This is a genomic window from Pseudomonas sp. BTN1 (assembly GCF_001907715.1).
GTDB classification, from domain to species: domain Bacteria; phylum Pseudomonadota; class Gammaproteobacteria; order Pseudomonadales; family Pseudomonadaceae; genus Aquipseudomonas; species Aquipseudomonas paracarnis.
On sequence record NZ_MPBM01000025.1, the window covers coordinates 1 to 114,689 of the forward strand.

The window sequence follows — 114,689 nt, forward strand, 5'->3', positions numbered from 1 at the left end:
GTGACGCTCCGCGTCACCCCCTCAATGCGGCCGGACGCGGAGCGTCCTGGGCGGCGTCACCACGCAGAGCGTTGGGAACGAGCAGATCAGAATTCGATGCGTACATCACCCTTCGGCACACTGCAGCACGACAGGATGTAGCCTTCAGCCTCGTCTTCTTCGGTAATCCCGCCGTTGTGCTCCATCTCCACTTCGCCGCCCAGTTTCATCACCTTGCACGTACCGCAGATGCCCATGCCGCAGGCCTTGGGGATCAGCAGGCCGAGCTTGGCCGCTGCGGCATGCACCGTTTCCCCCGGTGCCACGCGAATGCTTTTGCCGGACGCGATAAATTCCACTTGATGCAGGTCTGCCAGGTCGATCTCCGGCGCATCCGCCGCTTGCTCGGCCTGCTCCACCGCATCGGCACGGGCTTCGGGCGGCGTCGCGCCAAACGATTCCTCGTGATAACGGGTCATGTCGAAACCGGCAACTTCCAGCAAACGCTTCACCGCGTTCATGTACGGCGTAGGGCCGCAGCAGAACACTTCGCGCTCAAGGAAGTCCGGCACCATCAGCTCCAGCATCTTGTGGTTCAGATAGCCGCGATACCCGGCCCAGGGTTCGCCCAGGCCGTGTTTTTCGCAAATCAGGTGCAGGCTGAAGTTGTCGATCCGCGACGCCATGTGCTCCAGCTCGCGGTGATAGATGATGTCCTTGGGCGAGCGGGCGCTGTGGATAAACGTCATGTCGACGTTCGCGTTGGTGTCGTAAAACCAGCGCGCCATGGACATCACCGGCGTGATCCCAACGCCGCCGCTGAGGTACAGCACTTTCGGGCTTGGGAAGTCGATGGCATTGAACAGCCCGACCGGGCCGTGCACCGCCAACTCCTGGCCTTCGTGCAAAGTGTCGTGCAGCCAATTGGAAACCCGGCCGCCCGGTACGCGCTTGATGGTCACCGAGAAGCTGTAAGGCACCGACGGTGAGCTGGAAATGGTGTACGAACGCATGATCGGCTGGCCTTCGATTTCCAGCTCCAGGGTGACGAATTGCCCCGGCTTGAAAAAGAACAGGATCGGCTGATCGGCCATAAAACAGAAGGTGCGCACATCCCAGGTTTCCTGGATGACTTTGACGCAACGGACGATGTGCCGACCATTGGCCCAGGTCTGGGTGGTTACCGGATTCAGGAAATTATTGGACATGTTGTTCTCCACCGCCGACGTCGGCCTTATGGTGGCGATTCTGCGTAACGCGAGAACCACCCATTTACCTATCTGCGACATTCACATACTTACGGCGACCAGCCCCCAAAGACAGGGGCTTGCGCGTCGGGATCAGATTGGGCCATGTCGCCCATGGATAAGGTTCGACGTTACGCCGGGCCCACACTCGCTCCCAACAAAGACGCGTTCTTTACGCCTTGCACAGCACCAACCGTAGCCACTATTCGCCGGCCACACAGAATGGCCATGAGGACACACACGATGGACGTCACCGCAACCTTAAGCTTGGGCGATCCGCTGGAACCCGCACGCAAGGCCACCGCGCAAATGCTGCAAGAGCGCGAGCGCACTTTTTCGCTGCCGCAGCCGTTCTACTCTGATGAGCGGCTGTTCGATATCGACATGCAGGAGATCTTCCAGAAAGAATGGTTGATCGCCGGCATGACCTGCGAAATTCCTACCAAGGGCAACTACCTGACCCTGCAAGTGGGCAAGAACCCAATCATCGTGATCCGGGGTGCCGATGGCGTGGTGCATGCGTTTCACAACGTGTGCCGCCACCGTGGTTCGCGCTTGTGCACCAGCGAAAAGGGCAAGGTCGCCAAGCTGGTTTGCCACTACCACCAGTGGACCTACGAGCTGGACGGCCGCCTGCTGTTCGCCGGCACCGAGATGGGCGCCGATTTCGACATGAAGCAGTACGGTTTGAAGCCGGTGAACGTGAAGACCGCTGGCGGCTATATTTTTATCAGCCTGGCCGAAAACCCGCCGGCCATCGATGACTTCCTGTCGACGCTCAGCCATTACATGGAGCCCTACGACATGGAGAACACCAAGGTGGCGATCCAGACCACCTTGTTCGAAAAAGCCAACTGGAAGCTGGTGCTGGAAAACAACCGCGAGTGCTACCACTGCAACGCGTCGCACCCGGAGCTGCTCAAAACCCTGCTGGAATGGGACGACGTCACCGACCCACGTGCCGACCAGGCGTTCAAGGACCACGTAGCCGCCTCCGCCGCCGCCTGGGATGCCGAGAAGATCCCTTACGCCCACGCCAGCTTCGGCCTGCGTAACCGGATTGTGCGCATGCCGCTACTCAAGGGCACCGTGTCGATGACCCTGGATGGCAAACAAGGTTGTGCCAAGCTCATGGGCCGCATCAAGAACCCGGACCTGGGCTCGATGCGCATCCTGCACCTGCCACATTCCTGGAACCACTGCATGGGCGACCACATCATTGTGTTCACCGTGTGGCCCATCAGCGCCCAGGAAACCATGGTTACCACCAAGTGGATCGTGCACAAGGACGCCGTGGAAGGCGTGGACTACGACGTGGAACGCATGCGCCAAGTGTGGGACGCCACCAACGACCAGGACCGCCGCCTGGCCGAAGAGAACCAGCGCGGGATCAACTCCACCGCCTACCAACCCGGCCCGTACTCCAAGACCTATGAATTTGGCGTGGTGAATTTTGTGGATTGGTACAGCGAGCGCATGCTGAGCAACCTGGGTGCGGCGCCGGCGCCTTATCTCAAAGGCGTAGCTGCTCACGAATAACGCTTGTTTGGGAGCGGGCTTGCCCGCGATGGCATGGTGTCTGTCAAAGTCTGTATTGGCTGATAGACCGCTATCGCAGGCAAGCCAGCTCCCACATTTGAACAGATTAGCTGTTCAAAATTCGATCAGCTCTGATACAGCCCTTTACCACCCTGCCCTCCAGCCTTTACCCAACAACTTATCCACAAAGCCACCCACAGCAATTGTGGGCAATTGCGTCGTGGACGAAAATTAAATCAAGAAAATCCGTGACTTATTCAAACTTCCGGGTTTCAGCTCAAGCTGATCATTTATTGATCAAACCTCCAAGAGCCTTGTTTGGCGTGGCTTGCAGCGGTAAGCGAACACCTTATCCACAGATGCGCCAACAGACTTTGGGGGCAACTTTGTCTGGGCTGTGGAAAACCACCTAAAGTCGCTATTTCCGCGGGTCATGAGACGTTTTAAGGGTTAAATACAGTGTTTTGGTGATTTTTTAACCAACCCTCTGTAGGCCTCGTATTACCTGGCCTACAACGGATAGCGAACATCTTATCCACAGATCCGCCAACAGACTTTGGGGGCAAGTTATAAAATCCGCTTAGCTTTATCCACAGCAAAACCCTAGAGAAAACCGCCACTTAGCCTGATCATTTTTCAGCCAATAGCGCACAGGCCTTTAAATACCTGCCCTGCGGACAAACACAAACACCTTATCCACAGGCACGTGCACAGCGATTGTGGGTAATTGCCCGCTTGTCCGTTCCTTGTGCGGAAACGCTCAAATTTAAACTTCATCTACACTCTTTCTTGCAGTTATATCCATTGGCCCAGGTGAGTACAGAAGTCCTTGGCGCAAAAGAGGAGATAGACCGGTGACGTGGCAGGGCAATCCCAGCCATCACCGCGCCAAAGGTTTTACGCTGATTGAATTACTACTGACGCTGGCCTCACTGGCCACGCTTTCGACAGTGGCTTATCCGCTGACGGCGCTGATGGGTCAACACATTCGGGAACTCGACTTGCAGCGTTCGCTGCGAGAAATTCGCTATGCCATCGATGCTTACAAAACGCTAACAACACACTGAGCGTTCCAGCAGTTCGGGACTTGTTTGTCTGAATTGAAGGTGGACTAGAGCATGAATAATTTACAGCAACATACGAACGTTCTCATCAAGTGGCTGCTGGCAGCGGTGCTTCTGGCCCCCCTGTTGGTCATGGCACACGGTGCCGTCGATGAGCCGGTATCACGCCAGGTTCATTGCAAAGCGCTTCCAGATTTCTGGTCGGGAAACCCCAGCGATCCAGGATGCGCGGCGTTAGCCAAAACAAGCGGACAGTATCCAGGCCAGCAATGGAATGAAGTTGCCCATTTAATTGCTGCCCCGGGGTATAACGACCCGGAAATCGTTAAAAAAGCAGTTCCAGATGGGCAGCTATGTTCAGCAGGTGACAAGAAGAAAGACGGCCTTAACTTGGTGTCAAATGATTGGTACCGGACGGACGTCACGCCTCACGACGGTAAAATGAACGTTCGCATCATCGGTACGGCCCCTCACGTCCCCAGTTTTGCAAAGGTATTCCTGACAAAACCTGGCTTTGATCCGACCACAGCACCGCTGACCTGGAATGATTTGGTCCTTATCCATACCGAGCAACTGACAGTCGCTCAAACCGACTGGGGCACCAGGCCGCCTGCCATTTCGTCTTCGGGGTACTTCAGATTTCCAGTGCCTATCCCTGCAGAACAATTCGGCAACGCGACCCTCTTCGTGCAATGGCAACGAATTGACCCGGCCGGGGAAGGATTCTACAACTGCAGTGATATCAATATTATCGGGGCAGGCGTTCCCGAGCGGTGGTTTGATCTGGGGCAATTCATCGATGCCGTCATGAAAGACCTCACCCCAGGAAACGCCGTTCACTTCCGTATTCTGGACAACACGCCACAAGCGAAAGAGGTCGTAGACATTACCCTGCCCATTGACGCAAACAATCTGGACGCGAAGATATGGGGCCCGCAACTGGCCAATCAAATCCCTTCAAGCATCGCCAAAGTAGGGGAAAAAGACGGCAATGACATTGTGTTCAACACGGCTGATCCGCAGGTCAATTCGGTATTCGTACAGGTCAAGGGTTACTCCAAGGCCATGGCGATAGTCGAAGCGGGCGGTGGGGAATACCCCGCGTACGTGCCGAACAAGAGCCCCCCTTACAAGCCAGGTGACGTTGTATCTAACAAGGGCGCCAATTATGTATGCAAACCCTACCCAAATAGCGGCTGGTGCTCGCAATCACCCAGCTATTACGAACCTGGTGTAGGCAGCCAATGGAACGATGCGTGGGATAAGAAAGACTGAGAAGTAAAATGTCTGTTGCGAGACAAACGCTGTGGTGTATACAGCGTTTGCCTCGCTATCTTTTCAGAGGAGCTTAGCGAACCACGCCTTCCTCTATCAGCAACTTGAGAATCGCCTGCGCGCCCTCTTCGGCGCTGACGCCCTTGAGCACCTGCCCCCCACCCCCACTGGCCTTGGCTGTGGCAGCTTTCATACGATCGGCGCCGCTCTTGGCCTTGATCACCTTGAGGCGCTTGGGCCGCGGTTTGGCCGGTTGCAGCAGTGCGTCTGTGAATAACTCATCCTGTTCAATCTCGACGTCATGGGCTGCCAACTCACCCCGTTGCGCCGGGCCGTAGGCGCTCTGGCGTGGTTTGGGCGCGGCGTTATCCACAGTGGCAAGAAACGGCAGGCGCACCTTCAAGCGCCGCCGCTGGCCGCGAGGCAGCGCCTGCAGCACCAGGGCTACGCCGGCGTCGATGGACTCCACCTGCGCCAGCCCCACAATCAGCGGCCAGCCCAGTTGTTCGGCCAACAGGAACGGCAGCATCCCCGAACCTTCGCCGGTTTCTGCCTGGCTTCCGGTCAGTACCACTTGGGCGCCCGCGTCGCGCAGATACTCGCTGAGCACCGGCAACGCGTCGGCGCCCGCCGGCTGTTCGAGTACCTGCAGTTGCGGCAGGCCCATGCCCAGGTAGCTGCGCAGGGTCGGCTCGCTGACATCACCCGCGTGCAGCACCTGCAACTTATCCCCAGCCAGTTGCAGCCCCAACTCTACCGCGCGCGCGTCCTGCTCGGCACGGCGTGGACGCCCGGAGGTGGGGTGAGCGCCGATGGATACCAGGCTGAATACAGTGTTGGTCATGGTCATATCCTCAGGCTGCATCGCGCTTGGCGCCGTTGCGGTAGGTCTCGACCGCCGCGATCAAGGCTTGCAGAATCGCGGCGCTTTCGCCGATCACCGACAGGTCGGCACGCTTGATCATGTCGCACCCTGGGTCGAGGTTGATCGCCACCACCTTGTCGCAGGCACCGATGCCTTGCAGGTGCTGGATCGCCCCGGAAATCCCGACGGCCACGTACACCCGCGCAGTGACCCAGGTGCCGCTGGCGCCGACCTGGCGATCGCGCGCCATGAAGCCATCGTCCACTGCCACCCGCGAGGCGCCTTCGGTGGCGCCCAGGGCCGCGGCGGTCTGGTGGAATAGCGCCCAGTCCTTTACGCCGTTGCCACCGGAGAAAATGAACTCTGCCTCGGCCATCGGAATCGCGGCCGGGTCGACCGCCACCGCGCCGAGATCTTCGATACGCGGCAAACTGCGCGCCAGGCCTGTGGATAACTCCACGGGCAAGACTTCGTGGCGGGTTTCGCTGACCGGATCGGCACATTCGGCGGCGGCGAGGATCAGACGGGGCAACGGTCGCGCCAGGTCTTCCTGGCCGGCACCGGCACGGCCGATGCACTCCTCGCCCTTGATCTGCCACACCCGCGTCGCCGGGCGTTCCTTGAGGCTGGCGGCAAAGCGTCGCCCCAGTTCGCCACCACCGCTGCGGCTATCTGGCAGCAACCAGTTGCGCGGGCTGAATTGGTTATCCACAGCGCGCAGGCCCTGCACCCGTTGCTCCGGTGCATAACCCTCGAACTCATGCCCTTCCAGCACCAGCAGACGGTCAACGCCGGCCGTGGCAAAGGCGCTTTCCTTGTGTTCACCGAATACCACCGCCAATACCGCGCCGTCACTGCCAGCCAACTGGCGCGCCAGGCCAAGCAGGTCACGGTCGTGGCTGCTCAGACGGCCACCGACCATGTCCGGCACCACGTTGATGTAGAACGCCGGGGTCGGCACCTGATGCAGCGGCAATTGCACTTGCACTGCCGCGCTGCGCTTGGCCGCGCCGCCCTGCTGGGCACCGCTGCGGTCGATGCGCTTGATGCCGTTGGGCCCGATAAAACCGACACCATGCACGTTTTTGCGAATGATACCGTTGGGCCCCATCCAGCTGTGTTGCACCGGCTGCATCGCCGCGTGCAACGGGTGCAGGCGGTTACGGGCGATCCATTCGGCCCGGGGGTCGCGGCGGATAATATCGCTCATCAGTGCACCTCCGCAGGTTCACGCTTGAGGGGGACTTTGGCCGGCGCGGCGTCTTCAAGCAACGCGTCGGCTACCAGTTCGGCGATGTCTTTGATCAACGGGCGCGGTTCGACCACGCCTTCAAGCATCGCGGTGCATTGCGGGCAACCCACGGCCACCAGTTCGGCACCGGTCTCGCGGATATCGTCCATGCGCATATCGGGGATACGTTGCTTGCCGGGGATGTCTGTGATCGGCGCGCCGCCACCGCCACCGCAGCAGCGTGAACGGAAGCCCGAGCGTTGCATTTCCTTGACCTCGATACCCAACGCCCGCAGCACTTGGCGCGGCGCCTCGTATTCACCGTTGTAGCGGCCCAGGTAGCAGGGGTCGTGGTAGGTCACGCTGTTGCCTTTGTGCTGGCCCAGGTTCAGCGCGCCCTCGCCAATCAGCTCGGCCATGAAGGTGCTGTGGTGCTGCACCCGGTAGTTGCCGTTGAAGGCACCGTATTCGTTTTTCAGCACATGGAAACTGTGCGGGTCGCAGGTGACGATGCGCTTGAAGCTGTACTTGGCCAGGGTCTGAATATTGCGCGTGGCCAGCAGCTGGAATGTCGCCTCATCGCCGAGGCGCCGCGCCACGTCACCGCTGTCGCGTTCTTCCAGGCCAAGCACGGCGAAGTCGACCTTGGCGGCCTTGAGCACTTTGACGAAGGCGCGCAGGGTACGTTGGTTACGCATGTCGAAGGCGCCATCGCCGACCCAGAACAGCACATCGCAACTGCCTTTGTCGCTGAGCAACGGCAAGTTCAGGTCTGCCGCCCAGTTCAGACGACCACCGGGTGCGAAACCGCCGGGGTTGTCGGTAGCGATCAGGTTTTCCAGGACTTCGGCGCCCTTGTTCGGCGTGGCGCCTTTCTCCAGGGTGAGGTGGCGACGCATGTCGACGATGGCGTCTACGTGCTCGATCATCATCGGGCACTCTTCCACGCAAGCGCGACAGGTGGTGCACGACCACAGGGTCTCGGCGTCCACCAGGCCGTTGACGATCGGCTGGTGCGGGTTGCCGCCGTGTTCGCCCACCGGTTTGCCGGGGTACGGGCTGCCGGCGAACTTGGCATCGGTGCCACCGGCCAAGCCGACCACCATGTCCTGGATGAGTTTTTTCGGGTTCAGTGGCTGGCCCGCGGCAAACGCCGGGCACGCCGCTTCGCACTTGCCGCACTGCACGCAGGCGTCGAAGCCGAGCAGTTGGTTCCAGGTGAAGTCCTTGGGTTTTTCCACGCCCAGTGGCGCGGTTTTATCGCTCAGGTCCAAGGGTTTCAAACCGGTGGAGCGGCCGCCGCCAAAGCGTTCGGCGCGGCGGTGCCAGGCCAGGTGCAGGGCACCGGCGAAGGCGTGTTTCATCGGCCCGCCCCAGGTCATGCCGAAGAACATTTCGGACACGCCCCACAACACGCCCACGCTCAGCAATGCCGCGAGCAGCCAGCCGCCGAAATCGACGGGCAGAATCCCGGCCACCGGCAAGGTCACCAGGAAGAAGCTCACCGAGAAGGCCATCAGGCTTTTCGGCAGGCGCATCCACGGGCCTTTCGACAGGCGAGCAGGCGGATTGCGGCGGCGCAGGTACATGAAGATCGCGCCGACAAACATCAATGTCGACGCCAGCAGCAGCGCATAGCCAAGAATGCGGCTCTGCAGGCCGAAGCCGTGCACCAGGATCGCCAGCAGCGCCGACAGCACAAAGCCGAGCGCCGTGGCTACGTGGGTGTTGGCGATGTATTTGTCACGGGCGACCACGTGGTGCAGGTCGACCATGTAACGCTTGGGCATGGCCAAGAGGCCACCCAGCAGGTCGACTTTGGACGCGCGGCCACGGCGCCACATGTTCACCCGGCGCAAGGCGCCGAGGACGGCGAGGCCCAGGGCGGCAAACAAGAGAATAGGCAGCAAGGTATTCAACATGGTGAAGCTCCCACGAAGATCGTTCCCACGCTCTGCGTGGGAATGCATCCTGTGACGCTCTGCGTCACGACCTTAAAAGCAGACGCGGAGCGTCCAGGGCGGCATTCCCACGCAGAGCGTGGGAACGATCAGGTGCGTCAGAAATCCTTGCACAAGCGCAGGGCGTCATAGATGGCGGCGTGGGTGTTGCGCTGGGCCACACAGTCACCAATGCGGAACAGCAAGTACCCCTCGCCCGCCTCGCTCAAGCATGGCTGCGGCTTGATCGCAAACAGCGCTTCAACGTCGATCTGGCCCTTGTTGCGCGAACCTTCCTTGAGCCCGTAGTAAATGGCCTCGTCCGGACGCACGCCGTTCTCCACCACCACCTGGTCGACCACCCGCTCCTCTTTGGCGCCGGTGTATTCGTTTTCCAGCACGGCCACCAGCTTGTCGCCCTCGCGGTAGACCTTTTCCAGCATCATGTCGCCGGTCATGATCACTTCCTTGGGGTACATGCTGCGGTAGTACGTGGGGAACGACGTACCGCCGATTGCCACGCCTGGCTTGATGTCGTCGGTGACGATCTCCACCTGGCTGCCTTTGTCGGCCAGGAAGTCGGCCACCGACATCCCGGTGAATTCACAGATGGTGTCGTACACCAGCACGTTCTTGCCCGGCGCAACCTTGCCGTCGAGCACGTCCCAACTGCTCACTACCAAGCCTTCGGCGGCGCCCCAGTGTTCGTTCTGCTCGATGAACGGGTGCCCGCCCACCGCCAGCACCACCACGTCCGGACGCACGTCCAGGATGGTCTCGGCATCGGCTGCAACACCCAGGCGCAGGTCGACTTTCAAACGCGCCAGCTCCAGTTGATACCAACGAGTGATACCGGCGATCTGGTCACGTTGCGGCGCTTTCGATGCCGTGGTGATTTGCCCGCCGATAAACTCTTTTTTCTCGAACAGCGTCACGTCGTGGCCACGTTCAGCCGCCACGCGCGCGGCTTCCATCCCGGCCGGGCCGGCGCCCACTACAACCACCTTGCGCTTGGGCCCGGTGGACTTCTCGATGATGTGCGGCACGCCCATGTATTCACGGGAGGTCGCAGCGTTCTGGATGCACAGCACATCCAGGCCCTGGTACTGGCGGTCGATGCAGTAGTTGGCGCCCACGCACTGCTTGATCTGGTCGATCTGGCCCATCTTGATCTTGGCGATCAGGTGCGGGTCGGCGATGTGCGCACGGGTCATGCCGACCATGTCCACATAGCCGCCTTCCAGAATACGCGTGGCCTGGTTCGGGTCCTTGATGTTCTGCGCGTGCAGCACCGGAACCTTGACCACTTCCTTGATGCCGGCCGCCAGGTGCAGGAACGGTTCCGGCGGGTAGCTCATGTTCGGGATGACGTTGGCCAGGGTGTTGTGGGTATCGCAACCCGAGCCCACCACGCCGATGAAATCGAGCATGCCGGTGTCATCGTAGTACTTGGCGATTTGCTTCATGTCCTCGTGGGACAAGCCGTCCGGGTGGAACTCGTCACCGCACAGGCGCATGCCCACGCAGAAGTCATCCCCCACTTCGGCACGCACGGCCTTCAACACTTCCAGGCCGAACTTCATGCGGCCCTCGAAGCTGCCGCCCCATTCGTCGGTACGCTTGTTGACGCGCGGGCTCCAGAACTGGTCGATCATGTGCTGGTGCACAGCCGACAACTCCACCCCGTCCAGGCCACCGGCCTTGGCCCGACGCGCAGCCTGGGCGTAGTTGCCAATCACACGCCAGATTTCTTCCGGCTCGATGGTCTTGCAGGTGGCACGGTGCACCGGCTCACGCACGCCGGACGGCGACATCAGGGTCGGCCAGTTGAAGCCGTCCCAACGCGAACGCCGGCCCATGTGGGTAATCTGGATCATGATCTTGGCGCCATGCTTGTGCATGGCATCGGCCAGATTCTGGAAGTGCGGGATGATGCGGTCGGTGGACAGGTTCACCGACGCCCACCATTCCTGCGGGCTGTCGATGGCCACCACGGAGGAGCCACCGCAGATCGCCAGGCCAATACCGCCCTTGGCTTTCTCTTCGTAGTACTTCACATAGCGGTCGGTGGTCATGCCGCCGTCGGTGGCATACACCTCGGCATGCGCAGTACTGAGCACGCGGTTGCGGATGGTCAGTTTGCCGATCTGGATCGGCTGGAACATTGCTTCGAAAGCCATGGCACGGTCCTCGGCTTACAACGGTTTGACGGTGAACAGGCCATCGTCGTGGCCCTCTTCGGAGCCTCCGTAGACTTGTTCGGCGACAGTGCGGATCTTGCTGCCACGGGCCTCAAGAATCTGGTCCATGGCGCCGGCAAACCAGCCAGTGAACATGTAGTCCACCTTGCGGCCGACCTTGCCGTACACGTAGACGAACGCCGAGTGTTCCAGCTTGACGCTGGCGGTGCCTTTGTCCAAGTCGATGTCCTGGATTTTGAACAGGCCCCAGCCGCGTTGCGACAGGCGTTTCATGTAGTGTTCGAACACCGCGACGCCTTCCAGGCCGTGGCATTCGGCTTCTTTTTCACACCAGTGCCAGGCGGATTTGTAGCCGGCCTTGTAGAGGATCTCGGCGTAGGCGTCAGCGCCCAGCACTTCTTCGATACCCATGTGGTTGTTGACGAAGAAGTGGCGTGGCACATATAGCATCGGCAGGGCGTCGGAGGTCCAGACACCGGTTTCGCTGTCGACTTCAATTGGCAATTGCGGGGCGATCTTGGCCATGGAAACTTAACTCCAGAAAATTCGTTTTGATGCCCCGCCACGCGGATGGCGGCGGGTGAAGGATTAAGCGAGCAGTGGCTTATTCGCCCCAGACGTCTTTCAAGACGTTGACCCAGTTCTCGCCCATGATCTTGCGCACCACGCGCTCGCTGTGGCCGCGCTTGAGCAGGGTCTCGGTGAGGTTGGGGAACTCGCCCACGGTGCGGATGCCCAGCGGGTTGATGATCTTGCCGAAGCTGGTCAGGCGGCGGGCGTAGCCCTTGTCATGGGTGAGCATTTCGAAGAAATCCTGGCCATGGCCCTGGGTGAAGTCGGTGCCAATGCCGATGGCGTCTTCACCGACGATATTCATGGTGTATTCGATGGCTTCGGCGTAGTCGTCGATGGTCGAATCGATGCCCTTGGCCAGGAACGGCGCAAACATGGTCACGCCGACAAAACCGCCATGGTCGGCGATGAACTTCAGCTCTTCATCGGACTTGTTGCGCGGGTGCTCTTTAAGCCCGGACGGCAGGCAGTGCGAGTAGCACACTGGCTTTTTCGATTCGAGGATGACCTCTTCGCTGGTCTTGGAGCCCACGTGGGACAGGTCGCACATGATGCCGAAGCGGTTCATCTCGCCGACAATCTCACGACCGAAACCCGACAGGCCGCCATCGCGCTCATAGCAACCGGTGCCCACCAGATTCTGGGTGTTGTAGCACATCTGCACCACGCCAACGCCGAGCTGCTTGAAGATCTCGACATAGCCGAGCTGGTCCTCAAAGGCATGGGCATTCTGGAAACCGAAGATGATGCCAGTCTTGCCCTGCTCCTTGGCGCGGCGGATGTCAGCGGTGGTTTTCACCGGGATCACCAGGTCGCTGTTCTCACGGATCAGGGTCTGGCTGGCGACAATGTTATTGATCGTGGCCTGGAAGCCTTCCCACACCGACACCGTGCAGTTGGCGGCGGTGAGGCCACCTTTGCGCATGTCTTCGAACAGGTCGCGGTTCCACTTGGCAATAATCAGACCGTCGATAACGATGCTGTCGGCGTGCAACTCGGCTGGGCTCATCAGGCGTCCCCTTATTGGCGATTCATGCGCCGAATCGTCTGCCGGCGCTTTGGGGCCAGCATATGCCCAGGCACCGACGGAGCCGGGTGCAAAAACGACAGGGGAATTGCCGAAAGCGTCAATCCACGACAAAGACTATGCAGACATGCCTGACTGGCGGCTGTTCTTTGTCTGACGCTTGAGCCAGAATTGCGCATCACGTGATATGAGACGGCGCAATGAAATCGATTTTCCTGGCTTTGGCACTCATCGCAACCACCGCCCACGCGGCCGAAGACACCGACAGCACGCCGTGCGACGGCATCGAGAACGACCAGCAAACCCTGGAATGCGCCACCTATAACAAAACCACCGCCGAGCAATTGCTCAAGGATAACTATCAGGGGTTGCTGGAGCGCATGGGTTCGACCTACGGCAGCGACAAGACCAAACTGGCGGACATTACCGCCCGTCTGAAGGACGCGCAGCAAAAGTGGGAAAAACTGCGGGATGCCGATTGTGCGGTGGACACCTTCCCGGCAGTCACCGGCACCAAGGCCTATGCGATTGCGCACAACGACTGCCTGGCGCGGATGAGTGATGAGCGGTCGGAGTTTTTGGAGTCGATTGGGCAGGAGTAAACACCCTTCACGCGACCAGGCCGCGCAAAGGGCTGCGCCACGCTCAAGCCATGAAAGGTGACTTGAACGGCCTTTTGGTCAAGGGTGAGGCTGGCTCGTAGGCATACCCCAGCGCGGTGATATCCATCACCTCACGGATACGACGAGTCCAGGGTTTGATCACATCATCGTAATTATGCCCGGTGGGGCCATCCTGCATCGGGCAGTAATGAGGCGCCAGTGCGGGCTTATCCAGCATCATTTGCGCCTGCCAGTCGGCCCAGATTTTGTCGATGAAACAATGATGCAGGAAAAATACTGGATCTTCGGGCGAGGTCATCGCCAGCATGTTGCCGCCAATCCATAAATGGACGCGGTTGTGCAATTGAGAACCAGGGGTGGTGACTTGCGGGTCGCCCTTCTGAGTGATCCAGCCTTCGAGTCGGTTTCTAAAGCCTCTATTGAACGGACTCGACGTGTAGTTCGGCTCGTCATACAGCTCTTCATTCATTGCCATCTGCAAGTCCGCGGCCGTCGGCAGCGAGTTGACCAAACGTGAGAACTGGCGCTTTAACCCCGCCCCCGGCAGCCCATCTTCCGGATAGGCAGGCACCGGCCAATTGCCGTATCGGTACGCGAAGGGTCCATCCTGCACCCTGAATTCATCGGCAGCGTCACCGTCCCCCCCCAGCAGGCTTTGCTCCCACACCGGCGAATTCGTCGGGTCTGCCGCGTCCAATGTCCAATCCCAGTAAGGCAGCGTGATACCGGGCGTGATGGCCTGAAGGTCGGCTTCCAACTGCAACAACATTTCACGATGCCAGGGTAAAAAAGCCGGCCCCAAGTGGGCGCCATTACGATAGTCGGGATCTTGGGGTTCATCAGGGTGAACGGTAGGTACCATCACTGCGTGATGCCAATGCACATACTTGTCGTATCCGCCATTACCCTTAAGGGCCAACAGCGTATTGGTAAACGCTAGCCGTTCAGGCCCGCTCAGTTTTCGAATTTCCTTGCGAATATTCATTGCCCGCCCCCCTCGTCGCAAAAACATGGGACCGCGTGCCGGCCCCTGCTGCGAATCTAGTTGGGGAACCCATCAAGATCTACTGTCAGATCTGACAGTATCAGCACTATCTCCGACGGATGGTCAGCTCCTCTCGAACGAACCGAGCCTGTTACCATCCGTGCCCTCTTTTCCTGCTCAAGGCAACGCCATGATTATTTGCGGCATCGAAATCAAAGGCAGCGAAGCCATCATCGCCCTCGCCGCCCTGGACAACCAGGCGCTGACCCACGTCGCCCTGGCGACCAAGAAAATCGCCCTCGACGATGACGATGAAGCGGCCAACGTCAAAGCCTTCGCCGCTCAGGTGAAAGCGTTTGTGCAGGACAACGCCATCACTCGCATCGCCATCAAGAAGCGCAGCAAAAAAGGTGAATTCGCCGGTGGCCCAACGACGTTCAAGATTGAAGGGGTGCTTCAACTGCTGGAGGGGGTGGAGGTGACGCTGTTGTCGCCGCAGACCATCAATGCGCAGAACAAAAAGCACACCTTTGATCTGCCAGCGACGCTTAACAAGTACCAGCATGAAGCCTACAAGGCGGCATGCTCGGCCCTGGTAAAGAAATAAACCACCTCCGCTCTCTTTAGAAGCCGACCTTTTAGCGCGGTGTAAGGCTCTTGTGTTGCAGCCAGTCACCGAAGGTGTTGTCCTCCAGGGCATAGCCGCCTCGGCTCGACTTCCACACCAGTTCCTTGTCGCGCAGGGCATCGATGCAGGCTTGGATGGTCTGGGTACCCGGCACCACGTCGCTACCCATCTTTTCCAGCGCCTTGCTGACCGCCGTGAGGGTGCTATCGGTGAATGGCGCGAAGGGTTCGTTGTTTTGAGAACGCTCCACCATCACCTCCAGCACGGCGCGCTGCGGGATGGTCAGGGCGTTCCAGGCGCTTTCGAACTCGGTCCATACACCCGCGCGCAGCAGTTCTGCGCGACTGTGCAGCAGTTGGCCAAGATTGCTCGCCTCGCCCAACTCCAATGCGACTTCACCGATGATCGTGCGCAACATCTCGGGACGCCGACCTACCCGCTCAAACGCCTCATCAATATCAGCCGCGTTGAATTGGTTGTTCTGGGCCAGGTGCGCGTTGAGGTGCACGGTGTAGGCCTGGGTGAACGCTTTGCCCAGCAGCGGAAACGGCGTGATGCTGGAACCGAAGAATGGCTGGCTTTTACCCAATACCAAATGGGCGAGTTTGTCGCGATTGGATCCGGTAAACACCAGGCGCAAACCGCTGCCCTCCTCGTCACGGCCTTGGTTGAGCTGATCCCGGGCAGCCTTCAACGCGAACATCGCATTGATACCCGACTCGGTGGTTATTGCGTGCTGTGCTTCGTCAATCACCAGTACAACGGGTTTTTCTGCAGCCCTGTGGAGCAATTCCAACGCTTGGGTCAGCGTCGCACCGACAGGCAATTGTGGCTTGGTAAAGTCCCAGGAAAGCGTACGCAGAAAGCTTAGTTTCTCGATGCCAATGTTCTTTGCCAGTTTGCGAATGCCCTTTTCAAACGGCACCAACGCCCCCGCAATGGCACTCGCGATCAGCTCGGCGGGGTCTTTTTCCTTGTCGGCCCACAGGTCGACATACACCGCCAGCCAGCCCCGCATCTGACATTCCGGAATCAGGTCTTCGCGCAGAAAAGTGCTTTTGCCCGTGCGTCGGGGCGCCGCGAGAAACAGGCCGGAGGTGAAATCCTGAATACCGGCCCCCACCAGGCCATCGGCAATACTGCTTGCCAGGGTGGGGCGGCGAAACACAAAGCCGCTGTGCTTGGACATGGTTTTATACTCAATTATGGAAATGACTATAAATTATAGTAAAGAGTATAATTAACTATAATTGTCTGTCAAACCACCTCCCGTCGCCGATCCTCCCGCGGGCATTTGGCAAACCTTGCGCGATAGCTCCTGGTGAAATACGACGGTGACTCAAACCCGCACGCGATACTCACTTCCAGCACGCTCATGTCGCTCTGGCGCAGCAGTTTTCGGGCTTTTTCCAGGCGCAGGCCCAGGTAGAAATTACTGGGGGTGTCATTCAGGTGCAGGCGAAACAGCCGCTCCAGTTGGCGTCGGGTGACCTTGATCGTTTCGGCCAGGGCCAAGGTGCTCAGGGGCGGTTCGGTGTGCTGTTCCATTTCGCCGATCACCTGCACCAGTTTCTTGTTATTGATGCCGTAGCGCGTGGCGATCTGCATGCGCTGGTGGTCCTTGCGAGGGCGGATGCGGCCAAGTACGAATTGCTCGGAAACCTGGATCGCCAGCTCCGGGCCGTGGGCCTGGGCGATGAGATCGAGCATCAAGTCGATGGACGCGGTCCCGCCGGCGCAGGTGATGCGGCGCCGGTCGATTTCGAACAGTTCCTGGGTCACGCTCAGGTGCGGATAGGCTTCCTTGAAGGCGTCGATGGCTTCCCAGTGCAAGGTCAGGCGGTGGCCGTCAAGCAGGCCCGCTTCGGCCAACACGCAGGCGCCGGTGTCGATGGCACCAAGAGTCACACTCTCATGGTCGAGGCGGCGCAGCCAATGCTCCAGGGCGGGCGTGGCGAACTGCAGGGGTTCGAAGCCGGCCACCACCAGTAAGGTCGCGCCTTTTTTCAACGGTTCCAGCGCGGCATCGGCGTTGACCGACATGCCGTTGCTCGCCAGTACCGCGCCGCCATCGGCACTCAAGATGTGCCAGCGGTACAGCTCGCCGCGAAAGCGATTGGCCACGCGCAACGGTTCCAGCGCGGAGATAAAACCGAGGGCCGAGAAACCCGGCATCAGCAAGAAATAGACATCCTGGAACATGGTGGCGCTCTCGTCGGACGGGCAGCGTGGTCACTGTGATACGCCAGTTCAACCGGCCATTCAAGAGCACAGGTCGCTGCAGTGCAAGAGCGGGTCGCCGCCGTGCGCTTTGCGGGGCGCCAAGCTGCGTAACGTGATCCCACGGCGCACAAAGACGCCGGCACCCACAATAACGACCTGCCGAGGGCTCCACCCATGAACCGACTGATCAGCCGCTGCGTACTTGCACTCAGCGCCAGCGCCATTTTGAGCACTAACGCCCTGGCATCGGATGCCGCTTCATGCCAGAACGTACGCATGGGCGTGGTCAACTGGACCGACGTCATCGCCACCAGCGCCATGGCCCAGGTGCTGCTCGATGGCCTCGGCTACAAGACCAAACAAACCAGCGCGTCCCAGCAAATCATCTTTGCCGGTATACGTGATCAGCGCCTGGACCTGTTCCTTGGCTACTGGAACCCGCTGATGACCCAAACCATCACGCCGTTCGTCGACGCCAAGCAAGTCAAGGTCCTCGAAAAACCCAGCCTGGAAGACGCCCGCGCCACCCTCGCAGTGCCGACTTATCTGGCGGACAAGGGCCTGAAAACCTTTGCCGACATCGCCAGGTTCGAGAAAGAGCTGGGCGGCAAGATTTATGGCATCGAGCCGGGCTCGGGGGCCAATACGCAGATCAAGGCGATGATCGCCAAAAACCAGTTCGGCCTGGGCAAGTTCCAGTTGGTGGAGTCCAGCGAAGCGGGCATGTTGGCGGCCGTAGACCGTGCCGTGCGCCGCAAGGAAGCCGTGGTGTTCTTTGGTTGGGCACCGCACCCGATGAACGTCAATGTGGCGATGACTTACCTCACCGGCAGCGAAGATGCCCTGGGCCCGAACGAAGGCATGGCCACCGTATGGACCGTGACCGCGCCGGCCTACGCCGAGCAGTGCCCCAACGTGCATAAGTTGCTGACCAACCTGACGTTCACCGCCGCCGACGAGAGCCGCATGATGCAACCGCTGCTGGATCACAAGGACGCCATCGAGTCCGCCAAGCAGTGGCTCAAGGATCACCCACAAGACCAGGCGCGCTGGCTGGAGGGTGTGACCACCTTCGACGGCAAGCCGGCTGCTGCCAACCTGCAACTGACCCGCAAATAACCCTATTTGGACCACCGTGTCGCAGCCGCTCCAGGCCGCGACACGGCGCCCTGCGCCTTGAAATCACCCGCCTGTAAGGAACCGCATCATGAACCACGACGTCATCATCACCTGCGCACTCACCGGTGCTGGCGACACGACCGCCAGAAGCCCCCACGTGCCGGTCACACCCAAACAAATCGCCGCCGCTGCCGTGGAGGCCGCCAAGGCCGGCGCCACGGTCGTGCATTGCCACGTACGCGACCCCGAGACCGGCAAGTTCAGTCGCGACGTCGCGCTGTACCGCGAAGTGATGGAGCGCATCCGCGAGGCCGACATCGACATCATCGTCAACCTCACCGCCGGCATGGGTGGCGACCTGGAGATCGGTGGCGGCGAGAATCCCATGGAGTTCGGGCCCAATACCGACCTGGTCGGCCCGCTGACCCGCCTGGCCCATGTTGAAGAACTGCTGCCGGAAATCTGCACCCTGGACTGCGGCACGCTGAACTTCGGCGATGGCGACACCATTTACGTGTCCACCCCGGCGCAACTGCGGGCTGGCGCCAGCCGTATCCAGGAATTGGGCGTAAAGGCTGAGCTGGAAATTTTCGATACCGGCCACCTGTGGTTCGCCAAGCAGATGATCAAGGAAGGACTGCTGGATAACCCGCTGTTCCAACTGTGCCTGGGCATTCCCTGGGGCGCACCGGCCGACACCACCACCATGAAAGCCATGGTCGACAACCTGCCCGCCGACGCGGTGTGGGCAGGGTTCGGGATTGGTCGCATGCAAATGCCAATGGCCGCACAAGCGGTGCTGTTGGGGGGCAACGTACGGGTGGGCCTGGAGGATAACCTGTGGCTGGACAAGGGCGTGCTCGCCACCAATGGCCAACTGGTGGAACGCGCCAGTGAAATTCTCAGCCGGTTGGGCGCACGGGTCCTGACCCCAGCCGAAGGCCGCATCAAGATGGGCCTGACCCCACGCGGCTAACACAGACACCACACAACCCTGTGGGAGCAAGCCCGGCTCCCACAAGGAATTACCAAACTTTTCAGGAATGTCGCCATGCGCTTTATCACCGAAATCAAAACCTTTGCTGCGTTGGGCAGCGGTGTCATCGGCAGCGGCTGGGTATCCCGTGCTCTTGCCCATGGCCTGGATGTAGTGGCCTGGGACCCCGCCCCCGGTGCCGAGGCGGCCTTGCGTAAACGCGTCGCCAACGCCTGGGGCGCCCTTGAACAACAGGGCCTGGCGCCCGGCGCCTCCCAGGACCGCCTGCGCTTTGTCGCTACCATCGAAGACTGCGTAAAAGACGCCGACTTCATCCAGGAAAGCGCTCCCGAACGCCTGGAGTTGAAGCTGCAATTGCACAGCCAGATCAGCGCCGCGGCCAAGCCGAATGCCTTGATTGGTTCGAGCACCTCCGGGCTGTTGCCCAGCGAGTTCTATGAGGGCTCTACCCACCCGGAACGCTGCGTGGTCGGCCACCCCTTTAACCCGGTCTACCTGTTGCCGTTGGTAGAGGTAGTGGGCGGTAAAAACACCGCGCCAGAGGCGATCCAGGCAGCAATCAGCGTGTATGAATCCCTCGGCATGCGCCCGCTGCATGTACGCAAGGAAGTGCCTGGGTTTATTGCTGACCGCCTGCTGGAAGCGCTGTGGCGAGAGGCGCTGCACCTGGTCAATGACGGGGTGGCGACCACCGGCGAAATCGACGATGCCATTCGTTTTGGTGCCGGGTTGCGCTGGTCGTTCATGGGCACCTTCCTCACTTACACGCTGGCGGGTGGCGATGCCGGCATGCGCCACTTCATGGCCCAGTTCGGCCCGGCGTTGCAGCTGCCGTGGACTTATCTACCGGCGCCTGAATTGACTGAAAAGCTGATTGATGATGTGGTCGATGGCACCGCTGAGCAGTTGGGTAACCGCAGCATCTCGGCGCTGGAGCGCTATCGTGATGACTGCCTGCTGGCGGTGCTGGAAGCCGTAAAAACAACCAAGGCCAAGCACGGCATGAGCTTCGCCGAATAACCCTGTGGGAGCTGGCTTGCCTGCGATGGCGGTGGCCTCACCCTTGCTATCGCAGGCAAGCCAGCTCCCACATTTGACCGCATACCAAATTGGATTCATGCCATGCCCGCACTGACCACCTACACCACCAAAATCCTGCCCGACTGGGTTGACTACAACGGCCATCTGCGTGACGCGTTCTACCTGCTGATCTTCAGCTACGCCACCGATGCGCTGATGAACACCCTGGGGCTGGACAGCGAAAACCGCGAAGCCAGCGGCCACTCGCTGTTCACCCTAGAGTTGCACCTGAACTATCTGCATGAGGTAAAGCTCGGCGCCGAGGTTGAGGTGCATACCCAACTGATCGCCCACGACGCCAAGCGCCTGCACCTCTATCACAGCCTGCACCTTGTGGGCGAAGAGCGCGAGTTGGCGGGTAACGAACAGATGCTGCTGCATGTCGATCTGGCCGGGCCGCAGTCGGCGCCGTTTGCCGGCGCGACCCTGGAAAAACTCATCGCTCTCAGCCAGGCACACGCCGATCTACCCCGGCCAGCCCTACTCGGCCGGGTGATCGGGCTGCCCGCGCAAAAAAAAGCCCCGATCCAGCCGTGACGGGATCGGGGCAGAGTGCTTTGTGTGAGCCGTGCATTTCGAGGGTGACCAAACCTTCAAGCTGCGTGCCTGGGTTCAGTGTGCCCGTTACGGGCCGGGTCAAGCACCTCGAAAACGACCTGTTCATAGCCATCCGAGCCATCGGTGGATTGTGCCCTTGCCGCCAGTCCTGGGGCCTACCAGAATCCAAGTCATTCCCGCTCCCTACACCAGGATGACCGTCATGATGCACGCGGATTTGATTGACCAGGATGACCTGCTGAGCCAACTGCGCTCACTGGGTTTTGAAGCGTCCAGCGGCGCTACCGCCGAGCAGGCTTGCGAATGTGCGGTGCGCGGGTTGAGCGAAGCGCGGGCCAAGGCGCTCAAGGGCATGGTGGAACAGATGTACAGCGGCAGCGCGACGATTTTGCCGGCGGTGAGGCAGGCGATCGACAAGCAGTTGCTGCCGGCGCTGATGCAGTTCAAACAAAGCTCTGGCGCCTGAAATACCGCTATCGCAGGCAAGCCAGCTGCCACAGGGGAACGCATTCCAAGGTGGGAGCTGGCTTGCCTGCGATGCAGACGGCTCGGTCTAGAGCCTTACACTGGCAAAGGTCGACTCATTGCGCGCCTGGCTCAACGCCGACATCGGCCCCGACAACGGTGACAACACCAGTGCCGGCGGAATCGGCATCATCGCCACTTGCTGGGTGGTGTTGGAGCCTACGCGTTCATCCCGTGGCGGAATGCCGAAGTATTCGCGGTAGCACTTGGAAAAGTGCGGCGTGGACACAAACCCGCACACCGAGGCGACTTCGATGATCGACATGGGGGTCTGCTTGAGCAGTTGCCGTGCACGAATCAGGCGCAGCTTGAGGTAATAACGCGACGGCGAGCAGTGCAGGTATTTCTGGAACAGCCGCTCCAACTGCCGGCGCGACACGGCGACATACACCGCCAGTTCGTCCAGGTCGATCGGCTCTTCGAGGTTGGCTTCCATCAGCGCGACGATTTCTTGCAGCTTCGGCTGGTTGGTGCCAAGCATGTGCTTGAGCGGCACACGCTGGTGATCCTGTTCGTTGCGGATGCGTTCGTACACGAACATCTCGGAGATGGCGGCCGACAATTCACGGCCGTGGTCGCGGCTGATCAGGTGCAACATCATGTCCAGGGGCGCGGTGCCACCGGAGCTGGTGAAGCGGTTGCGATCGAGGGTGAACAGACGCGTGCTCATGGCCACCCGCGGGAAGGCTTCCTGCATCGACGCCAGGCATTCCCAGTGCACGCTGCAATCAAAGCCATCGAGCAAGCCGGCGCAGGCCAGGGCCCAGCTGCCGGTGCACACCGCGCCAAGGCGACGAGACTGGCGTGCCTGGCTTTGCAGCCACGACACATGTTCACGGGTGACGGTGCGCTGGATACCGACGCCGCCGCACACGATGACCGTGTCCAGGACGGGAGCTTTGTGCATGGAGGCATCGGGTGTGATTTGCAGGCCATCACTGGCCCACACCTGGTTGCCGTCGACACTCAGGGTTGTCCAGCGATACAGCTCGCGGCCGGACAGCTGGTTGGCCATGCGCAGTGGCTCCACGGCTGACGCCAGGGAAATCAGCGTGAAATTGTCCAGCAGCAAAAAGCCGATGGATTGAGGCGCACGGTTCTGGGGTTGGGCCCCGGAGTTGGTCGACGTCATCGCGGTATCTCCTCACATCACACAAAGCGGGTGGTGGCCTCAGGCGAGGCTCTTGTTATTGCACTCGTCCTGGAAAGGCGAGGCTTTGAAATTGATAGAGCAAATGCCATGCCTAAAATTGAATGGCTATTCAAGAACTCCTGAAAACGACCTGTTTATGCGTCTATATGAGCCCACGCGTGAAGTGCGAGATATGACGCATAACGGGCGAGGTTCAAGGGGTGTGAGCAGATCGGTAGCACTTGTGGGAAGGCGCTTTGCGGGCGTAGGAGAAGTCTGTCACCCAAAGCACATCAGGCGTGTGATCGTGGAGGAATTCGTTCGGAAGCTACTTATCTATTTGCGACGCGCTAAAAGGTGGCGATTTTGGCTGAGGGTGTTCACTTTGTGAGCAATGGTGCTCCTCTGTTCAGCTCGTTCCCACGCTCTGCGTGGGCATGCATCCTGTGACGCTCTGCGTCACCCCTGGGACGCGGAGCGTCCGGGGCGGCATTCCCACGCGGAGCGTGGGAACGATCATGTCACTGACTCAACATTCAACCGCACTCACCGCCAACCCACCTCGCGATGTCTCTTTGTACTTGTCATGCATATCGGCCCCCGTGTCACGCATGGTGCGGATCACCCGGTCCAACGAGATGAAGTGCTGGCCATCGCCCCGCAACGCCATTTGCGCCGCATTGATCGCCTTCACCGCCGCAATTGCATTGCGCTCGATACACGGCACTTGCACCAGGCCGCCCACCGGGTCGCAGGTCAGGCCGAGGTTATGTTCCAGGCCGATTTCGGCGGCGTTGCACAGTTGCTCCGGCGTGGCGCCGAGGATTTCAGCCAACCCGGCTGCTGCCATGGCGCACGCGGAACCGACCTCGCCCTGGCAACCGACTTCGGCACCGGAAATCGAGGCGTTCTTTTTACACAGGATGCCCACCGCCGCCGCGCCCAGCAGGTAGTCGACCACGTTGGCTTCGGTGACTTCTTCGCTGAACTTCATAAAGTAGTGCAGCACCGCCGGGATGATTCCCGCCGCGCCGTTGGTGGGCGCCGTGACCATGCGCCCACCGGCGGCGTTTTCTTCGTTGACCGCCAGGGCGAACAGGTTGACCCATTCCATGGCGCTCAAGGTCGAGCCGATCACATTGGGCTTGTTCAGCTCCTGCAAGCTGCGGTGTAACTTGGCAGCGCGACGGCGCACGTTCAAGCCGCCGGGCAGGATACCTTCGTGCTTGAGGCCCTGCTCCACGCAATCTTGCATGGCGCGCCAGAGTTTCATCAGGCCGCTGCGGATTTCTTCTTCGCTGCGCCAGGTTTTTTCATTCGCCAGCATCAGTTCGGCAACGCGCAGGTTGTGGGTCTTGCACAGCTGCAACAGCTCCACGGCACTGGAAAAATCATAGGGCAGCTCGGTACGGTCCATGTCCGCCACACCGCTTTGGGCCTGGGCTTCATCCACCACGAAACCGCCACCCACCGAGTAATAGGTGTCGCGGTGCAGCTCGCCGTTTTCGCCAAACACCACCAGGGTCATGGCGTTGGGATGGAACGGCAGGTTTTCGTCGAGCAAGCGCATGTCCCGCGCCCACACAAAGGGCACCGGCAAACGCCCGTCCAGCAGCAGCGTGTCGGTTTCGCGCAGGGTGTGAATGCGGGCGCCGATTTGCGTGGGGTCGATTGCGTCTGGCCATTCGCCCATCAGGCCCATGATGGTGGCGGTGTCGCTGCCGTGGCCGATGCCGGTGGCCGACAGCGAGCCGTACAGTTGCACTTCGACACGCTGCACCTGTTCCAGCCACCCACGCTCACGCAACCCTTGAACGAACAACGCCGCGGCGCGCATGGGCCCCACGGTGTGCGAACTCGAAGGCCCGATGCCGATCTTGAACAGGTCGAAAACGCTGATAGCCATTAACGTGAAACTCCTCGATAAGCACGGGCCGGGCTTGAACGAGGTGCTACGCTCAGATCGCCCAGATGGCGGCATCATCAAGCTTTTATTCGTCATCACGGCGTCTCACACCGACGCACTCATGCTCACCAGCGGCGCTCGCGTGCGAACGCCAGTTTTGGCCGTTTTTTGCGGTGCAGACGGGTAAAAACAGCAGTTTTACCTTAGGAAAAACCTGTAAGCGACGTCATCGGTACTGGATGCGACCCTCCCTGTACTGGATACGACGCCCCCTGTAGGCGTCAGATTTTCACTGGTACATGATCAGTCTCGACTCGTTTGCAAGGCACCGCGCCAGAGCTGTTGTCGCACGCTCCAACCGCAACACTTATAAAGCGCGGCGAATGCCGCCAGAAAAGACACAGGAGTCTACCCACATGAAAGGTTCACCCTCGTTGTTGTTGGCCGCCATGCTGAGTCTGCCAGTCGTGGCATACGCCGCAGAACCGGAACAGTGCAAGACCGTCAACTTCTCCGATGTCGGCTGGACCGACATCACCGTCACCACCGCGACCACCAGCGAGATCCTCAAGGGCCTGGGCTACAAGCCGCGCACCACGATGATTTCGGTACCTGTGACTTACAAGTCCCTGGCCGACGGCAAGAACATGGACATTTTCCTCGGCAACTGGATGCCGACCATGGAAAACGACATCAAGCAGTACCGTGATGCCGGCACCGTGGAAACCGTGCGCGCCAACCTGGAGAACGCCAAGTACACCCTGGCGGTCCCAGAGGCGCTGTATGAGAAGGGCCTGAAAGACTTCGCCGACATCGCCAAATTCAAGGATGAGCTGGGCGGCAAGATCTACGGCATCGAGCCGGGCAACGATGGCAACCGCACCATCCAGACACTGATCGACAAAGATGCCTTCGGCCTGAAAACCGCCGGCTTCAAGGTGGTCGAATCCAGCGAAGCCGGCATGCTCTCCCAGGTTGAACGCGCTTCCAAGCGCAACCAGGCCATCGTGTTCCTCGGCTGGGAACCGCACCCGATGAACACCCGCTTCAAGATGAAGTACCTGACCGGTGGTGACGACTCGTTCGGCCCCAATTACGGCCAGGCCACCATCTACACCAACACCCGCAAAGGCTACACCCAGGAATGCAGCAACGTCGGCCAGTTGCTGAAAAACCTGGTGTTCACCCTCGACATGGAAAGCACCCTGATGGGGAACGTCCTGGACGACAAGATGAAGGCCGACGCTGCCGCCAAGGCCTGGTTGCAGAAGAACCCGCAAGTGCTCGACACCTGGCTCGCCGGTGTCACCACCGTTGATGGCAAACCAGGGCTCGATGCCGTTAAAGCTTACCTCGCCAAATAGCACCCGCTGACCCCAGGCCGGTGCGCTGGCCTGGGATGTTTTCCCCTTCGCATGTGGACATTCACTACCATGCTGACTGAACAGAAAATCCCACTAGGCCAGTACATCGCTGCCTTCGTCGACTGGTTGACCCAACACGGTGCCAACTACTTCGACGCAATCGCATCGACACTGGAAACGATGATCCACGGCGTGACGTTTGCGCTGACCTGGTTCAATCCACTGGCATTGATCGGTCTGATTGCGCTGCTGGCTCACTTTATTCAACGTAAATGGGGACTGACTGTTTTTGTCATCGCCTCCTTCCTGCTGATCCTCAACCTGGGGTACTGGCAGGAAACCATGGAAACCCTCGCACAGGTGCTGTTCGCCACCCTGGTCTGCGTGGTCATCGGTGTGCCGCTGGGCATTGTTGCCGCGCATAAACCAATGTTCTACACCATGATGCGGCCGGTACTCGATCTGATGCAGACCGTGCCGACCTTCGTCTACCTCATCCCTACCCTGACCCTCTTCGGGCTGGGTGTGGTGCCTGGGTTGATTTCCACGGTGGTGTTCGCGATTGCCGCGCCGATCCGCCTGACCTACCTGGGTATCCGCGACGTCCCGCAAGAATTGATGGACGCCGGCAAGGCCTTTGGCTGCTCGCGCCGCCAGTTGCTCTCGCGCATTGAACTGCCCCACGCCATGCCGAGCATCGCCGCCGGCATTACCCAATGCATCATGCTGTCGTTGTCGATGGTGGTGATCGCAGCCCTGGTAGGCGCCGACGGCCTCGGCAAGCCGGTGGTCAACGCACTCAACACCGCCGATATTGCCCTGGGCTTTGAAGCGGGCCTGGCCATTGTGTTGCTCGCCATCATGCTCGACCGTATCTGCAAACAACCCGACGCTAAAGTAGGGGGTGATGCATGAGCATTATCCGATTCGACAAAGTCGACGTGATCTTTTCCAAAGACCCACGCGAAGCGCTCAAGCTGCTGGACCAGGGCATGAGCCGTAACGAAATTCTGAAGAAGACCGGGCAGATCGTCGGCGTCGAGAACGCCAGCCTGGATATCGAGAAAGGCGAGATCTGTGTGCTGATGGGCCTCTCGGGCTCAGGCAAATCCAGTTTGCTGCGCTGCATCAACGGCCTCAATACCGTCAGCCGTGGCCAGCTGTTTGTGGAGCATGAAGGGCGTCAGATCGACATCGCCTCCTGCACCCCCGCCGAGCTGAAAATGATGCGCACCAAACGCATCGCCATGGTGTTCCAGAAGTTCGCCCTGATGCCTTGGTTGACGGTGCGCGAGAACATCAGCTTCGGCCTGGAAATGCAGGGCCGACCGGAGAAAGAACGGCGCACGCTGGTGGACGAGAAACTCGAACTGGTGGGCCTGAGCCAATGGCGCAACAAGAAGCCCGACGAGTTGTCCGGCGGCATGCAGCAGCGCGTCGGCCTGGCCCGCGCCCTGGCGATGGACGCCGATATCCTGCTGATGGACGAACCCTTCTCGGCCCTCGACCCGCTGATCCGCCAAGGCTTGCAAGATGAACTGCTGGAACTGCAACGCAAGTTGAGCAAGACCATCGTGTTCGTCAGCCACGACCTGGATGAAGCGCTGAAACTGGGCAGCCGTATCGCGATCATGAAAGACGGCAAGATCATCCAGTACAGCGTGCCGGAAGAAATCGTACTGAACCCGGCGGACGACTATGTGCGCACCTTCGTCGCGCATACCAACCCGCTGAACGTGCTGTGCGGACGTAGCCTGATGCGCACGCTGGACAACTGCAAGCGCGTGAACGGTTCGGTGTGTCTTGATCCGGGTGGCGACTCCTGGCTGGACCTGGCCGAAGGCAACACCATCCAGGGCGCACGCCAGAATGGCGTGGCGATGAACCTGCAAAACTGGGCGCCAGGGCAGGCCGTGGAAGGCTTGGGCCGCGTACCGACGCTGGTGGACTCGAACATCGGTATGCGCGATGCACTGCAGATTCGCTACCAGACAGGCAACAAGCTGGTGCTGCACGACAACAACAAGGTGGTGGGGATACTGGGGGACAGTGAGCTCTACCATGCCCTGCTGGGCAAGAACCTGGGTTGACTGCTAAAGGAATGCGGACAATGTGGGAGCTGGCTTGCCTGCGATAGCTATGTTGGATTCACCCTTGCTATCGCAGGCAAGCCAGCTCCCACATTCGACCGCATTCAATGCTTGCAACAGCGGCGCCAGTGAGGGCGCCGCCAGCTCAACTATCAGCTATAGACCCGGCCAAGGAGCTGCCGATGGCTTTCAAACTGATCGAGCACATCCCGGGTGATCTGTTCCTGGGTGAAGCCCATCAGGTCATACTCCTGCGGCCCGTTGTGCAGGTACACCTCGGCACGGTAGTAACGGGTGCGCTCTTCTTCAGGCAGGTCAGCCGGCGCCGCCGAGTAGCCATCCAGGCTCACTTCGTAGACAAACGGGTTACCCTCGTCCATCTCGATCCGCACGCCGATGCAGCGTTTGGATTTGCCCAGCAGGGTCTGCACTTCCAGGCCCTGATCACGCAACGCACTCGCGGCCTCTTCCAACGCCGGCGTTACGTGCTTGTCCATAAAGCGCTGCACGGTGGCCTGGCTCGGTTGCAGGTCCAGGGCGCTCAAGCGCTCGCTGAAACCACGACGCCCGCGTTCAGCCAATTGCGCCTGCTCCTGTTCGATGGCCACGTCCTGGCGCATGGCCTTGTGCAAACCGAACATAAAGAACACCAGCACCACCGAGAACGGCAGCCCCGCCAGCACCACCATGGTTTGCATGGCTTCGAAGTTACCGGCAAACAGCAGACCGATGGTCACCAGGGTGATCACCGCCGACCAGAAGATACGCAACCAGTGCGGCGCATCTTCATCCACGTTGCCGCCCTTGCAGGACAGGTTGGCCATCATCACCGCGCCGGAATCCGCCGGGGTCAGGAACAGCACAAAGCCCACGAAGATCGACACGCCGATCACCACTTTCGACGCCGGGTAATGCTCAAGCAGTTGGTAGATGGCCATGGACGGTTGTTCCAGCGCCGTCTTGCCCAACTCCACCGCCCCGTGGTTCAGCACCAGGTCCAGGGCCGAGTTGCCGAAGATCGACAGCCACGCCAGGGTAAAGCCCAGCGGAATCAGCAATACGCCAGCCACCAGTTCGCGCACGGTGCGACCACGGGAAATACGCGCGATGAACATGCCCACAAATGGCGCCCAGGAAATCCACCAGGCCCAGTAGAACAGAGTCCACAGACCCATCCAGCGTTCAGTCTTGGCACCGTCGCCTTCGTACACATACAGGTCGAAGGTTTTCAGCACGATACCGTTGAGGTAATCACCGGTGTTCTGCACCAGGCCATTGAGCAGGTGCAAGGTAGGGCCGAACAACAGCACGAAGATCAGCAAACCGCTGAACAGCACGATGTTGAGGTTGGACAGGCGGCGAATACCGTTTTCCACACCCGACACGGCGGCGATGGTCGCCACGGTGCTCATCACGATGATCACGATCAGCAAATTGGTATTGCTGTGCTCCATGCCGAACAGGTTTTCCAGCCCCGACGACACTTGCATCGAGCCGATCCCCAGGTTGGTCACCAGCCCCAGCAGGGTCACGAACATGCCGAAACCGTCTACCGCGTGGCCGGCCGCGCCCTTCACCCAACGCTCGCCCACCAGCGGGTACAGCGCCGAACGCAGTGCCAGCGGTTGGTTGTGACGGTACGCAAAGTACGCCACGGCCAGGCCGACCAGCGCATAGATCGCCCAGCCGTGCAGGCCCCAGTGCAGGAAGGTCAGTTGCAGCGCCTGGCGTGCCGCGCCATTGCTGGCGGCAGCGCCTTCGGGCGGGTTGAAGTAGTGGTCCAACGGCTCGGACGCACCGAAATACAACAGCGAGATGCCGATACCGGACGAGAACAACATGCCGGCCCAGGCGCCATAGCTGAAGTCTGGGGTATCGTCCTTCGCACCCAGCTTAAGTTTCCCATAGGACGAAAACGCCAGGCCGACCACAAACACCAGGTAGGCGGCGATGACCACCATGTAGTACCAGCCAAAGCTTTTCGACAGCCAGGCCTGTGCGACACCGAGCAGGCGCCCGGCCTCCTGCGGGGCGACGATCAGAATGGCGGTCAACAACAAAATCAGCGCGGTGGAGGTGTAGAACACCCAACCGTTGACCCGGACCTTTTCCGGTGGGGTCTTTATAAGAGAGGCAGAACTCATGGCGCAGATGCTCCAGGCAGTGCGAGAGAGAAACACAAGGCAACGGTTATCCCGGGACATCGATTTTTCGGCAGTCGACGGACGGGTGTTATAAAGACACCCCAAAATTCTTGAGCCCGCCTAAGCGGTGATCAGGCTCTGAAGTGGCCTGTTTCAAGGGTTTTTGCAGGTGTCGAAGGTTGCGGCTCGCAGGTAGGAAACATCTGTAGGCAGCGACCATTTGTCGCAGATCTTATTCTTTGTTGATTGAACGTTCAATCAAAACAAAATAGACTGGCCCTCAAGCCGACGGACGTGGATCGCCCATCGGCAGGCCTAAGGAGAGGTGCTACATGCCCAAGGTCGGTATGCAACCCATACGCCGCCAGCAGTTGATCGAAGCCACGTTGACGGCCATCGATCGGGTCGGGATGGGAGATGCCAGCATTGCGCTGATCGCTCGTCTGGCCGGCGTCTCGAACGGCATCATCAGCCACTACTTTCAGGACAAGAACGGCCTGATCGCAGCGACGATGCGCTACCTGATGAATGCGTTGATCGAGAACGTGCAAGAGCGCAGGCGTGCCTTGAAGGATGACAGCCCACGGGCGCACCTTCAGGTGATCATCGAAGGCAACTTCGACGCCAGCCAGGTCAACGGCCCGGCAATGAAAACCTGGCTGGCCTTCTGGGCCACCAGCATGCACCACCCGTCATTGCACAGGTTGCAGCGGATCAACGATCAACGTCTGTATTCCAACCTGTGCTGCCAGTTCCGCCGAGTGCTGCCGCTGCCGCACGCACGCAAAGCAGCCCGAGGCCTGGCGGCCCTGATCGACGGTTTGTGGTTGCGCGGCGCCCTGTCGGGAGACGCTTTCGACACGGAGCAGGCGCAACGGATCGCTTACGAATACATGGATTTCCAATTGGCCAAGCAGGTGAGTTAGAGCACACATAACCGCTCAACCCCTGAACGTCCGCCGCTCAGTGTTGCCACACCCCCATGGCCCACTGTTCGGCGGGTAACGCCAACCACTTATGCACTTGCGAGGACTTTATGGCCCGTTTCGACCTGCAAAAACTCTACATTGACGGCGGCTACAGCGACGCTGGCAGCGATGCCACCTTCGAAGCCATCAACCCGGCTAACGGTGAAGTTCTCGCCCAAGTGCAACGCGCCACCAAAGATGACGTTGAACGTGCCGTGGTCAGCGCTGAAAAAGGCCAGAAAATCTGGGCCGCCATGACCGCCATGGAGCGTTCGCGCATCCTGCGTCGTGCCGTGGACATCCTGCGCGAGCGCAACGATGAACTGGCTGCCCTGGAAACCCTGGACACCGGTAAAGCCTTCTCCGAAACCAAGTACGTCGACATCGTCACTGGCGCTGACGTGCTGGAATACTACGCCGGCCTGGTACCTGCCATCGAAGGCGAGCAGATCCCACTGCGCGACACCTCGTTTGTCTACACCCGCCGCGAGCCATTGGGCGTGGTTGCCGGTATTGGCGCGTGGAACTACCCGATCCAGATCGCCCTGTGGAAATCCGCACCGGCCCTGGCCGCCGGTAACGCGATGATCTTCAAGCCAAGCGAAGTCACCTCGCTGACCACCCTGAAACTGGCCGAGATCTACACCGAGGCTGGCGTTCCAGCGGGCGTGTTCAACGTACTGACCGGCAGCGGCCGTGAAGTCGGCACCTGGCTGACCGAGCACCCGCGCATCGAAAAAGTCTCCTTCACCGGCGGCACCGACACCGGCAAGAAAGTCATGGCCAGCGCGTCGAGCTCCTCGCTCAAGGACGTGACCATGGAGCTGGGCGGCAAGTCCCCGCTGATCATTTTCGACGACGCCGACCTCGACCGCGCCGCCGACACCGCCATGATGGCCAACTTCTACAGCTCCGGACAGGTTTGCACCAACGGCACCCGCGTGTTCGTGCCCAAGCACCTGCAAGCCGCGTTCGAAGCCAAGATCGTCGAGCGTGTGGCGCGTATTCGCATCGGCAACCCGGAAGACGAAAACACCAACTTCGGCCCGCTGGTCAGCTTCGCCCACATGGAAAGCGTGCTGGGCTACATCGCCAAAGGCAAAGAGCAAGGCGCCCGCCTGCTGTGCGGCGGCGACCGCCTCACCGAAGGCGACTTCGCCAAAGGCGCCTTCGTGGCCCCGACCGTGTTCACCGACTGCACCGATGACATGGTGATCGTGCGTGAAGAAATCTTCGGCCCGGTGATGAGCATCCTCACCTACGAGACCGAAGAAGAAGTGATCCGCCGCGCCAACGACACCGACTTCGGCCTGGCCGCTGGCCTGGTGACCAAGGACCTGAACCGCGCCCACCGCGTGATTCATCAGTTGGAAGCCGGTATCTGCTGGATCAACGCCTGGGGCGAGTCCGACGCGAAGATGCCGGTTGGCGGCTACAAGCAGTCGGGTGTGGGCCGTGAGAACGGGATCAGCTCGCTGAACAACTTCACCCGCATCAAATCGGTACAGGTTGAATTGGGCGATTACGCCTCGGTGTTCTAACACCCGAGCCTTGTATTGCCCGTGAGGCCATCGCGGGCAAGCCCGGCTCCCACATTTGTTCTGTGTGAACCCGATCAAATGTGGGAGCTGGTTTGCCTGCGATCGAGTGCGAAGCACTCGCCAGACCTGACCACACTTCAAAGAGGGTACATTCATGTCCCAAGAATACGATTACATCATTGTGGGTGCCGGCTCTGCCGGTAACACCCTGGCGACCCGTCTGACCGAAGACGAAGGCGTCACCGTTTTGCTGCTGGAAGCCGGTGGCCCCGACTACCGGCTCGACTTCCGCACCCAGATGCCAGCCGCCCTGGCCTTCCCGCTGCAAGGCCGCCGCTACAACTGGGCCTACGAAACCGATCCAGAGCCACACATGGACGGCCGCCGGATGGAATGCGGGCGCGGCAAGGGCCTGGGTGGCTCTTCCCTGATCAACGGCATGTGCTACATCCGCGGCAACGCCATGGACTACGACAACTGGTCGAAGCTGCCGGGCCTGGAAGACTGGACCTACCTGGACTGCCTGCCGTATTTCCGCAAAGCCGAAACCCGCGACATCGGCCCCAACGATTGGCACGGTGGTGACGGCCCGGTCAGCGTGACCACGCCGAAAGCGGGCAACAACCCGCTGTTCCACGCCATGGTTGAAGCGGGCGTACAGGCCGGTTACCCACGTACCGAAGATTTGAACGGCTACCAGCAAGAAGGCTTCGGCCCGATGGACCGTACCGTCACGCCGAACGGCCGTCGCGCCAGCACCGCACGCGGTTACCTGGACACGGCTAAAAAGCGCTCGACCCTGACCATCGTCACCCATGCCCTCACCGACAAAGTACTGTTCGAAGGCAAGCGTGCAGTGGGCGTGCGTTACCTGATCGGCGCCGCCGAAGAGCGTGTTGAAGCCCGTGCGCGCAAAGAAGTGCTGGTGTGCAGCGGCGCAATCGCTTCGCCGCAACTGCTGCAACGCTCCGGTGTCGGCCCGGCCAAACTGCTGGAAAGCCTCGATATCCCGGTGGTCCACGACCTGCCGGGCGTGGGTGAAAACCTGCAGGACCACCTTGAGCTGTACCTGCAATACGCGTGCACCCAGCCAGTGTCGCTGTACCCGTCGCTGCTCTGGTACAACCAGCCGGCAATTGGTGCCGAATGGCTGTTCAACGGCACCGGCATCGGCGCCAGCAACCAGTTCGAAGCGGGCGGTTTCATTCGTACCCGCGAAGAGTTCGAGTGGCCGAACATCCAGTACCACTTCCTGCCGGTGGCGATTAACTACAACGGCAGCAACGGTGTGAAAGAGCACGGTTTCCAGGCGCACATGGGCTCCATGCGTTCGCCAAGCCGTGGCCGTATCCAGCTGAAGTCGAAGAACCCACGGGACTACCCGAGCATCCTCTTCAACTACATGGCCACCGAGCAGGACTGGCAGGAGTTCCGCGACGGCATCCGCCTGACCCGTGAAATCATGCAGCAGCCGGCACTGGATCCGTACCGTGGCCGCGAAATCAGCCCGGGTATCGAAGTGCAAACCGATGAGCAGTTGGACAAGTTCATCCGCGAGCACGCCGAGACCGCGTTCCACCCGTCCTGCTCGTGCAAGATGGGCACCGACGAGATGGCCGTAGTCGATGGCGAAGGCCGCGTACATGGTATGCAGGGCTTGCGGGTGGTCGATGCCTCGATCATGCCGATCATCACCACCGGCAACCTGAACGCGCCAACGATCATGATCGCCGAGAAAATCGCCGACAAGATCCGTGGCCGCCAGCCACTGCCGCGCAGCACTGCGGATTACTACGTGGCAGGCGATGCGCCGGTGCGTGGCAAGCCTATGCGTGAAGTAGGGCCATTGGCGCAGTAACCGAAACACCCCAGTGATTGATCGTTCCCACGCTCCGCGTGGGAACGCATCCTGTGATGCTCTGCGTCACGCCCTTCAAGAGCGGACGCAGAGCGTCCAGGGTGGCATTCCCACGCAGAGCGTGGGAACGATCACACAACAAAACCTCCCTTGATCAGCTCCCCGCCCAGGCCTACTCTGTTCGCCTGCCCGCGCCGAGCCGCCCACAAGGAAGGCCCTATGTTCGAACACCACGCCACGCTCAAGAAACACTTCGGTGCCCTGCGCACCACCGCCGAATTTTTCTCCCTGCGCTACGTGCGCGAATCCGGCCAGTACCTGTCGGTACGCAAGAACGTCGCCGAGCCGCCTCACCTGGGCCATGATGAAGGCGCCATGCTCACCGTGCGTCTCAACGGCGTGGAAGCCTACGCCGCGACCAACGATATTTCCCTTGCCGGCCTGCAAGCCGCCCTTGAGCGCGCTGAACAGCAAGCCCGGTTGATCAAGCCCCACGCCCTGCTCGACCTGCACCAGCAGCCAGTGTCCAGCGACGTCGCCGACTACCTGTCGCCCGACCTCGACCAGCCCTTCCCGTCCCTGAGCGACTGCTACCAATTGCTCGGCGATGAGTCCGCCGCCGTGCCCAAGGATGAGCGCCTGGTGAGCTGGGAAGTCAGCCTGGGGACCACGCGGGTTGAACAGATCTACCTCAACAGCGCCGGCGCCCAATTGCGTCAGGCCCAGCGCTTTGTCTTTCCGGGCCTGAGTGTGACCGCCTTCGACGGCAACGACAGCCAGACCCGTACCCTGGGCGGTACCAACTTCGGCCAGCAAGGCAGTGCCGGGGTGATCCAGCGTTTTGGCCTGGTGGGCGCCGCCCGCAAGGTGGCCGACGAAGCCGTGCAATTGCTGCTCGCACCGAATACGCCCCACGGCCCGCGTGACCTGCTGCTGATGCCCGACCAAATGATCCTGCAGATCCACGAGTCCATCGGCCATCCGCTGGAGCTGGATCGCATCCTCGGTGACGAGCGCAATTACGCCGGCACCAGTTTTGTGAAAGCCAGCGATTTCGGCCACCTGCAATATGGCTCGCCGCTGCTCAACGTCACCTTCGACCCGGACATCCCCGAACAGCTTGCCAGCTACGCTCATGACGACGACGGCACGCCTGCCAGCAAGCAATTTCTGATTCGCGAGGGCCTGCTGCTCAAGCCCTTGGGCGGGGCCTTATCGCAATTTCGCGCCAACCTGCCAGGCGTCGCCAACAGCCGCGCTTGCGGCTGGAACCGTGCACCCATCGACCGCATGGCCAACCTGAATATCGAGCCTGGGGATAAAAGCCTCGCGCAATTGGTGGGCGGCATTGAGAGCGGCATCCTGATGTCGACCAACCGCTCGTGGTCCATCGACGATGCGCGCAACAAGTTCCAGTTCGGCTGCGAGTGGGGCCAGTTGATCGAAAACGGCGAGCTCAAGGGCGTGGTGAAGAACCCCAACTACCGGGCGATTTCTGCGCAGTTCTGGCGCAAGCTCAGCGCGGTAGGCGACGCCACCACCTTCAAGGTCTTGGGCACGCCGAACTGCGGCAAGGGCGAACCCAACCAGGTGATCCGTGTCGGCCATGCGTCGCCGGCCTGTGTATTCAGCAATGTGGATGTATTTGGGGGCGATGCCTGATGAACCATTTCAAGGCACTGGTGGACTGGCTCAAGCAGGCGGTCACCGATCAAGAACACTTTCACCTCGGCTACGCGGATGAGGCGTCCGAGTTCGTGCGCTTCAACCACGCGCAGGTACGCCAGGCCGGCCAGGTACAGCAGGCCAGCCTGAACCTCAAGCTGATCAACGATGGGCGCCACGCCGACCTGGGTATCACCCTGTCCGGCGAGGCGCAGCTGGATCGCCAGCGCCTGGCCGACGGCCTGCAACAACTGCGCGAAACCTTGCCGCTGTTGCCGCCTGACCCGTACCTGCTGCTGAACCCCGACGCCTGGCACAACCATAACGAACAGCTGCGCCCGCTGCCGGAACTGGCACAAGTGCTGGACGATATCAGCCGGGCCGCCGATGGCGTGGACCTGGTTGGCTTCTACGCCGCCGGCCCGATCAGCCGCGGTTTCGCCAGCTCATCGGGGGCGTTCGGCTGGCACCGGGCTAACAGCTTCAATTTCGACTTCAGCCTGTTCCACGCCAATGGCGAAGCGGTAAAAGCCAGCTACGCCGGGCACACCTGGAACAGCGCCGAATTCGCCGCCCGTTTCCAACAGGCCCGTGAGCAACTGGCGTTTCTCGGTCGCCCGCTCCACACCCTGGCACCCGGCCAATACCGCGCCTACCTTGCGCCGGCAGCGCTGGAAGAAATCATCAGCATCATCACCTGGGGTGGTTTTTCGGCCCAGGCCATCGCGAGCAAAGGCAGTTCGTTGCAACGCCTGTACGCGGGTGATCAGTCACTGAGCCCGCTGGTGACGGTGGATGAGCAGATCAGCGGCTCCCTGAGCCAGGCGTTTTCCACTGAAGGCTACCCGCGCAAGGATGTCACCCTGATCAACGCAGGCAAGGCCGAGGGCCAGTTGATCAACTCTCGCAGCGCCGCCGAATACGGCTTGAGCACCAACGGCGCCAGCAGCGACGAGTCGCCCAGCGCCTTGCAAATGGCCGCAGGCAACCTGGCCCAGGCCGATATTCTCAAGCAGTTGGGCACAGGGCTGTATATCAGCAACCTCTGGTACCTGAACTACTCCGACCTGCCGGCAGCGCGCCTGACCGGCATGACGCGCTTTGCGACCTTCTGGGTGGAGAATGGCGAAATCAAGGCACCGGTCAGCACCATGCGCTTTGATGACAGTGTTTACAGCCTGCTTGGCTCACAGCTTGAAGCGTTGACCACTGATCGAGAACTGCTGCTGTCGCCCAGTACCTACAGCCAGCGTAATACTGCCTCCAATCTATTGCCGGGAGCCTTGATCAAGCGTTTGACCCTGACCTTATAAATCTTGCCACCCGCCCACGTGCCTGCACGTGATGCATGACCTTGCCTGGACTGGGCAAGCTGGAGTCTTGAGATGAACCATGGAAGTTTCGTCATAGAAAAACTGTTCAAGCAATACAACGTTCACGTGGAGCAACTGGGTAACGACCCACATAGAAAAACCGTACTGATGGTCAATGGCGCGTTATCCACCACGCGCTCCTTTGCCCGTACCAGCAAATGCCTGGCCGAGCACTTCAATGTGCTGCTGTTCGACTTGCCCTTCTCTGGCTTGTCACGCGAGCACAACACCGAACTCGACCTGGTCACCAAGGACGACGAGGTGCAAATCCTGCGTGCCTTGGTGGATCGCTTTGAGGTCAACCATCTAGTCTCGGCCTCCTGGGGCGGCATCTCCACGCTGTTGACCCTGGCGCATAACCCGCCCTCCATCGAAAGCTCGGTGGTGATGGCCCTGGCGCCCAACCTCAACCAGGCGATGCTGGAATATGTCGAGCGCGTGCGTGTGCTGATCGAGGCCGATGACAAGTCGGCGGTCGGCCATCTGCTCAACGAAACGGTTGGCAAATACCTGTCGCCGCGCCTCAAGCGCAACAACCATCGGCACCTGTCGACCATGGCCACCACCGAGTACCGCCAGGCGCGCTTTCATATCCATCAAGTGTTGGCCTTGGGTGATGGCAATTACCTGCCGGCGCTCAAGCAGATTGAAACACCGGTGCACTTTCTCAACGGCGCACTGGACGAATACACGCCGGCTGACGAGGCCCAGCTGTTCAAACACTACGTAGGCCGCAGCAGCTTTGCGGTGGCCGAACACACCGGCCATCTGCTCGACCTGGAGTCCCGCGAATCCGCGCTGGCAGTGCATCGGGCGTTGCTGGATTTCCTGGTGGGCGAACATGTGACATTGTCAGCTATAGACGAACCGCCAGTGGGAAAAGGCGCGACGGATGGCGCATAATCGCCGACACATAGCCTGCTAATTAAAAGGGATCCCATGCCGAATCGTGCCCCTCTCGATGCCAAGACTGCCCGCTGGCTCCCCTGGGTGGTAGCGATTGCCTTCTTCATGCAGTCGCTGGACGGGACGATTCTCAACACCGCGCTGCCGGCCATGGCGCAGGACCTCGCGGAAAACCCGCTGCGCATGCAAGGGGTGGTGATCGCCTACATGCTCACCGTTGCCTTGCTGATTCCGGCATCGGGCTGGATCGCTGACCGCTTTGGCACCAAGAAGATTTTCTTTGGCGCGATCATGCTGTTCAGCATCGGGTCGCTGCTGTGTGCGCTGTCCAGTAGCTTGAGCATGCTGGTGGGCGCACGGGTGATCCAGGGCCTGGGCGGTGCGCTGATGCTGCCGGTCGGGCGGCTGGTGGTACTGCGCGCTTATCCGCGCTCCGAGCTGGTGCGGATCATGGGCTTCATCACTATTCCAGGCCTGCTCGGCCCCTTGCTTGGCCCGACAATGGGCGGCTGGATGGTGCAATACCTGACCTGGCACTGGATCTTCCTGATCAACCTGCCGGTGGGCATGATCGGCTGCTACGCCGTGTGGAAATTCATCCCCGACCTGCGCGGCAGTGAGCGCACGCGCTTCGACGGCCTTGGCTTCCTGCTGTTCGGCGCAGCGATGGTGTTGATCACTATCGCCATGGAGGGCCTGGGCGAACTGCACCTGCCGCACCTGCGCGTGATATTGCTGCTGTTCGGCGGGTTCGCCTGCCTGGCGGCGTACTGGCTGCGCGCCGGGCATATCGATAACCCGCTGTTCTCGCCGGTGCTGTTCAAGACGCGCACCTTTGCCGTGGGGATTCTGGGCAATCTGTTTGCGCGCCTGGGCAGCGGCGCCTTGCCGTTCCTGGTGCCGCTGCTGTTACAAGTGGCGCTGGGCTATTCGCCGTCGGAAGCCGGCATGAGCATGTTGCCGCTGGCGGCGGCGGCGATGTTCGCCAAGTCCATCGCGCGCCCTCTTATCGAGCGCCTCGGCTACCGCATCGTCCTGACCGGCAACACCCTGGCCCTGGGCCTGATGCTGGCGAGCATGGGCCTGGTCAGCGAGCACACGCCCTACCCGCTGCTGTTGGCCATGCTGGCGGTACTGGGGGCAATCAACTCCCTGCAATTTACCGCGATGAACACTGTCACCCTGATCGACCTCGACGACGCCCAGGCCAGCAGCGGCAACAGCTTGCTGTCGGTGGTGGCGCAATTGTCCCTGAGCCTGGGCGTGGCCTGTGCCGGTGCATTGCTCGGCGGCTTTACCGCCGAAGCCGGTAATGACGGGGTCAATACAGTGCTGGGCGCCTTCCAACTGACCTTCCTCACTGTGGGCATCATGGCGATGCTGGCGGCGGCGATCTTCCTGCAACTGTCGCCTAAAGACGGCAAACGGGTGGTCAGCCGCGAGCACGATATCGAGCACTGACGGGCGTCTCGTCGAGAACTTGCGAGGAAAATCCCACGAGACTGGTACACTGCGCGACATTTTGTTTTGCAGAGCCAGTCCCGTGACTACCATCGCCACCGCTTTTAATACTTTGCCCCTGTCCGCCGCCATGCTGGCTAACCTCGACTCGCTGGGTTACGTCGAGATGACGCAGATCCAGGCGCAAAGCTTGCCGGTGATCCTCAAAGGGCTGGACCTGATTGCCCAGGCCAAGACCGGCAGCGGCAAGACCGCTGCATTCGGCATCGGCTTGTTGAACCCGATCAACCCGCGCTACTTCGGTTGCCAGGCGCTGGTGATGTGCCCGACCCGTGAGCTGGCCGACCAGGTCGCCAAGGAAATCCGCCGCCTGGCCCGTGCCGAAGACAACATCAAGGTACTCACCCTGTGCGGCGGCGTGTCTCTCGGCCCGCAGATTGCCTCCCTGGAGCATGGCGCCCACGTTATCGTCGGCACCCCGGGACGCATCCAGCAACACCTGCGTAAAGGTTCGCTGGTGCTGGACGGCTTGAACACCCTGATCCTCGACGAAGCCGACCGCATGCTCGACATGGGCTTCTACGACGCCATCGAAGACATCATCAGCAAGACCCCACCACGCCGCCAGACCCTGCTGTTCTCGGCCACCTACCCGGTGAGCATCAAGCAACTGGCCTCCAAGTTCATGCGTGCGCCTCAGCAAGTGAAAGCCGAAGCGTTCCACTCCGACGACCAGATCGAACAACGCTTCTACGAGATCTCCCCGGAAGAGCGCATGGACGCCGTGACCAAGGTGCTGGCGCACTTCCGCCCGGCCTCCTGCGTGGCGTTCTGCTTTACCAAGCAGCAAGTGCAGGAAACCGTCGACCACCTGACGTCCAAGGGCATTTCCGCTGTTGGCCTGCATGGTGACCTGGAACAGCGCGACCGTGACCAGGTATTGGCGATGTTCGCCAACCGCAGCACCTCGGTGCTGGTGGCCACCGACGTCGCCGCTCGAGGCCTGGACATCGACGCCCTGGACATGGTGATCAACGTCGAACTGGCCCGCGACTCGGAAATTCACATCCACCGTGTAGGCCGTACCGGCCGTGCCGGTGAGACCGGCATCGCCATCAGCCTGGTGGCGCCGTCCGAAGCCCACCGCGCCCAGGCCATCGAGCAACTGCAGAAGTCGCCGCTGAACTGGGACCAACTGGACAACCTCAAGCCGCAAAGCGGTGGCCCGCTGTTGCCGCAGATGAGCACCCTGTGCATCGCTGCCGGGCGTAAGGACAAGGTTCGCCCAGGCGACATCCTCGGCGCATTGACCGGTGAAGCCGGCATTCCGGGTGCCCAGGTCGGCAAGATCGCTATCTTTGATTTCCAGGCCTTCGTGGCCGTGGAACGCGGCATCGCCAAGCAGGCGTTGCAGCGTTTGAATGACGGCAAGATCAAAGGCCGTTCGCTGCGCGTGCGCATTTTGTAATAACACCGAGTTCCCATTACAGGAACCGAATGAATGTGGGAGCTGGCTTGCCTGCGATAGCGACGGTGAATCCACTACCGCTATCGCAGGCAAGCCAGCTCCCACAGGGTTGATGGCATTTCAAATCAATAGTTTTGTGAGGACATGGCTGTGCGCTCGACCGAAGTTGTGATCATTGGCGCCGGCGCCGCAGGCTTGATGTGCGCGCTGACCGCCGCCGGGCGTGGGCGCAAGGTGATATTGATCGACCACGCCAACAAGGCCGGCAAGAAAATCCTGATGTCCGGTGGCGGCCGCTGCAACTTCACCAACATGTACACCGAGCCGGCCAACTTCCTCTCGTACAACGCGCACTTCTGCAAATCGGCCCTGGCCCGTTATACACAGTGGGATTTTATCGGGCTGGTGGCCAAACACGGCGTGCCGTACCACGAGAAGAAACTCGGCCAGCTGTTCTGCGACAACAAGTCCAGCGACATCCTCGGCATGCTGCTCGACGAGTGCATCCAGACCGGCGTGAGCCTGCACCTGGACACCTCCATCGAGGCAATCGCCAAGCTCGAAAGCGGCTATCAACTGCAAACCACCCTGGGTGAACTGCGCTGTGAATCCCTGGTGATCGCCACAGGCGGTTTGTCGATCCCGACGCTGGGCGCCACCGGTTTCGGTTACCAAGTGGCCAGGCAATTCGGCCATGAACTGCTGCCAACCCGCGCCGGGCTCGTGCCGTTCACCATCACCGACCAGCTCAAGGAGTTGTGCGGCGAGTTGTCCGGCACCTCGGTCGACTGCCTGGTGAGCTGCAACGGCCAGAGTTTTCGCGAGAACATCCTGTTCACCCATCGCGGCCTGAGCGGGCCGGCGATCTTGCAGATTTCCTCGTATTGGCACCCCGGCGACACGGTGGAAATCAACCTGCTGCCCGACCACGACGCCCATGCCTGGCTGCAACAGCAACAGGCCGAACACCCCAACAGCGAGTTGAAAACCCTGCTGGGCGAGATCTTCACCAAGAAGATGGCCAATCTGCTGGCCCAAAGCTGGTTCGAATCCAAGCCGATGAAGCAGTACACCCACGCTGAAATGGCCGATATCGCGCAAAAGCTGGGGAGCTGGCAACTGGTACCGGCCGGCACCGAGGGTTATCGCACTGCCGAGGTGACATTGGGCGGGGTGGATACGCGGGAAGTGTCGTCCAAGACCATGGAATCGCTGAAAAGCCCCGGCCTGTACTTTATCGGCGAAGTGCTGGATGTGACCGGCCACCTGGGCGGGTTCAATTTCCAGTGGGCCTGGGCCTCGGGTTACGCGGCCGCGCAATACGCCTGATGTGCACCTTGAGATGCAATCCCCTGTGGGAGCTGGCTTGCCTGCGATAGCGGCAGTGAATCCCACATCGTTATCGCAGGCAAGCCAGCTCCCACATTGGTTTTGCAGTGATCCTGAAAATTTTGCTGTCCGATGTGATCGCCACGCTTGCCGTGGCGTCATTACTGGCTCAATTTAGCGACAACGTCCCGGAAGACTCCAGACTTCATGTCATCGACCTCGTTCAAGCAGTCCATGCGGCGCCTGTGGGCGCTGGATAAATTCAGCTACAGCGTACGGGTGTTCATCGCCCTCACCGGCAGCATGGCATTGTGTTGGTACCAGGATGAAATGACGCTGCTGATCCCGCTGTTCCTGGGGATTATCGCCAGCGCCCTAGCCGAGACCGATGACAGCTGGCAAGGCCGTCTCAACGCGCTGGCGGTGACACTGGTGTGTTTCAGCATCGCCGCGCTGTCGGTGGAGCTGCTGTTCCCTTACCCCTGGATATTTGCCATCGCCCTGGCCGTGGCCAGTTTCGGCCTGACCATGCTCGGCGCACTGGGCGAACGCTATGGCGCGATTGCCTCGGCCACCTTGATTCTGTCGGTCTACACCATGATCGGCGTGGACCAGCGCGGCGGCGCCGTCACGGATTTCTGGCATGAGCCGCTGCTGCTGGTCGCCGGTGCCGCCTGGTACGGCGTGCTGTCCGTGCTGTGGCAGGCGCTGTTTTCAAACCAGCCGGTGCAGCAGAGCCTGGCGCGGTTGTTCCGCGAGCTGGGGCGTTACCTCAAGCTCAAGTCATCGTTGTTCGAACCGATCCGGCAGCTGGATGTGGAAGCGCGACGCCTGGAATTGGCCCAGCAAAACGGCCGGGTAGTGGCTGCGCTGAATGCCGCGAAGGAAATCATCCTGCACCGCGTCGGCAATGGCCGGCCGGGCTCGAAGGTCAGCCGCTACCTGAAACTGTACTTCCTGGCCCAGGACATCCACGAGCGCGCCAGTTCCTCCCACTACCCCTACAACGCCCTCACTGAAGCCTTCTTCCATAGCGATGTGCTGTTTCGCTGCCAGCGCTTGCTGCGCCAGCAAGGCAAGGCCTGCCAGACCCTGGCTGAGTCGATCCAACTGCGCCAACCGTTCATCTATGACGACAGCTTTGCCCAAGCCCTGGGCGACCTCAACGCGTCCCTGGAGCACCTGCGCATCCAGAGCAACCCGGCCTGGCGTGGCCTGCTGCGCTCCTTGCGCGCCCTGGCGGCCAACCTGTCCACCCTCGACCGCCTGCTGGGCGACGCCAGCAACCCCGATGCCCTGGCGGACGCCACCGACAGTAACCTGCTGGACCGCGCCCCGCGCAACCTCAAGGAAATGTGGACGCGCCTGCGCACCCAACTGACGCCCACCTCGCTGCTGTTTCGCCACGCCCTGCGCCTGTCCCTGGCGTTGACCGTCGGCTACGCCACCCTGCACGCCATTCACGCGTCTCAGGGTTACTGGATCATCCTCACCACCCTGTTCGTGTGCCAACCGAGCTACGGCGCCACCCGGCGCAAGCTCGGCCAGCGGATCATCGGCACCGCCATCGGCCTCACCGTGGCCTGGGCGCTGTTTGATCTGTTCCCCAACCCGGTGGTGCAGTCGATGTTCGCTATCGCCGCGGGCCTGGTGTTCTTTATCAACCGCACCACCCGCTACACACTGGCGACGGCGGCGATCACCCTGATGGTGCTGTTCTGCTTCAACCAGGTGGGCGATGGCTACGGGCTGTTCCTGCCGCGCCTGTTCGATACCTTGCTCGGCAGCCTGATCGCGGGCCTGGCGGTGTTCCTGTTCCTGCCGGACTGGCAAGGCCGACGCTTGAACAAAGTGCTGGCCAATACCCTGACCTGCAACAGCATCTACCTGCGCCAGATCATGCAGCAATACGCCGCCGGCAAGAGTGACGACTTGGCTTACCGCCTGGCCCGCCGCAACGCCCACAACGCCGATGCCGCGTTGTCTACCACCCTGGCGAATATGCTGATGGAGCCGGGGCACTTCCGTAAGGAAGCCGACGTGGGCTTCCGCTTCCTGGTGCTGTCTCACACCTTGCTCAGCTACTTATCCGGATTGGGTGCACACCGCGATACTCAGCTACCGACCGACGTACGCGAGCACTTGATCGAAGGCGCGGGCAACAGCCTGGCGGCGAGCATCGATGAGATCGCCACCGGCCTGGCCAATAAACAGCCGATTGCGATCCAGAGTGATGCCGAGGAAGGGTTGGCGGCCGAGCTGGAGCAAATGCCCGATGAGATCGATGAGGCGCAGCGGTTGGTGCAGACGCAGTTGGCGTTGATTTGCCGGCAGTTGGGGCCGTTGCGTACGTTGGCGGCGCATCTGATCAAGGAGACCGGCGCGGCTTAGACCGCTATCGCAGGCAAGCACGCTACATCCCATGCGCCTTCATCAAGCGCGCATAACTGCCATCAGCCTTCATCCTGGCAATCTCCCGATCAAAGCTGGCAACGATTTGCGCATGCTCGGGGTTCTTCAAACTGACCAGAATATGCAGGCTGTTCTCGCTCAACGGCTTGCCCACAAACGCCACGGCATTGCGCACCCGCGGCGACTCCCGAGCCAGGTAATAGCGCGCTACGTATTCGTCTTCCAGCGTCAACCGCACACGCCGCGCCGCGAGCATGCGCACCGCCATGGCGAAGTTGTGCACCGGTACTTTCTGTAGCTGGGTGTCTTGATCGAACGCAGCCGAGTAAGCGTAACCGCGTACCACGGCGATGGTCTCGTCGTGCAGTCGGGCCAGGTTCTGATAAACGATGTCATCGTCGCTGCGCTTGAGAAAGCGCACACGGTTAAGCAGGTACTCAGCAGAAAATTGGCCAAACTGCGTGCGGGCCTCGTCGTACCAGGCGTTGATCAGCACATCGTAACGCCCATCGCCCACGCCCTTGAGCGCACGAGCCCAAGGCACCTGTTCAAAATCACTCGCGTACCCCGCACGGGCCAGGGCCGTGCTGACGATATCCGTGGCCAAGCCGCCATTGATCAAGGTGGCATCGGTGAATGGCGGCCAGCCATCCGCCACCAGACGCAGACGCTGTGCCAGCACTGGTTGGGCCAGTAGCAGCACTGCGATCAAAGCAACGGCACGAGTCAATCGCGGCATGCTCAAAGTCCTTGGCGGGCAGGCGGTGGCCTGATAACAGTAGCTCATCAATAAGCTTGCATTGCAGATTACACAAAGAAGCCAACGGCGCACGCACTGAATGATGGCAAATTGACGCCATTCACACATTTGTCAATTTTAGACAGCGGCGCCCGTCACGCTTACTATCCAGGCACGTCTTTATAAGAGCACACATCATGACGGTTGATTGGGTTTGCAAACATCACGACGACTTGGGCAAGGACCAGCTGTATGCCGTCCTGCGCTTGCGCAGCGAGGTATTCGTCGTCGAGCAGAAATGCGCGTATCAGGACATCGACGGGCAGGACCTGGCGGGGGACACCCACCACCTGATGGCCTGGAATGATAACGAGCTGGTGGCTTACCTGCGGCTGCTGGACCCGGAGACCCAGGGCGGCGATGTGGTGATTGGCCGCGTCATCGTTTCGCCAGCGGCACGGGGCACCGGGCTGGGGCATCAAATGCTGGAAGAGGCGCTTGAGCGTATTGAGGATATCTGGCCGCAAACGCCGATTTTTCTCTCGGCCCAGGCGCACTTGCAGGGGTATTACGGGCGGTATGGGTTTGTGGTGGCGGGTGAGGAATACCTGGAAGATGATATTCCACATATTGGTATGCGGCGCCTCTGAGCGCGCCATCGCAGGCAAGCCAGCTCCCACATTGGAACGCATTCAACTGTGGGAGCCGGGCTTGCCCGCGATAGCGTCAGTCCTGCCAAAGCCGACCTTCAGGGATAGCCCAACACCTGCTTGATCGACGCCAGATTAGCCTCGATCCACCCCCGATCAATCGCCCCCCAGTCCCGGATCCGATAGCGCCCGGCATGGTGACGCGCACCGTCCTCCTGCTCGAACTCACACACAATATCCAGGTCGGCCAACGCCGCAATGGTGTCCTGGGCGGTACGCCGAGGCATGCCGGTGGCCTCGGTCAGCGCCGGGACGCTGCTGGCCAGTTGGCTGTCGATCAAGTACGCCACGTACAGGCGGCGGTAGAAGCTGCTTTTGGTCTTGCTCACATCCATGGTCAGTCGCCTTGGGGTTAGGGCTTGCCCTGCAAATCGCGCCAGGTGAGGTACACACGCAGGTCGAACTCCACCTGATGGTAGCCCGGCATCATGTATTGACAGAGTTTATAGAACGCCTTGTTGTGGTCCGACTCCTTGAAGTGCGCCAACTCGTGTACCACGATCATGCGCAGAAACTCCGGAGCCGCCTCCTTGAACAGCGAAGCGATGCGAATCTCTTTCTTGGATTTGAGATTACCGCCCTGCACCCGGGAAATCGTTGTGTGCAAACCCAAGGCACGATGGGTCAGGTCCAGGCGGTTGTCGAACAGCACCTTGTCGATAGACGGCGCGTTACGCAGGTGCTCCTGCTTCAAGGCCAGGGCATAGGCGTACAGGGCCTTGTCGCTCTGCACCCCATGGCGTTCGGGGTAGCGCTGTTCCAGGTAAGCCCCCAACTGGTCCTTGGCGATCAGTTGGCGCACTTGCTCCTGGAGCGCGGCGGGATAGGCCTGGAGGTATTTCAACGCGGTCATGGGCTCTGCAACGCAATTGGGACGGGCGCCAGTGTAGCGAATTCAAAGCGCGCGAGGGTAAGACCAGCCGGCAACGTCTTCGGCCATCAACGGCAGCGCCGCCCACGGCCCCTGGATATACGCGCAGCCATTGGCCTTTAGCCACTGTGTTTGCTCAAGGGTCTCCACGCCTTCGGCGATCACCAGCACACCAAAATGCTCACACAGTTGGATGATGCTGCGCGCCATCGCCCCATCCCGCGCCGAGCCAGGCAGGCGCGCCACTAATTGAGGGTCAAGCTTGAGGGTATCGAATGCCAGGTCGCGCAAATGGGCCAGGGAGCACTGGCCGCAGCCAAAGTCGTCCAGGGCAATCCGCACCCCGATCCGGCGTAGTAACTGGAGTTGCTTGGTAGACTCGGCAAGATTACTCATCAAGCAGTCCTCGCCGATTTCCACCTCCAGTTGCCGCCCCTCTAACCCATGCCGTTCCAGCATCTGCTGCAGTTGGTTGGCCAGGTTGGGCATGTTGAACTGGCTGCTGCTCAGGCTCACGCTCAACACCAGTTCGGGGTCGAAGGTGGCTTGCCAGGCCTGGCGCTGGGCAGCGACTTGCTGGTAGATCCAGGCACTCAACTGGTTGATCAACCGCGCCTCTTCCAGCAGCGGCAAGAACAGGCCCGGCGGCACATCGCCGACGCTGGGATGCTGCCAACGCAACAGCGCTTCGACGCCGCGCAAACGCCCGTCTTCCAGGCAAACCTGAGGCTGGTACACCAAGGTGAAGTCCTTGTTGGCAATGGCGGTACGCACACTGTCTTCCAGCATCAACCGCGAGCGGGCGCGGCCGTTCATTTCCTGGTCGTAGTAACGATACTGCTGACGGCCGGCGCGCTTGGCTTCGTACATGGCAATATCCGCCGCCCGCAGCAGGCCGCTCAAGTCCGAGCCGCAATCCGGGAAGGTCGCGATGCCGATACTGACCCCAAGCATCACCTCCAGCCCATCGACCTGCTGGCACACAGAAACCCGCTCGATGAGCTTTTCCGCGATCTTCGCCGCCTGTTCGGGAAACTCCAGCTCCAGCAACGCGGTGAATTCATCCCCGCCCATGCGCCCCAGAATGTCGTAGGAACGCAGGCACGCCTGCATTTGCTCCGAAACCCAACGCAGCACGCGATCCCCGGCGTCATGGCCCAACGTATCGTTGACCCGCTTGAAGCCATCCAGGTCCAGGTACAGCAATACCAGCGCCTGCTCGCTACGTTCGCTGCGCAGCAATGTATTCTCCATCGCCTGATGGAAACCGCGCCGGTTCAGCAGCCCGGTCAACGGGTCGGTCACGGCCTGGAACTCCAGTTGCTGGTGCAGATGCCGTACTTCGGACATGTCCAGCACCGTCACCACCATCGCCTTCTGCTCCCCAGGCAAGGGCGCGCAGGACAACGCTACCGGCACCTGCTGGCCCCGACCGGTGCGCAAAATGGCGTCGTGTTGGCGCCACGTCTCGCCCCGGCGATACGCCTCGTACATGGGGAAGCCCAACCAGGCTGGCACATGGGGCTTTTGCAGGAAACTGAGGAAACTCTCGCCCTGCAACTCAGCCATCGTCGCATTCAACAGCCGGGAAATGGCCGGATTGGCGTACTCGATCACACTGTTTTCGCTCACCACTAAAATGCCCTCGGCGGCGTTATCCAGCACCGAGGCATTAAAAGCGCGGGCCAACTCCAGGTCATGGCTCAGGCGCTGCAAGGCACGGCGATTGCGCTGGTGCTCGAGCAACGCCTGCACCTTGGGCTTGAGGATGTGCGGGTCAAAGGGCTTGAACAGATAGTCGATCGCCCCACTGGCGTAGCCTTCAAGCACCGCGTCGGGCGAATGGGCGGTGGCGGTCAGAAAGATAATCGGCGTCATGCGCGTGCGCTGGCTGCCCCGCATCAGGCGCGCGACCTCAAAGCCGTCCATGCCCGGCATGCGCACGTCCAGCAGCACCAAGTCGACGTCATGGGCCAGCAGTAACTCCAAGGCTTCCAGGCCAGACGCAGCAGTGATCACCCGCCAGTCGTCACGCTGCAACAGCGCACGCATGCTGACGAGGTTTTCCGGGTAGTCATCGACCACCAACAGAACCGAAATTGCATCGTCGTGTTGCGGAGCGCCATCCATGCTACGTCTCTTCCTTAGGGAGCTGCACCGGTCACTTTTGCTACCAAGGCCGGATAAACACTGAGGGCTCACTCTAGCCGCGCGGCCAAAAAAGCAGAAGTGACGTGGGTGCCCTCATTGTGCCAAAGACCAGGAAGCCGACTAACGGTAAGGCCCTGTAGCCCGCGGTTCACGGGCAACATGGCTTTTTGGCATTCCTCTGACGCCAATAAATTGCCAGCAATTGTTTAACAATCTCACCCGCACCGCCTATAAAGAACCTGGAAGGCCCTTTGGGCCAATGCCTACACCCTCTGTAAAAAGGCCAACACCATGATCGACCTTTCCACCTGGAACCTGAGCATCCCGGTCGGCTCCCCACCCACGACCATTGAAACGCCAAGGCTGATGAGCGGCTTCAACGATCAATACTTCCAGGCCGAAGGCAGCGATGTGCAGTTCTGGACGCCTGTGACGGGCTCGCGCACCGAAAACGCCATCTACCCACGCAGCGAATTGCGTGAAACCTACGCCGACGGCCGCCTGCGTAACTGGACCTACCCCGAAGCCGACAACTTCCTGCGCGCAACCCTCACCGTCAACCAGGTGCCCTCCTCCGGCAAGATCGTGATCGGCCAGATCCACGCCTACGACAGCCAGAAACCGTTGATCAAGCTGGAGTACCAATTCAAGGAGAAAACCCAGACCGGCAACATCGTCGCCAAAGTGCGCATGCGCCCGGACGAAGCCGAAAGCCAGGTGATCATCGTCGCCTCCAATGTGCCACTGCAGAAGAGCTTCACCTACGTGATCAACCTCAACAAAGCCGGGCTGCTGAGCGTGTATGCCGCCGACAGTGAGTGGAATGAACGCATAGGCGCGGCCTGGGGTGACAAGCCGTTGTACTTCAAGGCGGGGGTGTACGTGCAGGACAATTCGGGCGACACCAATGAGGGCGCGCGGGTGACGTTTGCGAAGTTGGATATTGATCATGAGTGAATCGTCCCGTGAGACACCGGATTTTTCCCAGATAAATCCAAAGCTTTAAACACACCGCCGCCCCCTGTGGGAGCCGGGCTTGCCCGCGATGGCGCCACATCAGCCACTATCCTAGGCGCCTGACACACCGCCATCGCGGGCAAGCCCGGCTCCCACATTGACCGTGCATGGGCTTCAAGGTCCGGTGTGAGTCCTACAGCACCGTTGCGGCCAGCCACATCGCCGCTTATAGTTCGCCCCGTCGCTGGCATTGATCGGCGATAGGGTTTCGCAGCCCTACAGAGTTAAAACCGCACCCGTCAAAACAACCCCGGTACCCTTGCCGAAGGTCGTCTTTGTTATGGCGGCTGTGCGTGGGAGACCTTCGGGTCTGCCGGGTCTTAACTCCTCGGTCTGCGAACCCGCGTACAGCTGCCACCCAACTTGTTTCGCAGCAAACGGTGGTCATTCTTCTCTCGAGTTAAGGATTCACCATGACCCAGCAACTACCACCTCGTCGTTTCACCCCTTGCACAGAAACCGCCACCGACTACCCCGTGCTGCTGATCGACAGCGAAGCCCCACTGCTCGACCTCCACGCCTGCCTGCGCGAACGCCTCAACGCCGCTCTGGAACACCTCAACCTGATGGCTTGCTCCAGCCTGCCGGATTTTGCCGAGCGCGACCTGAACAACATGGCCAATACCGCACGCATTCTGGTGCAGGACGTGAGTGATGTGTTTCGGGTCATTGAACACCGTGGTTTCGGCGCTTCATCTGCAAGTTGATTAAATGGTGTCCATAAAAAAGCCCGCATCGCTGCGGGCTTTTTATTAACACTTGAGGCTCAGTTCACCTTAGCGTTCAACTCACCTTTCAAATACCGCTGGTACATCGCTTCCAGTGAGATCGGCTTGATCTTCGAAGCATTACCCGCCGTACCAAACGCTTCATAACGTGCAATACACACATCACGCATCGCCGTCACAGTGGCGCCGAAGAATTTACGCGGGTCGAACTCGCTCGGGTTGGTGGCCATCAGGCGACGCATCGCACCGGTGGAGGCCAGGCGCAGGTCGGTGTCGATGTTGACCTTGCGCACGCCGTACTTGATGCCTTCGACGATTTCTTCAACCGGTACGCCGTAGGTTTCTTTGATGTCGCCGCCGTACTGGTTGATGATCGCCAGCCACTCTTGCGGTACCGAGGAAGAACCGTGCATCACCAGGTGGGTATTAGGGATGCGCTTGTGGATTTCCTTGATGCGGTCGATGGCCAGCACGTCGCCGGTAGGCGGCTTGGTGAACTTGTAGGCGCCGTGGCTGGTGCCGATGGCGATGGCGAGGGCGTCGACCTGGGTCTTCTTGACGAAGTCGGCCGCTTCTTCCGGGTCGGTCAGCATCTGGCTGTGATCCAGCACGCCTTCGGCGCCGATGCCGTCTTCTTCGCCGGCCATGCCGGTTTCAAGCGAACCCAGGCAGCCTAGCTCGCCTTCAACCGAAACGCCGCAGGCGTGGGCCATGGCCACGGTTTGTTGGGTCACGCGTACGTTGTACTCGTAGTCGGTTGGGGTCTTGCCGTCCTCACCGAGGGAGCCGTCCATCATCACCGAGCTGAAGCCCAGTTGGATCGAGCGCTGGCACACGTCAGGGCTGGTGCCGTGGTCCTGGTGCATGCACACCGGGATGTGCGGGAATTCTTCGATGGCAGCGAGGATCAGGTGACGCAGGAACGGGGCGCCAGCGTATTTGCGCGCACCGGCCGAAGCCTGGACGATCACGGGGGAGTCGGTCTTGTCAGCGGCTTCCATGATGGCGCGCATCTGCTCAAGGTTGTTGACGTTAAAGGCTGGGACGCCGTAGCCGAACTCGGCTGCGTGGTCCAGCATTTGACGCATGCTGATAAGTGCCATTGTGTTGTCTCTCCCGTTCGAGGGTCGTTAATCGTGCAAGCCTGCCGTAGCGGCGGCTGCTATTCAAGTTATTGCAGATCAAGGGGTTGAGCCTTGTGCTGCTGAATCGTTATTGCTGTTGGGTTCAGTTGGCTTTGCAGCCGCGCCCAATCAAATCATCCGTCGCCACCCAGTACACCAGGCCTTCCTCACCTTTGGTGTGAAACGCCAACTGGCCGTCGCTATACAGCACGCCGGAGGCGGCTACCTCTTGCTTGAGCCGATAAACCTGGTCCGAACCGCCGAGGCGTACATCCACTTCGGAATGGGCCTGGTTGGCAAAGCGCCAGTTGACCTCGGCCTTGCTGTCGCAGGACCAGGTGGTCCATTTGTCGGCTGGCTCTGCCTTGTTGAACAGGTTCATGCTGCTGCAGCCGGCCAACAGGGCCAGAGCTGCCAGGGCGAAAACGCCTTTCATTGCCAATCCTCGCAGGGCGACCGGGGCCGCCGTTGCTGTCGGTTAGTGGATCAGACCCGTCATGGGCAACCCTGTTCCTGACCGTTGGGCGCGGAGTCGTATTTCTCCAGCCGTTCGTTGCCGATGCGCTTGTTGATCACCGGCATGGTCTCGGCTTGCCAGTCAGCCTGGTAACAGCTTTTTCTCAACGGTGCCTTGGCGTTATCCGCCTCGGGCGCCGCGCTGGGTGTGCTGCCGCAGCCGGCCAACAGGCCCGCTGCGATCACCAGTGCCAACGACTTGATCATGGGAACGCTCCTTTTCCTGATCACGCGAGCCTTAACCTTTGGCTCGGGTTTCCAGCACTTCCACGGCTGGCAACACCTTGCCCTCGACGAACTCGAGGAAAGCGCCACCACCGGTAGAAATGTAGGAGATCTGATCAGCCACACCATATTTATCGATTGCCGCCAGGGTATCGCCACCGCCAGCGATGGAGAACGCCGAGCTTTCAGCGATCGCTTTAGCCAGCACTTTGGTGCCGTTGCCGAATTGGTCGAACTCGAATACGCCCACCGGACCATTCCACAGAATAGTCTGGGATGCCTTGAGCAGCTCGGCGAAGTTGGCTGCCGTTTGCGGGCCGATGTCCAGGATCATGTCGTCGTCGGCCACGTCAGCGATGAGCTTGACGGTCGCCGCGGCGCTTTCCGCGAATTCCTTCGCAACCACCACGTCCACCGGCAACGGCACGCTGACCTTTGCAGCAATGGCGCGGGCGGTGTCGAGCAGGTCTGGCTCGTACAGGGACTTGCCCACCGGGTGGCCGGCAGCGGCCAGGAAGGTGTTGGCAATGCCGCCGCCGACGATCAGTTGGTTGCAGATCTGGCTCAGGCTGTTGAGCACGTCCAGTTTGGTGGATACCTTGGAGCCGGCAACAATGGCCGCCATCGGTTGGGCCGGAGCGCCCAGGGCCTTGCCCAGCGCATCCAGCTCGGCAGCCAACAACGGGCCCGCCGCGGCGACCTTGGCGAACTTGGCCACGCCGTGGGTCGAACCTTCGGCGCGGTGGGCGGTGCCGAACGCGTCCATCACAAACACGTCGCACAGGGCGGCGTATTGCTGGGCCAGTTCGTCGCTGTTCTTTTTCTCGCCCTTGTTGAAGCGCACGTTTTCGAACAGCACGATATCGCCGGCTTTCACGTCCACGCCGCCTAGGTAGTCTGCGACCAATGGCACGTCACGGCCCAGGGCCTTGCTCAGGTACTCGGCGACCGGCTTGAGGCTGTTTTCGGCAGAGAACTCACCTTCGGTCGGGCGACCCAGGTGGGAGCAGACCATCACGGCCGCGCCTTTTTCCAGGGCCAGCTTGATGGTCGGCAGCGAGGCCAGGATTCGCGCATCGCTGGTGACAACACCGTCCTTGACGGGGACGTTGAGGTCTTCGCGGATCAGTACGCGCTTACCTTGCAGATCGAGGTCGGTCATCTTCAACACGGTCATGGGTCGCAGTTCCTGAATTACTGTTGAGGTTGTTTAGAAGCGATGTGCAGATAGTGTTCGGCAACATCCAGCATGCGGTTGGCAAAGCCCCATTCGTTGTCGAACCAGGCCAGAATGTTCACAAGCCTGGGGCCGGAAACGCGGGTCTGGCTGGCATCGACAATCGCCGAATGCGGGTCATGGTTGAAATCGCAACTGGCGTGGGGCAGCTCGGTGTAGGCCAACAGACCTTTGAGCGGGCCGCTGGTGGCGGCGTCGCGCAGGATCCGGTTGACTTCGGCCGCGTCAGTGTCACTGACGGTTTGCATGGTGATATCCAGACAAGACACATTCACCGTCGGCACCCGTACGGCTTTGGCCTGGATTCGCCCGGCAAGTTCCGGCAGCAGTCGCTCGATGCCACGCGCCAGGCCGGTGGACACCGGAATCACTGACTGGAACGCCGAACGCGTGCGCCGCAGGTCTTCGTGGTGATAGGCGTCGATGACCGGCTGGTCGTTCATCGCCGAGTGAATCGTGGTGATCGACACGTAATCCAGGCCGATCGCCTGGTCCAGCAGGCGCAGCAACGGCACGCTGCAGTTGGTGGTACACGACGCGTTGGACACCAGCAGTTCATCGCCGGTCAGGCAGTCCTGGTTGATGCCGTAGACGATGGTGGCGTCGACATCCGCCTCGCTGGCCATCGGCTGGGAAAACAGCACACGCGGTGCGCCGGCGTCGAGAAAACGCTGGCCATCGGCACGGGTGTGATAAACACCGGAGCATTCCAGCACCAGGTCGACGCCCAGTGCTTTCCAGTCGATGCCTTCGGGGGTGGCACTGCGCAACACTTGCACGCAGTTGCCATTGATATGCAGACAATCGCCTTCAACCCGCACTTCGCCAGGGAAACGGCCGTGGGTGGAGTCAAAGCGTGTCAGGTATTCGATGCTGGCCATGTCGGCCAGATCGTTGATCGCAACAATTTCAAACCCGGCTGCCGCCCCTCGCTCGAACAGAGCACGCAAGACGCAACGACCAATGCGGCCGTAGCCGTTGAGTGCAACTTTGTAGGGACGCGGTTGGGGCATGGGGTTCTCGATCAAGGTTAGTTCAGTGATGAATGTACTGGCGCCTCCAGGGTGAAACCGAACTCCTCGAACAACGCTGGCGCCGGTGCAGACTCACCGTAGGTGGTCATGCCGATCACGCGGCCTTCCAGGCCCACGTACTTGTACCAGTAGTCAGCGTGAGCCGCTTCGATGGCGATACGCGCACTGACCTGCAACGGCAATACCGATTGCTTGTAGCCGGCGTCCTGGGCTTCGAACACGCTGGTGCATGGCATGGATACAACGCGAACGTTGCGGCCCTGGGCAGTCAGCTTGTCGTAGGCCTGAACGGTCAGGCCCACTTCGGAACCCGTGGAAATCAGGATCAGCTCCGGCTCGCCGATGCAGTCCTTGAGCACATAACCGCCACGGCTGATGTCGGCGATCTGCGCGTCGGTACGCACCTGGTGTTGCAGGTTCTGACGCGAGAAGATCAGCGCCGAAGGGCCGTCCTTGCGCTCGATGGCGTGCTTCCAGGCCACAGCGGATTCCACCGCGTCGGCTGGGCGCCAGCAATCGAGGTTCGGCGTGGTACGCAGGCTGGTCAGTTGCTCGACCGGCTGGTGCGTCGGGCCGTCTTCGCCCAGGCCGATGGAGTCGTGGGTGTAGACGTGGATCACGCGCTTCTTCATCAGCGCCGCCATACGTACGGCGTTACGTGCGTATTCCATGAACATCAGGAAGGTCGCGCCGTAAGGCACCAGGCCACCGTGCAGGGACACGCCGTTCATGATGGCGCTCATGCCGAACTCGCGCACGCCGTAGTACATGTAGTTGCCGCTGGCGTCTTCGGCAGAGACACCTTTGCACCCCTTCCACAGGGTCAAGTTGGAACCGGCCAGGTCAGCCGAACCGCCGAGGAACTCAGGCAGCAACGGGCCAAAGGCGTTCAGGGTGTTCTGGCTGGCTTTACGGCTGGCGATGGTCTCGCCCTTGGCCGCGACTTCAGCGATGTAGGCCGAGGCCTTTTCCGAGAAGTCGGCAGGCAGGTCACCGGCCAGGCGGCGTACCAGCTCGTTGGCCAATTCAGGGAATTCGGCGGAGTACGCAGCGAAACGCTGGTCCCACTCGGATTCAGCCGCCAGGCCTTTTTCCTTGGCATCCCATTCGGCGTAGATATCGGCCGGGATTTCGAACGGGCCGTGGTTCCACTTCAGTGCTTCGCGGGTCAGGGCGATTTCCGCGTCACCCAGCGGGGCGCCGTGGCAGTCTTCTTTACCCTGCTTGTTCGGCGAGCCGAAACCGATGGTGGTCTTGCAGCAGATCAGGGTTGGCTGCGCGCTCTTGCGAGCGGTGTCGATAGCGGTCTTGATCTCTTCCGGATCGTGGCCGTCGACATTGCGGATCACCTGCCAGTTGTAGGCTTCGAAACGCTTAGGCGTGTCGTCAGTGAACCAGCCTTCGACTTCGCCGTCGATGGAGATGCCGTTGTCATCGTAGAAGGCAATCAGCTTGCCCAGGCCCAGGGTACCGGCCAGGGAGGCGACTTCGTGGGAAATGCCTTCCATCATGCAGCCATCACCCAGGAACACGTAGGTGTGGTGGTCAACGATGTCGTGGCCAGGGCGGTTGAACTGCGCGCCCAGGACTTTTTCCGCCAGGGCGAAACCAACCGCATTGGCCAGGCCTTGGCCCAGGGGGCCGGTGGTGGTTTCCACGCCTGGGGTGTAGCCGAACTCCGGGTGGCCCGGGGTACGGCTGTGCAGCTGGCGGAAGCTCTTGAGGTCGTCAATGGTGACGTCGTAGCCGGTCAGGTGCAGCAGCGAATAAATCAGCATCGAGCCGTGGCCGTTGGACAGCACGAAGCGGTCACGGTCGGCGAACGACGGGTTGCTCGGGTTGTGTTTCAGGTAGTCACGCCAAAGTACCTCGGCGATATCCGCCATGCCCATCGGGGCACCGGGATGGCCGCTGTTGGCTTTTTGCACGGCATCCATGCTGAGGGCACGAATGGCGTTGGCACGCTCACGACGGCTGGGCATCGCTGATCTCCTGGAGTTTGCTTATAAAGAAACGGAAAAAAGGACCGGCATTTTCCCTCAGCCACCGCCTGCGGGCAATGACAGATAGTTACTTGTGGGCGTTTTTCCTGTGCTTTGGGCACCAATCCCTTGCAGAAACCTTTAACCGGTTCGTCTAAAGGTTATAGCGACGGCTTATAACCGCCACTTATCGTTCAATATCAAAACTTTTTGATATTGGCCTTGCGGGGATCTACACCCGTCACTAGACTGCTGGCCTTATGAACCTACCCGTGCCCTCCCTGCGTCCTGACGACGGCGATGAACTGGCTGCCTTGTGCAAGGCCGCTGGCGATCCGTTGCGCTTGAACGTACTGCGCGCACTGGCCAACGATTCTTTCGGGGTACTGGAGCTGGCACAGATCTTCGCCATCGGCCAGTCCGGCATGAGCCACCATTTGAAGGTGCTGGCCCAGGCCGACCTGGTGGCTACCCGTCGCGAAGGCAATGCGATTTTCTACCGGCGTGCCCTGCCCCATACCGAACTGCTTGGCGGCAAATTGCACGCTGCCCTGCTCGACGAAGTGGATAACTTGTGCCTGCCCGGCGATGTGCAATCGCGCATCGGCCAGGTGCACGGGCAACGCGCCGCTGCCAGCCAGGATTTTTTCTCACGGGTGGCCGACAAGTTTCGCGCCCAACAGGACCTGATCGCCGGCTTGGCCCAGTACCGCGAAAGCGTACTGGCGTTGTTGGACAAGCTGAGCTTCAGTGAAGAGGCCACAGCCTTGGAAGTCGGCCCGGGCGACGGCGGTTTCCTGCCCGAACTGGCGCGCCGCTTCGAGCAGGTCACCGCGCTGGATAACAGCCCGGCAATGCTTGAACTGGCGCGCCAGCTCTGTGAGCGCGAAGCCTTGGGCAATGTGCGCCTGCAGTTGGCCGATGCCCTGAGTGACACCGGCCTGCGGGCCGATTGCGTGGTGCTGAACATGGTCTTGCACCATTTCGCCGCGCCGGCAGAAGCCCTCAAGCAAATGGCCGGGTTGCTGCACCCCGGCGGTAGCCTGCTGGTTACGGATTTATGCAGCCACAACCAGAATTGGGCCAAGGAGGCCTGCGGTGATCTCTGGCTGGGTTTTGAACAGGACGATCTGGCCCGTTGGGCCACCGCTGCGGGACTCGTTCCCGGGGAAAGCCTCTATGTAGGTTTACGTAATGGTTTCCAGATTCAGGTCCGCCATTTTCAGCGACCGACTGGCGACACTCACCATCGGTAAATATCAGGAAAACATCGAGATGAGCGAATACTCCCTTTTCACCTCCGAGTCCGTGTCTGAAGGGCATCCGGACAAAATCGCCGACCAGATTTCTGATGCGGTGCTGGACGCTATCATCGCTGAAGACAAGTTCGCCCGTGTGGCGTGCGAGACGCTGGTGAAAACGGGCGTGGCGATCATCGCCGGCGAAGTTACCACCACTGCCTGGGTCGACCTGGAGCAGATCGTGCGTGACGTGATCACCGACATTGGCTACAACAGCTCCGACGTCGGCTTTGACGGCGCAACCTGCGGCGTGATGAACATCATCGGCAAGCAGTCCCCAGATATCAACCAGGGCGTTGACCGGGCCAAACCTGAAGACCAGGGCGCCGGCGACCAGGGCCTGATGTTCGGCTACGCCAGCAACGAAACCGACGTACTGATGCCCGCGCCGATCACCTTCTCGCACCAGCTGGTACAACGCCAGGCCGAGGCGCGTAAATCCGGCGTACTGCCATGGCTGCGCCCGGACGCCAAGTCCCAGGTGACCTGCCGCTACGAAGGCGGCAAAGTGGTGGGCATCGACGCCGTCGTACTGTCGACCCAGCACAACCCGGATGTGTCCTACGCCGACCTGCGTGAAGGCGTGATGGAACTGATCGTCAAGCACGTGTTGCCTGCCGAGCTGCTGACCAAGGACACCCAGTTCCACATCAACCCGACCGGCCAGTTCATCATCGGTGGCCCCGTGGGCGACTGCGGCCTGACCGGCCGCAAGATCATCGTCGACAGCTACGGCGGCATGGCCCGTCACGGCGGTGGTGCATTCTCCGGCAAGGACCCGTCCAAGGTTGACCGCTCTGCGGCTTACGCCGGTCGTTATGTGGCCAAGAACATCGTGGCTGCCGGCCTGGCCGAGCGCTGCGAAATCCAGGTTTCCTACGCCATTGGCGTCGCCCAGCCTACGTCGATCTCGCTGAACACCTTCGGCACCGGCAAGATCAGCGATGACAAGATCGTCAAACTGGTGCGTGAGATCTTCGACCTGCGCCCTTACGCGATCACCACCATGCTCGACCTGCTGCACCCGATGTACCAGGAAACCGCAGCCTACGGCCACTTCGGCCGCACCCCGGCACAGAAGACTGTGGGTGATGACACCTTCAGTACCTTCACCTGGGAAAAAACCGACCGCGCCAACGACCTGCGTACCGCCGCCGGCCTGTAATCGTTCGCGGTAAATAGAGCCCCGCCAGGTCTGCCTGGCGGGGCTTTTTGTTGCCTGCAGGGCTTCTTCGGGCTTTTTTGGATCCAAGGCTTGCAGGCAAAATGATGGCCCACTAGAATCCGCGCCCTCTCGGGCCCTTCACCTTATTTGGATATTGCACTGCGCCCGCCCGGGATGGATAAGCGCGCAGGCAATCGAACATTGAGGTTTTCATGCGCATTTCCACGCTCGCTCCTGCCGCCCTTCTGCTCAGCCTGTTCACCCTGTCGGCCCAGGCCGCTGACCTGAACGCTCTGAGCGGCGCCTTGAGTGCCCAGCTCGGTGGCGGCAATGCCGGCGACTGCCAGCAGCAACCCAAAGACCTGCAAACCAAGATCGACGCGGCCAATGCCAAGAACGATCTGTTGAAAGTGCGGGCGTACGAGGCTGCGCTGGAGCAGGTCAACAAAGCTTGCAACAAACTCGCCGACAGCCAGGCAAAAGTCGACGCCAAGCAGCAAAAACAGCAGGCCAAGGCGGAAAACAATGATGCTGTGAAGGCCTTGGGCGGCCTGTTCAAGTAAACAGAAATACCCGGTAAAAAGCCCCGCTCAGTCGGGGCTTTTTTGTGGGCGAGTGGATCACTTAGGCTGGGCACCCTTTTCGAGCAAGGATGCTCATGATGCACGTATTACTGGCTGTTCTCATAAGCGCCCTGCCAGCCTGGGCCTGGGCCGAAACCTGCCCCGAAGACGTTCATTCACAGCTGGAAACCCTGTCCAGGCAAATCCAGCAGTGGGACGACAGCTACCATCGGCAGGGCCAGTCCCTGATCAGCGATGAGCTCTACGACCAGGCCCGCAAGCGCCTCGCGCATTGGCAGGAATGCGCCCGCCAGCAGCCCCCCAAGGCTGATAACCCGCTGGCCAGTGCGCGCGGCACCCTACGTCACCCGGTCGCGCACACCGGCCTGCAAAAGCTGCCGGGCGAGCCTGCCGTCAGTGACTGGCTTAGCACTCGCCAGGAGGTATGGGTCCAACCCAAGGTAGATGGCGTCGCGGTGACGCTGGTGTATCGCCAGGGCCGCTTGCACCAGCTCATCAGTCGGGGCGACGGCCTGCTGGGGCACGACTGGTCAGCCTCCGCCGCCAAGATCCCGGGCATTGTCCAACAGTTGCCCGACGCCGTTGATGTGGTGCTGCAAGGCGAACTCTATTGGCGCCTCAACCATCATGTGCAATCGCTCAAGGGCGGGCTCAATGCACGCAGTAAAGTGGCTGGCCTGATGAACCGTCGCCAATTGAGCGACGCCGAGGCGGCAGGGATCGGCCTGTTCGTCTGGGCATGGCCCGACGGCCCGAAGGACTTCACCGAACGCCTGGCCACCCTGGCGCGCTGGGGGTTTAGCGACAGCCAGCAGTACAGCCAACCCGTCGCTTCCATTAGCGAAGCTGCGCATTGGCGCACGCACTGGTACAACGCGGCATTGCCTTTCGCCAGCGATGGCGTGGTTCTGCACCAGGCTGCGCGAGCGCCCGCCGAGCGCTGGCAAGCCAGTGCGCCGTATTGGTCGGTTGCCTGGAAGTACCCTGCCATCAAGGCCCTGGCCCTGGTACGCAATGTCCACTTCAGGGTGGGGCGCACCGGGCGCATTACTCCAATCCTCGAACTGGAACCCGTGCGGCTGGATGATCGGCAGATCAGCCGGGTCAGTGCCAGCTCCCTGAAACGCTGGCAAGCCCTGGATATCCGCCCCGGCGATCATGTGTCGATCAGCCTGGCGGGCCAAGTGATACCGCGACTGGACGAGGTGATCCTGCGCAACGAGACGCGCGTGGACCTGCAGGTACCCGACCCTCAAGACTTCCACGCTTTGAGCTGCTGGCAACTGGACCCCGGCTGCGAAGATCAGTTGCTCGCCCGCCTCACCTGGCTGAGCGGCAAACACGGCCTGGCCTTACCCCATATGGGCCGTGAAACCTGGAACGTATTGATTCAGGCCGGTCTAATCGCAGGCTTTCTCGATTGGTTGACCCTGGATGCGGCCGAGCTTGCTACCATTGAGGGCTTAGGCGAGCGGACCCGTGCGCGGGTGCTCGACAGTATTCAAAGCGCCCGGCAACGCCCTTTTTTACAATGGCTCCGCGCCTTGGGCATACCGCCAGCGGCGCGCAACAACTTGGAAGGTAACTGGCAGACGCTGGTCGCCAAAGACCCCCAAGCCTGGCTGGCCTCAGACGGCATTGGCCCGGGACGCGCGGCGCAACTCAGCGCTTTTTTTCGCGACCCGCAGGTACAAGCCTTGGCTGAAACATTACGCGTAGCCGGGATAGATGGGTTTTGAACACCCCCGGCCACCTGATTGCGAACTTGGAGCTTTATATGAAATTTCTCGCCCCCTTTGCCTTGCTGACCGTCGCAAGCTTCATGGCCACGCCGCTGTTGGCCGCCGAAGACGTACAACCCCTCACCGGCTGCGCCGCCAAGCGCCAGGCCATCAGCAGCCAGATCGAACAGGCCAAGGCCCACGGTAACCGCGCCCAGCAGGCCGGTCTGGAAAAAGCCTTGGACGAAGTCACTACCCACTGCACCGATGCCGGCTTGAAGAAAGAACGTGAAAACAAAGTGCTCGACGCCAAGCACGAAGTCAGCCGCCGTCAGGCCGACCTCGACAAGGCTATGAAAAAAGGCGACCCGGACAAGATCAACAAGCGTAAGGAGAAGCTGGCCGACTCGCGCAAAGAGCTGCAAGACGCGGTGGAAGAACTTGACCAGTAAAACCGGTCAATGATCGCGGAACTGTTTATGGCAGGCGCTGCAGGCATCTTCAACTTTTTGCACCGCAGGTTGCAGGCTGCTGGCCTTGTAGGGCTGCACTTGGCTGGCGATCACCAATTCACCGGTGGCCGCCTCAAGATCGCGGGCCAATTGTTGGAACTGCGCCTGTTTTTGCCACACATCATCTTTGGCACTGGTGTGGTCTTCTTCGCGCACGCTCGGGAAATGCTTCCACGGCTCATGGGACAACGCATCCAGTTTGACCGCACCCTCGGCGAACTTGGCGCCGTCAAATGGGATACGCCCGCGCAGCATCCCGCCCAGGTCTTCACCAGTCTTGAGCATCTGCTTGAAGATCGCCTTGCGCTGGCCCAGGGGGGAATTGGGATCAACACCGCCACAGGCAGACACTGCCAGGCAGGCCAGCAATACAACGGTCAATTTTTTTAACATCATCATGGCTTCAAGGTCACGGGAAACGGCGGCCAGTATCCTCGCACCGCCCGCAAAGACCAATAGCCCTATTAATAATAAGGGTTGCCCGAATGCAGTGAAGCACGGGCAATCGTTTCAGGAATTGCTTGCATGAATGTCACCTTCAAACCCTGGGGCCGGCGCTTGGCGTGGGCTCTGCCAATGTTCGCGCTACTGGCCGGCTGCGATGCCGGTAAAGACGCCGGCAAAGAAGCTGCCCAGGAACCCACCAAACCTCACGCCGTTGCCACCTACGTGAGCGCACCGTGGGAAGCCTTGCCGAGCGTTTCCGACAGCGACTTGCTCGCCGGCTTCGAATCCTGGCGCAGCGCCTGCCAGCGCCTCAAGGCCGACCCGATCTGGGGCCCGACCTGCGCGACAGCGACCAGCGTTCCGGGCGATGCCGTGGCGGTTCGTGGCTTTCTCAAGGAACACCTGGATGTCTTCGGCCTGCGTTCGGCGGACAACACGCCAAACGGCTTGATCACAGGTTATTACGAGCCGGTCTACCCCGGCAGCCTGACCAAGACCGCCACCGCCCACGTGCCGGTATACGGCGTGCCGGACGACCTGATCATCGTCAACCTCGACAGCATCTACCCGGAACTCAAGGGCAAGCGCCTGCGCGGGCGCCTGGAAGGTCGTGTGCTCAAGCCGTATGACGACGCCAGCACCCTCAACAGCCAAGGCTCCACCGCCAAGCCGATCGCCTGGCTGACCGACCCGATGGACCTGCAATTCCTGCAGATCCAGGGCTCGGGGCGTATTCAACTGGCCGGTGGGCGCCAACTGCGTGTGGGTTACGGCGACCAGAACGGCTACCCGTACCGCCCCATAGGCCGTTGGCTGGTGGAACAAGGCGAACTGAAAAAAGAAGACGTGACCATGGCCGCCATCAGCGCCTGGGCCAAGGCCCACCCGCAGCGCATTCCAGAACTGTTGGCGAGCAACCCCAGCTACGTATTCTTCAGCGCCCGCCCCGACAGTAACGAAGGCCCGCGCGGTTCGCTGAACGTGCCATTGACCGCCGGCTACAGCGTGGCGGTGGATCGCAAGGTGATTCCGCTGGGCAGCCTGTTGTGGTTGTCGACCACCAAGCCGGACGGCACGCCACTGGCACGCCCGGTCGCCGCGCAGGACACCGGCGGCGCAATCACCGGCGAAGTGCGCGCAGATCTGTTCTGGGGCACAGGCAATGCCGCAGGCGAGTTGGCGGGAAACATGAAACAGCAAGGGCAGATCTGGATGCTGTGGCCCAAAGGCGCGGCGTTGCCCCAGGTGCCGGATGCGCCTGCCGGCACCTGACAACCTCTGATAGTCAATGTGGGTGGGGGCTTGCCCTGATCCCAGCCAGTTATCGCAAATCCCCTGTGGGAGCGGTCTTGCCCGCGAAGGCGGCGTGTCAGTCACTGCATCTGTTACTGCACGACCGCTTTCGCAGGCAAGCCAGCTCCCACATTTAATTGATCAACAGCAGGGCTTGCTCCCTCCCGCATAGCGACGGCGTCATCCCTCAGATCGAGACGAAGAAGAAACTCGCAATCAACGCCATACCCACGGCCCACACCAGCGAACGCAAGATCGCCCAGTCCGCCAGGTAGCAAATGATGTACAGCAGGCGGCTGGTGATAAACAGCACTGCCAGCACGTTGATCGTCACCAGTTCGGCGTTGCCGGCCAGGTGCGCAATGATGACTGCGGCGGCAAACGCCGGGGTCACTTCGAAACTGTTGAGTTGCGCGCTATGAGCACGCTTGGCGACGCCTTCCAGGCTCTCGAGGAAGGCACGCGGGTCGTGGTTATCCCGTGGCCCGAACTTGCCTGTACTGAACTTGGCCACACCGGTGCAGATGTACGGCAGAAAGATTGCGATCAACACACACCATAAAGCGACTGTCATCACCGATTCCTTTTAGTTTTATCCGACGGTTAGAGTTTCATCACCAACATGCCAATCAACACCAACCCACAGGCTATGAGCCGTGGACGGCCAAAAGGTTCTTTCAAGTAACGCATCCCGAACAGCACCACCAGAATCACACTGACTTCGCGCAGCGCGGCGGCTTCGGCAATCGAGCCCAACTGCATGGCCCAAAGTACCAAAGCGTAGCTCAACAACACGCATAACCCCACGCTCAACCCCAACCGCCACTGGGTGCGCCAGAACAGGCTGAAGGCTGCACGCTTGCGCACCAGCGCCAGCAGCGGAAACGGCCAGGCGCTGATCAGCGTCAACCACACCAGGTAATCCAGCGGGTGCGACCAGCGCCGCAACGCCTGCCCGTCCAAAAAGGTGTAACAGCCAATGCACAGGCCGATCAGCAACACCACGGGTAGCATCGACCAGGGCAACCGGTCACCGCCGCCGCCCTGCCACAACAGGCACACCATACCGAACGGGATCAGCAGAATCCCCAGGATTTGCTGGGTACTCAGCACTTCGCCGGCAAACACCAGGGTCAGCACCAGCACCACCAGCGGCGACAAACCGCGCATCAACGGATATACCAGGCCCAGGTCACCCACCCGATAGGCCTGGATCAACAAATAGCGATAGAGCAATTCAAACAGCGCCGAGCCAACGAGCCACGGCCAGAGTTCCAGCGGCGGCAAAGACACGAACCCCACCGCCAATACCACGAACAGCAGCGCCACACTGTCCATGCAAGCGATGACTAAAAGGCGCTCGCCACTGAACTTGATCAAGGTGTTCCACGTCGCATGCAACAGCGCCGCTACCAGCACCAGGGCTGTCGCTACCACCAGAACCTCCTTAATTGATACGTCATGTAACAGCACCTGTTTATACTAAACCCCGATTCGACGCACCCCGTGCGCCTATATTTCCCTGCTCCAAGGACCCCGGATGCTTGAACTTGTCGCCGCTTTCATCTGCCTCACCACCCTGCTCACTTATGTGAACTTCCGTTTTATCGGCCTGCCGCCCACCATCGGCGTGATGGTCACCGCACTGCTGTTCTCGCTGATCCTGCAAGGCCTGAGCGTGCTCGGCTACCCAGGCTTAGAGGAACGCGTCCAACAGCTGATCGGCCAGATCGACTTCGGCGATTTGCTGATGAACTGGATGCTGTCGTTCCTGCTGTTCGCCGGCGCCTTGCACGTCAACTTGAACGACTTGCGCAGCTACCGCTGGCCCATCGGCCTGCTGGCAACCTTTGGCGTGTTGATCGCCACCGTGGTGATCGGCAGCCTGGCGTACTACATCTTCGCCCTGTTTGGCTGGCACGTGAGCTTCCTTTACTGCTTGCTGTTCGGCGCGCTGATTTCCCCCACCGACCCCATTGCGGTGCTCGGCGTGCTGCGGACCGCCAATGCCTCCAAACCGCTGAAAACCACCATCGTCGGCGAGTCGCTGTTCAATGACGGCACCGCCGTGGTGGTGTTTACCGTGCTGCTGGGCATCGCGCAGTTGGGTGAAACACCCACCGTGGGCGCCACGGCCATGCTGTTTGCCCACGAAGCCATTGGCGGCGTGCTGTTTGGCGGGCTGATCGGCTACCTCGTGTACCTGATGATCAAGAGCATCGAACAGCACCAGATCGAAGTCATGCTGACCCTCGCCCTGGTGATCGGCGGCTCGGCCATGGCTTCGGAGCTGCATGTGTCCGCACCGATTGCGATGGTGGTCGCGGGGCTGATCATCGGTAACCTGGGACGCAAGCTGGCGATGAACGACATGACGCGTCGCTACCTGGATGGTTTCTGGGAATTGCTCGATGACATGCTCAACGCGCTGCTGTTTGCGCTGATCGGCATGGAGCTGCTGCTATTGCCATTCAACTGGCTGCACGTGTTCGCGGCCAGCCTGCTGGCGGTGGCGATCCTGCTCTCGCGCCTGCTGACCGTGGCCCCGGCGATCCTGTTGCTGCGCCGTTGGCGCTCGGTACCACGCGGCACTATCCGCATCCTCACCTGGGGCGGCCTGCGCGGCGGCGTCTCGGTGGCATTGGCCCTGGCCCTGCCCCTGGGCCCTGAGCGTGACTTGTTGCTGAGCATCACCTATATCGTGGTGCTGTCTTCGATCCTGTTGCAGGGGTTGACGATCGGTCGCGTTGTCAGCCGCGTTACTGGGCCGCAGTAACCGCGCCGCGCAACACTTCAAGTAGGTGCCGCATCGCCAGTGGACGGCGCGGTGTCGAGCCGTACATGACTACCAGCTCGCGCGCATAGCACTGCGGGTTGCCGGCCGGTAACACACTGATGCCGTTGGAGGGCATGCCCGCCCACTGCGGCACCAGCGAAACCCCCATCCCTTGGGCGACCAGCATCAGGATAGTTTCCAGCGCATCCAGCTCACATAGCACCTCTGGGTCGAAGGACTGTTCATCCAGAAAGCGCTGGGCAATCTGACCGCCCCAGGAGCGTGCGTCATAGCGGATGAATGGGCGTTCACGTAACAAGGCAGCCAGCGCCTGCGCACCCCACTGGGCGGGCGCAACCAGAATCAAGGGTTCGGCACGCAGCAAGGCCATCGACAAGGCTTTGGGCGGTTGAAACGGCGGCCGTACCAGTATCGCCGCATCCAACTCCTGGTTGAGTAACTTCTCATAAAGGCTTCTGGAGTCGCCGGGTGTGATCTTCAGCCTCAGCTTGGGTGCTGACATTGTCAGACGCTCGATCACCCCCGGCAAGACGCCGGTCAGCGCCGTGGAAATGGCCCCGATTTTAATTTCCCCCGATAACTCGTCCTGGCTCAGCTGCTCCTGCAGCTGGCGCGCCTGTTCAATAACTGCCTGGATTCTGGGCAAGAGCAGCAAGCATTGATCCGAAGGCCAAGCGGCATGTGCCGTGCGCATGAGCAGCGTACAACCCAGCGTGCGCTCAAGCGCCTTGACCCGCAGGCTGATCGCCGCGGCACTACGATTTTCACGGCGCGCAGCGGCGGCTATCGACCCGGTTTCAATGACAGCGACCAGGCTCCTCAGGAATCGAACATCCATAAGTTTTCCTTTCGCTCAGACCAAGGCAAACCCGTTTTACCCTGGCGGCATCGCCTGTTTAACCTGACAGTTCCCCATCTGGAGAACCAGCCATGAACAGACCCTTTCACGCTGCATACCATGTTTATGACTTAGACGAGGCGCGCATTTTTTATCGAGATGTTTTGGGTTGCACCGAGGGCCGGTACAGCGAGACCTGGATCGACTTCGACTTTTTCGGCAATCAACTTTCACTGCACCTCGGTACGCCCTTCCCAACCACACGCACCGGCCTGGTCGGTGAGCACCAGGTACTGATGCCACACCTGGGCGTGGTGCTGCCACTTGATGAGTGGCTGACGCTTGCCGAGCGCCTCACCCGCCTGGGCACGCGCTTCGAGATTCCACCCGTGACCCGCTTTGCCGGCGAACCTGGCGAGCAGCGCACGATGTTTTTTCTCGACCCCAGCGGTAACCCCATCGAAGTGAAAGGGTTCAAGCACTTCGAAGGGTTGTTCGCCCAGTAAATCCCTGACAATCACAACAATAAGGGACACCCCCATGACCACTAGAAAACCCACCAGTCTTATCACTCGCATCATGATCGGCCTGGCTGCCGGGATAATCGTCGGCCTCCTGCTCAATCAATTTCCCGAGCAAAAAACCTGGTTCATCGACAATCTGCTGCAACCGGCTGGCGACCTGTTTATCAAGCTGATGAAGATGATCGTCGTTCCCCTGGTATTTGCCTGCATGACCGTCGGCATCGCCGGCATGGGCAACCCGTCTGCCCTGGGTCGCGTCGGCCTGAAGACCTTCGTGTACTTCTTCACCATCACCAGCATTGCCATCGTCTTCGGGCTGTTGGTTGGCAATGTGGTGCAGCCCGGCTCGGGCGCCGAATTCGGCAGCACGCTGCAGGCACCGGCGACGGGACTGGCCTCCAGTGGCACCCCACAGAACCTGGGCCAGGTACTGCTGGCGATCGTGCCGGATAACATCGTCCTGGCCATGTCACAGGGCAAACTGCTGTCGGTGCTGTTCTTCGCGATCCTGTTCGGTTGTGCCTTGTCGTTGTTGCCCGAGGAGCGCAAAGCGCCCTTGATCAGCGTGATGCAAAGCGTCTCCGACACCATGTTCAAAGTCACCCACCTGGTCATGCATTACTCGCCGATAGGTATTTTCGGCCTGATCGCGGTCACCGTCGCCAGCTTTGGCCTCAGTGCGTTGTTGCCGCTGGCCAAACTGATCGGCACGACCTATGTCGCGGTGCTCTTATTTGCCCTGTGTGTATTGGGTGCAGTGGCACGCTTGGCCGGCGTCGGCTTTTTTCACCTGGTGCGGGAAATACGCAGTGAACTGCTGCTGGCCTTCAGCAGTGCCGCCTCGGCGACGGTCATGCCTCAACTGATCGAGAAGATGGAGCGCTATGGCGCGCCACGGCCCATTACCAGCATGGTGATCCCACTGGGGTACTCGTTCAATCTGGATGGTGCATCGCTGTTTGCCGCACTCGGCACGCTGTTCATCGCCCAAGCGTATGGCATCGACTTGAGCCTGGCGGATCAAGGCATGCTGGTCTTGATCATGGTGCTGACATCAAAGGGCGCGGCGGGCGTGCCAGGCTTCATGTTTATCATCCTGACCGCGACGTTGACCGCGGCCGGGCTTCCCGTGGAGGGTGTGGCAATCATCGCGGGCATCTATCGGCTGATGGATATGCCCGTCACAGCCCTGAATGTACTGGGCAACGCATTGGCCCCGCTGGTAATTGCTCGCTGGGAAGGTCAGCTCAAGGCACCCGACAGCACGCTGGCCTGCGAACCTCCCAGCGTGCCCTTCAAGGCCTGACGCGTCAGCCAGGGTAATGTCACACTTTGCCCTTATCCTGACGGGGCTTCGCCTGTGTGTGAGATTGAGCAACAGCAGGCACGGACGCCTCGCTGCGAACCTGCGCATGGCTGATCAACGCAAAGATGAAGCTACCGCCGATGATGTTGCCGGCCAGAGTCGGTCCGGCGAAGACCAGCCAGAAATCCTTCCACGGCAACTCGCCGGCAAACACCAGGTAGGACACTTCCGCTGAACCGACGACGATATGGGTGAAGTCGCCCAGTGCCATGAAGTAGGTGATCAGGATGATAATCCACAGCTTGGCGCTCTCCATCGACGGAATCATCCAGACCATGGTGGCTATCATCCAACCGGAGACGATGCCCTTGGCGAACATCTGCGCGGGGGCGTTCTCCATGACCTTGCGACCGATCTCGAGGAAGGCCAGGTCGGTCTTGGTATCGAAGATCGGCAGGTGCAGCATCACGTAGGCCACCAGCAAGGTGCCACACAGGTTGCCCACCAGCACCACCGTCCACAGCCGTAACAAGCGCCCGGCGTTGGCCAGGGTCGGTTTGCTCATCACCGGCAGCACGGCGGTCAGGGTGTTTTCGGTAAACAACTGCTGACGAGCAAGAATCACCGCGAGAAAGCCTGCGCAATAGCCAAAGCTGGCAATGACCTTGAATTCATCACCGTCCGGCAGGCGCGAATTGAGCAGGCCCATACCCATCAGCGACAAGCCCATGGTCAGGCCGGCGGCCAGCGCCGACCACCACAACGCTGCCACACTGCGCTCTAGCTCCTGATCGCCTTGGGTGCGGATAATTTCGTGTAATACAGCCGCGCGAGGCGGCTGGTTCTCGTCAACGTTCTGCTGCTCTTCCTGCGACAGATTGGGGGTCTTGCCGTCTGCTTGAGTGGCCATGATGTACCAGAGTCCAAGGGGTGCCTGTAGCTACGACACGCCGCGACGATGGCTGTTCAGTAGCACTGCAACTAAACCGGAATACGCCAGGCCTTGGCCTGCTCCACGGTGGTAGAGCTGAAGGGTTTACTCCAGGGTTTATTGCGCGCCCGGTAATGTTTGACGATGCCATCAAGCACACGGTTGAACTCCGCTGGCGTCGTCGCCTCGCCCAAATCCCGCACCGCACGTTGCAATAACTCAACGTTGGCAGCCGGTTGGCCAGGACGGTATAGCGAGGGGTAAATGACTTCGCGGATAAAATTCTCTGCCTTCACGCCGATATCGCGTTTTTGCATTTCCGCGACGGCGCTGGTCAACACTTTGGACAGGCCTGAGCCATTGCTCGACGCCTGCTTGGTGCCCACCTGCAGCAGTTGCTGGAAATTACGCTGGCCTGGCGCATTCAGGCGCTTGCCCAGCCACTCGATATCCTCGGGCCTACGGGCGAGCGCATCCAGATTGCGCAGCGCCGAGGCTAATTTCGGCGTGATCACCAGCGACGTGCTGGTTTGATTCGCCTCGGCAATCGCAGTGTCCAACGCCTGTAACGCCTGCTGTGTGTCTTTGCGAAAGCGCAACGCCTCGGCGCCGGCCGGGTCCTTTTGCAGATCAACCTGCACGCTGGCGAGCATTTGATCATCCATAGCCATCACGGCGTCGTTCATCGAGGGGAATTCATGACGCTCACGCTCCAGCTCACGTTTTTGCAGATGCCCTGACACCGCCTGGCGGGCCTGGGACTGCAAATGCTGTTTCTGCTCAGGGGTCATGGTGAAGTTGACGGTGCCATTGAGCAGGCCGCGAAAGTCGCCTTTGCCCGAGTTCAGTGGCAGCGTTACCGTTTGCTCCGAATACGTTTTGAGCCGGTCATCCTGATAGCTTTCAGCCGCGGTGTGTGGCGTGCCGGTGATCGTGTCGACCAGGGAGCTGAAAAAACCTCCGCTTTTTGGGGGGGCTGATGGTTTGTCAGACTCGAACTTGACGATCAGGGCTTCGTCCTTGCCCAGGGGGCTTTCCGGGAAAGAACGCTCAATAATGCCTGGCGCCGGGGTATTGAGGAGCAAACCACCGTCCTGAAACGCCGTGACCTCTGAAGCAGCCTGAAACCCGTGGCCCTGTTCGGAAGGGCTCTTGAACAACCCAGGCAGCGCCCCCGAAATAAGCGCGGCGCGGGCGATATCCATATCCGGTGTGAGGCTGGCATTGAATGTCACCAACTGCGGGCGACCATCGAACATGCCCGTGCCGGTGATGTTCAGTTGCTTGATCGCCGGAATATGCCGGCTCAAAATTTCCAAGTCGCGAAACGTCGGCCCTCCGCCAGCGCTTAGCCGGTCGGCAATTTCCGTGACCTCGGGCGGTCGGTTTGCCGCTGGCATGCCCGCGATATGAGCGAGAACAGACTTACGTGACTCGTTACGAATCAAGTCCTCCAAAGGCTGCCCCTCGGTTTGCAGACGCGGCAACAGCGTCAGCAACAGTTGAGAGATGTTACCGGCCGGCCCAGGCAAACTGCCGGCGAGCTTGCCGAGCTTGGAACTGGCGTCCTGCAACCAAGACATGACCGGGTCTTTGCTGTTGAGCAAGCTGGGCAGGTCAAGGTTATTCGACAGTTGCGTAAAGGCCTTGGCATCCATGCCGCTGGCGAGCAGCGCTGCGGAAATCGCGCCGGCAGAAGAGCCGGAAACCACTTTGACGCCTTTGAGTTTGTCGGCCTCTTCAAGCGCCTGCACCATGCCTGGAAAGGCGATGCCCTTGGCGCCACCGCCACTGAGCACCAAGTGAGCAGGCGGCGGCGGTGACAGCACCACCTCCACACGTCCATCGCTGTGACGATAAATACTCAGGTTGCGCTCGCCCACACCTTTGACCAGAGGCGTCTTTACATCCTGGTCGGTGGTTCGAGGCAGAGGGGGCTGGTTTTCTACAACAGAACTGGAGACTTTCATACACGAGGCTCTCTCTACAGGGTGTAGGCCTGAGTGATGAGAGAGCCTCGGATAGATCCATGTGAAATGATTTGGTAACGCAAATCACGCCGTGCAGTTGTTACTCGGGAAGACTGTCGTCCTTGAACTGGTCCTTCACATACTTGATTTCGGTACGGCCATGGGGCGCCGGCAAACCGTCTTCGCCCAGGTTGACGAAGACCATTTTTTCCACGGTCAGGATGCTTTTGCGCGTGATCTTGTTGCGCACTTCACAGGTCAGGGTGATGGAGGTGCGGCCGAACTCGGTGGCAGTGATGCCCAGTTCGATGATGTCGCCCTGGCGTGAAGCGCTGACAAAGTTGATTTCCGAGATGTACTTGGTGACCACGCGCTGGTTGCCGAGCTGGACAATCGCGTAGATGGCCGCTTCTTCGTCGATCCAGCGCAGCAAGCTACCGCCGAACAGAGTGCCGTTGGGGTTGAGGTCTTCGGGTTTTACCCATTTGCGGGTGTGGAAGTTCATGGTCACTCCAAAGCGTCTTGCGAAATGATGGGCAACATCATGGCAGAGCCCAGGCCCAAGCTCTATGAGCCATTGCCTATCAACCCCATGCGCGATCTTCATTGCCACCGACAGAAAGGCTTGGGAAGTGCCACATACACGGCTATAATCGCCTCCGTTTCAAAACGGTCATCTTCGATTGATACCGTTCTCCCGCCACCTGTCCGAGGGGCGCTGCAGCAGGTTAAACCTGTCAGGCTCGGATGGGGCGTTGTCCGGCCTGGTTGCCTTGGCCTGATACTAAACGCACAACGGCGCCCATTCGCACACTACGAATGGAGGCTCTCTATGAGCGCTGTAATGACGCCTGCTGATTTCAATGACTACAAAGTCGCCGATATGTCCCTCGCTGCCTGGGGCCGTCGCGAAACCTTTATCGCCGAATCCGAAATGCCGGCCCTGATGGGCCTGCGTCGCAAGTACGCCGCTGAGCAGCCGCTCAAGGGCGCCAAGATTCTCGGCTGCATCCACATGACCATCCAGACTGCCGTGCTGATCGAAACCCTGGTTGCCCTGGGTGCCGAAGTGCGTTGGTCGTCGTGCAACATCTTCTCGACTCAGGACCAGGCCGCTGCCGCTATCGCTGCTGCCGGTATCCCGGTATTCGCCTGGAAAGGCGAGACTGAAGAAGAGTACGAGTGGTGCCTGGAGCAAACCATCCTCAAAGATGGCGCGCCTTGGGATGCCAACATGATCCTTGACGACGGCGGCGACCTCACCGAGTTGCTGCACAAGAAATACCCGCAGATCCTCGACCGCGTCCACGGCGTGACCGAAGAGACCACCACCGGCGTACACCGCCTGCTGGACATGCTGGCCAAGGGCGAGCTGAAAATCCCGGCCATCAACGTCAACGACTCGGTGACCAAGAGCAAGAACGACAACAAGTACGGCTGCCGTCACAGCCTGAACGATGCGATCAAGCGCGGCACCGACCACCTGCTGTCGGGCAAGCAAGCCCTGGTGATCGGCTACGGTGACGTGGGCAAGGGTTCGTCCCAGTCCCTGCGTCAGGAAGGCATGATCGTCAAGGTCTCCGAAGTTGACCCGATCTGCGCCATGCAAGCCTGCATGGACGGTTTCGAAGTGGTTTCGCCGTTCATCAACGGCCAGAACGACGGCACCTCCGCCTGCATCGACGCAGCCCTGCTGGGCAAGATCGACCTGATCGTCACCACCACCGGTAACGTGAATGTGTGCGATGCGAACATGCTCAAGGCCCTGAAGAAGCGCGCCGTTGTCTGCAACATCGGTCACTTCGACAATGAAATCGACACAGCTTTCATGCGCAAGAACTGGGCATGGGAAGAAGTGAAGCCGCAGGTACACAAGGTTCACCGTACCGGCGCTGGTGATTTCAACCCACAGAACGACGACTACCTGATCCTGCTGGCCGAAGGCCGCCTGGTGAACCTGGGCAACGCCACTGGTCACCCAAGCCGCATCATGGATGGCTCGTTCGCCAACCAGGTGCTGGCGCAGATCTTCCTGTTCGAACAGAAGTACGCCGACCTGTCGCCCGCCCAGAAAGCCGAGCGCCTGACCGTGGAAGTACTGCCCAAGAAACTCGACGAAGAAGTGGCCCTGGAAATGGTCCGCGGCTTCGGCGGCGTCGTGACTCAACTGACCAAGACCCAGGCCGACTACATCGGCGTGACGGTTGAAGGTCCGTTCAAGCCGCACGCTTACCGCTACTGATCGGCCTTGCTGGCGCCGGCTCTTCTGTGGGAGCCGGGCTTGCCCGCGATGCAGACGCCGCGGTGTTCCAGTAACACCGAGCTGATGCTATCGCAGGCAAGCCAGCTCCCACAGAAAGCCAGGCACCCGCATCGATTGCGTATGCCTTCCAGGCTTTCGAGTTTCCAAGGGTATTACCATGTCCCAAGACCGTCGCTACAGCTTCGAGTTCTTCCCGACCAAGACCGATGCTGGGCATGAAAAACTGATGGCCACTGCCAAGCAGTTGGCCAGCTTCAACCCTGACTTCTTCTCCTGCACCTACGGCGCTGGCGGTTCGACCCGTGATCGCACGATCAACACCGTGTTGCAGCTGGAAAGTGAAGTCAAAGTTCCCGCCGCTCCGCATTTGTCCTGCGTGGGCGACAGCAAGGCCGACCTGCGTAGCCTGCTGACCCAATACAAAGCCGCCGGCATCAAGCGCATCGTTGCCCTGCGTGGCGACCTGCCATCGGGTATGGGCATGGCCAGCGGTGAGCTGCGCTACGCCAACGACCTGGTGAGCTTCATCCGCGAAGAAAGTGGCGATCACTTCCATGTCGAAGTAGCCGCTTACCCGGAGATGCACCCCCAGGCGCGCAATTTCGAAGACGATTTGCAGAATTTCGTGCGCAAGGCCAATGCCGGTGCCGACAGCGCAATCACCCAGTATTTCTTCAACGCCGACAGCTACTTCTACTTTGTCGAGCGAGTACGGGCGATGGGCGTGAACATCCCAATCGTGCCGGGCATCATGCCGATCACCAATTACAGCAAGTTGGCGCGCTTCTCCGACGCCTGCGGCGCCGAGATCCCACGCTGGGTGCGCAAGCAACTGGAAGCCTATGGCGATGACGTCAAAAGCATCCAGGCGTTCGGCGAGCAGGTTATCACCGAGATGTGTGAGCAATTGTTGCAAGGTGGTGCACCAGGGTTGCATTTCTATACCCTGAACCAGGCTGAACCCAGCCTTGCCATCTGGAACAACCTCAAGCTGCCACGTTAACGCTTGCCCAGTTGTGCCAAGGCCCTCGTTCTGACGAGGGCCTTTGTCGTTTTACGTTACCCACGGAACCCCGCAGTCCATGAATACAGTGCCCCCGACGTCCCGCCCGCAACTGGTTTACCTGGTCTTCGGCGCCGACACCTACCATCAGGAAGCGGTATTCAGCATCGCCAGCGCACTGGCGTTCCTGCAGGACACACCGGATGCGAACATCGACATCCAGGTATTCAGCGACAACCCCGAGCCCTATCGCTTGCTGCCGGTGCGCGTGCGCCCACTGGACGAAGCCACCCGCAAACGCTGGAGCGAGCCCCACGGTTATCACTTTCGCACCAAGCACGTGGTGCTGCGCCAAGTCCTGCAAGAATCCCCCGTGGCGCTGCTGATCGACACTGACACCTTCTTCCATCATTCGCCCATGGCCCTGTTCGAACGCGTAGAGCCCGGCACCCTGCTGTGCAACGCCTTTTACACCAAGTACGGCGACAACCACGAAAGCATCCTCTACACCGCCCTGCGTCAGCGCCTGCTGGACATGGGCGTGGCCGACGATGACATGATGACTCTCAACTCCGGCGTCATGGGCCTGACCCAACAGGATGCGCACATCCTCGACCGCTCCATCGAGTTGATGGATGAACTGTTCCCCCATGCCCAAGGCGCCTACACCCTGGAAGAGTTCTGCCTGTCGATCGCCGCCTACCGTACCGTAAAGGTGCGCGAGTGCCCGGACCTGATCCACCATTACTGGAGCCGCAAACAGCTGTTCCGGGCCAAGGTCAAGGCGTGGATCGCCAAGCACGCGAGCGCCCCCACCAGTGCGCAGGCCCTGGCCGATACGCGTCAGGTCTCCTCGCACCTGCCGCGCCCGCCGCGTTTGCAGCGCTTGATGTACAAGCTGATCACCCTGCTGCTGCCCAAGCACCAGCAACAATTCATCCGCGAAATCCTTTACGGCTGCTACGAACACGAAAACGAGTTCGACCAGGCCTGCGGTCCGGTCTGGTGGGACAAAGCCCGACAAAACCAGGAAGAACGCCAGAAGCGCCCGCTTGATGCACACCAGTTGGAACACTGGTTTGCCAACCCCCTGGTGCGCCTGATTCTGGGCGAGCGCCGCGCCGCGATCCACGAACACCTGCTGAACGCTCCCGCGAAGTAAGACCGCCCGCCAATGCGCGTGCCAGAGCTTCTCTTTCTTCGGGGAGCGTCGTAACCTCAGGCTATGCCCGTCCTCTTCAAGCTGTTGACCGCTGTGTTTTTTTCTTGCCTGAGCCTGGCCGCTCATGGCGAGAAACTGCGCATTGTCACCGAACCCTGGGCGCCCTATGTCTACGAAGACAACGGCACCATGGCCGGCCTGGATTATGAAACCACCCTGATCGTGTTCCAGCGCCTGGGGGTGGAGGTGCAATGGCAGTTCCTGCCCTGGAAGCGCTGCCTGGCGATGCTCGACCAGGGCCACGCCGACGGCGCGCTGGATATCTTTCACAGCCAGGAGCGCGACGCGTTGCTGCTCTATCCCAGCGAGCCGTTGTCGGAAGTCGAATTCGTTTTGTTCTATGCCAACGAACGCCCTCACCCCGCCGCCACGCTCGACGACCTGCGCGGCCTGACGGTTGGCGTTTCACCTGGTTACCTTTATGGCGACGCGTTCAGTGAGGCCGACACCTTCCAGCGCGAACCCGCCCCCAGCCATGAAGCCAACTTTGGCAAACTCATGCTGGGGCGCGTCGATATGGTGGTGACTGACCGGCGCGTGGGGCACCACGTGATCAAGGCGCTGGGCCTGGAAGGTAAAGTCAGCCAGGCGTCGGTGGTGGTCAGCCGCCAGCAGCAATTCCTTGCGGTACGCCGTGGCGCAGGCATGGACCTGCTGGTGCAACGCTTTGCCGCCGAGCTCAAGCGCTTCAAGCAAGAGCCCGCCTATGCCACATTGAGCGCCAAATATGGGCGGATGCACGAGCAAACAGCCCCCATACCAGCCCCCGAACACGCCGTTGAGCAGCAGGAAAGCAGCGCGCGGTGATTGCTCTGTTATACTGCGGCCTTTCCGCCAGGCTTACGCCCGGCCGCTCGGGTCTTGAAAACGGCACCCAACCCAGCTACTGCGCAGCTTTGCAGCCCGCGCGAGCCGATGGAGTGCCCGCCAGACACAGCAGGACCGGACGGGGTTGCGCTCCCCTAAGCGCCATTCACGCCCGGCAAGATTATCCCTTTGGGCCAAGCCCTAACTAAAACAGGATTACTCATGTCCTTTGCTTCCCTCGGTCTCTCCGAGGCTTTAGTCCGCGCCATCGAGGCAGCGGGCTATACCGAGCCTACTCCGGTGCAACAGCGGGCCATTCCCGCCGTGTTGCAAGGTCGCGACCTGATGGTTGCGGCTCAGACAGGTACTGGTAAAACCGGCGGTTTCGCCCTCCCGATCCTGGAGCGGTTGTTTCCCAACGGTCACCCGGACAAATCCCAACGTCACGGCCCGCGCCAACCGCGGGTACTGGTCCTGACCCCAACCCGCGAACTCGCAGCCCAAGTGCACGACAGCTTCAAGCTGTATGCCCGCGACTTGAAGTTCGTCAGCGCCTGTATCTTCGGCGGCGTCGGCATGAACCCACAGGTTCAGGCCATGTCCCGTGGTGTCGACGTGCTGGTAGCCTGCCCGGGTCGCTTGCTCGACCTGTGCGGCCAAGGCAGCGTCGATTTGTCCCACGTGGAAATCCTCGTGCTGGACGAGGCCGACCGCATGCTCGACATGGGCTTTGTCCATGACGTGAAAAAAGTCCTCGCCCGCCTACCAGCCAAACGGCAGAACCTGCTGTTCTCGGCAACGTTCTCCCAGGACATCACCGCCCTGGCCGGCAAGCTGCTGCATAACCCGGAACGCATCGAAGTCACGCCGCCGAACACCACGGTCGAGCGTATCGAGCAACGCGTGTTCCGCCTGGCCGCCAGCCACAAGCGCTCGCTGCTGGCGCACCTGATCACCCACGGCGCGTGGGAACAGGTGCTGGTGTTCACCCGTACCAAGCACGGCGCCAACCGCCTGGCAGAGTACCTGGACAAGCACGGCCTCACCGCCGTCGCCATCCACGGCAACAAGAGCCAGAACGCACGCACCAAAGCCCTGGCCGACTTCAAGGCCGGCAGCGTGCGTATCCTGGTGGCCACCGATATCGCCGCACGCGGCCTGGATATCGACCAGTTGCCACACGTGGTCAACTTCGAGCTGCCAAACGTCGATGAAGACTATGTGCACCGTATCGGCCGTACCGGCCGTGCCGGTCGTTCGGGCGAGGCCATTTCGTTGGTCGCGCCGGATGAAGAAAAGCTGCTGAAAAGCATCGAACGCATGACCAAGCAGAAAATCGCCGATGGCGACCTGATGGGCTTTGATGCCAGCGCCGTGGAGGCCGAGAAGCCAGAAGCGCGCGAGCGTCCAGACGTGCGCAACCCGCGCAACCCACGTGGTCCGAAGGGCGATGGCCCGAACGGCGGCGGTGGTGGCGGTGGTCGTCGCGACAAAGGCAAGGACAAGGGCAAGGAAAAATCCGCGAGCAGCAGCCGTGGCGAACGCCCGGCCCGTGAGCAGAAGCCCCGTGAAGGCACCCCGGCCCGCGAACAGCGCCAGCCGAGCCAGCCACCACGCGCCGCGGCCGACCGCGCCCCGGACGAGTTCCTTGACGACGATATCGATAACTTCGGTAACCGCGTCGACTACGTGCCCCAGGCCAAACCGGCCCAGGGCCGTGGCCGTCGTCCAGGGGCTCCTGCCCAGGGCGCAGGCGCTCCACGTAGCGGCCAGCCACAGGGCGGTCGCCAGAACGCCCCGCGCAACAGCAGCGGCGGCACCACTGGCACCCCGCCTGCCAAGCGCAGCGGCCCGCGTAATGGCGCACCGCGTGACGGCCAGGCCCGTCGCGAAGATTCACGCAGCAACAACCGCCGCCCTGCCCGTGACGATCAGCCTCGCTCGTCCGAGCCTGCAGTACAAAACCCACGGGGTGGCCCGGCGCCGAAGATCATCCACAAGGAGTCGAAAGCGGATCGCTTCCCGACACCTGAGCAGTTGGATCAACTGCCAGGCCGCCCTCGTGGTGAGAAACCAGCGCTGCTGACTCGCAACCGCGAAGCATAAAAAAAACCCGTATCGTGAGATACGGGTTTTTTTTGCCTGTAGGAGCTAGCTCGCGAAGGTCGTCAACGATAACGCGGGCATCCTGGTTTAACGCGGTGTCCTTGCGGCCTTCGCGAGCAAGCTCGCTCCTACATACGAAGCATTACTTCGCTTTCACACCTTCAAACGTGATGTACAACTGCACGTTGTCAGACTGTGGACCTACGTCCATGCCGTCCTTGTTGAATTCCTTGCGGCTGATGTTGGTGGTGCCTTCGAAGCCGGCACGGTAGCCGCCCCATGGATCCTTGCCTTCGCCCAGGAACGTGGCTTTGACCAGGATCGGCTTGGTCACGCCGTGGAAGGTCAGGTCCCCGGTCACATCAGCAGTCAGCTTGCCGTCAGCATTTTTGCCAGTTGGCTTGACGCTGGTGGAAACGAACTTGGCATCAGGGAATTTGCCCGACTCCAGGAAGTCCTTGCTGTTGACGTGCTTGTCGCGCTCGGCGTGGTTGGAGAACACGCTGGCAGTACGCACGTTGACTTCAATCTTGGCGTCTTCGGGCTTGGCGGCGTCAAAGCTGAACTTGCCATCCAGGTCCTTGAAGGTACCGGTGATGTAGCTGTAGCCCAGGTGGCTGATTTTGAAGTCGACGAAGGCGTGCTGGCCTTCCTTGTCGATTACGTAGTCAGCGGCCATCGCCGAACCTGCGGACAGCAGGGCAGAACCGATTGCCAGCGCAGCGAGTGTTTTTTTCAACATGCTTTCTATTCCTTGTGAGTCGAGGTTGAACATCAGGCTTTGCGTCCCAGCATTCGCGCAAGGGTCGCATCACGATCGATAAAATGGTGTTTCAGGGCCGCCACGCCGTGCAAGCCGGCGAAGACCACCAACACCCAGGCCAGGTACAGGTGCACCCAACCCGCGGTATCTGCCTGGTCCGGTAGACCGGAAACCACGGCAGGAATTTCAAACAGGCCAAACACCGGGATACCGACACCGTCTGCGGTGGAAATCAGGTAACCGGCAATCATCACGGCAAACAGCCCGACATAAAGGAACGCGTGCCCAAACGCGGCGCCGATCCGCGTCATGCGGCTATAGCTGGCCAGTGGTGGCGGCGGCGGGCTGACCAGGCGCCAGACGATCCGCACCAGCATGATGGCGAACAGCGTGATGCCAATGCTCTTGTGCAAGTCGGGCGCATCTTTGCGCCAGGCGCTGTAGTAATCGAGACCGACCATCCACAAGCCCAGGGCAAATAAACCGAACACCACCAGGGCTACGCCCCAGTGCAGAACCATGCTGACCCAACCATAGCGGGCCGGCGAATTACGTAGCTGCATGTACTTAATCCCGTAAGAACTGTGCCCAAGACTAGCGCTTTACCTATCGAATTAAAGCGGAAAATTTTGCTTTGAAATATCGAGAAATACGATAAAGAGGCTAGGCATCATAAATTAACAAGGGATTAAGACTATCCCTGGGAAACGTGACAGACCGTCCTGCATTTACTGCGAATTTCCCCACAATGGCTTGTGACCCGAGCCACCATTGCATAGGCTTGCGCGATTGTTTCGCCTGTGCCCGCCGCAGGACCGCTTCGAGGAGATCACCGATGGGCTTGAACAACCAGTGGATGCAACGCGACCTCGCGGTGCTGTGGCATCCCTGCACCCAGATGAAAGACCATCAGCAACTGCCGCTGGTGCCCATCAAGCGCGGTGAAGGCGTATGGCTGGAAGACTTCGAAGGCAAGCGCTACCTCGATGCCGTCAGTTCCTGGTGGGTCAACGTATTCGGCCACGCCAACCCGCGTATCAACCAGCGCATCAAGGACCAGGTCGATCAGCTTGAACACGTGATCCTCGCTGGTTTCAGCCATCAACCGGTGATCGAGTTGTCCGAACGCCTGGTCGCGATGACGCCCGAAGGGCTGACCCGCTGCTTCTACGCCGATAACGGTTCGTCCTGCATCGAAGTGGCGCTGAAGATGAGCTTCCACTACTGGCTCAACCGCGGCCAGCCGAACAAAAAGCGCTTTGTCACCCTCACCAACAGCTACCACGGCGAAACCATCGCCGCGATGTCGGTGGGCGACGTGCCGCTGTTTACCGAGACCTACAAGGCGCTGCTACTCGACACGATCAAAGTGCCGAGCCCGGACTGCTACCTGCGCCCCGAAGGCATGAGCTGGGAAGAACACTCGCGCACCATGTTCCTGGCCATGGAACAGACCCTGGCCGACCACCACGACAGCGTTGCCGCCGTGATTGTCGAGCCACTGATCCAGGGCGCCGGTGGCATGAGGATGTACCACCCGGTGTACCTCAAGCTGCTGCGCGAAGCCTGCGACCGCTACGGCGTGCACCTGATCCACGACGAAATCGCCGTGGGCTTCGGCCGCACCGGCAGTATGTTTGCCTGTGAACAAGCCGGCATCCGCCCGGACTTCCTGTGCTTGTCCAAGGCCCTTACCGGCGGTTACCTGCCGCTGGCGGCGGTGGTTACCACGGAAGACGTCTACAGCGCGTTCTACGATGACTACCCTACACTGCGCGCCTTCCTGCACTCCCACAGCTACACCGGCAACCCGCTGGCCTGTGCGGCGGCGTTGGCAACGCTGGATATCTTTGAAGAAGACAACGTCATCGAGAACAACAAGGCCCTGGCCCAGCGCATGGCGACCGCCACCGTGCACTTGGTGGACCATCCTCACGTGTCGGAAGTGCGCCAGACCGGCATGGTGCTGGCTATCGAGATGGTGCAGGACAAAGCCACCAAGGCCGCCTACCCGTGGCAGGAGCGCCGTGGCCTGAAGGTCTTCGAGCACGCGCTGGAGCGCGGTGCGCTGCTGCGGCCGTTGGGCAGCGTGGTGTATTTCCTGCCGCCTTATGTAATTACCCCCGAGCAGATCGACTTTCTGGCCGAGGTGGCCAGCGAGGGGATCGATATCGCCACCAACAGCAAGGTCAGTGTGGCGGTGCCGAAAGATTTCCATCCAGGCTTCCGTGATCCGGGTTGATTGCCTAAATCCTTGTAGGAGCGAGCTTGCTCGCGAAGGCATTCCAGGCGCGCCGCTGCGCCTACATAAACTTCTTCAGAGAACAGAAATGAGACTGTCCCGCTTTTTCACCGACCCCCCGCTGAGCCTCGGCGATCACGAACTGCCCGAAGCCCAGGCGCATTACATCAGCCGTGTGTTGCGCATGGGTGAAGGCGATGCCGTGCAACTGTTCGACGGCTCTGGCCAGGAGTTTAGTGGCACCTTGCTGGAAGTCGGTAAAAAACGCGTCACCGTGCAACTCACCGATAGCTTTGCCGGCCAAGCCGAATCGCCCCTGCATATTCACCTCGGCCAGGGCCTGTCCCGGGGCGAGCGCATGGACTGGGCGATCCAGAAGGCCACTGAATTGGGCGTCAACGCGATCACACCGATCTTCAGCGACCGCTGCGAGGTACGCCTCAAGGACGAACGCGCCGACAAGCGCTTGCTGCACTGGCGCCAGGTGGCAATCAGCGCGTGCGAGCAATGTGGGCGCTCAACGGTGCCGGTGATTCACCCTCCGCTCTTGCTGGCAGACTGGCTCAAGCAAACCGAGGCGGACTTGAAGCTGGTGCTGCACCCGGTGGCAGAGCCGATGATCAGCCACGCCAAGCCATCGAGCCTGGCGTTCTTGATCGGTCCCGAAGGGGGGCTCACCGATAATGAAGTCGCGACCGCCCAAGACGCCGGCTGCCACGCCGCTCGCCTCGGCCCGCGGGTGTTGCGTACCGAGACCGCCCCCGTCGTCGCACTCTCCGTCGCCCAACAACTCTGGGGCGACTTCTAACCTCACCCTGTAAACCCAATCAACTGTGGGAGCTGGCTTGCCTGCGATAGCGGTGTTTCAGGCAGTTAATTTACAACTGACAGACCGCTATCGCAGGCAAGCCAGCTCCTACAGTTTTATCGGGTTACCCAAGGCTTACTCCACTGGGTCACTCACCGGCTTGGCGATGATCGCTTTCAACTCGCTGGTCATCGGGAACTCCAGGTTCAAGCCCTTGGGCGGAATCGGCTGCTCGAACCAGCGCTGGTAAATCCCGTTGATCTCTCCCGAGCGGTACAGCTCGCCCAGGGTTTCGTTGACCACCGCGAGAAACTGCGGGTCATCCTTGCGCACCATGCAGCTGTAAATCTCCCGTGATTGCTCCTCGCCCACCACCACCCAATGATGCGGGTCCTTGGCCTTGGCGCGCTCGCCGTAGAGCAACGCGTCGTCCATATAAAACGCTACGGCCCGGCCAGTCTCGAGCATCTTGAACGCTTCGCCATGGTCCTTGGCGCTGATCACGAACATATTGGCTTTGTGTTCAGCGTTATAACTTTTGAGGAAGCGCTCATTGGTGGTGCCGGCAGTGGTCACCACATTTTTGCCCGCTAGGTCGGCAAAGCCTTTGATCCCGCTGTCCTTGGCCGTCAGCAACTGGCCTTTTACGTAGATAAACCCGTAGGAGAACGCCACTTGCTTCTGCCGTTCAGCCGTCACGCCGGTTGAGCCGCATTCCAGATCGACAGTGCCGTTCTGCACCAGCGGGATGCGGGTTTGGGACGTCACCAGGTTGTATTTCACCTTGAGGTCGCCCACTGAGGTTTTCTGCTGGATACGCTCGACAATCTTGTTTGCCAGGTCCACCGAGTAGCCCATCGGTTTACCACTGCTATCCCCCACGTAGGAAAACGGCACCGACGCATCGCGGTAACCCAGGGTGATGGACTTGGCGCTGGCGATCTTGCTCAAAGTGCCCGCCAGCGGCGCTTCGGTTGCATGCGCCTGCGCGCCCCACAAAAAGCCCAGGGTGCAGCCGGTCAACAGGATCTTTTTCATTGTTATTCTCCGTTGGTCTTTGAGGTTATTTACGTACTGCAATCACGCTGATTTCCACCAGCACACTCGGCCGCGCCAGCTCTGCTTGCAAGGTAGTGCGCGTGGGCGCCATGCCTGGCGAGAGCCATGCGGACCAGACATCATTCATCGGTGCAAAACCGGCACCGATGTCCTTCAGGTAAATCGTGGCGTTGAGTAAGTGATCCTTATCGCTGCCCGCCTCGGCCAACAGCGCGTCGATCCTGGCCAGCACTTGCCGGGTCTGAGTAGCCACATCCAGGCCGTCGCCCGGTACCTGGCCCGAAAGGAACACCAGGTCCTTGAACGTCACGGCGCCGCTGAGTCGTTCGTTGCTATTGATTCGGGTAATGGTCATGGCTGCATCCTCAAGCGGCGCGGGGCGTCAGGCCCTGCATATCAATGGAAGGGGGGCGCTGGTCGATCAGCTCGGCCAGCAGTTGGCCGCTGCCGCAGGCCAGGGTGAAGCCCAGTGCGCCATGCCCCAGATTCAGCCACAGGTTGCGGTAGGCGCTGGCACCGATCAATGGCACGCCCGTCGGTGTTGCCGGGCGCATACCGGCCCATTCGACCGCCTGGGCGTAGTCACCGGCCAAAGGAAACGTTTCCAGCGCCTGACGCTTTATCAACGCCAGGCGCTTGGGCTCAAGACGCGCATCAAAGCCGACAATATCCACCATGGCCGCGATCCGCAGTTGCTCACCTATGCGTGCATAGACGATCTTGCGGTCGTAGTCGGTGATGCTTACGTTCGGTGCTTTGTGCTGCTCGCCGATCGGCACGCTCAGGCTGTAGCCCTTGAGCGGATACAGCGCCAGCGACAAGCGCGGCAATGCCAGCTCGGCACTGCGATGCCCGGCAGCCAATACCAGTTGATCGACCGGCATCACTTCATGGCCCAACTCGATGGCCTGCACCGCACCGTCGGCGTGACGAACCCCGGTAACCTTGCGCCCCAGCAAAAATGTGCAACGCCCGGACGCTTCCAACCTGGCGGCCAGGCGTTGGCAAAAGGCATGACAGTCCGCAACTTCTTCACTGGGCGTATAGATGCCTCCGACAAAATCCCGCGCCGCCAAGGAAGGTTCCAGGCGCTGGCAGTCGGCCATCGACAGTACCTGCTGCTGCAGGATGTCTGTGACGTTGGCGCGCGCACGCTCAAAGGTCCCGGCATTACGGAAGGTCACCAGCTTGCCGTTGCACCGCCAGTCGAAGCCGTCCAGCCGATCGTCGACACGCCATTGCTGCAAGGTGCCTTGGCTCAGGCTCGCCAGCCGCAGCAAGTGGGCAGCGTTGCGCTTGTTCACCGAGCCCCGGCATGCGCCGACGAATGCAGCCATCCAGCGCCATTGCCGGGGGTCGAGGCGAGGGCGCAGCTTGAGCGGAGAGTCCCCACGCAACAGCCACCCCATCGCCTGCAGCGGCACGCCCGCGTCGGCCAGCGGTGCAACATAGCGATAGGACAGCTGCCCACCGTTGGCGAAACTGGTTTCGCTCCCCAGGGTGTCACGGGCGTCTATCACCGTGACCTCGTGGCCTGCCCGCACCAGTGCGTAAGCACTGGCCAGGCCGATGACCCCACCACCGATGATGCAAACCTGCCTCGCCATCCCAGCCCCCGACCGTTGATTAACTGAAGGCCAAGCGTAGGCGCAGGTGACAGGCCACCGACAATGAATAAAGATGGGTCACCTATAAACAAAGGTTATGGACCTGCCATGCGCTTGCGTCATATCGAAATTTTCCAGGCCATTCGCCAGACTGGCTCGATCAGTGCCGCCGCGCAGTTGCTGCACGTCTCGCAACCGGCGGTGACCAAAGTGTTGCAGCACGCCGAACTGCAGCTGGGCTTTGCGCTGTTTCTGCGTGTACGCGGCAAATTGCAACCCACGCCGGAAGCCCTGGCGCTGGAACGCGAAGTCGAGAAAGTCACCGAGAGCTTGCAAGGTGTACGGCGCCTGGCCAAGAGCCTGCGCCGCGCCCCAGGGCAAAGCGTACGCATTGGTGCGATACCCGCGCTGGCCTTGTCGCTGCTGCCTCCAGCGATTCTGGAATGGAAGCGCGAATACCCCGACATGGCTTGCGAGCTGTCCAGCGACCATAGCCGTGAGCTGGTCCAGAAGCTGTTAATGCGCGAAATCGACCTGGCGCTGACCCTCAATTTTTCCGGCCATCCGGGGTTGACCACACAGGTGCTGGCCAATGGCGTACTGGTTGCATTGGCGTCCAAGGGCTATTGGTCGGCGGCTGAAATCAACCGGCCATTGCCACTGAGCGAACTGGCGGGCGCGCCATTGATCGGGCTCTCCAGTGCCGATCCGCTGGCGACCAAGCTGGACAGCTACCTGGAGAACGTTGATCCACCGCCACGGGTGACCATCTCGGTGCAAACCTATTCCCTGGCCCGGGCGATGGTGGAGTCCGGCGCCGGCTTGACGGTGATCGACCCTTTTACCGCCCTCGGCGCATCGACGGCAACCACCTGTATCCGCACCCTCACGCCCCCCCTGCCGATCACCCTCTACGCCCTGACCCGCGGCGATGAGCCACCGCCGCATATGCTGGCCAAGCTGCTGCAGATTTTCGGCAATCGTGCCCGTGAGTTGCTCGAGCGCCTTTAAAGAGCAGCCACCAGCATTCACAGCACGTAATGCATGATCGCCACAAAATGCAGGAGGCTGCCGCCAATCACAAACAAATGCCAGATGCCATGGGAATGACGCAGGCGATCTTCCAGGGCAAAAAAGATGATGCCCACGGTGTACAACACCCCACCCGCGGCCAACCAGATAAACCCTGCCGTGCCCAGCGCCGCGATCAGCGGCTTGACCGCCACCAGCACGATCCAGCCCATTACCGCGTAGATCACGATGGACAGAATCCGCGCCTCCGAGCGCGGCTTGATCTCTTGCAGGATGCCAATCACCGCCAGCCCCCACACGATCCCGAACAGCGTCCAGCCCCACGGCCCGCGCAGGCTTACCAGGCAGAACGGTGTGTAGCTGCCGGCGATCAACAGGTAGATCGAGAAGTGATCGACCTTCTGCATGATCTCTTTTCGCCGCCCCCGCACGCTGTGGTACACCGTCGACGCGCTGTACAGCACCATCAGGGTAAAACCATAAATCGCCACGCTGACGATTTTCCAGGGGCTGCCGTCCAGGCTCGCCACCACCAACATCCACACGGCGCCAATACACGCCGCGACTGCACCGAGCAAATGGCTCCAGGCGTTGAACCGTTCCCCGTGATACATCTATCGTTGACCTCCCCTCACCGTTGACGACTGTCGGCAAGCCTCCAGTCTTGCGTATCAGAGTGCAAGCGGCGTGTGACGTTCCAGCGACGAGGGCCGCGTTTGCAGGCACAATCGAGCGCAATCGAACAAGAGCCCAAGGCCATGCTGATCGACGAAGAATTCACCCTCAAAAAGCTGGAGATCTTCCTGGCGTTCATGCGCACCGGCAACCTGGCCCGCGCGGCCGCCGAGTTGCAAACCAGCAATGTCAGCGTGCACCGCGCCATTCACTCCCTGGAAAGTGCCCTGCGCTGCCCGCTGTTCAAACACGAGGGGCGCAACCTCACCCCGCTGGAAAGCGCCTACGTGCTCGAAGAGCGTGCGCAAAAACTGGTGGCCGACGTGGTCGACAGCGTGCGCCTGACCCGCGAAGCCGCCGGGTTCTCAGCCGAACGCTTCAAGCTCGGCTCGCTGTATTCGCTGACGGTCAAGACCGTGCCGCAGTTGATCATGGGTCTGAAAATCAGGCGCAGCGAACTCAATATCGACCTGATCCTGGGCTCCAACTTCGACCTGCTCTACAAGCTCAAGAACATGGAGGTGGACGCGATCCTCATCTCCCTAGACGATCACGCCACCGATTCGGATTGTGAGCAGATCGCGCTGTTCAGCGATGACATCTTCCTTGCCACGCCGGCCGACTCCCCCTTGGACCGCAATCAGGAAATCGACCTGGCCGATGTACGGGATGCCACCTTCATCACCCTCACCCAGGGCTTCGCCACCCATCAGGACGGCAACCGGGTGTTTAAACAGGCAGGGTTCGAACCGAAGGTGGCGATGCAGGTAAACGACATCTTTACCTTGCTGAGCATGGTCAGTTCAGGGGTGGGTTATGCGCTGCTGCCAGGACGTATCGCAGCGGTGTATGAGAACCGCGTGAAGCTGATACCGCTGCAGCCCAGGTATCGGTTGCAGCAGCAGATCGGTGTGGTGTTTTTGAAAGCCAAGGAGCGCGATCCGAACCTGCTGGCGTTATTGGCGGAGTGTCGGATGTATGCCAATCGCCAAAGCTGAGGACGATTGCTCCCACGCTCTGCGTGGGAGCGCAGCTTAGGACGCTCCGCGTCCGCTTTTTGACCGTGACGCAGAGCGTCACAAGAGGCGTTCCCACGCGGAGCGTGGGAACAATCATCCCCCGTCAGCCCACCAACCCACGCATCAGCAAAAACAACAACGACGGCCCCAACAAACACCCCAGCGCCGTATAGAACGCCGCCGTCAGACACCCATAAGGCACCAGCTTCGGATCAGTCGCCGCCAGGCCGCCCGCCACACCGCTGGAGGTGCCCATCAAGCCACCGAAGATCACCGCACTGCGTGGGTTGTTCAGCCCGATCAGCGGCGCTACGAACGGCGTCATCACCATCACCAGAATGGCCTTGATCAACCCCGCGGCAATGGACAGCGCCATCACCTCGGAGCTGGCCCCAATCGCCGCACCGGTCACCGGGCCGACGATATAGGTCACGGCCCCGGCACCGATGGTGGTGAGGCTCACCGCATCGGTGTACCCGAACGCCATCGCCACCCCGACCCCGGCAACGAACGACGAGCCCACGCCGACAAACAGCGCCAGTACACCCACGTAGCCGGCGCGTTTGAGCTCATCGACACTCACACCAAACGCCGTGGCGACAATGGCAAAGTCCCGCAACATCGCACCACCGAGCAGGCCGATGCCCGACAACAGCGGAATATCCACCACACCCTTGGAACCACCGGTAAACGCACCGCCCACATACGACAGCGCCAACCCCAGCAAAATGGCAATGGCCGAACCATGCAGGCGGCCCTTGGTGAAGGTATCGGAGATCCAATAAGACACCCACATGGTCAGGCCGATCACGGCGAAACCACTGATCAAGCCGTAGCCGGTGATCACTTTCATCATCGATTCGTACATGGCGATCACCCGGCGTCTTTGGTGGGAACAGGAGCAACCGGCTCGCGGTTACCGATACGCACCAGCACGGGCACCAGGGCAAAGCCGAGCACCACGGCGAGGGTCCCGGCCAGAATCGCCATAGGCCCACCGCTGATGGCGCCATACACGTTTTGCTGGGCAGCCATCGCCACCACAATCGGGATATACACCGCCGCCCAGAAACTCACGCCTTGCTCTGACTTGCCGGTAAACAGGCCGCGTTTGCTCAGGTAGCTGCCCAGGCCGATCAACAGCAGCATGGCAATACCCACCCCGCCGACGTTGGCCGGGATACCCAACAGCTTGCCCAGCAGTTCACCCACCAACAGCCCTGCCAACGTGCAGAACGCCAAAAAAGCCACACCGTAGATAATCATGGTTGTTGTCCTCAAAGTGCTCGTTCGAAATTGTTGTTTTTGTGCTTCGAAAGCCTCGGGTACTGCGTTATCGGTGGCGGCGCTCCTCCTCTTGCAGCAGGGCCTGCAAGGTGTCCAGGCGGGCGCCTTCGCAGGCGATCACCGTGCCTTGTTCAAAAACACGGCGTGACAGACCGGTGAGCACCGCGCCCGGAGGCAGTTCGATTTGCAGTCGCACACCGCGCTCGTAGGCGCTCTGCACCGTGCCGCGCCAATCGACAACACGGCACATATTGAAGGCCAGGTCGTCACGCAGTTGTTCGGGGTTGTGGATAGGTCGCGCGCGGGTGCTGCTCAGGTAAGTGATGCGCGGCGCCTTGAGTGGGACGAAGGCTTGGAACAGAGCCTGGGCGGGTTGCTCCAGCAACGGGCAGTGAGACGGCACGCTGACCGCCAAGCGCTTGGCGACACCGTTGCCTTTGATGCGCTCGGCAACCCGCTTCATCCCCTCGTTGCTGCCGGCGATGACGGTCTGGTTATCGGCATTGATATTGGCCAGGTACACCGGCGTTTGCGCGTTGTGGATATCCGCCAGCAGCGCTTCGACGCTGGACAGATCAGGGCCGATCAGCGCGGTCATGCCATAGCCCTGTGGATAAGCCTGCTGCATCAACTCGCCACGCAGGCTGACCAGTTTTATCGCATCAGCAAAACCCAGGGAGCCGGCGATCACCGCAGCCGGGTAGGCGCCGATGGACAGGCCCGCCACATAATCCGGCGTGCACGCCAATTGCCGGGCATGGGCCACGCCGGCGATCAACAGGCACAGTTGCACAGCCCGCGTCGATTCCAGCGCCTGCGCCGAGTCGAGCAGACGAACGTCTTCACCCAGGGCATCACTGGCCTCTTGCAGAATGTCGGCCGGCAACCCCTGGAGCATGCCGCTGCGTTGGGCGCCCTGCCCCGGAAACACCAGAAGGCTGCTCATGCCACGGTCTGCCAAGGGTCGAGCACAAGGTGCGCACCGCTGACGGTCTTGAGCAGTACACGGCGTGAGGGCCCGGCCCATTCGCGCAAGGCGACGGCGCCGAACGGGGTTTGCAGTTGCAGGTCGACGGCGCAGGGCGCGGTGTCCAGGATCGCCAACAACGCTTGCGCCTCGCTACGACCTAAAGGATTGGGCGTGCATAGAATCAAATCCAGGTCACTGTTGGCATGCAGCGCTTCAATGCCACTGGCCAATTCAAACCCGGCACTGCCGCTGACGCCCCAGTCTTGCTGCGCCAGCACCGGCCGCAGTTGATCGAGGGCCCGCAGCGCCGGTAAATCCCGTGGTGAGAGCATCTCGCGCAAGGCTTGCGGCACCACCCGCCGATGCACCGCCGCCACAGGCATCCGGGCGGCAAAACGCTGCTCACGCAAACGCCCACGCACACCGACCGCCACATGGCCCGGCTCGGCGATGGCACGCCGCACCACCACCGGATGCCCGGCACGGATCGCGTCCCGCACCCAGACCGGGGCATCGGCAGGCAGATGCGCCAGGGTCATGCCCCAGAGCAAATCGTGGGCGTTCACCATTGCTCCCGCAACAGCTGGCGCACATGGCTGGAGGCGGCTCGGTTGGTGGCGCCGAGGCGTGAACTCAAGTCGGTACTGCCGATATCCTTGACCGCCTGCACCAGGCAATCGCTGACCCGCGCCACGTCATCCGCCGTGGGTTGTTCAATCCGGGTGACTGACAACGTCTCCCACAGCAATCCCAGGCTGGCATAGCTGTCGATGTCATAGGCCATCGGCGGCACGCTGGCGGCCAGGGTTTCCAATTCTTCGACGCTGCGCAAGGTCACCCGGGCGGCCGAGGCTTTGCCCATGGCATGCACCATCACGCCAGGGTCGCGCAGGGCAATCAGCCGATTGGCCTGGTAGCCGTGGGCGAGGAACGCGCCCGACATGGCCTTGCCCACCAGCAGGGCGATCACCGGGTGGCCGGCAAGCCGAGCGCGAGCGTAGCTGTCAGCCGCGGCGGCCAGGGCCTGATGAATGCCCAGGGCTTCTTCGCGGCGGCCATAGGCTTGGCTGGGTACGTCGACGATAGCGATGATAGGACGCTTGTCACCCCGGGCGATGGCTTCGTCCACCGCCTTGGCCAAGCCCCAGCCTTCCAGCAGGCCGACTTCGCCATTGCGGGCGCGGGGGAAGCGGTTGTGCGAGTCGGGAACCACGGCGATATAGCGCACCGCCTGTCCACCCAATACTCCATCCGCCACTTTCAATGAGCCCGGCAAACCTTCCACCGGCGTTGCGTTGGCGCTCAACGCGTTGAACCACTGCAAGCCTCTCATGAGCGTTCTCCCTGATACAGCGCGCGAACAGTCGCCGGCTCGATTTGCGCGCTCGCGTCCAGTTCGGCCAGGCGCGCCAGGTAAAAATCAGCGCGCCGGCTGCGCGGTTGTGTGGGCACGCCCTGCTGCAGCAGTGCGCTGACAGTCTGCTGGATCTGCGCCACATCGTCCGCCACATAACGGTCGGCCAAGCCGCTGTTGAAACGCTGCTCGCCACCGGTAAGGCTCCAGATAAAGGGGCGGTCACGGGAGTCGTATTCCTCCAGGCCCGCCTCCTGCTCGATCACCTGTGGGCCATTCAAGCCCAGGCGTGCTTCGCGAGTGACCACCAGGTAGCTGCACAAGCCAGCCGCGATGGACATGCCCCCAAAGCAACCGACACTGCCGGCCACCACACCGATCACTGGCTGGTACTGGCGCAGGTCGACAATCGCCGCGTGAATGTCGGCAATGGCAGCCAGGCCCAGGTTGGCTTCCTGCAAGCGCACGCCGCCCGTTTCCAGCAGTAGCACCGCGCAGGTGGGGATGCCGTTGCGGTTGTCTTCGGCGGCCAGCTCCAAGGCGCCCGCGATTTTCGCACCGCCAACTTCACCCAGGCTGCCGCCCTGGAAATTACCTTCGATCGCGGCAATCACCACAGGCTTGGCGCCGATGCTGCCCTTGGCGATCACCACACCGTCATCGGCCTGGGGCACCACGCCTTGGCGGCTGAGCCACGGCGACATGACCCGCTGGAACGGGTCGATCAACTCGCGGAAGGTGCCTGCATCCAACAGCGCCTTGGCGCGCTGGCGGGCACCGAGTTCCACAAAGCTGTGTTTAGCGAGTAGGTCAGTCATGGCCGATCTCCTCGAAACCTTGCTCCAGGCGCAAGCGCACCACACCGGGTGTGGCACCGAAGTCGTGGATATCAATGTTCAGGGCCGGTGGCGTCTGCTCCTGGAAGATGCGTTCGAACAGGTGCTGCCAGCGTTGCTGCGCGCCATTGACCGAGGTTTGCACCTGGATGGTCAAGCTGCCGGGCGTGCCCGGCTCCAGCAGCACTTCCAGGTCGCCCGAGCCGACGCAACCCACCAGCGCACGGCCTTTGGGGGGCTGCCCGGCGGGGAATTCAAAGGACAAGGTTTCCATCACAACGCTCCGTCGAGGCGGTCGATAAACAGGCAGGCGGCCAACAGGTCGGCGGCGCCGCCGGGGGAGGCATTCAAGGCCAGCAGTTGCAGGTCCAGCTCATGCAGTTGGCGGCGTCCGGCCAGGGTTGCACTGCCACCGGCGTCGAGCACGGCTTGGGCGCCCTGTTGCATGGTAGCCAGGCCTTCGGTACCGGCGCGGTAGAGCACGCAGGTGTCTGCCAGGTCCGTCATGATCGCCAGCAAAGCATCCAGGCGGGCGTTCTGCTCACCGGCGTTTTCGCGGCGGCTCTTATGCAGTTGCGGCAGGCCGCGTTGAATCACCGAAGGGAAGCCGAGCTGGGCTTCTTCACGGGCACCGCGTGCGCCGTAGCGCTGCGCAACCTGGGCCCCATGGCTCATGGGCTGCGGGGCGAAGCGGTCGTTGAGCAGGGCCAGCTTGGCGGCGGTCAGGGTTATGGCACGGGGCTCCAAGGCCGCGGCAGCGGTGAGCAACCCCAGCGCCCAGATCGCACCGCGATGGGTGTTCACGCCCTGGGTAGTGGCGAGCATGGCCTGCTCGCCTTCCCGGCCAATACGCCCGAGCGCTTCGCGCAGGGGCATGCCGACTTCGCCAATATCGAGCGCAGCCTCGGCCATTTCCTTGAACATCGGCCACAGCGACAGCGCCGAGGCGTGCATCAGCCCCAGGTGCAAATCGCTGTGGGCGCCGTTGCCGCGCCGGTCTACCAGAGCGGGTTTGGGCGACAAATCCGCTTCGTCGATCAGCGCATCCACGGCCATATCCGCCAGGCGATCGGCCAGGCTCAGTTCATGCTGTTTGAGTGCGCGCATTTACCAGCTCCTGAATTTGACGGGCGGGTTGTAGAGGCCACCAGACCAGTCCACCAAGTCGGCCACGCTCTTGGCGGCCAACAACTCGCGGGTGGCGTCGGTGCGGCGAATACCCAAATCTTCGGGCAAGGCAATCAAGCCTTCGCGGCGCATACGCGCAGTGTCCTTGGGGTTGTGACGCAGGCCGATAGCTGTCACCCCGGCGACGGCGGCGATCATTGCCTGGCGTTCTTCCAGGGAGCGCGCCTTGTACAGGTAGGCGATGCCTTCTTCGGTGAGCAAGTGGGTGACGTCGTCGCCGTAGATCATGATGGGCGCCAGGGGCATGCCGCTTTTGCGGGCCACTTCCACTGCGTCCAAGGTGTCGACAAAGGTCGGTTTGCCGCCTTCCTGGAAGGTCTCGACCATTTGCACCACGAGTTTTTTGCCGCGTTCAAGCAAGGCTTCGGGGGCATCGTCGTGGCGCATATCCAGCCAGGCCGGTGTGCCATGACGGCGGCCGCGTGGGTCGTGGCCCATGTTCGGCGCGCCACCGAAACCGGCGAGGCGGCCACGGGTCACGGTGCTGGAATGCCCGTCGCCATCGACTTGCAGGGTGGCGCCGATAAACAGGTCCACGGCGTATTGGCCGGCGAGTTGGCAGAACATGCGGTTGGAGCGCATGGAGCCATCGCGGCCGGTGAAGAACACATCCGGGCGTGCGGCAATGTAGTTTTCCATGCCCAGTTCGGTGCCGAAGCAATGCACACTCTCCACCCAACCGCTTTCAATCGCCGGGATCAATGTGGGGTGCGGGTTGAGGGTCCAGTTGCGGCAGATCTTGCCTTTCAGACCCAGGGATTCGCCGTAGGTGGGCAGGATCAATTCGATGGCAGCAGTGTTGAAGCCGATGCCATGGTTGAGCGACTGCACATTGTGTTTTTCGTAGATGCCACGGATCGCCATCATCGCCATCAACACATGCACCGGCTTGATATGGCGTGGGTCGCGGGTGAACAGCGGCTCGATGTAGAACGGCTTGTCGGCCACCACCACGAAATCCACCCAACTGGCGGGAATGTCGACGCGAGGCAAGTCGGTAACGTCGTCCACCAACTGGTTGACCTGCACGATGACGATGCCATCGCTGAAGGCAGCGGGTTCGATCAGCGCCGGGGTGTCTTCGGTGCTGGCGCCAGTGTAGATATTGCCGGCGCGGTCAGCCATGAAGCCGGCAGAAAGCACCACGTTGGGGATCAGGTCCACCACCAGCCGGGCGTAAAGTTCGATGTAGGTGTGGATCGCGCCGATTTCCAGCAGGCCGTCTTCCAGCAACTGGCTGATGCGCAGGGATTGGGTGCCGGCGAAGGAGAAATCGAGCTTGCGAGCGATGCCCTTTTCAAACAGGTCCAAGTGCTCGGAACGCCCGACGCTGGGCATGATCATGTGCAAATCGTGGAGCTTGGCCGGGTCGGCCTTGGCCAGGGAGCGCGAAAGGAAGTCGGCCTGCTTCTGGTTGTTGCCCTCCAGCACCACGCGGTCGCCGGGAAGGATCAAGGCTTCAAGGGCCTCGACGATCTTGTCACTGGGCAACACCGCCCCGTCTGCATACTGTTTGACCAGCCCGAGCCGCCGCTGCTTCTCGTCGCGCCGCCGCGTCCAGCGCGAGTCGGGGGTGATGGTTGTTGTCATGGTCGCTCCACGGGGGGTTGCTGTCGTGGGGCTAACCTTAGGAGTGAAGCGCAAAGGCATCAATCAAGCTGGAGGACGAACCGTTACGCCTGGAGTAACGAAGATCAAACTGTGGGAGCTGGCTTGCCTGCGATAGCTGTAGGTCAGCTACTGAGATGTTGACTGACAGGCCGCTATCGCAGGCAAGCCAGCTCCCACAGTGGATCTTCATAGGACTCAGGATCAGGCCAGGCCGGACTCTACCAGCAGCGCTTCAAGCCCCATCAAGTCCGGCACCTTCGCCACCTGCTCGCCCACTTGCACCGCCGCCAGTTCCAGCGGGCACAGGGGCACGTCCACGTAGCTCAATTCGCTATCGAGCTTGTACGAACGGGGAATACCCTGGATCACTAGAGCAATGAACTTCAAGGTCGGCCGCCCGCCCAGTGCATTCAACACCACGATGCGCGAGCGTTCGCCCGTCATGCTGGCTTCGCCGCAGGCCGCTTCAAAGCTGATCAGCGGAATCTGTCGATCGCGCCACGTGACCTGCCGCAGATACCACGGCGGCGCATCGCTGGCCGGTTCGCCGCGCTGGAAGTCGATCAGCTCGGCGACGGCGACGTTGGGCAGCACCAGGTGGCGGTCGGCCAGGGGCAGCAGCAGGCCGGTGAGTTGGCTGGTGCGGTGCTCAAGCATGGGACTTGCTCCAGTAGGCGATGCTCTCCAGCAGCACCGACTCTTGGTACGGCTTGCCGAGGTAGTCGTTGACGCCAATGGCCATGGCGCGGTCGCGGTGTTTCTGGCCGGTGCGTGAGGTGATCATGATGATCGGCAAGCGCATCAGGCGTGGGTCGTTGCGTATCTGAATGGCCACTTCGAAGCCGTCCATGCGCGGCATTTCGATGTCGAGCAGCATCAGGTCCGGGGTGTGTTCTTCCAGGATGGCGAGGGCGTCGATACCGTCCTTGGCGGTGAGCACGTTCATGCCGTTGCGCTCCAGCAGGCGGCTGGTGACTTTGCGCACGGTGACCGAGTCGTCCACCACCAGCACCAGCAGCGGGCGTTTTTTCAGTGGGTCGTTGAGGACCAGCGGCGCATCCACTGCCTGGGCCGGCAAGGCCGGTTGCCGAGCGCGGATGTGCGCCAGCAGGTCGATGATCAGCACCACATGGCCGTCGCCCAGGATGGTCGCGCCGGTCACGCCCTGCACCCCGGAGAATTGCGGCCCCAAGCCCTTGACCACGATCTCGCGGGTACCGGCCATGGCATCCACGTGCACCGCCACGCGGCGTTCATTGCAATGCACCAGCAGCACCGGCACAGGCTGGTACTGGCCCAGCAGTTTCGGGCGGCTGGCGGTGTGCAGCAGGTCGCCGAGGTAGAACAACTCGTAGCGCTGGCCGCCATATTCATAGTGCGCCGGGTCTTGCTGGTAGTGCCCCGCCAACTCGTGGGGCAGCACGCGCACCAGGCCTTCGATGGTGTTGAGCGGGATCGCGTATTGGTCGTCCGCGCAGTGCACCATCAGCGCACGATTGACCGACACGGTAAACGGCAGGCGAATGCGAAAATGCACGCCCATGCCCGGCGTCGAGTCGATCACCATGGAGCCGCCGAGCTGGCGCACTTCTTCATGCACCACGTCCATGCCCACGCCGCGCCCGGAAATCTGTGTGATTTTTTCGGCGGTGGAAAAGCCCGGCTGCAGGATGAACTGCAACACGTCACGGTCGCTGATCTCTTGATGGGGCGCGAGCAGGCCGCGCTTGATCGCCTTGCGTCGCACCGCTTCGAGGGGCACGCCGGCGCCGTCGTCGCGCATGTCGAAGACGATGTCGCCGCCTTCGTGGGTCAGGTCCAGGGTGATGCGGCCCTTCTCCGGTTTGCCCGCCGCCAGCCGCACTTCGCGCGACTCCAGGCCGTGGTCGACGGCGTTGCGCAGCATATGCTCCAAGGGTGCCGCCATGCGCTCCAGCACATTGCGGTCCATCTCGCCTTCGGCATTGCCGACGATAAACTCCACGTCCTTGCCCAACTCGCCCGCCACTTGCCGCACGATGCGCTTGAGGCGTGGCAACATGCGCTCGAAAGGCACCATGCGCGTGCGCATCAGGCCTTCCTGCAACTCGGTGTTGATACGCGCCTGTTGCTGCAGCAGGTTGTGGGCATCCTGGTTGCGGCGCTCAAGGGTGTCCTTGAGGTCGAGCAGGTCGGAGGCAGATTCGGACAGCGCACGGGCCAACTGTTGCAGCTGCGAATGGCGGTCCATTTCCAGCGGATCGAACTCTTCGTAGCCCAGGCGTTCGGCCTCGGCCTGCTGACGGCTCAGGAGGCGGCCCTGGGTTTCGCTGTCGAGCCGGCGCAGCTGGTCGCGCATGCGCTCGATGGTGGTTTCCATCTCACTCAAGGCAATGCGCGCATCCTTGACTTGCTGCTCGATACGTCCACGGGAGATCGAGGTTTCGCCGGCGAGGTTGACCAGGTCATCGAGCAAGTCGGCAGAGATTTTCACCATGTCGGCAGCCGGATCGGCGACCGCTTCGGCCTTGCCAGCCGGCAGCGCCACCGGTGTGACCGGCTCATCACTGGGGTGCACCAGGCTCTTGATGCGCTCGATGAGTTTATCCACCGAACCCACCGGCAGACCCTCGGCCACGGCGTCGATCATCTGCGCCAGGCGGTCATGGCAGCCTTGCAGCAGTGCGAACAACTCAGGGGTCGGCGCGAGCAAACCGGCGGACAGCCCTTCGTAAAGAAATTCCAGCTCATGGGCCAGATCGCCGATTGGCCCGATCTCGACCATGCGCGCACCGCCCTTGAGGGTGTGCAGGTCCCGCAGCAGGGTTTCCACTTCCTGGCGATTGCCCGGCTCGCCCTGCCAGCGCACTAACGCGCTGCCTGAGCTGTCGAGGATATCGGTGGCTTCTTCGAGGAAGATATCCAGCAATTCCGGGTCGGCACCCGAGGCGGCTGCCACCGCAGCCGGCGCTGCCGGGCTGCTGGCCTGGCGCAACTCCCGCAACCTTTCGACCAGCTCGACGCCGTCACTCAAGGGTTGCTGCTGTTGCAGTTCGTCCAACTGTTGGGCCAAGCGTTCGTGGCTGGCCATCAGTGCCTGGGACAGCTCCACGCAATAACTGTAGCGGCGATCCACCAGCCCCTCATAAACGCATTCGAGCTCATGGGCCAAGTCGCCCACCGGGTCGATTTCGGCCATGCGTGCGCCGCCCTTGAGGGTGTGCAGGTCCCGCTGCAACGAGGACAAGGGCGCGGCGTTTTCGGGTTCCAGCAACCAGCGCTTGAGCGACTGCCCGGCGCTGTCGAGGATGTCTACGGCCTCTTCAAGAAAGATCTCGACTATCTCGTCGTCCATCGCGGTGGCGTGATCCAACTGCGCAGTAGCCGCGCCCAACTCGGAGATACTCAGGGCGCGGCTGCCGTCGCTTTTGATCAGGCCCGTGGCGGACGGGTCCAAGGCTTCGTCCAGCAACTCGCGCAACGCCTGCAGACGTGCGGGCGCGGGGCTGATTTCCTGGCCGGCGGCCAACTGGTCGAGCATGTTGATCAGCGCGTCGTGGGCCTGTTCAGCCTCGTGGAAGAACCGGGCGCTGACCGCCAGGCTGCTTTCTTCTACCGCGCCATACAGGTCGAGCAAGGCCTCGCACAACGCGTCGATAGGGTGCAGGTCGGCAAGGTGAGCGCCCTCGCCCAACGTAGTCAGCTCGTCCAGCAATGCCGTGAGCTCCTGACGGTCGCCGGGGTGCTGCTGCCAGCGGCGCAGCAGGCTTTCGGCGTCGAGCAGGATGTCCATGCCCTGGGCCAGGAAGTTGGTGATCAAGTGCGGGTCACGCTTGACGCGCAGGCCGGTCGTGGGCGCGTCGAGCAAGGCGGCAAGTTGATGCTCCAGCAGGTGTTGGGTGCGGCTGATCACGCTGGCCGCACCGTGGATCGGTGCCAGGGGATTGTTGTCCAGGTCACGCACCCCGCGCTGGAACAGCCCCTGTGCCTCAAGCAACAACGCCACTTCGTCCTTGTCCAGCGGCAGGCGGTGGGCCTTGTACTCACGGGTGAGGTGATCCAGCGGGCGCGCCAGCTCGGCGATGGGCAACACGCCAGCCATGTAGGCGCTGCCCTTGAGGGTGTGCAAGGCGCGTTGCAGTTCATCGCTGACCTGCAGCGGCACCTGCTCGGCGGCCTGTTGCAGGAAGTGGCCGAGGCTGTCCAGATGGCCCTGGGCTTCGTTGCGGAAGATCTCCAGCAGCATTGGGTCATGGGGCTCGGTGGTCGACGTTGCAGCGCCACTGGCCAGGGCATGGGCACGGGCGGCCAAGGCGTCGGCTTCATCGCGCTGGCGTTGATCGTCGCTGGCAAAATCGGCGATCAGCTCCGGCAGCAGGGCCACAGTCTCATCCAACACCTGCTGCACCTCAGGGCCAAGGACTAAGCTGCGTTCCAGCACGCGATTGAGCAGGTTCTCCACGGCCCAGGCCAGCTCGGCCAGCACCAGGGCGCGCACCATGCGGCCGCTGCCCTTGAGGGTATGGAAAGCCCGGCGCATTTCGCCCTGGGCGGCTTTGTCCGCGCTGTCGGGCAGGTAGCGATGCAACACGTCGAGGACTTCATCGGTTTCTTCAAGGAAGACTTCGCGCAATTCATCGTCAATCGGTTCTTCGCCGGCCGGCGGCGGCAACAGGCTGCCTGGACGCTGCAAGGCCGGAGGGTTGAGACGTGATGCAGGGCTGGCCAAGGCATCGAATTGGGATTGGTTTGATACGGCCTCGGAGGACAGTGCCCCCTCGGGCGCGACCAGGGCCTGACGCCAGGGTTTTTCCACCGGCAGGTAGCCCAATGCATTCAAGCCCTGGGTGGCCAACTCCAGCACTTTTTCCCCTGCCGCGTCAGGGTCTTGAAGCATGCGTTCGAGGTAGTACTCCAGGCTACTGACCACCTCGGCAAAATGCGCCAGTTGTGTCGCCGAAGGGGCGGCTTCATTGACCATCAACTGCTCATCGACGTAGTCGGTGCAACCGCGCATCAGGCTCGCCGCACGCGGCAAGGGAATCATCGCCAGGGCACCACGTACCTGGCTCAGCAGCTCGGGCAAGGACTCCAGGCGCTGACGATCCCAATCAGCCTCAATGCAGTCGATCACCAGTTCCTTGGCTTGGCGCAGGCACTGGCACGACTCACGAATCACCAACTGATGGATCTGGGTCAGGTCGGTGGTGGGCAAGCGGCTGTCTTCACGGCTTTGCGGTTCGACGGTGCCGATCATCCCGGCCAACGTCGCTTCGACATACAACAACGCGCCGGCCACATCCATCAACACCGCGTCATTGGGTTCGCGCTGCCCCTGGACCAGGCTCAACACCACAGCGAGTTGGTCGATGATCACTTTGCGCGGCTGGCCGAAACCCAGTACCGCAAGGGTATCGGCGATCTGCCGCAGCGGCGCCAGCAAGGGGTCGAGGTCCTGGGTGTGCTGGCGATCACTGCGCACGAACAGATCCAGGCGCTCCTTGACCCGCACCAGCTCCTCACACAACGCGCCGAGCACCGAGCCCATGGCATTGCGATCCGGCCCGGCCAGCCGTGCACGTTCAGCGTCGACCACGGCGCTGTCGGGCAAGGCTTCGTCCAAGCCGTAGCGTTCCTTCAGGCTTTGCATGCGCGGCGTCGGCCGGGTGACTTTGGCGACGTAGAACAGCAGGCTCTTGAGCAAGTCGTCCGGCGCCGGCTGGTTGATGCCATTGATGCCTTGAACCAGCAAGCGCTTGAGTTGCTTGTCGCTGGCCTTGAGCAGGCTGCGCAGCGCCGGGCTGTTGGCGACCACGCCGGTGAGCATGCCTTCGACCAGCGCCGAGGTGACCTGCCACAACGGCAGCAGCGGCGCACCCTGGCACAGCGCTTCAAGGCGTGCGAACACCCGCGCCATGTCTTCCAGGTTGCTGGGGCCGTGGTCTTCACGCAGCAACCCGGCGAGGGCTTGTTGCAGCAGGTGGCGCCATTGGCGCAACTGCTCATGCAGATCCGGCGTGGCCCGTTGGGCCAGGGCTTGCTCAGGCAACGGCTCGATCGACAGCAGTTGCGGGCTGAACAGGCTGGTTTCCGATAGCAGGCTTTCACCACGGGCGCTGCGCAGGTCGTTGAGCAGCGGCAGCACCACCAGTGGCAGGTCGCGGCGGGCACTGTGCACGCGGTCGAGGTACAGCGGCAATTGGCCGAGGGCTTGTTGCAGCAGGCGGATACTTTCATCGCGCTGGCCGACGTGCCCGGCCTGGAGCGCAAGGGCCAGTTCTTCGATCTCTTCGGCCAGCAGCGCCGCGCCGTAGAACTCGACCATTTGCAGCGCGCCATGCACCTGGTGGATACCGGCCAGGCATTGGTTGAGGGCGTCGTCGTCAAGGGTTTCAACGTACGCGTCCAGCGCCGACCGGGCCTGTTTCAGGGTTTCGGCAATATCGCCCTTGACCCATTCGAGGGCCACGTAGTCGTGCCGATCAACCATAACTGCTCCGCTTAGAATTCATGAGTTGCTGGTATCTCACAAACAATGGAGATCCGATGTGGGAGCTGGCTTGCCTGCGATAGCGGTGGGTCAGCACTATATCTGTATCTGACAGACCGCTATCGCAGGCAAGCCAGCTCCCACAGTTGGACTGTGGTGTTCTTCAGGTCGTATTTCAATCATCGACCTGCTTGGGCGGCGGCAAGGTGAAACCCGATACTGACCTGCGCAACTGGCTGGCCATCTTCGCCAGGTTACCAATGCTTTCGGCGGTGGCGGTGGAACCCGACGACGTCTGGGTGGTGATCTGCTGGATCACGTTCATGGTCAGGGAAATCTGCCCCGCCGATGAGGTCTGTTGCTGCGCCGCGTTGGAAATACTCTGGATCAGCGCCGCCAAGGTTTTGGACACGCCTTCGATCTCTTCCAGCGCCACCCCGGCGTCCTGGGCCAGGCGCGCGCCGCGCACCACTTCCGTGGTGGTCTGTTCCATGGAGATCACCGCTTCGTTGGTGTCGGCCTGGATGGTGCGCACCAGGGTTTCGATCTGCCGGGTGGCCGCCGAGGAGCGTTCGGCCAACCGTTGCACTTCATCGGCCACCACCGCAAAACCGCGCCCGGCGTCACCGGCCATGCTGGCCTGGATCGCGGCATTGAGGGCGAGGATATTGGTCTGGTCGGCGATATCGTCGATCAGGCTGATGATGTCGCCAATTTCCTGGGACGACTCGCCCAAACGCTTGATGCGCTTGGCGGTGTCCTGGATCTGCTCGCGAATGTTGTCCATGCCGTGGATGGTGTTGTGCACCACCTCGTTGCCTTTGTTGGCGATCTCTACCGAACGTTCAGCTACCGCCGAGGATTCGGCCGCGTTGGCCGATACCTGGTCAATGGACTGCGCCATCTGGTTGATCGCCGTGGACGCTTCGGCAATCTGCTGGGCCTGATGCTCCGATGCCTGGGCCAGGTGCATGGCGGTGGCCTGGGTGTCCTGCACCGCACCGGCGACCTGCCCGGCAGTGAGGTTGATGGTGGCGACCAGGTCGCGCAGTTGGTCCACGGAATAGTTGATGGAGTCTGCGATGGTGCCAGTGAAGTCTTCGGTGACCGAGGCGGTGACGGTAAGGTCGCCGTCGGCCAGGTCTTCGATTTCATCCAGCAGGCGCATGATCGCGTTCTGGTTGCGCTCGTTCTTCTGCGCGGTTTCATGCAGTTGGCGGTTGGTCTCGCGCACCATGACCAGGCCGATCAGGATGATCGAGGCCAGCGCCAGCAAGCCCAGCACGTAACCACCGATGGTGTCGAAGCTGCGCCCGCTGGCGAGGTTTTCAAAACCCGTGGCCAGGTGCGAGGCTTCATCGAGCAAGGTTTGCGACAGGTTGAAAATATTGCTCGCCGAGGCGCGCACCTGGAACAACTGTGGCGAGGTCTCGAGAATTTCATCCACGGAGCCTGAGACAAATTCGAACAGCTCGGCGATGTCCGCCAGCCGTGCACGGGCGTCCGGGTCTTCGACCTGGGTGATACGCAGGCCCGGGTTGCCGTTGAGCATGCCATTGAGCACCACGCCAAAACGGTTGGCATCGCGGCCAAAGGCATCGGCGGCCTGCACGGCGGTTTCATCCCCCGCCAGCACCGTGTTGACCGCCCCCAGGATACGTTCGGCCAGCAGCGACTGGCGTTGGGCCAAGGCAACTTGGCTGGCCGGGGCGCCGCGTTGCAGCAGGATATCCACGACCTTTTCCGACTCGATCTGCAGTTGCGGCACGGTTTCGGCCAGGGTCGCCGCCACCTGGTGCAACGACAATACGGTCTGCTCGCTGGCCAGGATGGCGTCGGTGTTTTTGAGCAGCGCCTCCCAGTCGGTCTGCACCGCCCGCATTTCGGCGCGCACCGCACTGGGCGCCGCCGGCAAGCCAGTTTGCGGGTCACCTTTTTTCAGGTAACCCCAGCGCTGGGCAAAATCGTTGCGCGCATCGCCCAGCAGCTTGAACGCCGCCGCTTTCCCGGCAGCGGCCTCGGTGGCGTTCTTGGCAATGCGCTGGGACAGCACGCGCAGCTCACCGGCGTGGCCGATGTACTGTTTATCGTAGGTGGACTGGGTGTTGAGGTACGCGAAGTTGGCGAACAGCAACATGATGAACACGATCAAGGCGATAAACAGCACGATGATCTGCGAACGGCTGCGCGAAGCGGCCTGAGGTTTGGGCGTGGTAGCGGTACTCATGCGGCAACATCCATGAAGCCAGGGGCCTGGGCCAGGGCGAAGGGGCTGAAGACTTGCCATTGCGGCTCGCCGTCGAACTGGCCCTGGATAAACGGGGCGCTCGAGGCGGTGCTCGCCACCCAGGCGTCCAATGGGAAATGCTGCATGCCTACCACCTCGTCTACCAGCAGCCCGACAAACAGGTCGTTGAACTCCACCACCAGCACCCGCCGTTGCTTGCGCGCCCTTGACAACTCAAGGCCCAGGAAACCGCCCAGGTCCATCACCGGCAGCAAGCGCCCGCGCAGGTTGGCCACGCCCTTGACCCAGGGTTTGACCCCCGGCATCAAGGTGCAGCGCGGCTCATGCAACACCTCGGCGACTTCGCCCATGGGCGCCACGTAGGCGTTTGGCCCTACGCGGAAGGCGATGCCGCTCCAGCGTTGCAGGCGCGTTTCCTGGGACGGCAGGTCCGCGGCCAGCAAGCGGCAGCGGCGGTCGATGTCCAGCAACAGCTCAAAGGCGGTTTGCGACTCGGTCATGATCGCAAGCCTTAGCCGGCCAGCACCTTGTTCAGGGTGGCAATCAGGGTCTCTTCATCCACAGGCTTGGTCAGGTAATCCTTGGCGCCCTGGCGTGCGCCCCAGATCTTGTCGGTTTCCTGGTCCTTGGTGGTGATGATGATAATCGGGATACCGTTGGTTTCTGGCTCCTTGGACAACTGGCGCGTGGCCTGGAAGCCGTTGAGGCCGGGCATCACGATATCCATCAGCACCGCGTCGGGCTTTTCCTGACGGGCCAGGGCCACGCCGTCCGCGCCGTTTTCGGCCTTGAGCACCTGGTGGCCATGCTTTTCCAGCATGCCGGTGAGTTTGTACATTTCAGTCGGCGAATCGTCGACGATCAGAACACGTGCCATGGTTTTCCCCGCTACATTGGTCGGCGCCGGCCCTCGTGAGGCGGCGTCAGTGTGCTTGTTCTACTGCGGCGAACCCAGGCACATAGGCCTTGATCGCCCCCAGCAGTTCTTCCTTGCTGAAAGGTTTGGTCAAAAATTGATCGACACCCACGATGCGCCCCTTGGCCTTGTCGAACAGGCCGTCCTTGGAGGACAGCATGATCACCGGGATCGACTTGAACGCCGGGTTGTTCTTCACCAGGGCGCAGGTCTGGTAGCCATCCAGGCGCGGCATCATGATGTCGACAAAGATAATGTGCGGGTGATGATCGACAATACGAGCCAGGGCGTCGAAACCGTCGATCGCCGTGATGACCTCGCACCCCATGTTCTTCAACAGCGTCTCGGCGGTGCGGCGGATCGTTTTCGAATCGTCGATCACCATCACCTTCAAGGCGTTGGAATGCTGTTCCATATCTGCTCTACCATCGCCACAGCGAATCGGTTTTCGGTGTGTACTGCCTGATGTTGCACAGGATGAACGCCGCAAGCCTTGGAATTCAAGGGCTGCTGCGCCGTGCCAGCCTTTTTAGCACAGTCTCCAAGCGCAATCTATCGAGGCACCCACCCAGTGGTTTTTCCTTGACCCACAACAGCCGCAGCGCCACTCTGACGCCACTTTTATGCGCCCCAATTTGCTAGAGGAAATCCCCCATGAGCGTTCGCGTCGGCATTGTCATGGACCCTATCGCCAGCATTTCCTATAAAAAGGACAGTTCGCTGGCCATGCTCCTGGCCGCCCAGGCCCGCGGCTGGACCTTGTTCTATATGGAGCAGCGCGACCTTTACCAGGGTGAAGGCGAGGCCCGCGCACGCATGCGCCCGCTGCAGGTGTTCGCCAACCCCGAGAAGTGGTTCGAGCTTTCTGACGAAATCGACAGCCCCCTTAGCGACCTCGACGTGATCCTGATGCGCAAGGACCCGCCGTTCGACATGGAGTTTGTGTATTCCACCTACCTGCTGGAGCAAGCCGAACGGGCCGGCGTGTTGATCGTCAACAAGCCGCAAAGCCTGCGTGACTGCAATGAAAAGCTGTTCGCCACCCTGTTCCCGCAGTGCACGCCACCGACCGTGGTCAGCCGCCGCGCCGATGTACTGCGTGAATTCGCCGCCAAGCATGGCGACGTGATCCTCAAGCCGCTGGACGGCATGGGCGGCACCTCGATCTTCCGTCACCGCGCCGGCGACCCGAACCTGTCGGTGATCCTCGAAACCCTGACCGCCCTGGGCACCCAGCAGATCATGGGCCAGGCCTACCTGCCGGCGATCAAGGACGGTGACAAGCGCATCCTGATGATCGACGGCGAGCCGGTGGATTACTGCCTGGCGCGCATCCCGGCAGCCGGCGAGACCCGTGGCAACCTGGCCGCCGGTGGTCGCGGTGAAGCGCGGCCGTTGTCGGACAAGGACCGCTGGATCGCCGCTCAAGTCGGTCCGACCCTGCGGGAAAAAGGCCTGCTGTTTGTCGGACTGGACGTAATTGGTGAGAACCTCACTGAAATCAACGTCACCAGCCCGACCTGTATTCGCGAGATCGACAATGCATTTGGTACGAACATCGGCGAAATGCTGATGGCCGCCATTGAGCGCAAGCTAAAAGCCAAGTGACATAGAACAGCCGGACACACACCAACATTGCGTTATCATGCGCCACCTGTGAAACGCGCGATGTTGGTTTTCTTGTCATGACACTCCCGTCCGATCTGCCCCCCGAATTCACCCATAGCGGCGTGCGCCCGGCTGATCGTCTCGGTTTTACCCTGTTTCTCGCTGCGCTGATTCACCTCGCCCTGCTCCTGGGCGTGGGGTTCACCCTGGTGGAACCCAAGCAGATCACCAAGACCCTGGAAATCACACTTGCTACGTTCAAGAGCGAAAAGAAGCCCGAAAAGGCTGACTTTCTCGCCCAGGAAAACCAGCAAGGCAGCGGCACCCTCGACAAGAAAGCCGTGCCCAAGACCACCGAAGTGGCGCCCTTCCACGACAACCAGGTCAAGAAGGTCACCCCACCGCCGGCGCCAAAGCCCGAGGTCAAGCAGGCCACGCCCAAGGCTGCGGTAGCCACCGTCGCGCCCAAGCCGCAAAAAGCCCCGACCCAGCGCGAAAAGGCCAAGACCGAACCCAAGCCCGAGCCAGTGAAACCTGCGCCGACGTTCGACAGTTCGACGCTGTCCGACGAAATTTCCAGCCTCGAAGCCGAACTGGCCCATGAACAACAGCTGTATGCCAAGCGCCCGCGCATCTACCGCCTGAACGCGGCCTCGACCATGCGCGACAAAGGCGCCTGGTATAAGGACGAGTGGCGCAAGAAGGTCGAACGCATCGGCAACCTCAACTACCCGGACGAGGCACGGCGCCAGCAGATTTATGGCAACTTGCGCTTGCTGGTGTCGATCAACCGTGACGGCTCGCTGTATGAAGTGCAGGTGCTGGAGTCCTCCGGCCAGCCGCTGCTGGACCAGGCCGCGCAACGCATCGTGCGCCTGGCCGCGCCCTTTGCGCCGTTCAGCGGCGACTTGAACGACGTGGACCGCCTGGAAATCATCCGCACCTGGCGGTTCGCCAAGGGCGACCGGTTGTCCAGCAACTGATCGCACAGATCGTTCCCACGCTCCGCGTGGGAATGCCGCCATGGACGCTCTGCGTCTGCTCTTGGGACGCGGAGCGCCCCGGGATGCGTTCCCACGCGGAGCGTGGGAACGATCAGCGATCAGGCTCGCGCCCGCACTTGTCAGTTCGCCCCTCCAACGCCACACTAGCGGACATGAAAAACGTCAGCCCGACCTACCTCAAGCACCAATTCCTGATCGCCATGCCCCATATGGCCGACCCGAACTTTGCGCAGACCTTGACCTACATCGTCGAGCACACGGCCAATGGTGCCATGGGGTTGGTGGTCAACCGCCCGCAGGAGCTGAACCTGGCCGATATCCTTGAGCAACTGCGCCCGGAAATCGACCCGCCAGCGCGCTGCCAGGGCGTACCGATCTACTTCGGCGGGCCGGTGCAGACCGATCGCGGTTTTGTACTGCACCCCACCGGGCCGACGTTCCAGGCCACGGTAGTCCTTGATGGGGTGTCACTGTCCACATCCCAGGATGTGCTGTTCGCCATCGCCGACGGCATCGGCCCCGAGCAGAGTGTGATCACCCTGGGCTACGCCGGTTGGGAAGCCGGGCAACTGGAGGCCGAACTGGCCAGCAATGCCTGGCTGACCTGCCCGTTCGACGCTGATATTTTGTTCAACACCGCCAGCGAATTGCGCCTGGAAGCGGCAGCAGCCAAGCTGCGGGTCAACCTCAGCCTGCTGACCAGCCAGGCGGGGCACGCCTGATGGCTTTGCGTCTGATCCTCGGTTTTGACTACGGCACCAAACAGATCGGCGTAGCGGTTGGCCAGGTCATCACCGGCCAGGCCCGCGAGCTGTGCACCCTCAAGGCCCAGAATGGCGTGCCGGACTGGAACCAGGTCGAAGCCCTGATTAAAGAGTGGAAGCCTGACGCGGTGGTGGTCGGCCTGCCCCTGAACATGGATGGCACCCCCAGTGACATGTGCCTGCGCGCCGAGAAGTTCGCGCGCCGCCTCAATGGCCGCTACAACCTGCCGTTCTATACCCACGACGAACGCCTCACCACCTTCGAAGCCAAGGGAGAGCGCCGCGACCGTGGCGGGCAAAAGGGCAGTTACCGCGACAACCCGGTAGACGCTATCGCCGCGGCCTTGCTGTTGCAGGGCTGGCTGGATGAAAACACCGCTTTATTTGAATCCTGACCCGCCGCGATCCTGTAGGAGCGGGCTTGCCCGCGAAGAACGTTAACGATACCGCGAGAAGGCTGGATGAACGCGGTGCCCTTGAGTTTTTCGCGAGCAAGCTCGCTCCTACACACTTGATAAGGAGCCACTATGAGCTTGCCGAACCCTGCCGAACTGATCAGCCAGATGGCGATACGCCTCAAGGCGCACCTGGAACACCGTGCCATCAGCGAACCGCGTTTTATCGGCATACGCACCGGTGGCGTGTGGGTAGCCCAGGCATTGCTGGAAGCACTGGGCAGCGATTCGCCTCTGGGCACCCTGGACGTGTCCTTCTACCGCGACGACTTCAGCCAGAACGGCCTGCATCCACAAGTGCGCCCATCGGCCCTGCCCTTCGAGATCGAAGGCCAGCACCTGGTATTGATCGACGACGTGCTGATGAGCGGCCGCACCATCCGCGCCGCCATGAACGAATTGTTCGACTATGGCCGCCCTGCCAGCGTGACCCTGGTGTGCCTGCTGGACCTGGATGCTGGCGAACTGCCGATCAGCCCGGACGTCGTGGGTGCAACCCTGTCGCTTGCACCCCAGCAGCGGGTAAAATTGTCCGGTCCTACGCCGCTCGAACTCGAACTGCAAGACCTTGCCCTTTAAACCGCCTTGTAAAGAGTCCCCGCGATGACGCCTCTAGATGCCAAGCGCCCGCTGCAGCTCAATGCTCAGGGCCAGTTGCAACACTTCTTGTCCCTCGACGGTTTGCCCCGCGAACTGCTCACCGAAATCCTCGACACCGCCGACTCGTTCCTGGAAGTCGGTGGCCGGGCAGTGAAGAAAGTCCCGCTGTTGCGCGGCAAAACCATCTGCAACGTGTTCTTCGAAAACTCCACCCGCACCCGCACCACCTTTGAACTGGCGGCCCAGCGGCTGTCGGCCGATGTGATCACGCTGAACGTGTCCACCTCGTCGGCGAGCAAGGGCGAAACCCTGCTCGATACCCTGCGCAACCTGGAAGCCATGGCCGCCGACATGTTCGTGGTACGCCACGGCGACTCCGGCGCTGCGCATTTCATCGCCGAGCATGTGTGCCCGAACGTGGCGATCATCAATGGCGGCGACGGCCGTCACGCGCACCCGACCCAGGGCATGCTCGACATGCTCACCATTCGTCGGCACAAGGGCAGCTTTGAAAACCTCTCGGTAGCCATCGTCGGCGACATCCTGCATTCGCGGGTGGCACGTTCGAACATGCTGGCTCTCAAGGCCCTGGGTTGCCCGGATATCCGCGTGATCGCGCCCAAGACCCTATTGCCCATCGGCATCGAACAGTATGGCGTGAAGGTCTACACCGACATGGCCGAAGGCCTCAAGGATGTGGACGTGGTGATCATGCTGCGCCTGCAACGCGAGCGCATGGCCGGGGGCTTGTTGCCCAGCGAAGGTGAGTTCTACCGCCTGTTCGGCCTGACCACCGCACGCCTGGCCAAGGCCAAGCCGGATGCCATCGTGATGCACCCGGGGCCAATCAACCGCGGCGTGGAAATTGAGTCGGCGGTGGCCGACGGCCCACAATCGGTGATTCTCAACCAAGTGACCTACGGCATCGCCGTGCGCATGGCCGTGCTGTCCATGGCCATGAGCGGACAAACCGCGCAACGTCAATTCGAGCAGGAGCAGGCCCAGTGAAGCTCAGCATTCTCGGCGCCCGAGTCATCGACCCGGCCAGCGGCCTGGACCAAGTTACCGATCTACACCTGGACGCCGGCAAGATCGTCGCCATCGGCGCCGCCCCCGCCGGCTTCAACGCCGGCCAGAGCATTGACGCCAAGGGCCTGGTGGCCGCACCTGGGCTGGTGGACTTGAATGTCGCCCTGCGTGAACCGGGCTACAGTCGCAAAGGCAACATCGCCAGCGAAACCCAGGCCGCGGCAGCCGGTGGCGTGACCAGCCTGTGTTGCCCGCCCAATACCAAGCCGGTACTGGACACTTCTGCTGTGACCGAGCTGATCCTCGACCGCGCCCGCGAAGCCGGCAATTGCAAAGTGTTTCCCATTGGCGCCTTGAGCAAGGGCCTGGATGGCGAACAACTCGCCGAATTGATCGCCCTGCGTGACGCCGGTTGCGTGGCCTTCGGCAATGGCCTGGAAAGCTTTCGCAGCACGCGCACCTTGTGCCGCGCCCTGGAATACGCGGCCACGTTCGACTTGACGGTGATCTTCCATTCCCAAGACCGCGACCTGGCCGAAGGCGGCCTGGCCCATGAAGGCGCAGTGGCGAGCTTCCTCGGCCTGCCGGGCATTCCGGAAACCGCAGAAACCGTGGCCCTCGCCCGTGACCTGTTGCTGGTGGAACAAAGCGGCGTGCGTGCGCATTTCAGCCAGTTGACCAGCGCCCGGGGCGTGGCTCTGATCGCCCAGGCCCAGGCCCGTGGCTTGCGGGTAACTGCGGATGTCGCCCTGTACCAGCTGATCCTGACGGATGAGGCGCTGATCGACTTCTCCAGCCTTTACCACGTACAGCCCCCGCTGCGCACGAAGGCAGACCGTGACGGTTTGCGTGCGGCGGTGAAGTCGGGTGTGGTGTCGGCGATTTCCAGCCATCACCAACCTCACGAGCGAGACGCCAAGCTGGCACCGTTTGGCGCGACCGAGCCGGGCATCAGCAGCGTGGAGTTGTTGTTGCCACTGGCGATGACGCTTGTAGAAGACGGCTTGCTGGACTTGCCGACACTACTGTCGCGCCTGAGCGCCGGCCCGGCCGAGGCCCTGCGCTTGCCAGCGGGCCAATTGGCGGTGGGTTCACCGGCGGACCTGGTGCTGTTCGACCTGGCAAGCTCGACGGTGGCTGGTGAGCGTTGGTTGTCCAAGGGCGAAAACTGCCCGTTCATCGGCCACAGCCTGCCGGCGACGGTGCGGTACACCTTGATGGATGGGCGGATCAGCTACCAGGCTTGACGCGCAAGCTCGTTCCCACGCTCTGCGTGGGAACGATCAGTGCTCAGCGCCCGCTGTTGCGCTCGGCATTGCGGATCGAGATCTGCGTGTTCAGCGTCCAGAAGTCATAGAGCACCCCGATCAGGAACAAACCGCCGGTCAGCAGGTAGATCAGGCCGGTGATCCATTTGCCCTGATACATACGGTGCACACCAAACACCCCCAGGAACGCCAACAGAATCCAGGCCACGTTGTATTCAATGGGCCCAGCGGTAAACCGCAGGTCGGCTTCACGGTCCATGGCCGGGATCAGGAACAAGTCGATCAGCCAGCCAATACCCAGCAAGCCGAAGGTGAAAAACCAGATCGTACCGGTCACCGGCTTGCCGTAATAGAAGCGATGAGCCCCGGTAAAACCGAAAATCCACAGTAGGTAACCAATCGCCTTACTGTGGGTGTCGTGCTGCTGACCAACCTGTTGATAGGTGTTCATGAAGGACCTCTTTTGCGTCGATAGATAAATTTTTTCATTTTCTTTGTGACTTTTTTACGGGCGCCCGACGTACGGTAAATGGTATCTTCCTGCCCTCAAAGCCTTGTACCGCCTGCCTTGTGTAGGACAATTGCGGCGAATCGTCGCGTTTTTCCTGAATTTGACCCCAAGGTTCAGTCGACAAACGGGCTGAGAACAGCACAAAAAGCTGTTATAAAGTTGCGCGCAAACCCATAAGAGCCACGCCTAATGCGACCATTTTTCAAGACATGGCTAACCATTTGCCTATTAATGCCACTGGCCGCCCACGCCACCAATCGTGAGCAACGACTTCCGAACGTTAACGGTTTCACCCCTAAAGTCCATAGCACGCCCAGCACTGCCAAAGCGGCAAAGCCGACCGTCAGCCGCCCGACTCAACTGAGCAAGGCCCACGGCAAAGTGCTTTCCACCCAGCTGGCCGTGAACACCAAGCAAAGCAGCAACGTCTTGAGCCGTGCCGTCAACGTGCTCGGTACACCTTATCGTTGGGGCGGCAGCAGCCCAAGTAAAGGGTTCGACTGCAGCGGGCTGGTGAAATATGCATTTAACGATGTAAAAGCGGTGGACCTGCCACGCACCTCCAACGCCATGGCGGCCGGCCATGGGTTGAAGGTTGACCGCAAAGACCTGAAGCCGGGCGATCTGTTGTTCTTCAAGTTGAAGAGCCGCCAGGTGAACCACGTTGCCATCTACCTGGGCAATGACCGCTTTATTCACGCACCGCGCCGTGGCAAGTCGGTGAGCATCGACACGCTGAAAAAGCCGTTCTGGGACAAGAACTACGTGATTGCCAAGCGGGTACTGCCTAAAGAGCAGAACAGCAACCTGCGGATCGTGCAGCGCTGATTTAACACTGCAATGCAGTAGAGAATGTGGGAGCGGGCTTGCTCGCGAATACGGTATATCAGTCAGCCTATTCGTCGTCTGACACACCGTATTCGCGAGCAAGCCCGCTCCCACATTT

Annotated in this window: 104 protein-coding genes and 1 riboswitch; of the genes, 52 read left to right on the plus strand and 52 right to left on the minus strand. The window is 61.1% G+C overall.

The annotated features are described in order from the left end of the window. Positions 1-86 precede the first annotated feature (86 nt). Positions 87-1,187 carry a glycine-betaine demethylase subunit GbcB gene (gene gbcB / locus BMH52_RS11550; protein WP_014720237.1) on the minus strand — a complete coding sequence of 367 codons (1,101 nt, stop codon included), beginning with the start codon at positions 1,185-1,187 and terminating at the stop codon, positions 87-89. A gap of 282 nt (positions 1,188-1,469) precedes the next feature. Here gbcB and gbcA point away from each other — a divergent pair, with 282 nt between their 5' ends. From gbcA to BMH52_RS11570, 3 genes are all read left to right on the plus strand, one after another. Then, positions 1,470-2,765 (plus strand): glycine-betaine demethylase subunit GbcA, encoded by a 1,296-nt coding sequence (gene gbcA / locus BMH52_RS11560; RefSeq protein ID WP_014720238.1) that lies wholly within the window; start codon positions 1,470-1,472, stop codon positions 2,763-2,765. 854 nt (positions 2,766-3,619) lie between these two features. Then, the gene (locus BMH52_RS11565; RefSeq protein ID WP_019817447.1) at positions 3,620-3,832 is read left to right on the plus strand and encodes a prepilin-type N-terminal cleavage/methylation domain-containing protein; all 213 of its coding nucleotides are present in this window, start codon (positions 3,620-3,622) and stop codon (positions 3,830-3,832) included. A 51-nt stretch (positions 3,833-3,883) separates the two neighbouring features. Then, positions 3,884-5,104: a lytic polysaccharide monooxygenase gene (locus BMH52_RS11570; protein WP_060766810.1), complete on the plus strand. Its 1,221-nt coding sequence runs from the start codon at positions 3,884-3,886 to the stop codon at positions 5,102-5,104. Positions 5,105-5,177: 73 nt separating this feature from the next. Here BMH52_RS11570 and BMH52_RS11575 read toward each other — a convergent pair whose 3' ends face one another. The 6 genes from BMH52_RS11575 to BMH52_RS11600 form a co-directional block, all read right to left on the minus strand. Next, positions 5,178-5,954 (minus strand): electron transfer flavoprotein subunit beta, encoded by a 777-nt coding sequence (locus BMH52_RS11575; RefSeq protein WP_165901703.1) that lies wholly within the window; start codon positions 5,952-5,954, stop codon positions 5,178-5,180. Positions 5,955-5,958: 4 nt separating this feature from the next. Then, a complete protein-coding gene (locus tag BMH52_RS11580; RefSeq protein WP_073843764.1) occupies positions 5,959-7,179 on the minus strand; it encodes an electron transfer flavoprotein subunit alpha/FixB family protein in 1,221 nt (406 codons plus the stop codon). Next, on the minus strand, positions 7,179-9,122 hold the full coding sequence (gene dgcB / locus BMH52_RS11585; protein ID WP_073843766.1) for a dimethylglycine demethylation protein DgcB: 1,944 nt from the start codon (positions 9,120-9,122) through the stop codon (positions 7,179-7,181). Before dgcB ends, BMH52_RS11580 begins: the two co-directional genes overlap by 1 nt. 137 nt (positions 9,123-9,259) lie before the next feature. Further along, the gene (dgcA, locus tag BMH52_RS11590; RefSeq protein ID WP_014720244.1) at positions 9,260-11,320 is read right to left on the minus strand and encodes a dimethylglycine demethylation protein DgcA; all 2,061 of its coding nucleotides are present in this window, start codon (positions 11,318-11,320) and stop codon (positions 9,260-9,262) included. A gap of 15 nt (positions 11,321-11,335) precedes the next feature. Beyond that, on the minus strand, positions 11,336-11,866 hold the full coding sequence (locus BMH52_RS11595; RefSeq protein ID WP_005792152.1) for a DUF5943 domain-containing protein: 531 nt from the start codon (positions 11,864-11,866) through the stop codon (positions 11,336-11,338). Positions 11,867-11,945: 79 nt separating this feature from the next. Then, positions 11,946-12,923 (minus strand): dipeptidase, encoded by a 978-nt coding sequence (locus BMH52_RS11600; protein WP_073843769.1) that lies wholly within the window; start codon positions 12,921-12,923, stop codon positions 11,946-11,948. A gap of 218 nt (positions 12,924-13,141) precedes the next feature. Here BMH52_RS11600 and BMH52_RS11605 point away from each other — a divergent pair, with 218 nt between their 5' ends. Beyond that, positions 13,142-13,543: a lysozyme inhibitor LprI family protein gene (locus BMH52_RS11605; protein ID WP_014720247.1), complete on the plus strand. Its 402-nt coding sequence runs from the start codon at positions 13,142-13,144 to the stop codon at positions 13,541-13,543. A 43-nt stretch (positions 13,544-13,586) separates the two neighbouring features. Here BMH52_RS11605 and BMH52_RS11610 read toward each other — a convergent pair whose 3' ends face one another. After that, the gene (locus BMH52_RS11610) at positions 13,587-14,549 is read right to left on the minus strand and encodes a tyrosinase family protein (RefSeq protein WP_032902308.1); all 963 of its coding nucleotides are present in this window, start codon (positions 14,547-14,549) and stop codon (positions 13,587-13,589) included. Between the two features lie 190 nt (positions 14,550-14,739). On the opposite strand from BMH52_RS11610, the gene BMH52_RS11615 reads away from it, so the two are divergent. Continuing rightward, entirely contained in the window at positions 14,740-15,156 is a 417-nt protein-coding gene (locus BMH52_RS11615; RefSeq protein WP_014720249.1) for a DUF3010 family protein, read from the plus strand. Between the two features lie 31 nt (positions 15,157-15,187). On the opposite strand, the gene BMH52_RS11620 is transcribed toward BMH52_RS11615, so the two are convergent. After that, on the minus strand, positions 15,188-16,366 hold the full coding sequence (locus BMH52_RS11620) for an ATP-binding protein (RefSeq protein ID WP_073843771.1): 1,179 nt from the start codon (positions 16,364-16,366) through the stop codon (positions 15,188-15,190). A gap of 68 nt (positions 16,367-16,434) precedes the next feature. Then, the gene (locus BMH52_RS11625) at positions 16,435-17,379 is read right to left on the minus strand and encodes a GlxA family transcriptional regulator (protein WP_032902306.1); all 945 of its coding nucleotides are present in this window, start codon (positions 17,377-17,379) and stop codon (positions 16,435-16,437) included. Between the two features lie 195 nt (positions 17,380-17,574). On the opposite strand from BMH52_RS11625, the gene BMH52_RS11630 reads away from it, so the two are divergent. The 5 genes from BMH52_RS11630 to BMH52_RS11650 all read left to right on the plus strand — a co-directional run bounded on the left by BMH52_RS11630 (position 17,575) and on the right by BMH52_RS11650 (position 21,620). Beyond that, positions 17,575-18,519: a choline ABC transporter substrate-binding protein gene (locus BMH52_RS11630; protein ID WP_073843773.1), complete on the plus strand. Its 945-nt coding sequence runs from the start codon at positions 17,575-17,577 to the stop codon at positions 18,517-18,519. Between the two features lie 88 nt (positions 18,520-18,607). Further along, positions 18,608-19,495 carry a 3-keto-5-aminohexanoate cleavage protein gene (locus BMH52_RS11635; protein WP_073843775.1) on the plus strand — a complete coding sequence of 296 codons (888 nt, stop codon included), beginning with the start codon at positions 18,608-18,610 and terminating at the stop codon, positions 19,493-19,495. Between the two features lie 75 nt (positions 19,496-19,570). After that, positions 19,571-20,536: an L-carnitine dehydrogenase gene (locus tag BMH52_RS11640; protein ID WP_014720254.1), complete on the plus strand. Its 966-nt coding sequence runs from the start codon at positions 19,571-19,573 to the stop codon at positions 20,534-20,536. Between the two features lie 102 nt (positions 20,537-20,638). Continuing rightward, on the plus strand, positions 20,639-21,133 hold the full coding sequence (locus tag BMH52_RS11645) for a thioesterase family protein (RefSeq protein WP_073843777.1): 495 nt from the start codon (positions 20,639-20,641) through the stop codon (positions 21,131-21,133). A 223-nt stretch (positions 21,134-21,356) separates the two neighbouring features. Continuing rightward, positions 21,357-21,620: a hypothetical protein gene (locus BMH52_RS11650; RefSeq protein WP_073843779.1), complete on the plus strand. Its 264-nt coding sequence runs from the start codon at positions 21,357-21,359 to the stop codon at positions 21,618-21,620. A gap of 87 nt (positions 21,621-21,707) precedes the next feature. Here the strand turns inward: BMH52_RS11650 and BMH52_RS11655 are convergent, their stop codons facing one another. Further along, positions 21,708-22,811 carry a GlxA family transcriptional regulator gene (locus BMH52_RS11655; protein ID WP_003194907.1) on the minus strand — a complete coding sequence of 368 codons (1,104 nt, stop codon included), beginning with the start codon at positions 22,809-22,811 and terminating at the stop codon, positions 21,708-21,710. Positions 22,812-23,340: 529 nt separating this feature from the next. Further along, positions 23,341-24,717, minus strand: a complete 1,377-nt coding sequence (locus tag BMH52_RS11660; RefSeq protein ID WP_014720257.1) for an L-serine ammonia-lyase — start codon at positions 24,715-24,717, stop codon at positions 23,341-23,343. Positions 24,718-25,133: 416 nt separating this feature from the next. On the opposite strand from BMH52_RS11660, the gene BMH52_RS11665 reads away from it, so the two are divergent. The 3 genes from BMH52_RS11665 to choV all read left to right on the plus strand — a co-directional run bounded on the left by BMH52_RS11665 (position 25,134) and on the right by choV (position 28,171). Continuing rightward, entirely contained in the window at positions 25,134-26,081 is a 948-nt protein-coding gene (locus BMH52_RS11665) for a choline ABC transporter substrate-binding protein (protein ID WP_019817457.1), read from the plus strand. 69 nt (positions 26,082-26,150) lie between these two features. Then, a complete protein-coding gene (gene choW / locus BMH52_RS11670) occupies positions 26,151-26,996 on the plus strand; it encodes a choline ABC transporter permease subunit (protein WP_003194913.1) in 846 nt (281 codons plus the stop codon). Then, positions 26,993-28,171: a choline ABC transporter ATP-binding protein gene (gene choV, locus BMH52_RS11675; protein ID WP_014720259.1), complete on the plus strand. Its 1,179-nt coding sequence runs from the start codon at positions 26,993-26,995 to the stop codon at positions 28,169-28,171. The genes choW and choV overlap by 4 nt, the downstream gene beginning before the upstream one ends. Before the next feature lie 152 nt (positions 28,172-28,323). Here choV and BMH52_RS11680 read toward each other — a convergent pair whose 3' ends face one another. Continuing rightward, the gene (locus BMH52_RS11680) at positions 28,324-30,258 is read right to left on the minus strand and encodes a BCCT family transporter (protein ID WP_224796996.1); all 1,935 of its coding nucleotides are present in this window, start codon (positions 30,256-30,258) and stop codon (positions 28,324-28,326) included. A gap of 389 nt (positions 30,259-30,647) precedes the next feature. On the opposite strand from BMH52_RS11680, the gene betI reads away from it, so the two are divergent. The 10 genes from betI to yccS all read left to right on the plus strand — a co-directional run bounded on the left by betI (position 30,648) and on the right by yccS (position 45,275). Next, positions 30,648-31,241, plus strand: coding sequence for a transcriptional regulator BetI (betI, locus tag BMH52_RS11685; RefSeq protein WP_003194919.1), 594 nt, complete (start codon positions 30,648-30,650; stop codon positions 31,239-31,241). Between the two features lie 110 nt (positions 31,242-31,351). Further along, positions 31,352-32,824, plus strand: coding sequence for a betaine-aldehyde dehydrogenase (gene betB / locus BMH52_RS11690; RefSeq protein WP_014720261.1), 1,473 nt, complete (start codon positions 31,352-31,354; stop codon positions 32,822-32,824). A gap of 154 nt (positions 32,825-32,978) precedes the next feature. Then, positions 32,979-34,682, plus strand: coding sequence for a choline dehydrogenase (betA, locus tag BMH52_RS11695; RefSeq protein ID WP_073843781.1), 1,704 nt, complete (start codon positions 32,979-32,981; stop codon positions 34,680-34,682). A gap of 219 nt (positions 34,683-34,901) precedes the next feature. Then, positions 34,902-36,344 (plus strand): TldD/PmbA family protein, encoded by a 1,443-nt coding sequence (locus BMH52_RS11700; protein WP_073843783.1) that lies wholly within the window; start codon positions 34,902-34,904, stop codon positions 36,342-36,344. Continuing rightward, a complete protein-coding gene (locus tag BMH52_RS11705) occupies positions 36,344-37,660 on the plus strand; it encodes a TldD/PmbA family protein (protein ID WP_032902299.1) in 1,317 nt (438 codons plus the stop codon). Before BMH52_RS11700 ends, BMH52_RS11705 begins: the two co-directional genes overlap by 1 nt. A 72-nt stretch (positions 37,661-37,732) precedes the next feature. After that, positions 37,733-38,623: an alpha/beta fold hydrolase gene (locus BMH52_RS11710; RefSeq protein ID WP_014720265.1), complete on the plus strand. Its 891-nt coding sequence runs from the start codon at positions 37,733-37,735 to the stop codon at positions 38,621-38,623. 36 nt (positions 38,624-38,659) lie between these two features. Next, positions 38,660-40,087, plus strand: coding sequence for a multidrug transporter subunit MdtD (gene mdtD, locus BMH52_RS11715; protein WP_073843785.1), 1,428 nt, complete (start codon positions 38,660-38,662; stop codon positions 40,085-40,087). 130 nt (positions 40,088-40,217) lie between these two features. After that, positions 40,218-41,555: an ATP-dependent RNA helicase DbpA gene (dbpA, locus tag BMH52_RS11720; protein WP_229999345.1), complete on the plus strand. Its 1,338-nt coding sequence runs from the start codon at positions 40,218-40,220 to the stop codon at positions 41,553-41,555. A 150-nt stretch (positions 41,556-41,705) separates the two neighbouring features. Continuing rightward, positions 41,706-42,884 (plus strand): NAD(P)/FAD-dependent oxidoreductase, encoded by a 1,179-nt coding sequence (locus BMH52_RS11725; protein ID WP_060766964.1) that lies wholly within the window; start codon positions 41,706-41,708, stop codon positions 42,882-42,884. 207 nt (positions 42,885-43,091) lie between these two features. Then, positions 43,092-45,275, plus strand: coding sequence for a YccS family putative transporter (gene yccS / locus BMH52_RS11730; RefSeq protein ID WP_072435399.1), 2,184 nt, complete (start codon positions 43,092-43,094; stop codon positions 45,273-45,275). A gap of 22 nt (positions 45,276-45,297) precedes the next feature. Here yccS and BMH52_RS11735 read toward each other — a convergent pair whose 3' ends face one another. Continuing rightward, positions 45,298-46,035, minus strand: a complete 738-nt coding sequence (locus BMH52_RS11735) for an ABC transporter substrate-binding protein (protein WP_014720270.1) — start codon at positions 46,033-46,035, stop codon at positions 45,298-45,300. 197 nt (positions 46,036-46,232) lie between these two features. Between BMH52_RS11735 and BMH52_RS11740 the strand changes: the two genes are divergently transcribed. Then, positions 46,233-46,685, plus strand: coding sequence for a GNAT family N-acetyltransferase (locus BMH52_RS11740; protein WP_014720271.1), 453 nt, complete (start codon positions 46,233-46,235; stop codon positions 46,683-46,685). Between the two features lie 98 nt (positions 46,686-46,783). Here the strand turns inward: BMH52_RS11740 and BMH52_RS11745 are convergent, their stop codons facing one another. From BMH52_RS11745 to BMH52_RS11755, 3 genes are read right to left on the minus strand one after another with little or no spacing between them, the layout of a single operon-like run. Further along, positions 46,784-47,080: a helix-turn-helix domain-containing protein gene (locus tag BMH52_RS11745; RefSeq protein WP_014720272.1), complete on the minus strand. Its 297-nt coding sequence runs from the start codon at positions 47,078-47,080 to the stop codon at positions 46,784-46,786. Positions 47,081-47,097: 17 nt separating this feature from the next. After that, positions 47,098-47,598, minus strand: coding sequence for a M48 family metallopeptidase (locus BMH52_RS11750; protein WP_014720273.1), 501 nt, complete (start codon positions 47,596-47,598; stop codon positions 47,098-47,100). 42 nt (positions 47,599-47,640) lie between these two features. Then, on the minus strand, positions 47,641-49,746 hold the full coding sequence (locus tag BMH52_RS11755; protein WP_072435398.1) for a bifunctional diguanylate cyclase/phosphodiesterase: 2,106 nt from the start codon (positions 49,744-49,746) through the stop codon (positions 47,641-47,643). Positions 49,747-50,058: 312 nt separating this feature from the next. On the opposite strand from BMH52_RS11755, the gene BMH52_RS11760 reads away from it, so the two are divergent. Together BMH52_RS11760 and BMH52_RS11765 are read left to right on the plus strand one after the other, a co-directional pair. Next, the gene (locus BMH52_RS11760; RefSeq protein WP_014720275.1) at positions 50,059-50,724 is read left to right on the plus strand and encodes a polysaccharide lyase family 7 protein; all 666 of its coding nucleotides are present in this window, start codon (positions 50,059-50,061) and stop codon (positions 50,722-50,724) included. A 473-nt stretch (positions 50,725-51,197) separates the two neighbouring features. Then, on the plus strand, positions 51,198-51,491 hold the full coding sequence (locus BMH52_RS11765) for a hypothetical protein (protein ID WP_058410802.1): 294 nt from the start codon (positions 51,198-51,200) through the stop codon (positions 51,489-51,491). 59 nt (positions 51,492-51,550) lie between these two features. On the opposite strand, the gene fba is transcribed toward BMH52_RS11765, so the two are convergent. The 6 genes from fba to tkt form a co-directional block, all read right to left on the minus strand. Continuing rightward, the gene (gene fba, locus BMH52_RS11770; protein WP_003177554.1) at positions 51,551-52,615 is read right to left on the minus strand and encodes a class II fructose-bisphosphate aldolase; all 1,065 of its coding nucleotides are present in this window, start codon (positions 52,613-52,615) and stop codon (positions 51,551-51,553) included. A 124-nt stretch (positions 52,616-52,739) separates the two neighbouring features. Further along, positions 52,740-53,072, minus strand: coding sequence for an MliC family protein (locus BMH52_RS11775; RefSeq protein WP_073843787.1), 333 nt, complete (start codon positions 53,070-53,072; stop codon positions 52,740-52,742). A 59-nt stretch (positions 53,073-53,131) separates the two neighbouring features. Then, positions 53,132-53,359 (minus strand): hypothetical protein, encoded by a 228-nt coding sequence (locus BMH52_RS11780; protein ID WP_003194953.1) that lies wholly within the window; start codon positions 53,357-53,359, stop codon positions 53,132-53,134. Between the two features lie 31 nt (positions 53,360-53,390). Further along, positions 53,391-54,554 carry a phosphoglycerate kinase gene (locus BMH52_RS11785; RefSeq protein ID WP_003194956.1) on the minus strand — a complete coding sequence of 388 codons (1,164 nt, stop codon included), beginning with the start codon at positions 54,552-54,554 and terminating at the stop codon, positions 53,391-53,393. Between the two features lie 17 nt (positions 54,555-54,571). After that, positions 54,572-55,627: an erythrose-4-phosphate dehydrogenase gene (gene epd, locus BMH52_RS11790; protein WP_003194958.1), complete on the minus strand. Its 1,056-nt coding sequence runs from the start codon at positions 55,625-55,627 to the stop codon at positions 54,572-54,574. Between the two features lie 17 nt (positions 55,628-55,644). Beyond that, on the minus strand, positions 55,645-57,630 hold the full coding sequence (gene tkt / locus BMH52_RS11795) for a transketolase (RefSeq protein ID WP_073843789.1): 1,986 nt from the start codon (positions 57,628-57,630) through the stop codon (positions 55,645-55,647). A gap of 260 nt (positions 57,631-57,890) precedes the next feature. Here tkt and BMH52_RS11800 point away from each other — a divergent pair, with 260 nt between their 5' ends. From BMH52_RS11800 to BMH52_RS11820, 5 genes are all read left to right on the plus strand, one after another. Further along, complete coding sequence (locus BMH52_RS11800; protein WP_073843791.1) at positions 57,891-58,886, plus strand: metalloregulator ArsR/SmtB family transcription factor; 996 nt, start codon at positions 57,891-57,893, stop codon at positions 58,884-58,886. Positions 58,887-58,905: 19 nt separating this feature from the next. Beyond that, the gene (metK, locus tag BMH52_RS11805) at positions 58,906-60,096 is read left to right on the plus strand and encodes a methionine adenosyltransferase (protein WP_003194964.1); all 1,191 of its coding nucleotides are present in this window, start codon (positions 58,906-58,908) and stop codon (positions 60,094-60,096) included. Between the two features lie 212 nt (positions 60,097-60,308). Beyond that, positions 60,309-60,659, plus strand: coding sequence for a DUF1090 family protein (locus BMH52_RS11810; protein ID WP_073843793.1), 351 nt, complete (start codon positions 60,309-60,311; stop codon positions 60,657-60,659). Between the two features lie 95 nt (positions 60,660-60,754). Continuing rightward, positions 60,755-62,419: an NAD-dependent DNA ligase LigB gene (gene ligB, locus BMH52_RS11815; protein WP_073843796.1), complete on the plus strand. Its 1,665-nt coding sequence runs from the start codon at positions 60,755-60,757 to the stop codon at positions 62,417-62,419. A 38-nt stretch (positions 62,420-62,457) separates the two neighbouring features. After that, positions 62,458-62,853, plus strand: coding sequence for a DUF1090 domain-containing protein (locus tag BMH52_RS11820; protein ID WP_014720283.1), 396 nt, complete (start codon positions 62,458-62,460; stop codon positions 62,851-62,853). A 6-nt stretch (positions 62,854-62,859) separates the two neighbouring features. On the opposite strand, the gene BMH52_RS11825 is transcribed toward BMH52_RS11820, so the two are convergent. Next, entirely contained in the window at positions 62,860-63,309 is a 450-nt protein-coding gene (locus tag BMH52_RS11825; RefSeq protein ID WP_019817443.1) for a cytochrome c, read from the minus strand. 129 nt (positions 63,310-63,438) lie between these two features. On the opposite strand from BMH52_RS11825, the gene BMH52_RS11830 reads away from it, so the two are divergent. Next, positions 63,439-64,632: a murein transglycosylase A gene (locus BMH52_RS11830; protein WP_072435394.1), complete on the plus strand. Its 1,194-nt coding sequence runs from the start codon at positions 63,439-63,441 to the stop codon at positions 64,630-64,632. 208 nt (positions 64,633-64,840) lie between these two features. Here BMH52_RS11830 and BMH52_RS11835 read toward each other — a convergent pair whose 3' ends face one another. Both BMH52_RS11835 and BMH52_RS11840 read right to left on the minus strand, forming a co-directional pair. Continuing rightward, positions 64,841-65,227: an MAPEG family protein gene (locus tag BMH52_RS11835; protein WP_014720286.1), complete on the minus strand. Its 387-nt coding sequence runs from the start codon at positions 65,225-65,227 to the stop codon at positions 64,841-64,843. A 29-nt stretch (positions 65,228-65,256) separates the two neighbouring features. After that, positions 65,257-66,090, minus strand: a complete 834-nt coding sequence (locus BMH52_RS11840; RefSeq protein WP_072435393.1) for an EamA family transporter — start codon at positions 66,088-66,090, stop codon at positions 65,257-65,259. Between the two features lie 103 nt (positions 66,091-66,193). On the opposite strand from BMH52_RS11840, the gene BMH52_RS11845 reads away from it, so the two are divergent. Beyond that, on the plus strand, positions 66,194-67,429 hold the full coding sequence (locus tag BMH52_RS11845) for a sodium:proton antiporter (protein ID WP_014720288.1): 1,236 nt from the start codon (positions 66,194-66,196) through the stop codon (positions 67,427-67,429). Here BMH52_RS11845 and BMH52_RS11850 read toward each other — a convergent pair. After that, positions 67,413-68,288: a LysR substrate-binding domain-containing protein gene (locus BMH52_RS11850; protein WP_072435392.1), complete on the minus strand. Its 876-nt coding sequence runs from the start codon at positions 68,286-68,288 to the stop codon at positions 67,413-67,415. The two genes, BMH52_RS11845 and BMH52_RS11850, sit on opposite strands and share 17 nt — an antisense overlap. Positions 68,289-68,380: 92 nt before the next feature. Here BMH52_RS11850 and BMH52_RS11855 point away from each other — a divergent pair, with 92 nt between their 5' ends. Continuing rightward, on the plus strand, positions 68,381-68,794 hold the full coding sequence (locus BMH52_RS11855; RefSeq protein WP_073843798.1) for a VOC family protein: 414 nt from the start codon (positions 68,381-68,383) through the stop codon (positions 68,792-68,794). Between the two features lie 34 nt (positions 68,795-68,828). Continuing rightward, positions 68,829-70,118 (plus strand): cation:dicarboxylate symporter family transporter, encoded by a 1,290-nt coding sequence (locus BMH52_RS11860; RefSeq protein WP_231125692.1) that lies wholly within the window; start codon positions 68,829-68,831, stop codon positions 70,116-70,118. A gap of 19 nt (positions 70,119-70,137) precedes the next feature. Here the strand turns inward: BMH52_RS11860 and BMH52_RS11865 are convergent, their stop codons facing one another. The 3 genes from BMH52_RS11865 to BMH52_RS11875 form a co-directional block, all read right to left on the minus strand. Further along, a complete protein-coding gene (locus BMH52_RS11865) occupies positions 70,138-71,028 on the minus strand; it encodes a formate/nitrite transporter family protein (RefSeq protein WP_073843800.1) in 891 nt (296 codons plus the stop codon). A gap of 71 nt (positions 71,029-71,099) precedes the next feature. Continuing rightward, on the minus strand, positions 71,100-73,019 hold the full coding sequence (locus tag BMH52_RS11870; RefSeq protein WP_073843802.1) for a patatin-like phospholipase family protein: 1,920 nt from the start codon (positions 73,017-73,019) through the stop codon (positions 71,100-71,102). A gap of 100 nt (positions 73,020-73,119) precedes the next feature. Continuing rightward, complete coding sequence (locus BMH52_RS11875) at positions 73,120-73,524, minus strand: acyl-CoA thioesterase (protein ID WP_003194988.1); 405 nt, start codon at positions 73,522-73,524, stop codon at positions 73,120-73,122. Positions 73,525-73,723: 199 nt separating this feature from the next. Continuing rightward, positions 73,724-73,830: riboswitch (S-adenosyl-L-homocysteine riboswitch) on the plus strand. A gap of 21 nt (positions 73,831-73,851) precedes the next feature. Here BMH52_RS11875 and ahcY point away from each other — a divergent pair. From ahcY to BMH52_RS11900, 5 genes are all read left to right on the plus strand, one after another. Further along, entirely contained in the window at positions 73,852-75,261 is a 1,410-nt protein-coding gene (gene ahcY / locus BMH52_RS11880; RefSeq protein ID WP_073843804.1) for an adenosylhomocysteinase, read from the plus strand. 178 nt (positions 75,262-75,439) lie between these two features. Beyond that, positions 75,440-76,285 (plus strand): methylenetetrahydrofolate reductase [NAD(P)H], encoded by an 846-nt coding sequence (metF, locus tag BMH52_RS11885; protein WP_014720294.1) that lies wholly within the window; start codon positions 75,440-75,442, stop codon positions 76,283-76,285. 79 nt (positions 76,286-76,364) lie between these two features. Continuing rightward, entirely contained in the window at positions 76,365-77,447 is a 1,083-nt protein-coding gene (locus tag BMH52_RS11890) for a hypothetical protein (protein WP_019817436.1), read from the plus strand. Between the two features lie 63 nt (positions 77,448-77,510). Next, complete coding sequence (locus BMH52_RS11895; RefSeq protein WP_073843806.1) at positions 77,511-78,314, plus strand: ABC transporter substrate-binding protein; 804 nt, start codon at positions 77,511-77,513, stop codon at positions 78,312-78,314. Between the two features lie 222 nt (positions 78,315-78,536). Further along, positions 78,537-80,420, plus strand: coding sequence for a DEAD/DEAH box helicase (locus tag BMH52_RS11900; RefSeq protein WP_072435387.1), 1,884 nt, complete (start codon positions 78,537-78,539; stop codon positions 80,418-80,420). Between the two features lie 142 nt (positions 80,421-80,562). On the opposite strand, the gene BMH52_RS11905 is transcribed toward BMH52_RS11900, so the two are convergent. Both BMH52_RS11905 and BMH52_RS11910 read right to left on the minus strand, forming a co-directional pair. Further along, positions 80,563-81,162 (minus strand): YceI family protein, encoded by a 600-nt coding sequence (locus BMH52_RS11905; RefSeq protein WP_014720298.1) that lies wholly within the window; start codon positions 81,160-81,162, stop codon positions 80,563-80,565. Positions 81,163-81,194: 32 nt separating this feature from the next. Then, positions 81,195-81,746 (minus strand): cytochrome b, encoded by a 552-nt coding sequence (locus BMH52_RS11910; protein WP_014720299.1) that lies wholly within the window; start codon positions 81,744-81,746, stop codon positions 81,195-81,197. 272 nt (positions 81,747-82,018) lie between these two features. On the opposite strand from BMH52_RS11910, the gene BMH52_RS11915 reads away from it, so the two are divergent. Then, a complete protein-coding gene (locus BMH52_RS11915) occupies positions 82,019-83,425 on the plus strand; it encodes an adenosylmethionine--8-amino-7-oxononanoate transaminase (protein ID WP_072435386.1) in 1,407 nt (468 codons plus the stop codon). 88 nt (positions 83,426-83,513) lie between these two features. Beyond that, positions 83,514-84,233, plus strand: coding sequence for a 16S rRNA (uracil(1498)-N(3))-methyltransferase (locus BMH52_RS11920; RefSeq protein WP_073843808.1), 720 nt, complete (start codon positions 83,514-83,516; stop codon positions 84,231-84,233). Between the two features lie 135 nt (positions 84,234-84,368). On the opposite strand, the gene BMH52_RS11925 is transcribed toward BMH52_RS11920, so the two are convergent. The 3 genes from BMH52_RS11925 to BMH52_RS11935 are packed head-to-tail and all read right to left on the minus strand — an operon-like array spanning position 84,369 to position 86,899. Then, the gene (locus BMH52_RS11925; protein ID WP_019817737.1) at positions 84,369-85,271 is read right to left on the minus strand and encodes a transporter substrate-binding domain-containing protein; all 903 of its coding nucleotides are present in this window, start codon (positions 85,269-85,271) and stop codon (positions 84,369-84,371) included. 25 nt (positions 85,272-85,296) lie between these two features. Next, complete coding sequence (locus tag BMH52_RS11930) at positions 85,297-85,647, minus strand: RidA family protein (RefSeq protein WP_014720303.1); 351 nt, start codon at positions 85,645-85,647, stop codon at positions 85,297-85,299. Positions 85,648-85,657: 10 nt separating this feature from the next. Continuing rightward, complete coding sequence (locus tag BMH52_RS11935; RefSeq protein WP_014720304.1) at positions 85,658-86,899, minus strand: D-amino acid dehydrogenase; 1,242 nt, start codon at positions 86,897-86,899, stop codon at positions 85,658-85,660. Positions 86,900-87,007: 108 nt separating this feature from the next. On the opposite strand from BMH52_RS11935, the gene BMH52_RS11940 reads away from it, so the two are divergent. Next, a complete protein-coding gene (locus BMH52_RS11940) occupies positions 87,008-87,910 on the plus strand; it encodes a LysR family transcriptional regulator (protein WP_058410812.1) in 903 nt (300 codons plus the stop codon). A 17-nt stretch (positions 87,911-87,927) separates the two neighbouring features. On the opposite strand, the gene BMH52_RS11945 is transcribed toward BMH52_RS11940, so the two are convergent. After that, positions 87,928-88,545 carry a hemolysin III family protein gene (locus BMH52_RS11945; RefSeq protein WP_020301905.1) on the minus strand — a complete coding sequence of 206 codons (618 nt, stop codon included), beginning with the start codon at positions 88,543-88,545 and terminating at the stop codon, positions 87,928-87,930. Positions 88,546-88,689: 144 nt separating this feature from the next. On the opposite strand from BMH52_RS11945, the gene BMH52_RS11950 reads away from it, so the two are divergent. Then, complete coding sequence (locus tag BMH52_RS11950; RefSeq protein ID WP_060766828.1) at positions 88,690-89,604, plus strand: LysR substrate-binding domain-containing protein; 915 nt, start codon at positions 88,690-88,692, stop codon at positions 89,602-89,604. A gap of 124 nt (positions 89,605-89,728) precedes the next feature. Here BMH52_RS11950 and madM read toward each other — a convergent pair whose 3' ends face one another. From madM to pilG, 15 genes are all read right to left on the minus strand, one after another. Then, the gene (gene madM, locus BMH52_RS11955) at positions 89,729-90,493 is read right to left on the minus strand and encodes a malonate transporter subunit MadM (RefSeq protein ID WP_003195023.1); all 765 of its coding nucleotides are present in this window, start codon (positions 90,491-90,493) and stop codon (positions 89,729-89,731) included. Between the two features lie 5 nt (positions 90,494-90,498). Then, positions 90,499-90,891 carry a malonate transporter subunit MadL gene (madL, locus tag BMH52_RS11960; protein ID WP_020301908.1) on the minus strand — a complete coding sequence of 131 codons (393 nt, stop codon included), beginning with the start codon at positions 90,889-90,891 and terminating at the stop codon, positions 90,499-90,501. Positions 90,892-90,958: 67 nt separating this feature from the next. Next, positions 90,959-91,858: a malonate decarboxylase subunit epsilon gene (mdcH, locus tag BMH52_RS11965; protein ID WP_058410813.1), complete on the minus strand. Its 900-nt coding sequence runs from the start codon at positions 91,856-91,858 to the stop codon at positions 90,959-90,961. Next, positions 91,855-92,451, minus strand: a complete 597-nt coding sequence (locus BMH52_RS11970; protein WP_072435382.1) for a malonate decarboxylase holo-ACP synthase — start codon at positions 92,449-92,451, stop codon at positions 91,855-91,857. The genes mdcH and BMH52_RS11970 overlap by 4 nt, the downstream gene beginning before the upstream one ends. Further along, positions 92,445-93,215: a biotin-independent malonate decarboxylase subunit gamma gene (gene mdcE, locus BMH52_RS11975; protein ID WP_072435381.1), complete on the minus strand. Its 771-nt coding sequence runs from the start codon at positions 93,213-93,215 to the stop codon at positions 92,445-92,447. The genes BMH52_RS11970 and mdcE overlap by 7 nt, the downstream gene beginning before the upstream one ends. After that, entirely contained in the window at positions 93,212-94,054 is an 843-nt protein-coding gene (locus BMH52_RS11980; RefSeq protein ID WP_072435380.1) for a biotin-independent malonate decarboxylase subunit beta, read from the minus strand. The genes mdcE and BMH52_RS11980 overlap by 4 nt, the downstream gene beginning before the upstream one ends. Beyond that, positions 94,047-94,346: a malonate decarboxylase subunit delta gene (locus BMH52_RS11985; RefSeq protein ID WP_060766832.1), complete on the minus strand. Its 300-nt coding sequence runs from the start codon at positions 94,344-94,346 to the stop codon at positions 94,047-94,049. Before BMH52_RS11985 ends, BMH52_RS11980 begins: the two co-directional genes overlap by 8 nt. Beyond that, entirely contained in the window at positions 94,346-95,179 is an 834-nt protein-coding gene (locus tag BMH52_RS11990; RefSeq protein ID WP_073843810.1) for a triphosphoribosyl-dephospho-CoA synthase, read from the minus strand. Before BMH52_RS11990 ends, BMH52_RS11985 begins: the two co-directional genes overlap by 1 nt. Beyond that, positions 95,180-96,850 (minus strand): malonate decarboxylase subunit alpha, encoded by a 1,671-nt coding sequence (mdcA, locus tag BMH52_RS11995; RefSeq protein WP_073843812.1) that lies wholly within the window; start codon positions 96,848-96,850, stop codon positions 95,180-95,182. A gap of 222 nt (positions 96,851-97,072) precedes the next feature. Then, positions 97,073-97,528: a chemotaxis protein CheW gene (locus BMH52_RS12000; protein ID WP_003195048.1), complete on the minus strand. Its 456-nt coding sequence runs from the start codon at positions 97,526-97,528 to the stop codon at positions 97,073-97,075. After that, the gene (locus tag BMH52_RS12005; RefSeq protein WP_073843814.1) at positions 97,521-103,340 is read right to left on the minus strand and encodes an Hpt domain-containing protein; all 5,820 of its coding nucleotides are present in this window, start codon (positions 103,338-103,340) and stop codon (positions 97,521-97,523) included. The genes BMH52_RS12000 and BMH52_RS12005 overlap by 8 nt, the downstream gene beginning before the upstream one ends. A gap of 175 nt (positions 103,341-103,515) precedes the next feature. Beyond that, positions 103,516-105,567 carry a methyl-accepting chemotaxis protein gene (locus BMH52_RS12010; RefSeq protein ID WP_014720318.1) on the minus strand — a complete coding sequence of 684 codons (2,052 nt, stop codon included), beginning with the start codon at positions 105,565-105,567 and terminating at the stop codon, positions 103,516-103,518. Beyond that, the gene (locus BMH52_RS12015; protein ID WP_020301917.1) at positions 105,564-106,088 is read right to left on the minus strand and encodes a chemotaxis protein CheW; all 525 of its coding nucleotides are present in this window, start codon (positions 106,086-106,088) and stop codon (positions 105,564-105,566) included. Before BMH52_RS12015 ends, BMH52_RS12010 begins: the two co-directional genes overlap by 4 nt. Positions 106,089-106,099: 11 nt before the next feature. Then, entirely contained in the window at positions 106,100-106,465 is a 366-nt protein-coding gene (pilH, locus tag BMH52_RS12020) for a twitching motility response regulator PilH (RefSeq protein WP_014720320.1), read from the minus strand. 46 nt (positions 106,466-106,511) lie between these two features. After that, the gene (gene pilG / locus BMH52_RS12025; RefSeq protein WP_014720321.1) at positions 106,512-106,919 is read right to left on the minus strand and encodes a twitching motility response regulator PilG; all 408 of its coding nucleotides are present in this window, start codon (positions 106,917-106,919) and stop codon (positions 106,512-106,514) included. Positions 106,920-107,158: 239 nt separating this feature from the next. Here pilG and gshB point away from each other — a divergent pair, with 239 nt between their 5' ends. The 7 genes from gshB to BMH52_RS12060 all read left to right on the plus strand — a co-directional run bounded on the left by gshB (position 107,159) and on the right by BMH52_RS12060 (position 113,211). Continuing rightward, positions 107,159-108,112 carry a glutathione synthase gene (gene gshB / locus BMH52_RS12030; RefSeq protein WP_020301918.1) on the plus strand — a complete coding sequence of 318 codons (954 nt, stop codon included), beginning with the start codon at positions 107,159-107,161 and terminating at the stop codon, positions 108,110-108,112. A 77-nt stretch (positions 108,113-108,189) separates the two neighbouring features. Then, positions 108,190-109,095 (plus strand): energy transducer TonB, encoded by a 906-nt coding sequence (locus BMH52_RS12035; RefSeq protein ID WP_014720322.1) that lies wholly within the window; start codon positions 108,190-108,192, stop codon positions 109,093-109,095. 173 nt (positions 109,096-109,268) lie between these two features. Beyond that, positions 109,269-109,838 carry a YqgE/AlgH family protein gene (locus tag BMH52_RS12040; RefSeq protein WP_073843816.1) on the plus strand — a complete coding sequence of 190 codons (570 nt, stop codon included), beginning with the start codon at positions 109,269-109,271 and terminating at the stop codon, positions 109,836-109,838. Further along, positions 109,838-110,275: a Holliday junction resolvase RuvX gene (gene ruvX / locus BMH52_RS12045; RefSeq protein WP_003195067.1), complete on the plus strand. Its 438-nt coding sequence runs from the start codon at positions 109,838-109,840 to the stop codon at positions 110,273-110,275. Before BMH52_RS12040 ends, ruvX begins: the two co-directional genes overlap by 1 nt. A 132-nt stretch (positions 110,276-110,407) precedes the next feature. Next, on the plus strand, positions 110,408-110,914 hold the full coding sequence (gene pyrR / locus BMH52_RS12050; RefSeq protein WP_019817751.1) for a bifunctional pyr operon transcriptional regulator/uracil phosphoribosyltransferase PyrR: 507 nt from the start codon (positions 110,408-110,410) through the stop codon (positions 110,912-110,914). 24 nt (positions 110,915-110,938) lie between these two features. Then, positions 110,939-111,943: an aspartate carbamoyltransferase catalytic subunit gene (locus BMH52_RS12055; protein ID WP_014720325.1), complete on the plus strand. Its 1,005-nt coding sequence runs from the start codon at positions 110,939-110,941 to the stop codon at positions 111,941-111,943. Next, positions 111,940-113,211 (plus strand): dihydroorotase, encoded by a 1,272-nt coding sequence (locus BMH52_RS12060; RefSeq protein WP_014720326.1) that lies wholly within the window; start codon positions 111,940-111,942, stop codon positions 113,209-113,211. Before BMH52_RS12055 ends, BMH52_RS12060 begins: the two co-directional genes overlap by 4 nt. Before the next feature lie 43 nt (positions 113,212-113,254). On the opposite strand, the gene BMH52_RS12065 is transcribed toward BMH52_RS12060, so the two are convergent. Further along, positions 113,255-113,683, minus strand: coding sequence for a TM2 domain-containing protein (locus tag BMH52_RS12065; protein WP_020301920.1), 429 nt, complete (start codon positions 113,681-113,683; stop codon positions 113,255-113,257). 249 nt (positions 113,684-113,932) lie between these two features. Here BMH52_RS12065 and BMH52_RS12070 point away from each other — a divergent pair, with 249 nt between their 5' ends. Then, a complete protein-coding gene (locus BMH52_RS12070; RefSeq protein ID WP_003195078.1) occupies positions 113,933-114,571 on the plus strand; it encodes a C40 family peptidase in 639 nt (212 codons plus the stop codon). Positions 114,572-114,689: the final 118 nt, after the last annotated feature.

Bases quoted from the DNA above. Each gene is read 5' to 3' on its own strand.
- BMH52_RS11850 (WP_072435392.1), bottom strand. From the start codon at position 68,288: ATGGATGTTCGATTCCTGAGGAGCCTGGTCGCTGTCATTGAAACCGGG.
- dgcA (WP_014720244.1), bottom strand. From the start codon at position 11,320: ATGGCTTTCGAAGCAATGTTCCAGCCGATCCAGATCGGCAAACTGACC.
- BMH52_RS11600 (WP_073843769.1), bottom strand. From the start codon at position 12,923: ATGAGCCCAGCCGAGTTGCACGCCGACAGCATCGTTATCGACGGTCTG.
- betA (WP_073843781.1), top strand. From the start codon at position 32,979: ATGTCCCAAGAATACGATTACATCATTGTGGGTGCCGGCTCTGCCGGT.
- BMH52_RS11760 (WP_014720275.1), top strand. From the start codon at position 50,059: ATGATCGACCTTTCCACCTGGAACCTGAGCATCCCGGTCGGCTCCCCA.
- BMH52_RS12000 (WP_003195048.1), bottom strand. From the start codon at position 97,528: ATGCTTGAGCACCGCACCAGCCAACTCACCGGCCTGCTGCTGCCCCTG.
- BMH52_RS12055 (WP_014720325.1), top strand. From the start codon at position 110,939: ATGACGCCTCTAGATGCCAAGCGCCCGCTGCAGCTCAATGCTCAGGGC.
- BMH52_RS12015 (WP_020301917.1), bottom strand. From the start codon at position 106,088: ATGACCGAGTCGCAAACCGCCTTTGAGCTGTTGCTGGACATCGACCGC.
- choV (WP_014720259.1), top strand. From the start codon at position 26,993: ATGAGCATTATCCGATTCGACAAAGTCGACGTGATCTTTTCCAAAGAC.
- mdcE (WP_072435381.1), bottom strand. From the start codon at position 93,215: ATGAGAGGCTTGCAGTGGTTCAACGCGTTGAGCGCCAACGCAACGCCG.
- BMH52_RS11980 (WP_072435380.1), bottom strand. From the start codon at position 94,054: ATGACTGACCTACTCGCTAAACACAGCTTTGTGGAACTCGGTGCCCGC.
- BMH52_RS11700 (WP_073843783.1), top strand. From the start codon at position 34,902: ATGTTCGAACACCACGCCACGCTCAAGAAACACTTCGGTGCCCTGCGC.
- betI (WP_003194919.1), top strand. From the start codon at position 30,648: ATGCCCAAGGTCGGTATGCAACCCATACGCCGCCAGCAGTTGATCGAA.
- BMH52_RS11710 (WP_014720265.1), top strand. From the start codon at position 37,733: ATGAACCATGGAAGTTTCGTCATAGAAAAACTGTTCAAGCAATACAAC.
- BMH52_RS11765 (WP_058410802.1), top strand. From the start codon at position 51,198: ATGACCCAGCAACTACCACCTCGTCGTTTCACCCCTTGCACAGAAACC.
- pilH (WP_014720320.1), bottom strand. From the start codon at position 106,465: ATGGCACGTGTTCTGATCGTCGACGATTCGCCGACTGAAATGTACAAA.
- yccS (WP_072435399.1), top strand. From the start codon at position 43,092: ATGTCATCGACCTCGTTCAAGCAGTCCATGCGGCGCCTGTGGGCGCTG.
- ahcY (WP_073843804.1), top strand. From the start codon at position 73,852: ATGAGCGCTGTAATGACGCCTGCTGATTTCAATGACTACAAAGTCGCC.
- BMH52_RS12040 (WP_073843816.1), top strand. From the start codon at position 109,269: ATGAAAAACGTCAGCCCGACCTACCTCAAGCACCAATTCCTGATCGCC.
- BMH52_RS11705 (WP_032902299.1), top strand. From the start codon at position 36,344: ATGAACCATTTCAAGGCACTGGTGGACTGGCTCAAGCAGGCGGTCACC.
- BMH52_RS11650 (WP_073843779.1), top strand. From the start codon at position 21,357: ATGATGCACGCGGATTTGATTGACCAGGATGACCTGCTGAGCCAACTG.
- BMH52_RS11915 (WP_072435386.1), top strand. From the start codon at position 82,019: ATGGGCTTGAACAACCAGTGGATGCAACGCGACCTCGCGGTGCTGTGG.
- BMH52_RS11860 (WP_231125692.1), top strand. From the start codon at position 68,829: ATGACCACTAGAAAACCCACCAGTCTTATCACTCGCATCATGATCGGC.
- BMH52_RS11630 (WP_073843773.1), top strand. From the start codon at position 17,575: ATGAACCGACTGATCAGCCGCTGCGTACTTGCACTCAGCGCCAGCGCC.
- choW (WP_003194913.1), top strand. From the start codon at position 26,151: ATGCTGACTGAACAGAAAATCCCACTAGGCCAGTACATCGCTGCCTTC.
- gbcB (WP_014720237.1), bottom strand. From the start codon at position 1,187: ATGTCCAATAATTTCCTGAATCCGGTAACCACCCAGACCTGGGCCAAT.
- BMH52_RS11620 (WP_073843771.1), bottom strand. From the start codon at position 16,366: ATGTCCAAGCACAGCGGCTTTGTGTTTCGCCGCCCCACCCTGGCAAGC.
- tkt (WP_073843789.1), bottom strand. From the start codon at position 57,630: ATGCCCAGCCGTCGTGAGCGTGCCAACGCCATTCGTGCCCTCAGCATG.
- betB (WP_014720261.1), top strand. From the start codon at position 31,352: ATGGCCCGTTTCGACCTGCAAAAACTCTACATTGACGGCGGCTACAGC.
- BMH52_RS11605 (WP_014720247.1), top strand. From the start codon at position 13,142: ATGAAATCGATTTTCCTGGCTTTGGCACTCATCGCAACCACCGCCCAC.
- BMH52_RS11825 (WP_019817443.1), bottom strand. From the start codon at position 63,309: ATGATGTTAAAAAAATTGACCGTTGTATTGCTGGCCTGCCTGGCAGTG.
- BMH52_RS11610 (WP_032902308.1), bottom strand. From the start codon at position 14,549: ATGAATATTCGCAAGGAAATTCGAAAACTGAGCGGGCCTGAACGGCTA.
- ligB (WP_073843796.1), top strand. From the start codon at position 60,755: ATGATGCACGTATTACTGGCTGTTCTCATAAGCGCCCTGCCAGCCTGG.
- BMH52_RS11945 (WP_020301905.1), bottom strand. From the start codon at position 88,545: ATGTATCACGGGGAACGGTTCAACGCCTGGAGCCATTTGCTCGGTGCA.
- BMH52_RS11660 (WP_014720257.1), bottom strand. From the start codon at position 24,717: ATGGCTATCAGCGTTTTCGACCTGTTCAAGATCGGCATCGGGCCTTCG.
- BMH52_RS11570 (WP_060766810.1), top strand. From the start codon at position 3,884: ATGAATAATTTACAGCAACATACGAACGTTCTCATCAAGTGGCTGCTG.
- BMH52_RS11635 (WP_073843775.1), top strand. From the start codon at position 18,608: ATGAACCACGACGTCATCATCACCTGCGCACTCACCGGTGCTGGCGAC.
- BMH52_RS11745 (WP_014720272.1), bottom strand. From the start codon at position 47,080: ATGGATGTGAGCAAGACCAAAAGCAGCTTCTACCGCCGCCTGTACGTG.
- BMH52_RS11920 (WP_073843808.1), top strand. From the start codon at position 83,514: ATGAGACTGTCCCGCTTTTTCACCGACCCCCCGCTGAGCCTCGGCGAT.
- BMH52_RS11935 (WP_014720304.1), bottom strand. From the start codon at position 86,899: ATGGCGAGGCAGGTTTGCATCATCGGTGGTGGGGTCATCGGCCTGGCC.
- gshB (WP_020301918.1), top strand. From the start codon at position 107,159: ATGAGCGTTCGCGTCGGCATTGTCATGGACCCTATCGCCAGCATTTCC.
- pyrR (WP_019817751.1), top strand. From the start codon at position 110,408: ATGAGCTTGCCGAACCCTGCCGAACTGATCAGCCAGATGGCGATACGC.
- BMH52_RS11900 (WP_072435387.1), top strand. From the start codon at position 78,537: ATGTCCTTTGCTTCCCTCGGTCTCTCCGAGGCTTTAGTCCGCGCCATC.
- BMH52_RS11865 (WP_073843800.1), bottom strand. From the start codon at position 71,028: ATGGCCACTCAAGCAGACGGCAAGACCCCCAATCTGTCGCAGGAAGAG.
- pilG (WP_014720321.1), bottom strand. From the start codon at position 106,919: ATGGAACAGCATTCCAACGCCTTGAAGGTGATGGTGATCGACGATTCG.
- metF (WP_014720294.1), top strand. From the start codon at position 75,440: ATGTCCCAAGACCGTCGCTACAGCTTCGAGTTCTTCCCGACCAAGACC.
- BMH52_RS11575 (WP_165901703.1), bottom strand. From the start codon at position 5,954: ATGACCATGACCAACACTGTATTCAGCCTGGTATCCATCGGCGCTCAC.
- BMH52_RS11595 (WP_005792152.1), bottom strand. From the start codon at position 11,866: ATGGCCAAGATCGCCCCGCAATTGCCAATTGAAGTCGACAGCGAAACC.
- BMH52_RS11895 (WP_073843806.1), top strand. From the start codon at position 77,511: ATGCCCGTCCTCTTCAAGCTGTTGACCGCTGTGTTTTTTTCTTGCCTG.
- BMH52_RS11985 (WP_060766832.1), bottom strand. From the start codon at position 94,346: ATGGAAACCTTGTCCTTTGAATTCCCCGCCGGGCAGCCCCCCAAAGGC.
- BMH52_RS11735 (WP_014720270.1), bottom strand. From the start codon at position 46,035: ATGCCGCGATTGACTCGTGCCGTTGCTTTGATCGCAGTGCTGCTACTG.
- BMH52_RS11950 (WP_060766828.1), top strand. From the start codon at position 88,690: ATGCTGATCGACGAAGAATTCACCCTCAAAAAGCTGGAGATCTTCCTG.
- gbcA (WP_014720238.1), top strand. From the start codon at position 1,470: ATGGACGTCACCGCAACCTTAAGCTTGGGCGATCCGCTGGAACCCGCA.
- BMH52_RS11780 (WP_003194953.1), bottom strand. From the start codon at position 53,359: ATGATCAAGTCGTTGGCACTGGTGATCGCAGCGGGCCTGTTGGCCGGC.
- BMH52_RS11910 (WP_014720299.1), bottom strand. From the start codon at position 81,746: ATGCAGCTACGTAATTCGCCGGCCCGCTATGGTTGGGTCAGCATGGTT.
- BMH52_RS11970 (WP_072435382.1), bottom strand. From the start codon at position 92,451: ATGGTGAACGCCCACGATTTGCTCTGGGGCATGACCCTGGCGCATCTG.
- BMH52_RS11845 (WP_014720288.1), top strand. From the start codon at position 66,194: ATGCTTGAACTTGTCGCCGCTTTCATCTGCCTCACCACCCTGCTCACT.
- epd (WP_003194958.1), bottom strand. From the start codon at position 55,627: ATGCCCCAACCGCGTCCCTACAAAGTTGCACTCAACGGCTACGGCCGC.
- BMH52_RS11830 (WP_072435394.1), top strand. From the start codon at position 63,439: ATGAATGTCACCTTCAAACCCTGGGGCCGGCGCTTGGCGTGGGCTCTG.
- BMH52_RS12005 (WP_073843814.1), bottom strand. From the start codon at position 103,340: ATGGTTGATCGGCACGACTACGTGGCCCTCGAATGGGTCAAGGGCGAT.
- metK (WP_003194964.1), top strand. From the start codon at position 58,906: ATGAGCGAATACTCCCTTTTCACCTCCGAGTCCGTGTCTGAAGGGCAT.
- BMH52_RS11940 (WP_058410812.1), top strand. From the start codon at position 87,008: ATGCGCTTGCGTCATATCGAAATTTTCCAGGCCATTCGCCAGACTGGC.
- BMH52_RS11740 (WP_014720271.1), top strand. From the start codon at position 46,233: ATGACGGTTGATTGGGTTTGCAAACATCACGACGACTTGGGCAAGGAC.
- BMH52_RS11810 (WP_073843793.1), top strand. From the start codon at position 60,309: ATGCGCATTTCCACGCTCGCTCCTGCCGCCCTTCTGCTCAGCCTGTTC.
- madM (WP_003195023.1), bottom strand. From the start codon at position 90,493: ATGTACGAATCGATGATGAAAGTGATCACCGGCTACGGCTTGATCAGT.
- BMH52_RS12010 (WP_014720318.1), bottom strand. From the start codon at position 105,567: ATGAGTACCGCTACCACGCCCAAACCTCAGGCCGCTTCGCGCAGCCGT.
- BMH52_RS11615 (WP_014720249.1), top strand. From the start codon at position 14,740: ATGATTATTTGCGGCATCGAAATCAAAGGCAGCGAAGCCATCATCGCC.
- BMH52_RS11890 (WP_019817436.1), top strand. From the start codon at position 76,365: ATGAATACAGTGCCCCCGACGTCCCGCCCGCAACTGGTTTACCTGGTC.
- BMH52_RS11580 (WP_073843764.1), bottom strand. From the start codon at position 7,179: ATGAGCGATATTATCCGCCGCGACCCCCGGGCCGAATGGATCGCCCGT.
- BMH52_RS11870 (WP_073843802.1), bottom strand. From the start codon at position 73,019: ATGAAAGTCTCCAGTTCTGTTGTAGAAAACCAGCCCCCTCTGCCTCGA.
- fba (WP_003177554.1), bottom strand. From the start codon at position 52,615: ATGGCACTTATCAGCATGCGTCAAATGCTGGACCACGCAGCCGAGTTC.
- BMH52_RS11785 (WP_003194956.1), bottom strand. From the start codon at position 54,554: ATGACCGTGTTGAAGATGACCGACCTCGATCTGCAAGGTAAGCGCGTA.
- BMH52_RS11905 (WP_014720298.1), bottom strand. From the start codon at position 81,162: ATGTTGAAAAAAACACTCGCTGCGCTGGCAATCGGTTCTGCCCTGCTG.
- BMH52_RS11755 (WP_072435398.1), bottom strand. From the start codon at position 49,746: ATGGATGGCGCTCCGCAACACGACGATGCAATTTCGGTTCTGTTGGTG.
- BMH52_RS11875 (WP_003194988.1), bottom strand. From the start codon at position 73,524: ATGAACTTCCACACCCGCAAATGGGTAAAACCCGAAGACCTCAACCCC.
- BMH52_RS12070 (WP_003195078.1), top strand. From the start codon at position 113,933: ATGCGACCATTTTTCAAGACATGGCTAACCATTTGCCTATTAATGCCA.
- BMH52_RS11655 (WP_003194907.1), bottom strand. From the start codon at position 22,811: ATGACGTCGACCAACTCCGGGGCCCAACCCCAGAACCGTGCGCCTCAA.
- mdtD (WP_073843785.1), top strand. From the start codon at position 38,660: ATGCCGAATCGTGCCCCTCTCGATGCCAAGACTGCCCGCTGGCTCCCC.
- BMH52_RS12035 (WP_014720322.1), top strand. From the start codon at position 108,190: ATGACACTCCCGTCCGATCTGCCCCCCGAATTCACCCATAGCGGCGTG.
- BMH52_RS11855 (WP_073843798.1), top strand. From the start codon at position 68,381: ATGAACAGACCCTTTCACGCTGCATACCATGTTTATGACTTAGACGAG.
- BMH52_RS11800 (WP_073843791.1), top strand. From the start codon at position 57,891: ATGAACCTACCCGTGCCCTCCCTGCGTCCTGACGACGGCGATGAACTG.
- mdcA (WP_073843812.1), bottom strand. From the start codon at position 96,850: ATGACAACAACCATCACCCCCGACTCGCGCTGGACGCGGCGGCGCGAC.
- BMH52_RS11990 (WP_073843810.1), bottom strand. From the start codon at position 95,179: ATGCGCGCACTCAAACAGCATGAACTGAGCCTGGCCGATCGCCTGGCG.
- mdcH (WP_058410813.1), bottom strand. From the start codon at position 91,858: ATGAGCAGCCTTCTGGTGTTTCCGGGGCAGGGCGCCCAACGCAGCGGC.
- BMH52_RS11750 (WP_014720273.1), bottom strand. From the start codon at position 47,598: ATGACCGCGTTGAAATACCTCCAGGCCTATCCCGCCGCGCTCCAGGAG.
- BMH52_RS11645 (WP_073843777.1), top strand. From the start codon at position 20,639: ATGCCCGCACTGACCACCTACACCACCAAAATCCTGCCCGACTGGGTT.
- dgcB (WP_073843766.1), bottom strand. From the start codon at position 9,122: ATGTTGAATACCTTGCTGCCTATTCTCTTGTTTGCCGCCCTGGGCCTC.
- madL (WP_020301908.1), bottom strand. From the start codon at position 90,891: ATGATTATCTACGGTGTGGCTTTTTTGGCGTTCTGCACGTTGGCAGGG.
- BMH52_RS11820 (WP_014720283.1), top strand. From the start codon at position 62,458: ATGAAATTTCTCGCCCCCTTTGCCTTGCTGACCGTCGCAAGCTTCATG.
- BMH52_RS11625 (WP_032902306.1), bottom strand. From the start codon at position 17,379: ATGTTCCAGGATGTCTATTTCTTGCTGATGCCGGGTTTCTCGGCCCTC.
- ruvX (WP_003195067.1), top strand. From the start codon at position 109,838: ATGGCTTTGCGTCTGATCCTCGGTTTTGACTACGGCACCAAACAGATC.
- BMH52_RS11835 (WP_014720286.1), bottom strand. From the start codon at position 65,227: ATGACAGTCGCTTTATGGTGTGTGTTGATCGCAATCTTTCTGCCGTAC.
- BMH52_RS11775 (WP_073843787.1), bottom strand. From the start codon at position 53,072: ATGAAAGGCGTTTTCGCCCTGGCAGCTCTGGCCCTGTTGGCCGGCTGC.
- BMH52_RS11665 (WP_019817457.1), top strand. From the start codon at position 25,134: ATGAAAGGTTCACCCTCGTTGTTGTTGGCCGCCATGCTGAGTCTGCCA.
- BMH52_RS12065 (WP_020301920.1), bottom strand. From the start codon at position 113,683: ATGAACACCTATCAACAGGTTGGTCAGCAGCACGACACCCACAGTAAG.
- BMH52_RS11925 (WP_019817737.1), bottom strand. From the start codon at position 85,271: ATGAAAAAGATCCTGTTGACCGGCTGCACCCTGGGCTTTTTGTGGGGC.
- dbpA (WP_229999345.1), top strand. From the start codon at position 40,218: ATGCTGGCTAACCTCGACTCGCTGGGTTACGTCGAGATGACGCAGATC.
- BMH52_RS11930 (WP_014720303.1), bottom strand. From the start codon at position 85,647: ATGACCATTACCCGAATCAATAGCAACGAACGACTCAGCGGCGCCGTG.
- BMH52_RS11640 (WP_014720254.1), top strand. From the start codon at position 19,571: ATGCGCTTTATCACCGAAATCAAAACCTTTGCTGCGTTGGGCAGCGGT.